Source organism: Halopelagius inordinatus, assembly GCF_900113245.1.
GTDB classification, from domain to species: Archaea; Halobacteriota; Halobacteria; order Halobacteriales; family Haloferacaceae; genus Halopelagius; species Halopelagius inordinatus.
The window spans coordinates 275033-385326 of the sequence record NZ_FOOQ01000002.1 but is presented as its reverse complement, the minus strand read 5'-3'; the positions used below and the strand labels follow the sequence as shown (position 1 = coordinate 385326).

115 protein-coding genes and 2 tRNA genes (2 of these 117 running past the window's edge) are annotated in these 110294 nt (G+C 65.8%); 54 read left to right on the top strand and 63 right to left on the bottom strand.

The annotated features are described in order from the left end of the window. On the top strand, positions 1–176 hold the 3' end of the coding sequence (locus BM167_RS09685; protein ID WP_092891915.1) for a PHP-associated domain-containing protein. The gene continues 490 nt to the left of window position 1, outside the view; only the last 176 of its 666 coding nucleotides appear in the window; the start codon falls outside the window, past its left edge; the stop codon is at positions 174–176. 7 nt (positions 177–183) lie between these two features. On the opposite strand, the gene BM167_RS09680 is transcribed toward BM167_RS09685, so the two are convergent. Continuing rightward, positions 184–606, bottom strand: coding sequence for an Lrp/AsnC family transcriptional regulator (locus tag BM167_RS09680; RefSeq protein WP_092893062.1), 423 nt, complete (start codon positions 604–606; stop codon positions 184–186). A gap of 97 nt (positions 607–703) precedes the next feature. Between BM167_RS09680 and carA the strand changes: the two genes are divergently transcribed. Beyond that, positions 704–1774: a glutamine-hydrolyzing carbamoyl-phosphate synthase small subunit gene (gene carA / locus BM167_RS09675; protein ID WP_092891913.1), complete on the top strand. Its 1071-nt coding sequence runs from the start codon at positions 704–706 to the stop codon at positions 1772–1774. A 146-nt stretch (positions 1775–1920) separates the two neighbouring features. On the opposite strand, the gene BM167_RS09670 is transcribed toward carA, so the two are convergent. After that, positions 1921–2898 carry a GNAT family N-acetyltransferase gene (locus BM167_RS09670; protein ID WP_092891911.1) on the bottom strand — a complete coding sequence of 326 codons (978 nt, stop codon included), beginning with the start codon at positions 2896–2898 and terminating at the stop codon, positions 1921–1923. Positions 2899–2907: 9 nt separating this feature from the next. Continuing rightward, on the bottom strand, positions 2908–4164 hold the full coding sequence (gatD, locus tag BM167_RS09665) for a Glu-tRNA(Gln) amidotransferase subunit GatD (RefSeq protein ID WP_092891909.1): 1257 nt from the start codon (positions 4162–4164) through the stop codon (positions 2908–2910). Positions 4165–4258: 94 nt separating this feature from the next. On the opposite strand from gatD, the gene BM167_RS09660 reads away from it, so the two are divergent. Further along, positions 4259–4771, top strand: a complete 513-nt coding sequence (locus tag BM167_RS09660; RefSeq protein ID WP_092893060.1) for a hypothetical protein — start codon at positions 4259–4261, stop codon at positions 4769–4771. Between the two features lie 4 nt (positions 4772–4775). Here BM167_RS09660 and BM167_RS09655 read toward each other — a convergent pair whose 3' ends face one another. Both BM167_RS09655 and BM167_RS09650 read right to left on the bottom strand, forming a co-directional pair. After that, positions 4776–5435, bottom strand: a complete 660-nt coding sequence (locus tag BM167_RS09655) for an ArsR/SmtB family transcription factor (protein WP_092891907.1) — start codon at positions 5433–5435, stop codon at positions 4776–4778. Between the two features lie 120 nt (positions 5436–5555). Continuing rightward, entirely contained in the window at positions 5556–6248 is a 693-nt protein-coding gene (locus BM167_RS09650) for a DUF1405 domain-containing protein (RefSeq protein ID WP_092891905.1), read from the bottom strand. A 150-nt stretch (positions 6249–6398) separates the two neighbouring features. On the opposite strand from BM167_RS09650, the gene gpmI reads away from it, so the two are divergent. Further along, a complete protein-coding gene (gene gpmI, locus BM167_RS09645; protein WP_092891903.1) occupies positions 6399–7916 on the top strand; it encodes a 2,3-bisphosphoglycerate-independent phosphoglycerate mutase in 1518 nt (505 codons plus the stop codon). A gap of 51 nt (positions 7917–7967) precedes the next feature. Here gpmI and BM167_RS09640 read toward each other — a convergent pair whose 3' ends face one another. Next, positions 7968–8624, bottom strand: a complete 657-nt coding sequence (locus BM167_RS09640) for a TVP38/TMEM64 family protein (RefSeq protein ID WP_092891901.1) — start codon at positions 8622–8624, stop codon at positions 7968–7970. Between the two features lie 270 nt (positions 8625–8894). On the opposite strand from BM167_RS09640, the gene BM167_RS09635 reads away from it, so the two are divergent. Further along, entirely contained in the window at positions 8895–9257 is a 363-nt protein-coding gene (locus tag BM167_RS09635; protein ID WP_092893058.1) for a DUF5830 family protein, read from the top strand. A gap of 6 nt (positions 9258–9263) precedes the next feature. On the opposite strand, the gene BM167_RS09630 is transcribed toward BM167_RS09635, so the two are convergent. Beyond that, positions 9264–10451 carry a DUF7115 domain-containing protein gene (locus tag BM167_RS09630; RefSeq protein ID WP_177213329.1) on the bottom strand — a complete coding sequence of 396 codons (1188 nt, stop codon included), beginning with the start codon at positions 10449–10451 and terminating at the stop codon, positions 9264–9266. A gap of 128 nt (positions 10452–10579) precedes the next feature. Between BM167_RS09630 and BM167_RS18475 the strand changes: the two genes are divergently transcribed. Continuing rightward, positions 10580–10732, top strand: a tRNA-Met gene (locus BM167_RS18475). Positions 10733–10828: 96 nt separating this feature from the next. Here the strand turns inward: BM167_RS18475 and BM167_RS09625 are convergent. Further along, positions 10829–12592: an amidase gene (locus BM167_RS09625; protein WP_092891899.1), complete on the bottom strand. Its 1764-nt coding sequence runs from the start codon at positions 12590–12592 to the stop codon at positions 10829–10831. A 459-nt stretch (positions 12593–13051) separates the two neighbouring features. Here BM167_RS09625 and BM167_RS09620 point away from each other — a divergent pair, with 459 nt between their 5' ends. Both BM167_RS09620 and BM167_RS09615 read left to right on the top strand, forming a co-directional pair. Continuing rightward, on the top strand, positions 13052–15418 hold the full coding sequence (locus BM167_RS09620) for a DUF7827 domain-containing protein (RefSeq protein ID WP_092891897.1): 2367 nt from the start codon (positions 13052–13054) through the stop codon (positions 15416–15418). A 112-nt stretch (positions 15419–15530) separates the two neighbouring features. Beyond that, entirely contained in the window at positions 15531–16214 is a 684-nt protein-coding gene (locus tag BM167_RS09615; protein WP_092891895.1) for a hypothetical protein, read from the top strand. A gap of 689 nt (positions 16215–16903) precedes the next feature. Here the strand turns inward: BM167_RS09615 and BM167_RS09605 are convergent. Further along, on the bottom strand, positions 16904–19777 hold the full coding sequence (locus BM167_RS09605) for a DUF7827 domain-containing protein (protein ID WP_092891891.1): 2874 nt from the start codon (positions 19775–19777) through the stop codon (positions 16904–16906). A 766-nt stretch (positions 19778–20543) separates the two neighbouring features. Between BM167_RS09605 and BM167_RS09600 the strand changes: the two genes are divergently transcribed. Both BM167_RS09600 and BM167_RS09595 read left to right on the top strand, forming a co-directional pair. Continuing rightward, positions 20544–20963, top strand: a complete 420-nt coding sequence (locus tag BM167_RS09600) for a type IV pilin domain-containing protein (RefSeq protein WP_092891889.1) — start codon at positions 20544–20546, stop codon at positions 20961–20963. Between the two features lie 3 nt (positions 20964–20966). Next, positions 20967–21461 (top strand): type IV pilin domain-containing protein, encoded by a 495-nt coding sequence (locus BM167_RS09595; RefSeq protein ID WP_092891887.1) that lies wholly within the window; start codon positions 20967–20969, stop codon positions 21459–21461. A 102-nt stretch (positions 21462–21563) separates the two neighbouring features. Here the strand turns inward: BM167_RS09595 and BM167_RS09590 are convergent, their stop codons facing one another. The 4 genes from BM167_RS09590 to BM167_RS09575 are packed head-to-tail and all read right to left on the bottom strand — an operon-like array spanning position 21564 to position 23723. Beyond that, positions 21564–21752, bottom strand: a complete 189-nt coding sequence (locus BM167_RS09590) for a DUF8178 family membrane protein (RefSeq protein ID WP_092891885.1) — start codon at positions 21750–21752, stop codon at positions 21564–21566. 50 nt (positions 21753–21802) lie between these two features. Next, a complete protein-coding gene (locus BM167_RS09585; RefSeq protein WP_092891883.1) occupies positions 21803–22387 on the bottom strand; it encodes a DUF1684 domain-containing protein in 585 nt (194 codons plus the stop codon). A gap of 51 nt (positions 22388–22438) precedes the next feature. Continuing rightward, the gene (locus BM167_RS09580; protein ID WP_092891881.1) at positions 22439–23416 is read right to left on the bottom strand and encodes an aldo/keto reductase; all 978 of its coding nucleotides are present in this window, start codon (positions 23414–23416) and stop codon (positions 22439–22441) included. 40 nt (positions 23417–23456) lie between these two features. Then, entirely contained in the window at positions 23457–23723 is a 267-nt protein-coding gene (locus BM167_RS09575) for a DUF8028 family protein (protein ID WP_092891879.1), read from the bottom strand. Between the two features lie 371 nt (positions 23724–24094). Here BM167_RS09575 and cmk point away from each other — a divergent pair, with 371 nt between their 5' ends. Further along, positions 24095–24709, top strand: coding sequence for a (d)CMP kinase (gene cmk, locus BM167_RS09570; RefSeq protein WP_092891877.1), 615 nt, complete (start codon positions 24095–24097; stop codon positions 24707–24709). A gap of 30 nt (positions 24710–24739) precedes the next feature. Further along, positions 24740–25045: a DUF8072 family protein gene (locus BM167_RS09565; RefSeq protein WP_092891875.1), complete on the top strand. Its 306-nt coding sequence runs from the start codon at positions 24740–24742 to the stop codon at positions 25043–25045. An 11-nt stretch (positions 25046–25056) separates the two neighbouring features. On the opposite strand, the gene BM167_RS09560 is transcribed toward BM167_RS09565, so the two are convergent. After that, positions 25057–26004, bottom strand: a complete 948-nt coding sequence (locus BM167_RS09560) for a DMT family transporter (RefSeq protein ID WP_092891873.1) — start codon at positions 26002–26004, stop codon at positions 25057–25059. Positions 26005–26047: 43 nt separating this feature from the next. Further along, the gene (locus BM167_RS09555; RefSeq protein ID WP_092891871.1) at positions 26048–26593 is read right to left on the bottom strand and encodes a CBS domain-containing protein; all 546 of its coding nucleotides are present in this window, start codon (positions 26591–26593) and stop codon (positions 26048–26050) included. Positions 26594–26683: 90 nt separating this feature from the next. Here BM167_RS09555 and BM167_RS09550 point away from each other — a divergent pair, with 90 nt between their 5' ends. The 3 genes from BM167_RS09550 to BM167_RS09540 all read left to right on the top strand — a co-directional run bounded on the left by BM167_RS09550 (position 26684) and on the right by BM167_RS09540 (position 29197). Beyond that, positions 26684–27322, top strand: a complete 639-nt coding sequence (locus BM167_RS09550; protein ID WP_092891869.1) for a ribonuclease H family protein — start codon at positions 26684–26686, stop codon at positions 27320–27322. A 44-nt stretch (positions 27323–27366) separates the two neighbouring features. Next, the gene (locus BM167_RS09545) at positions 27367–28113 is read left to right on the top strand and encodes a twin-arginine translocase subunit TatC (RefSeq protein ID WP_177213328.1); all 747 of its coding nucleotides are present in this window, start codon (positions 27367–27369) and stop codon (positions 28111–28113) included. Between the two features lie 247 nt (positions 28114–28360). Next, positions 28361–29197, top strand: coding sequence for a hypothetical protein (locus BM167_RS09540; RefSeq protein WP_092891865.1), 837 nt, complete (start codon positions 28361–28363; stop codon positions 29195–29197). 89 nt (positions 29198–29286) lie between these two features. Here BM167_RS09540 and BM167_RS09535 read toward each other — a convergent pair whose 3' ends face one another. Continuing rightward, positions 29287–31533: an NADP-dependent malic enzyme gene (locus BM167_RS09535; RefSeq protein WP_092891863.1), complete on the bottom strand. Its 2247-nt coding sequence runs from the start codon at positions 31531–31533 to the stop codon at positions 29287–29289. An 89-nt stretch (positions 31534–31622) separates the two neighbouring features. Continuing rightward, positions 31623–32744, bottom strand: a complete 1122-nt coding sequence (locus BM167_RS09530) for a M24 family metallopeptidase (RefSeq protein ID WP_092893054.1) — start codon at positions 32742–32744, stop codon at positions 31623–31625. A 157-nt stretch (positions 32745–32901) separates the two neighbouring features. Here BM167_RS09530 and BM167_RS09525 point away from each other — a divergent pair, with 157 nt between their 5' ends. The 5 genes from BM167_RS09525 to BM167_RS09505 all read left to right on the top strand — a co-directional run bounded on the left by BM167_RS09525 (position 32902) and on the right by BM167_RS09505 (position 36680). Next, positions 32902–33732 (top strand): COX15/CtaA family protein, encoded by an 831-nt coding sequence (locus BM167_RS09525; RefSeq protein ID WP_092891861.1) that lies wholly within the window; start codon positions 32902–32904, stop codon positions 33730–33732. Positions 33733–33843: 111 nt separating this feature from the next. Then, positions 33844–34758, top strand: coding sequence for a basic amino acid ABC transporter substrate-binding protein (locus tag BM167_RS09520; RefSeq protein WP_092891859.1), 915 nt, complete (start codon positions 33844–33846; stop codon positions 34756–34758). Between the two features lie 48 nt (positions 34759–34806). Continuing rightward, the gene (locus BM167_RS09515; protein ID WP_092891857.1) at positions 34807–35643 is read left to right on the top strand and encodes an amino acid ABC transporter permease; all 837 of its coding nucleotides are present in this window, start codon (positions 34807–34809) and stop codon (positions 35641–35643) included. Then, on the top strand, positions 35640–36374 hold the full coding sequence (locus BM167_RS09510; protein ID WP_092891855.1) for an amino acid ABC transporter ATP-binding protein: 735 nt from the start codon (positions 35640–35642) through the stop codon (positions 36372–36374). Before BM167_RS09515 ends, BM167_RS09510 begins: the two co-directional genes overlap by 4 nt. Positions 36375–36479: 105 nt before the next feature. After that, positions 36480–36680 carry a DUF8106 domain-containing protein gene (locus BM167_RS09505; RefSeq protein WP_092891853.1) on the top strand — a complete coding sequence of 67 codons (201 nt, stop codon included), beginning with the start codon at positions 36480–36482 and terminating at the stop codon, positions 36678–36680. A 103-nt stretch (positions 36681–36783) separates the two neighbouring features. Here the strand turns inward: BM167_RS09505 and BM167_RS09500 are convergent, their stop codons facing one another. Further along, positions 36784–38244, bottom strand: coding sequence for a replication factor C large subunit (locus tag BM167_RS09500; protein ID WP_092891851.1), 1461 nt, complete (start codon positions 38242–38244; stop codon positions 36784–36786). A 217-nt stretch (positions 38245–38461) separates the two neighbouring features. Between BM167_RS09500 and BM167_RS09495 the strand changes: the two genes are divergently transcribed. From BM167_RS09495 to BM167_RS09470, 6 genes are all read left to right on the top strand, one after another. Continuing rightward, complete coding sequence (locus BM167_RS09495; RefSeq protein ID WP_092891849.1) at positions 38462–39481, top strand: metal ABC transporter substrate-binding protein; 1020 nt, start codon at positions 38462–38464, stop codon at positions 39479–39481. Beyond that, a complete protein-coding gene (locus tag BM167_RS09490; protein WP_092891847.1) occupies positions 39478–40215 on the top strand; it encodes a metal ABC transporter ATP-binding protein in 738 nt (245 codons plus the stop codon). Before BM167_RS09495 ends, BM167_RS09490 begins: the two co-directional genes overlap by 4 nt. A 42-nt stretch (positions 40216–40257) precedes the next feature. After that, positions 40258–41085, top strand: coding sequence for a metal ABC transporter permease (locus tag BM167_RS09485; protein ID WP_092893052.1), 828 nt, complete (start codon positions 40258–40260; stop codon positions 41083–41085). A 163-nt stretch (positions 41086–41248) separates the two neighbouring features. Continuing rightward, positions 41249–41680, top strand: coding sequence for a pyridoxamine 5'-phosphate oxidase family protein (locus tag BM167_RS09480; RefSeq protein ID WP_245781337.1), 432 nt, complete (start codon positions 41249–41251; stop codon positions 41678–41680). Positions 41681–41825: 145 nt separating this feature from the next. Further along, the gene (locus BM167_RS09475; RefSeq protein WP_092891843.1) at positions 41826–42266 is read left to right on the top strand and encodes a pyridoxamine 5'-phosphate oxidase family protein; all 441 of its coding nucleotides are present in this window, start codon (positions 41826–41828) and stop codon (positions 42264–42266) included. 68 nt (positions 42267–42334) lie between these two features. Then, positions 42335–42730 carry a GNAT family N-acetyltransferase gene (locus BM167_RS09470; RefSeq protein ID WP_245781336.1) on the top strand — a complete coding sequence of 132 codons (396 nt, stop codon included), beginning with the start codon at positions 42335–42337 and terminating at the stop codon, positions 42728–42730. A 21-nt stretch (positions 42731–42751) separates the two neighbouring features. Here BM167_RS09470 and BM167_RS09465 read toward each other — a convergent pair whose 3' ends face one another. Further along, positions 42752–43294 (bottom strand): GNAT family N-acetyltransferase, encoded by a 543-nt coding sequence (locus tag BM167_RS09465; protein WP_092891841.1) that lies wholly within the window; start codon positions 43292–43294, stop codon positions 42752–42754. A gap of 97 nt (positions 43295–43391) precedes the next feature. Here BM167_RS09465 and BM167_RS09460 point away from each other — a divergent pair, with 97 nt between their 5' ends. Next, positions 43392–44087 (top strand): hypothetical protein, encoded by a 696-nt coding sequence (locus BM167_RS09460; RefSeq protein WP_092891839.1) that lies wholly within the window; start codon positions 43392–43394, stop codon positions 44085–44087. A gap of 53 nt (positions 44088–44140) precedes the next feature. On the opposite strand, the gene BM167_RS09455 is transcribed toward BM167_RS09460, so the two are convergent. Next, positions 44141–44875, bottom strand: a complete 735-nt coding sequence (locus BM167_RS09455) for a metal-dependent hydrolase (RefSeq protein WP_092891837.1) — start codon at positions 44873–44875, stop codon at positions 44141–44143. Positions 44876–45032: 157 nt separating this feature from the next. On the opposite strand from BM167_RS09455, the gene BM167_RS09450 reads away from it, so the two are divergent. Next, the gene (locus BM167_RS09450; protein ID WP_177213363.1) at positions 45033–45740 is read left to right on the top strand and encodes a helix-turn-helix domain-containing protein; all 708 of its coding nucleotides are present in this window, start codon (positions 45033–45035) and stop codon (positions 45738–45740) included. 72 nt (positions 45741–45812) lie between these two features. On the opposite strand, the gene hmgB is transcribed toward BM167_RS09450, so the two are convergent. The 5 genes from hmgB to BM167_RS09425 form a co-directional block, all read right to left on the bottom strand. Beyond that, on the bottom strand, positions 45813–47150 hold the full coding sequence (hmgB, locus tag BM167_RS09445) for a hydroxymethylglutaryl-CoA synthase (protein WP_092891833.1): 1338 nt from the start codon (positions 47148–47150) through the stop codon (positions 45813–45815). 74 nt (positions 47151–47224) lie between these two features. Then, positions 47225–49789: a PA14 domain-containing protein gene (locus tag BM167_RS09440; RefSeq protein ID WP_092891831.1), complete on the bottom strand. Its 2565-nt coding sequence runs from the start codon at positions 49787–49789 to the stop codon at positions 47225–47227. An 81-nt stretch (positions 49790–49870) separates the two neighbouring features. Continuing rightward, entirely contained in the window at positions 49871–50470 is a 600-nt protein-coding gene (locus tag BM167_RS09435; protein WP_092891829.1) for a DUF2150 family protein, read from the bottom strand. 46 nt (positions 50471–50516) lie between these two features. Then, the gene (locus BM167_RS09430; RefSeq protein ID WP_092891827.1) at positions 50517–51365 is read right to left on the bottom strand and encodes a TatD family hydrolase; all 849 of its coding nucleotides are present in this window, start codon (positions 51363–51365) and stop codon (positions 50517–50519) included. Positions 51366–51451: 86 nt separating this feature from the next. Next, positions 51452–52072: an NYN domain-containing protein gene (locus tag BM167_RS09425; RefSeq protein ID WP_092891825.1), complete on the bottom strand. Its 621-nt coding sequence runs from the start codon at positions 52070–52072 to the stop codon at positions 51452–51454. 245 nt (positions 52073–52317) lie between these two features. Between BM167_RS09425 and BM167_RS09420 the strand changes: the two genes are divergently transcribed. Next, entirely contained in the window at positions 52318–52599 is a 282-nt protein-coding gene (locus tag BM167_RS09420) for a DUF7999 family protein (RefSeq protein WP_092891823.1), read from the top strand. Positions 52600–52658: 59 nt separating this feature from the next. Here the strand turns inward: BM167_RS09420 and tuf are convergent, their stop codons facing one another. The 7 genes from tuf to BM167_RS09385 all read right to left on the bottom strand — a co-directional run bounded on the left by tuf (position 52659) and on the right by BM167_RS09385 (position 58399). Further along, positions 52659–53924, bottom strand: a complete 1266-nt coding sequence (tuf, locus tag BM167_RS09415; protein WP_092891821.1) for a translation elongation factor EF-1 subunit alpha — start codon at positions 53922–53924, stop codon at positions 52659–52661. Positions 53925–54237: 313 nt separating this feature from the next. Continuing rightward, positions 54238–55608, bottom strand: a complete 1371-nt coding sequence (locus tag BM167_RS09410) for an FAD-dependent oxidoreductase (protein WP_092891819.1) — start codon at positions 55606–55608, stop codon at positions 54238–54240. A 128-nt stretch (positions 55609–55736) separates the two neighbouring features. Continuing rightward, on the bottom strand, positions 55737–56396 hold the full coding sequence (locus tag BM167_RS18880) for an NUDIX hydrolase N-terminal domain-containing protein (protein WP_218153785.1): 660 nt from the start codon (positions 56394–56396) through the stop codon (positions 55737–55739). Between the two features lie 124 nt (positions 56397–56520). Beyond that, complete coding sequence (locus BM167_RS18470) at positions 56521–56721, bottom strand: hypothetical protein (protein WP_092891817.1); 201 nt, start codon at positions 56719–56721, stop codon at positions 56521–56523. A 199-nt stretch (positions 56722–56920) separates the two neighbouring features. Beyond that, a complete protein-coding gene (locus BM167_RS09395; RefSeq protein ID WP_092891815.1) occupies positions 56921–57172 on the bottom strand; it encodes a HalOD1 output domain-containing protein in 252 nt (83 codons plus the stop codon). 147 nt (positions 57173–57319) lie between these two features. After that, entirely contained in the window at positions 57320–57970 is a 651-nt protein-coding gene (locus tag BM167_RS09390) for a helix-turn-helix domain-containing protein (protein WP_092891813.1), read from the bottom strand. A gap of 57 nt (positions 57971–58027) precedes the next feature. After that, positions 58028–58399 (bottom strand): DUF7344 domain-containing protein, encoded by a 372-nt coding sequence (locus BM167_RS09385; protein ID WP_092891811.1) that lies wholly within the window; start codon positions 58397–58399, stop codon positions 58028–58030. Between the two features lie 556 nt (positions 58400–58955). On the opposite strand from BM167_RS09385, the gene BM167_RS09375 reads away from it, so the two are divergent. The 6 genes from BM167_RS09375 to gcvPB all read left to right on the top strand — a co-directional run bounded on the left by BM167_RS09375 (position 58956) and on the right by gcvPB (position 64509). Then, positions 58956–59165: a hypothetical protein gene (locus BM167_RS09375; protein WP_092891807.1), complete on the top strand. Its 210-nt coding sequence runs from the start codon at positions 58956–58958 to the stop codon at positions 59163–59165. Next, the gene (gene phoU, locus BM167_RS09370) at positions 59162–59836 is read left to right on the top strand and encodes a phosphate signaling complex protein PhoU (RefSeq protein ID WP_092893045.1); all 675 of its coding nucleotides are present in this window, start codon (positions 59162–59164) and stop codon (positions 59834–59836) included. The genes BM167_RS09375 and phoU overlap by 4 nt, the downstream gene beginning before the upstream one ends. A gap of 457 nt (positions 59837–60293) precedes the next feature. Beyond that, positions 60294–61385 carry a glycine cleavage system aminomethyltransferase GcvT gene (gene gcvT, locus BM167_RS09365; RefSeq protein WP_092891805.1) on the top strand — a complete coding sequence of 364 codons (1092 nt, stop codon included), beginning with the start codon at positions 60294–60296 and terminating at the stop codon, positions 61383–61385. Further along, positions 61386–61763 carry a glycine cleavage system protein GcvH gene (gcvH, locus tag BM167_RS09360; protein WP_092891803.1) on the top strand — a complete coding sequence of 126 codons (378 nt, stop codon included), beginning with the start codon at positions 61386–61388 and terminating at the stop codon, positions 61761–61763. Then, positions 61760–63082, top strand: coding sequence for an aminomethyl-transferring glycine dehydrogenase subunit GcvPA (gcvPA, locus tag BM167_RS09355; protein ID WP_092891801.1), 1323 nt, complete (start codon positions 61760–61762; stop codon positions 63080–63082). The genes gcvH and gcvPA overlap by 4 nt, the downstream gene beginning before the upstream one ends. Next, positions 63082–64509, top strand: coding sequence for an aminomethyl-transferring glycine dehydrogenase subunit GcvPB (gene gcvPB, locus BM167_RS09350; protein WP_092891799.1), 1428 nt, complete (start codon positions 63082–63084; stop codon positions 64507–64509). Before gcvPA ends, gcvPB begins: the two co-directional genes overlap by 1 nt. Positions 64510–64527: 18 nt before the next feature. On the opposite strand, the gene BM167_RS18465 is transcribed toward gcvPB, so the two are convergent. From BM167_RS18465 to BM167_RS09295, 12 genes are all read right to left on the bottom strand, one after another. Continuing rightward, complete coding sequence (locus BM167_RS18465; RefSeq protein WP_177213327.1) at positions 64528–64692, bottom strand: DUF7838 family putative zinc beta-ribbon protein; 165 nt, start codon at positions 64690–64692, stop codon at positions 64528–64530. Positions 64693–64859: 167 nt separating this feature from the next. Further along, positions 64860–65558 carry a dolichyl-phosphate hexose transferase gene (locus BM167_RS09345; protein WP_092891797.1) on the bottom strand — a complete coding sequence of 233 codons (699 nt, stop codon included), beginning with the start codon at positions 65556–65558 and terminating at the stop codon, positions 64860–64862. Positions 65559–65655: 97 nt separating this feature from the next. After that, entirely contained in the window at positions 65656–67749 is a 2094-nt protein-coding gene (locus BM167_RS09340) for a DUF7846 domain-containing protein (RefSeq protein ID WP_092891795.1), read from the bottom strand. Beyond that, complete coding sequence (locus tag BM167_RS09335; protein WP_092891793.1) at positions 67750–68901, bottom strand: ABC transporter ATP-binding protein; 1152 nt, start codon at positions 68899–68901, stop codon at positions 67750–67752. Positions 68902–68907: 6 nt separating this feature from the next. Further along, complete coding sequence (locus tag BM167_RS09330; protein WP_092891791.1) at positions 68908–70575, bottom strand: ABC transporter permease; 1668 nt, start codon at positions 70573–70575, stop codon at positions 68908–68910. Continuing rightward, the gene (locus BM167_RS09325; protein WP_092891789.1) at positions 70575–71744 is read right to left on the bottom strand and encodes an extracellular solute-binding protein; all 1170 of its coding nucleotides are present in this window, start codon (positions 71742–71744) and stop codon (positions 70575–70577) included. Before BM167_RS09325 ends, BM167_RS09330 begins: the two co-directional genes overlap by 1 nt. After that, positions 71737–72903 carry an alpha-1 4-glucan-protein synthase gene (locus tag BM167_RS09320; protein WP_092891787.1) on the bottom strand — a complete coding sequence of 389 codons (1167 nt, stop codon included), beginning with the start codon at positions 72901–72903 and terminating at the stop codon, positions 71737–71739. The genes BM167_RS09325 and BM167_RS09320 overlap by 8 nt, the downstream gene beginning before the upstream one ends. Before the next feature lie 82 nt (positions 72904–72985). Next, positions 72986–74587 (bottom strand): GMC family oxidoreductase, encoded by a 1602-nt coding sequence (locus BM167_RS09315; protein WP_092891785.1) that lies wholly within the window; start codon positions 74585–74587, stop codon positions 72986–72988. Further along, a complete protein-coding gene (locus tag BM167_RS09310; RefSeq protein WP_092891784.1) occupies positions 74584–75135 on the bottom strand; it encodes a gluconate 2-dehydrogenase subunit 3 family protein in 552 nt (183 codons plus the stop codon). The genes BM167_RS09315 and BM167_RS09310 overlap by 4 nt, the downstream gene beginning before the upstream one ends. A gap of 92 nt (positions 75136–75227) precedes the next feature. Beyond that, on the bottom strand, positions 75228–76040 hold the full coding sequence (locus tag BM167_RS09305) for a DICT sensory domain-containing protein (protein WP_092891782.1): 813 nt from the start codon (positions 76038–76040) through the stop codon (positions 75228–75230). A 127-nt stretch (positions 76041–76167) separates the two neighbouring features. Beyond that, positions 76168–77082 carry a D-2-hydroxyacid dehydrogenase gene (gene ddh, locus BM167_RS09300; protein ID WP_092891780.1) on the bottom strand — a complete coding sequence of 305 codons (915 nt, stop codon included), beginning with the start codon at positions 77080–77082 and terminating at the stop codon, positions 76168–76170. Between the two features lie 61 nt (positions 77083–77143). Then, on the bottom strand, positions 77144–77599 hold the full coding sequence (locus tag BM167_RS09295; RefSeq protein WP_092891778.1) for an acyl-CoA thioesterase: 456 nt from the start codon (positions 77597–77599) through the stop codon (positions 77144–77146). 131 nt (positions 77600–77730) lie between these two features. On the opposite strand from BM167_RS09295, the gene BM167_RS09290 reads away from it, so the two are divergent. The 4 genes from BM167_RS09290 to BM167_RS09275 all read left to right on the top strand — a co-directional run bounded on the left by BM167_RS09290 (position 77731) and on the right by BM167_RS09275 (position 79019). Then, entirely contained in the window at positions 77731–77976 is a 246-nt protein-coding gene (locus tag BM167_RS09290) for a glutaredoxin family protein (RefSeq protein WP_092891776.1), read from the top strand. Further along, complete coding sequence (locus BM167_RS09285; protein ID WP_092891774.1) at positions 77973–78506, top strand: cob(I)yrinic acid a,c-diamide adenosyltransferase; 534 nt, start codon at positions 77973–77975, stop codon at positions 78504–78506. Before BM167_RS09290 ends, BM167_RS09285 begins: the two co-directional genes overlap by 4 nt. Positions 78507–78617: 111 nt before the next feature. Beyond that, on the top strand, positions 78618–78887 hold the full coding sequence (locus BM167_RS09280) for a DUF7553 family protein (RefSeq protein WP_092891772.1): 270 nt from the start codon (positions 78618–78620) through the stop codon (positions 78885–78887). Positions 78888–78944: 57 nt separating this feature from the next. Next, positions 78945–79019: transfer RNA gene (locus BM167_RS09275), tRNA-Val, on the top strand. Between the two features lie 236 nt (positions 79020–79255). On the opposite strand, the gene BM167_RS09270 is transcribed toward BM167_RS09275, so the two are convergent. Next, positions 79256–79972: a hypothetical protein gene (locus tag BM167_RS09270; RefSeq protein ID WP_092891770.1), complete on the bottom strand. Its 717-nt coding sequence runs from the start codon at positions 79970–79972 to the stop codon at positions 79256–79258. A 67-nt stretch (positions 79973–80039) separates the two neighbouring features. Further along, on the bottom strand, positions 80040–81086 hold the full coding sequence (locus BM167_RS09265; protein WP_092891768.1) for an N-acetyltransferase DgcN family protein: 1047 nt from the start codon (positions 81084–81086) through the stop codon (positions 80040–80042). Between the two features lie 130 nt (positions 81087–81216). Between BM167_RS09265 and BM167_RS09260 the strand changes: the two genes are divergently transcribed. From BM167_RS09260 to BM167_RS09245, 4 genes are all read left to right on the top strand, one after another. Next, entirely contained in the window at positions 81217–81939 is a 723-nt protein-coding gene (locus tag BM167_RS09260) for a helix-turn-helix domain-containing protein (protein WP_092891766.1), read from the top strand. Between the two features lie 82 nt (positions 81940–82021). Then, positions 82022–83431, top strand: a complete 1410-nt coding sequence (locus BM167_RS09255; protein ID WP_092891764.1) for an APC family permease — start codon at positions 82022–82024, stop codon at positions 83429–83431. Next, positions 83424–84632, top strand: coding sequence for a M20 family metallopeptidase (locus BM167_RS09250; RefSeq protein WP_092891762.1), 1209 nt, complete (start codon positions 83424–83426; stop codon positions 84630–84632). Before BM167_RS09255 ends, BM167_RS09250 begins: the two co-directional genes overlap by 8 nt. Positions 84633–84683: 51 nt before the next feature. Continuing rightward, on the top strand, positions 84684–85832 hold the full coding sequence (locus tag BM167_RS09245; RefSeq protein ID WP_092891760.1) for a DNA-methyltransferase: 1149 nt from the start codon (positions 84684–84686) through the stop codon (positions 85830–85832). 9 nt (positions 85833–85841) lie between these two features. Here BM167_RS09245 and BM167_RS09240 read toward each other — a convergent pair whose 3' ends face one another. From BM167_RS09240 to BM167_RS09210, 7 genes are all read right to left on the bottom strand, one after another. Continuing rightward, positions 85842–87152, bottom strand: a complete 1311-nt coding sequence (locus BM167_RS09240; RefSeq protein ID WP_092891758.1) for a 5'-deoxyadenosine deaminase — start codon at positions 87150–87152, stop codon at positions 85842–85844. A gap of 86 nt (positions 87153–87238) precedes the next feature. Next, positions 87239–87562 (bottom strand): hypothetical protein, encoded by a 324-nt coding sequence (locus BM167_RS09235; protein ID WP_092891756.1) that lies wholly within the window; start codon positions 87560–87562, stop codon positions 87239–87241. Positions 87563–87629: 67 nt separating this feature from the next. Further along, on the bottom strand, positions 87630–89054 hold the full coding sequence (locus tag BM167_RS09230; RefSeq protein ID WP_092891754.1) for a hypothetical protein: 1425 nt from the start codon (positions 89052–89054) through the stop codon (positions 87630–87632). After that, positions 89038–89319 carry a DNA-binding protein gene (locus tag BM167_RS09225; protein WP_092893043.1) on the bottom strand — a complete coding sequence of 94 codons (282 nt, stop codon included), beginning with the start codon at positions 89317–89319 and terminating at the stop codon, positions 89038–89040. Before BM167_RS09225 ends, BM167_RS09230 begins: the two co-directional genes overlap by 17 nt. A 50-nt stretch (positions 89320–89369) precedes the next feature. Then, positions 89370–90458 carry a DUF7350 domain-containing protein gene (locus BM167_RS09220; protein WP_092891752.1) on the bottom strand — a complete coding sequence of 363 codons (1089 nt, stop codon included), beginning with the start codon at positions 90456–90458 and terminating at the stop codon, positions 89370–89372. Positions 90459–90649: 191 nt separating this feature from the next. Next, positions 90650–90919 carry a HalOD1 output domain-containing protein gene (locus BM167_RS09215; protein ID WP_092891750.1) on the bottom strand — a complete coding sequence of 90 codons (270 nt, stop codon included), beginning with the start codon at positions 90917–90919 and terminating at the stop codon, positions 90650–90652. Positions 90920–90996: 77 nt separating this feature from the next. Continuing rightward, positions 90997–91434 (bottom strand): CBS domain-containing protein, encoded by a 438-nt coding sequence (locus BM167_RS09210; protein ID WP_092891748.1) that lies wholly within the window; start codon positions 91432–91434, stop codon positions 90997–90999. Positions 91435–91555: 121 nt separating this feature from the next. Here BM167_RS09210 and BM167_RS09205 point away from each other — a divergent pair, with 121 nt between their 5' ends. Next, positions 91556–91867 carry a hypothetical protein gene (locus tag BM167_RS09205; RefSeq protein ID WP_092891746.1) on the top strand — a complete coding sequence of 104 codons (312 nt, stop codon included), beginning with the start codon at positions 91556–91558 and terminating at the stop codon, positions 91865–91867. Between the two features lie 41 nt (positions 91868–91908). On the opposite strand, the gene sucD is transcribed toward BM167_RS09205, so the two are convergent. Further along, entirely contained in the window at positions 91909–92778 is an 870-nt protein-coding gene (sucD, locus tag BM167_RS09200; RefSeq protein WP_092891744.1) for a succinate--CoA ligase subunit alpha, read from the bottom strand. Beyond that, positions 92775–93920 carry an ADP-forming succinate--CoA ligase subunit beta gene (gene sucC, locus BM167_RS09195; RefSeq protein ID WP_092891742.1) on the bottom strand — a complete coding sequence of 382 codons (1146 nt, stop codon included), beginning with the start codon at positions 93918–93920 and terminating at the stop codon, positions 92775–92777. Before sucC ends, sucD begins: the two co-directional genes overlap by 4 nt. A gap of 189 nt (positions 93921–94109) precedes the next feature. On the opposite strand from sucC, the gene BM167_RS09190 reads away from it, so the two are divergent. The 6 genes from BM167_RS09190 (at position 94110) to BM167_RS09165 (ending at position 100872) form a co-directional block, all read left to right on the top strand. Beyond that, complete coding sequence (locus tag BM167_RS09190) at positions 94110–95066, top strand: NADPH:quinone reductase (protein ID WP_092891740.1); 957 nt, start codon at positions 94110–94112, stop codon at positions 95064–95066. A gap of 58 nt (positions 95067–95124) precedes the next feature. Beyond that, positions 95125–95835: an SDR family oxidoreductase gene (locus BM167_RS09185; protein WP_092891737.1), complete on the top strand. Its 711-nt coding sequence runs from the start codon at positions 95125–95127 to the stop codon at positions 95833–95835. 144 nt (positions 95836–95979) lie between these two features. After that, positions 95980–97317: a sodium-dependent transporter gene (locus BM167_RS09180; protein WP_092891735.1), complete on the top strand. Its 1338-nt coding sequence runs from the start codon at positions 95980–95982 to the stop codon at positions 97315–97317. Between the two features lie 148 nt (positions 97318–97465). Continuing rightward, positions 97466–98884: a sodium-dependent transporter gene (locus BM167_RS09175; RefSeq protein WP_092891733.1), complete on the top strand. Its 1419-nt coding sequence runs from the start codon at positions 97466–97468 to the stop codon at positions 98882–98884. A 126-nt stretch (positions 98885–99010) separates the two neighbouring features. Continuing rightward, positions 99011–100555: an acyl-CoA carboxylase subunit beta gene (locus BM167_RS09170; protein WP_092891731.1), complete on the top strand. Its 1545-nt coding sequence runs from the start codon at positions 99011–99013 to the stop codon at positions 100553–100555. Then, on the top strand, positions 100552–100872 hold the full coding sequence (locus tag BM167_RS09165; protein ID WP_245781335.1) for a DUF8022 family protein: 321 nt from the start codon (positions 100552–100554) through the stop codon (positions 100870–100872). The genes BM167_RS09170 and BM167_RS09165 overlap by 4 nt, the downstream gene beginning before the upstream one ends. Before the next feature lies 1 nt (position 100873). Here the strand turns inward: BM167_RS09165 and BM167_RS09160 are convergent, their stop codons facing one another. The 6 genes from BM167_RS09160 to cofD all read right to left on the bottom strand — a co-directional run bounded on the left by BM167_RS09160 (position 100874) and on the right by cofD (position 105225). Continuing rightward, on the bottom strand, positions 100874–101566 hold the full coding sequence (locus BM167_RS09160) for a glycerophosphodiester phosphodiesterase (protein ID WP_092891729.1): 693 nt from the start codon (positions 101564–101566) through the stop codon (positions 100874–100876). Positions 101567–101669: 103 nt separating this feature from the next. After that, positions 101670–101864, bottom strand: coding sequence for a 30S ribosomal protein S17e (locus BM167_RS09155; RefSeq protein ID WP_092891727.1), 195 nt, complete (start codon positions 101862–101864; stop codon positions 101670–101672). A 64-nt stretch (positions 101865–101928) separates the two neighbouring features. Further along, entirely contained in the window at positions 101929–102615 is a 687-nt protein-coding gene (locus BM167_RS09150; protein ID WP_092891725.1) for a DUF447 domain-containing protein, read from the bottom strand. Next, positions 102612–103457: a triphosphoribosyl-dephospho-CoA synthase gene (locus BM167_RS09145; protein WP_092891723.1), complete on the bottom strand. Its 846-nt coding sequence runs from the start codon at positions 103455–103457 to the stop codon at positions 102612–102614. The genes BM167_RS09150 and BM167_RS09145 overlap by 4 nt, the downstream gene beginning before the upstream one ends. Further along, entirely contained in the window at positions 103454–104233 is a 780-nt protein-coding gene (locus BM167_RS09140; RefSeq protein WP_092891721.1) for a tRNA-dihydrouridine synthase, read from the bottom strand. Before BM167_RS09140 ends, BM167_RS09145 begins: the two co-directional genes overlap by 4 nt. Next, positions 104233–105225, bottom strand: a complete 993-nt coding sequence (cofD, locus tag BM167_RS09135; RefSeq protein ID WP_092891719.1) for a 2-phospho-L-lactate transferase — start codon at positions 105223–105225, stop codon at positions 104233–104235. The genes BM167_RS09140 and cofD overlap by 1 nt, the downstream gene beginning before the upstream one ends. Positions 105226–105422: 197 nt before the next feature. Here cofD and BM167_RS09130 point away from each other — a divergent pair, with 197 nt between their 5' ends. The 3 genes from BM167_RS09130 to BM167_RS09120 all read left to right on the top strand — a co-directional run bounded on the left by BM167_RS09130 (position 105423) and on the right by BM167_RS09120 (position 108356). Further along, positions 105423–106649 carry an HD domain-containing protein gene (locus BM167_RS09130; protein ID WP_092891717.1) on the top strand — a complete coding sequence of 409 codons (1227 nt, stop codon included), beginning with the start codon at positions 105423–105425 and terminating at the stop codon, positions 106647–106649. A 73-nt stretch (positions 106650–106722) separates the two neighbouring features. Beyond that, entirely contained in the window at positions 106723–107736 is a 1014-nt protein-coding gene (locus BM167_RS09125) for an amidohydrolase family protein (protein WP_092891715.1), read from the top strand. An 80-nt stretch (positions 107737–107816) separates the two neighbouring features. Continuing rightward, complete coding sequence (locus BM167_RS09120) at positions 107817–108356, top strand: universal stress protein (protein ID WP_092891713.1); 540 nt, start codon at positions 107817–107819, stop codon at positions 108354–108356. 27 nt (positions 108357–108383) lie between these two features. On the opposite strand, the gene BM167_RS09115 is transcribed toward BM167_RS09120, so the two are convergent. Next, a complete protein-coding gene (locus BM167_RS09115) occupies positions 108384–109346 on the bottom strand; it encodes a biotin--[acetyl-CoA-carboxylase] ligase (protein WP_092891711.1) in 963 nt (320 codons plus the stop codon). Between the two features lie 164 nt (positions 109347–109510). Here BM167_RS09115 and BM167_RS09110 point away from each other — a divergent pair, with 164 nt between their 5' ends. Next, positions 109511–110068, top strand: a complete 558-nt coding sequence (locus BM167_RS09110) for a maltose acetyltransferase domain-containing protein (RefSeq protein WP_092891709.1) — start codon at positions 109511–109513, stop codon at positions 110066–110068. A gap of 16 nt (positions 110069–110084) precedes the next feature. Here BM167_RS09110 and pccA read toward each other — a convergent pair whose 3' ends face one another. Beyond that, positions 110085–110294 carry the 3' end of a propionyl-CoA carboxylase biotin carboxylase/biotin-carboxyl carrier subunit gene (pccA, locus tag BM167_RS09105; RefSeq protein ID WP_092891707.1) on the bottom strand. It continues 1590 nt past the right edge of the window, so the window shows 210 of its 1800 coding nt (coding positions 1591–1800); its start codon lies beyond the right edge, outside the window; its stop codon occupies positions 110085–110087.

Genomic DNA, 110294 nt, shown 5'->3' with positions numbered 1-110294 from the left:
GCGCGTACACCCGCGTCGACGCCGACGCGCCGACCCCCGAGGCGGTGGCCGAAGCGATTCGCGACGGAGACGTCGAACCCGTCGTGAAACTCGGGCGAACCCACAAACTGCTGGACAAGGCGTACAACGCCATACACCGGCGGAAGGCCGCCCTGCGCCGTCGCCGTCGCGACTGAGCGACTCTTACGGCGACCGTCCGAGGCGTTCGTCGAGGATGAGTCGCGTCTTCGTGCTCTTTACCTCCGCCAACTCCCGGGCCTGCGTGATGAGTTCGTTCACCGCGCGCGTGTCCGCGGCGTCCACGACGAGGACCACGTCTTCCTCGCCCGACACCTGCCAGACGAAGTCCACCTCGTCCCACTCGGCCATCCGGTCGGAGACGGCCGTGGTGTCCACGTCGACCGCGACGGACACCTCTATCATCGCCTTGATGTTGCCGGTGTGGGTCGCGACGGTGAATCGCTCGATGACCTCCTCGTCTATGAGGCGTTCGACCCGGTTTCGGACGGTTCCTTCGGAAGTTCCCACCTGTTCTGCAATCTCCGTGTACGGGGTCCGGGCGTCCCGTCGGAGGATGTCGAGGATTCGGCGGTCGAGGTCGTCCATGTTCTCTGTCACTCCCCGCACGACTTACAGATTACGAATTTCGTAATCTGGCTACGAAAGCAACACTTATAGCCCCGGAATTCGTGTGTTTCTCGTAATGTCGGACGCCTACTTGGCCCTGGAAGACGGCCGCGTCGTCGAAGCGCGTGGTCGCGTTCCGGGATACACACGTGGCGAACTGGTGTTTACGACCGCGTACACGGGATACGAAGAGAGCCTGACCGACCCCTCGTACGAAGAACAGGTCCTCACGTTCTCGTACCCGCTCATCGGGAACTACGGCGTCCGAGACGAGCGGTTCGAATCCGACCGCGTCCACCCGCGGGCCGCAATCGCTCGCGAGTTCACGGACGACGTCGCGACGTGGCTGGACGACGAGTCCGTGCCCGCCATAGACCACATCGACACCCGCGAACTCGTGACGGCCATCCGCGAGGAGGGCGCGATGAAGTGCGGTATCGCCGTCGGGGACGACGTGACGCCCGAAGACGCGAAAGAGCAACTCGCGAAATGCAAAGGCATGAGCGAACACGTCGACATCGGCGCGCAGGTCAGTACGGCCGAACCCGTGACCTACCGCGCCGGGGGCGACGCCCACGTCGCTCTCATCGACTGCGGCGCGAAGGGCTCTATCGTCGATTCGCTCCTCGAACGCGACGCCGACGTCACCGTCCTCCCGTACGACGCGACGCCCGAGGACGTGGCGGAACTGTCGCCGGACCTTCTTTTCATCTCGAACGGTCCCGGCGACCCGGCGAACTTCACGCAGGCACAGAGCCTCGTCGAGGAGTTCGTCGGCGAGGTTCCGCTCGCGGGCATCTGCCTCGGCCAACAGGTCGTCGCCCGCGCACTCGGCGGCACCACGGAGAAGATGGACTTCGGCCACCGCGGCGTGAACCAGCCGGTTCGTGACGTGGAGTCGGGGAAAGTCGTCATGACCACCCAGAACCACGGCTACACCGTCGGCGAACCCGGCGACCTGAGCGTGTCGCAGATCAACGTCAACGACGGCACCGCCGAAGGACTGGAGAACGAGGACTTAGACGTCATCACCCGCCAGTACCACCCCGAAGCCCACCCCGGCCCGAACGACTCGCTCGACTTCTTCGACGACGTCCTCGCGATGACGGGCGCAACCGAACAGACCACAGTCGTTTCGTCGGACTGACCACCCTACCTGACGCACCACCGGCGGACGGACGGCTCCCGACGCTTTCTTTTCGGCTCCGACGCGGGAGCGACGGCGCCCTCAGACAGTGTGTTCGTCTCGCACGGACGACGGCCGATATCGTGTCCGCGCCGACACGAAAGCGACTACGTCAGGTCCGCTTCCATCACGAACGTCGGCTGTTCGGCGACGTCCGCGCGGGCGACGGCGGCGTCGGTCACCCACTGGGGCCCCTCGGGGACGAGGACGCGCGTTCTGTCGGCGTCCACCGAGGCGGCGTCGCGGGAGACGGCGGCGACGACTGCGCGGGCGGCGTCCTCGTCGTCTCGCGCCCACGCGCCGACGGCGTACTCCGCCCACGTCTGCGTCTCGCCGTCGTCGCTTTCCCTGTCGTACGTCCGGTTCCGGTACGCGAACCCGCGGGTGCCGCCCGCCCGGACGACGAACAGTCGCCCCTCGTCTGCGGCGTCGTGGAGTCTTTCGCGGGTGAGTTCCGAGAGCGCCCACGTCTCGTCTGGGTCCGAGACGAGTCCCCGCAGGTCCGTCCGCACGTCGCTGCCGGTCCAAAACGACCACGCGGCGTCCGGGTCGGCGTCGTCGCCCGTCTCGACGCTGAGTTCGGAGTCCGCGTCCGCGTCGGGCCGGGGGTGGACCCACCGGAACTCGATACCGGGGTCGTAGCCCGTGTCGCGGGTGAGACCGAGGCTGGCGACGTTCCACGAGAAGATCATGTTGCGAACGACGGACGCGCCCGCCTCGCGGGCGAATCGGAACGTCGCGTCGCTCAGACGCTTCGCGACTCCGCGCCCCCGAAAGTCGGGGCTGACGCGCATCCCTTGCGCCCACGCCTCGAACGGAGAGAGCATCGTCACTTGCACGATGCCCCCGAGTTCCGTCGTCGGCGGGTCGGATCCGACGTCCGCGACGAACGTCTGGCGCGTCTCGCCGTCGTCGTCGGCTATCCAGTCGTGGTAGACGTCGCCGATGTAGTCGTCGACGCCGCGGTCGGTCCACGTATCACTCGTGAACGCCGCCACGGCGTCGTAATCCTCCGGGCGGGCGGGGCGGACGAGAACCGCCTCGCCCGCCTCGTCTTCGTACTCGTAGGCGGGTCGGTCGGTCATCTCACCGGGTCACTCCCACGGGACGGAGCGCTCTCTGAGTTCGCCCGAAAGAGAGCGAGTCATCGCGCTCGCCGGGTCGTCGAGGTTCGCGAGCGCCCACATCAGTTTCACCTTCGCGGTGCCGGGGAGGGTGTCGCCCGCCTCGACGACGCCCGCGTCCAACAGGTCGCGGCCGGTGTCGTACACTCGGTCGCAGACGCGGCCGTCGAGGCACTGACTCGTCATCGCGACGACGACGCCGTCCGCTATCAGGTCTTCGAGCACCGGGATGAAGTCGGTGTGGACGTGTCCGAGTCCCGTCCCCTCGACGACGAGTCCGTCCAAGTCGGCGTCTTTCAGGAACTCGCCGTAGCGTTCGACGTCCATGCCGGGCGTGAACTTCAGGAGGTCGACGTCCTCGGAGAGGTCGGGTGACAGCGACAACTCGACGTCGCCGCGTTCGGCGTGGTCGCGGCGGAACCGAACCTCCTCGGTGTCGTAGTCGACTTCGCCGAGCGGTTTCGCGCCGACCGTCTCGAAGGCGTCGCGTCGGGAGGTGTGGTTCTTGCGGACGCGGGTGCCGCGGTGAAGCGCACAGGCGTCGTCGCTCTCCGTGGCGTGCATGCAGACCAGCACCTCCGCGCAGTCGGATTTGGCTGCTTCGACCGCGCAGACGGCGTTCATCACGTTGTCCGAGGAGGGGCGGTCCGCGGAGCGTTGACTCCCCGTGAAGACGACGGGCACGGGCGTCTCGAGCATGAAAGAGAGCGCCGACGCGCTGAACTGCATCGTGTCGGTGCCGTGCATGACGACGACGCCGTCGGCACCCGCCGCTATCTCCTCGCGGACGGCCTCCGCGAGGTCGGTCCACACCGCGGGCGTCGCGTTCTCCGAGAGGATGTTGGCGACGACGCGGCCGCGGTAGTTGGCGCGCCCCGCGAGGTCGGGGACGGCCCGAAGCACGTCTTCGGCGTCGAACTGCGCGGTCACCGCGCCGGTTCGGTAGTCCACGGTCGAGGCGATGGTCCCGCCGGTGGAGATGAGAGACACCGTCGGGAGGTCGTCGTCGAACTCGATTTCGGACGCCGACGAGGAGTCGGTCTGTGCTTCCGCGACGTCGTACGCGTCGCGTTCCAGTACTTCCACGTCGGCGTCGTCGCGGTCGATACCGACGTTGTATCCGCCGTCGAGTTTGACGACGAGATGCTCCGGCGTCGACGACGGCATCAACACGCCCTCGTTGGCGACGCCCGCGCGTTCGACGCGGACGCGGTCCCCTGCGTTCATATCGCGAGGTACCGCCGGGCGAGACTTGAAACCACCTTTTCGACGCGGCGGCCGCGGCAAAAGAGCCATGTTCCGGGCCGCCCCACGGTTCGGTATGCAACGAAGCGACGAGACGGAGTCCGCGTCCGCCTCTACCTCCGTCTCCGCCTCCGATTTCGGCCTCGACGGGTTCGGTACCGACTCGGGCGACGACGGCGTCTCCGCCTCGGGGTCGACCGGCGGCGGAAGCCGATTCGGGCGGGCGTTCTCGCCGAAGTCGTTCGCCGTCGTCCTCTGTCTCTCGGTGGCGGGACTGTTCGTCGGCGGCGCGATTCCCGTCGTCGGGTTCGTCGGCCGGTTTCTCGGCCTGTTCGTCGTCGGATTCGCAGTCGGCCTCGTCGCGTCCCGGCGGCGCTATCTCGAAGTCGGCCTCGCGGGCGCTTTGGCATCCGGACTCGCGTTCGTCCTCTCGACGCTCACCGCCGCCTTCGCTCCGTTCGCCGTGGACTTCCTCGCGGAGTACGGCGTCGCACTCGCCGGGATGGGCGCGGGCGCGGGTCTGTTGGCGTCGCTGGCCGGACACTACTTCGGACGCGACTTACGCGCCGGGCTGACCCGAGATATCTGAGTTCTCAGCGAGACGCGACGACCCACCCGTCGTCGTCGCGGGTGACGAGTCCGCGCTCCGAGAGATGTTCGAGCGACCGTTCGACCGACTCGGGCGCGGCGTTGACTTCGTTCGCGATGCTTCGGACGGTCTGTGCTCCGCCCGCCACCGCCGCGAGCACCTCCGCGTAGAACCGGCTGTCGCCGTCCGAACCGATTCTGTCGCTCAGTCGGTCCAACACGTCGGTCATCCGGCCGTGAACCCACCGTTGGGCCAAGGAGAGTTCGTTCTCTAGCTCCTCCAGTCGCCCGACTTCGCGCGCTAAGTCGGCCACGTCGTCGGCCTCTTCTTGCGGAATGTCGAACGAGACGTGCGGGCACCGCCCGGTCATGTCGAGACTCGGATTCGCCGGGTAGGCCGACTTCGCCCCGAACCCGTACGGAGAGACGTTGACCTCGAGTCGCAGGTTCCGCGAGATGTGGAAGTACTTTCGGCGCTGGTCGTCTGTTCGCGACTCGATGAGACCGGTGTCCTCTAGCTTCCGGAGGTGGTCTATGACCGCCTTCGGACTGACGCCGAGGTACTCGCTGATCTCCGTGACGTAGCACGGTTTGTGGGCGAGAAGCCGGAGTATGCGCCGGCGGTTCTCGTTCCCGAGAAGGTCCAGGAGCACCGCGGAATCCATAACCGTAGGTAAATCATCAACACTGAAAAGGTTGCCCCCACGAGGGTGGGCTGTCAGACGTTCGCACGTCGCCGCCGTCCCCCGACTTGCGGCGCGGCGGTCACAGCCGACGGCGAGACGCTACTCCGTCGAGTCGCCGAGTCGGTCGAACGTCCGCGCGGCGAGTGCGACGGACGCAAACGACAGGGCGACGGTGATACCAGCGAGCAGGAGGCCGGGGTCGTATTTGAGCGGCGGGTAGAAGCCGAAGCCGTAGTCGTACACGTCGTTGACGAGAGCGAGGACCAACGCGACGGCGAGAGCCTTGCGGGTCGTCCGCCCGTAGTACGGTATCAGCGCCGCCTCCGCGAGAAACAGGAGGTGCGTCAGCATGATTCCCCAGTAATCCCAAAGCAGGGCGGGCGTGAAACCGACGTAGAGGTCCGGGCGGAGGTTCAACGCCACGGCGGTCCAGACGCCGTACTTCACGAGCCAGACGAACGCCAGCGTGTGAATCACGGCCAGAACGCGGTTGTTCGGCGCGTCGGTCACGGGCTTTCCGAGATGCGGCAGAAGCGTCGCGAGCGAGAGCGTTCCGAGCGCCACCGCCGCCGGCGAGTCGCCGAAGAGCGGGTACAGAAGGGAACTCACGTCCGCCAGCGAGGGCTCCGAGTGGACGTAAAAACTGACGCCGACTAAGAACGCGCCGGCGTTGACCACGAGGAGCCAGCCGAGACTCGCGCCGTTTCCGAGGTAGTACTGCACCCACCGCACCGGGAACGGGCGACGGAGTCGGTTCGCGCGCGTCGTCTCCGCCGTCTCGTCGTCGGCCATCGGTCCCACGAACGACCGGCGCGCGAAAGAAGGTGTCGTGTCGGCCCGCGCCCCGACGAGGGCGGCGGACGCTTCGGGTGGCGCCGTTGCGGTCGTCCGCACACCGTCTGGAACGAAGAGTAGTTACCCCTCGCGGCCCACCCTCCGAACATGCAAGCTGCGCTCGTTATCCTCGACGGCTGGGGCCTCGCGAACCACGACCGACGCGACGCGGTGTCGGCGGCGGAGACGCCGAACTTCGACCGGTACGTACAGGACGGCGCGTCCGGGTCACTCTCCGTCTCCGGCCGTCGCGTCGGCCTCCCCGAGGGCCAGATGGGTAACAGCGAGGTGGGCCACCTCAACATCGGCGCGGGGCGCGTCGTCAAGCAGGCGTACACCCGCATCAACGACTCCATAGACGACGGGAGTTTCGAGGAGAACGACGCGATAAACGGCGCGTTCGACCACGTCGAGGAGACGGGCGGCCGCGTCCACTTCATGGGCCTCGTCAGCGCGGGCGGCGTCCACTCCCAGCAGTTGCACCTGCACGCACTCATCGAACTCGCGGCGGACCGAGGCGTCGACGCCGTCACGCACGCGTTCACCGACGGGCGCGACACGGACCCCCAGAGCGGTCTCGGATACATCGAGGAACTGGAGTCCGCCGTAGAGCAGAACGGCACGGGCGACGTGGCAACCGTCTCCGGGCGGTACTTCGCGATGGACCGCGACCGAAACTGGGAGCGGACGAAGCGCGCCTACGACGCCATCGTCGAGAGGGAGGCCGAACACGAGGCACCGACCGCCACCGAGGCGGTCAGACAGTCGTACGACCGCACCGAAACCGACGAGTTCATCGAACCCACGCTGGTCTCGGGTCGCCCGGCGCTGGACGACGGCGACGCCGTCTTCTTCTTCAACTTCCGACCTGACCGCGCCCGACAGATGGTCAGCATGCTCGCGGACCTGCGTCCGGAGGACCTCCCCTTCGAGATCGACCCGCCGAACGTCCACCTCGCGACGATGACCGAGTACGACGAGACGTTCGAGTTCCCCGTCGCGTACCCCCCGGAGGACCCGAAAGACACGCTCGGCGAGGTTCTCTCGCGGGAGGGCAAGACGCAACTTCGCCTCGCGGAGTCCGAGAAGTACGCTCACGTCACCTACTTTCTCAACGGCGGCCGCGAGGTGAAGTTCGACGGCGAGATTCGACGCATCGTGGAGAGCCCGGACGTGCCGACGTACGACATGCAACCGGAGATGAACGCCGAAGAGGTGACAGACACCGCCATCTCCGTCATCGACTCCGAGGACCCGGACGCGCTCGTGCTCAACTACGCGAATCCCGACATGGTCGGCCACACGGGCGACTTCGACGCCGCCATCGCCGCGGTCGAAGCGGTGGACGAGCAGTTGGGCCGCCTGGCGACCGCCGTCCGACGCGCGGGCGGGCACCTCCTCCTCACCGCAGACCACGGGAACGCAGACGACATGGGGACCGCAGAGAGTCCCTTCACCGCGCACACGACGAATCCGGTTCCGTTCGTCTACCTCGCGCCGGACGGCACGGACGGCGGCCGGCGCGTCCGCGCCGACGGGTCGCTCTGTGACGTCGCGCCGACGATGTTGGAACTGATGGATATCGACCAACCCGAGACGATGACCGGCGAGTCGCTCCTCGACTAGTCGAACCGCTCTCGGCTCTCTCCGTTGTCGGTCTCTCGTCTGCCGCCCGCGTCAGGCGGCGTCCCCGTCTCGGGTTCGCTCGCCGTACCACTCGTAGAGCGTCGGTGCCACGAGAACCGCCGCGACGAACGCCGTCGCGGCGGCGAGCCGAACGTCCATCGCCCCGGCCACGTCGCCCGCGGCGAGCGTCTCCGCCGACGCGCCCGCGAGGACGCCCGCGAGCGCCCACGGCGTCTCTCCGACGGCCGTTCCGACGACGAACGCGCGGAGGCGCACGCCGGAGACGCCCGCGGCGACGGAGACGACGTCCGACGGCGCGGGGACGAGTCTGCTGGCGACGACGCTCCGAACGTCGCCGGTCCGTTCGACGAACGCCTCTCCGGCGGCGGCGACTCTGCTCTCGCGCCCGACGCGTCTCGCAAAGAGGAACGGCGGAACGCTCGTGAGGACGATGAGAGCGAGAGCGAAGGGGACGCCGACGACGCCGAACGCGTATCCGACGACGACGGCCAGAATCGTCGTCGGCCACGCGAGAAGCGGTCGGACGAGTGCGAGACAGACGGCCGCGGCGACGAACCGCGTCGGGTCGGCCGTCGCCCACGCCAGACGGTTGAGGGCGGCGTCCGGCGAGGTGACCGCGGCGGCGACGAGAACGGCCGCCAGCACGCCGCCGACGCCGACTCGCACCCCGAACCGTGGTCGTCGCATCGTCTCTCCTTCGCTCGCGCCCCGATATACGCCTTGTGTCTCGTCAGACGCTCAGTGCGAGGGTTCGAACCGGCCGCGCGACGCGAGCACGCTGCGTTTTTGGTCTCGCACCGCGCAGATGGAGGCGTAGCCGTGTCCGACGACGATTCCGAGGCCCACCCCGACCTGTCGGCGTTCGCCACGGAGAGCGACGGCAGCGAAAGCGAGCGTCGAGAAGAGAGCGTTCGTCCGGCGTCCGAGTCGGCAGAGAACGCGGTCGACGTGCGAGCGATGGACGCGACAGAGCGCGTCGAACTCGGCGTGGAACTGCTCGCACATCTCGAATCCGAATCCCTCCCGCTCTCCGACGCCGTCGACAGAATCGAGACGGTGACGACGAACCCGACGCTGACGCGCGACATCTTGGACGCCGCCGAACTGCGCGGCGTCATAGACCGCGAGGACGGCAGAATTCGGACGCGCCGCGGCGGGACGTACGTCGAGTTCGAGAGTCAGGTCGTCGAGCGAGACGGCGAGTTCGACTGCCGTCGCTGCGGTGCGAGCATCTCGACGGGGCATTTCGTTCGCTTCGAGGCCGGCGAACTCGGTCCGTTCGGCTCCTCGTGCGTCAGAAAAGTGCTCGGCCGCGACTGACCGCGTCTACCTGCCGCGGCGCAGTTCTTCGATGAGTTGCTCGATGAGTTCCTGTTGGCGGCGAATCTCCTCGCCCTGCGCTTCGACCGTCTCGCGAAGCGCCGCGACTTCGTCGACGAGTGCGTCGTCGTCGACCGGACCCGCCGACTCGAACCCCGAATCCGCGAACCCCGCCTCGACGCTGTCTGCGGCCTCCGTGTCGGGCGTGCTCGGTTGGGCCTGCTGGACCGGGGGGCCCTGCTCGCCCTCGTCGTCGGCCTCGGACGCCCCGGTCGATTCTTCTTCGGCGGTGTCCGCGCGCACTGCCTGTGCGGCCGCCGCGCTTCCCTCGGCGACTCCGACCGATTCCGCCGCGTCCGGCGCGTCCGGAGCGTTCGGCGCGTTCGGCGCGTTCGGTGCGTTCGGTGCGTTCGGCGCGTCTTCCGCCCGCGTTTCGGACGCGTCGTCCCGCGTCGCGTTCTTCGGTTCGTCCGACAACTCCGCCGGATTCGCGCTCAGAGGGTCCGGCCCGTCGCCGAACGACACCTCGCTCGTCTCTGCGGGGTCCTCGTCCTCGGGTTCGTTGGCGGCGCGGAGTTCGTCGAGCGTCGAGACGCCCCAGTACCCGAGCAGCGTCGATTCGAGAGCTTCTCGGACCGCGCGGGCGTCTTCGTTCGGCGTCTTGAACCGCTCCTGTCGGCCGCCGACGGTGAGGACGACGGAGGTGGCGACGCTGCCGTTCTCGAACGTGAGGTCCGTCACGTCCTCGTAGCGGTACTCCTCGTACTCTTCGTCCCAGAGACCGCTCCCGATGTGCCTGACGACCCGCGCGCCCGCGACGACGAGCGTGAGTTCGCTGAACCTGAACAGTCGCTCCATCGACTCCTCCTCGTCGAGGATTCCGTTCGCCTTGAGGACGCCCTCCACGATGGGGTGGAGCGCTCGGTCGAGATGCTTCGCCGGGAGTGCGAACGTCTCCGACCCGTCGAGACCGTAATCGAGCGTCACTTTCGCTTTCCGTCGGCCCTCGGAGACCGTCACTCGCTCTGCGTCGTGGGGGTACTCCTCTACGGACTCGTCCGAGAGGAGACCTTCGGCCCTGTAGACGAACGTCCGCGTCGGCGTCGCGTACAGTTCGTCTTCGCCGCCGAGACCGATGCGTGCGACAACGGTCTCCCCGCCCAGGGCGGATTGGACGATCTGCGGTTGACTCATAGATTCGTTGTCCCCGTGCCTGTTGATAAATCCGCGGGTGATCAGCCGTGTCACGAGGTGTGCTGACATGGAATCAACCGGAGACGGATGAGAAGGTTAAAGAGACTCATCGCACAACGAGAGAGTGAGCCCGGGTGGCTTAGCTGGACATAGCGCCGCACTCATAGGGTTTCTGAGATTCGGTGCGGTATCGCCTTGGAAGCCTCCGCGTGCAATCGGGGCCCGCCGAGCCTCGGACCTGAGTCATGCGGAGATCGCGGGTTCGGAGCCCGCCCCGGGCATTCTCCCGACCGTTACACTCCTACAGTGGAACTGCCGTTCGGGTCCCGCTTTCGTTCTTTGGGACCGTTACCTCATTTACCGGGTCGCGAGACGGATCAGCAGTCCTCCGTCGCGAGATCCACGGTGTAGTCCGGGCTCGGGACGTCGGGCGCTTCGGCGGGTAGCGGGCCGAACCCGTCCGGTTGCTCGCGGTTCTCAGTTGCTTGTTCGTACGCGTACGCGGCCTCTATGAGGGTCGGTTCGTCGAACTCGAAGCCGAGCAGTTCCAAGCCGACCGGAAGCGTCTTGTCTTCGGTGTACCCCGCCGGCACCACGATGGCGGGAAGTCTCGAATACGCGCTCAGCGAACAGTTCGAGCCGGGTTGTTCCGCTCCGATCTCCGCCGGCGGATGCGAGAGCGTCGGGTACGCCAAGACGTCGACGTCCTCCTCCAACATCAGCCCCTCGACCGCGTCTCGAAGGGCGAACTTTCCGGCCACGGCGGCCTTGAACTCGTCGGTCTCTCGGACGTTCGGGTCCTCCTCTTTCTCGGACTCGCGAAGACTCTCGGCTTTGTCGCAGGAGTACTTGTCCGACTCGACTATCTCTTCGAGCGTGTCGTACTCGTTGTCGACGTCTTCGAGGTAGGCGTTGAGATCCTGTTTGAACGGATCGGGCGAGTCGGCCTCTTCGAGGAGTTCGTCGAGGTTCGGAACGGTGTCTAACTCGACGATCTCCGCTCCCTCGGAGCTCATATCGTGGAGCGCGGTCTCGATGACGGCGGTCACCTGCACCGCCTCCGCTTTGGCTTCCGCTACGGTCAGGTCGTACTCGTCTTCTTCGTCTCCTTCGTCTCCTTCGAGAATCTCCTCTTCGGGCCCGAAGAAATCGCGGAGAACGCCGACTCGTACCCCGTCGGGTCCGTCCTCGTCGAGGTACTCGGTGTAGCTGTCTTCGGGCGTCTGGTCGTCTTCGGCCGGGATTTCGTCCGCTCCGCGGGCCGTGATCGGGTCGTTCGGATCGTACCCAGCCATCACGTCCAACGCGAGCGCCGCATCGTGAACCGTCCGGCACATCGGACCACCCGTGTCTCGCTCTAAGTTCAACGGGACGATACCATCGCGGCTCAGTAGCCCGAGCGTCGGTCGGATGCCGACCAGGCTTCCGAACGCCGACGGGTTGCGAATCGATCCGCAGGTGTCCGAGCCGGTACCGATCACCCCGAGACTCGCCGCGATCGAGGCTCCGGTCCCGGCGCTGGAACCGCTCGGATTGCGACCGAGCGCGTAGGCGTTGCGCGTCTGGCCCCCGTACGAGCTACTGCCCTCTATCCCGCGGGCGAACTCGTCGAGGTTGGCTTTGGCGACGACGACGCCGCCCGCTTCACGGAGCTGTTGGACGAGGAACCCGTCGTCCGGCGGCTGAGACTCCTTCATCGAGAGCGAGCCGTTGGTCGTCGGCATGTCACCGGTATCGTAGTTGTCCTTCAGGACGACCGGGACGCCGTGTAGCGGACCGACGGCCCCCGAATCCTCGTATTTCGCATCGAGCTCTTCGGCGCGTTCGACCGCGTCGGGATTCACGGTGATAATCGCGTCGAGCGCCTCGTCGTAGACCTCGATCCGCTCTAGGTACTGCTCGACGATCGATTCGGCCGTCGCCTCCCCGCTCTCGATCGCGTCGAGGACGTCCGAAGCGGTCGCCTCGACCGCGGTGAATCCGCCGTCGGACCCGGAGGTTCCGGAATCGCCCGCGCTGGCGGTCGCCGTCCCCGCTCCAATCAGCCCCGCGGCACCGATTCCTTTCAACAGAGACCGGCGGTCGATCGGAAGAGACCCCGACTGTGAACTCCTCTCGCTCGTTCTACATCTATCTGACATTTGAGACTAAATAGATGCCAAATCGTGCATATATCTTGTTCTAAGTGGATGGTAAATTGATTGAACAATTTTTCGGCCCTATTATACTTATTCGTAATATTACTGGTCCCGGTGATAGGACCGGATAGATAGACGCCCGCACGCGACTAATCTAATGTTTAGAATGGCACCCCGCTGTTACGAGGCGTTTTCCCGCCTCGTGCTGCCTCGCACACTCGGAAGTGGCCCGAGAGCTTCTCAACTCAGCGGATCGGGGCGATAAGAGGAGCTCACCCCATCATTACTTTTCACTGTCAATTTGGGCAGAGATACACAAAACATTTAATGTACCGTCGCCGCTGTTCGGCTACCCCTACCCAAAGGTGACATCACCGAGTACCGTCGTCCAAGTCCGAACGTCGGGCGTTCAGACCCTAGGGCGACCGAAAGATGCTGTTGCCGACTTGCGACCTACCCAACATGACAAGCAAACAAAAGCAGATCCGCGCAGTCGCCCTCGCGGCGCTGATGGTCCTGTCCGTCTTTGCAGGCACCGTCGCGTTCACGGGAGCGTCCGCAGCTGCACCCGACGGAACCGCCCCCAACTACGCGGGCGGTGCGGTTCACTACGAAGATAGTAATGGTGACACCGTCATCGAAGTACCGTTCGACGAACAGATCAACTCCTCCAGCCTGACGCAGGCGAACTTCACCATCCTCGACGATGGTGACAACGTCACGGCTGACGTCTGGAATGGTATTTCCCAAGATGATGACGGCCGCGTCGTCATCGAGACTTCGTCCGCGATCAAGTCCGAGGACATCGAAATCGATCTCTCCGGCAACATTCAGGACGCCGAAAACGGTGCCACGCTCGCGAACGCGGGCGACAAGAGCGTCGTCTTCGCGTCCGTCACGCTCGGCCAGGGCGACACGAAGAACGCCTACAAGGGCTCGTACGTCGCCGTCGAGGCTAACAACCTCAGCGAATCGATAGACGTCGAAGCCACCGACGACGACGCGACGTACTCCTTCAGTGGTTCCACCGGCACCAACAGTACGGTGTTCGTGTTCAACACGGAGAACCGCGACCTCGGAGACTACGAGTTCGTCTTCGACAACAACCAGAGCCAGAACGCGACGCTCACCGTTCGCGACCTGGGTCTGAACGTCGAACTCGACGACCAGAACATCACGACCGACGACGCCCTCGAGGGCACGGCGTCCGCCAACGCGGGCAACCGTGATCTCTCGATCCAGCTCCTCGACAGCGACGAAGACGAGTTCGTCAACATCTCCAACCCCAGCCTCGACGGCCAGGGTGAGTACGACTTCACGTTCGACAGCTCGGAGTTCTCCTCCGACGACACCGGCGAGTACACGGTCAAGGTGACCGACCTCGACTCCGGTGTGAGCGTCGAATCGTCGACGGTCAACGTCGACGACGCTCAGGACGGGGATGCGAACTTCGGAAGCTCCGTCATCACCGAAGCGCGCGGTGACGTCGTCGAGATTCCGGTCACCGTCTCGAACAGCGACTACGCGACGGTCAACATCGGCAGCGAGGACGTCGGCTTCCTCGCTAACGTGACCGTCGAAGACGAGAACGACGACGGCGAAGTCGTCATTCTCTTCAACACGTGGGAAGCGATCAACGTCGCCGGCGGAACGTCCGCTACGGCCGACGTCTTCGATGTCGACGACAGCGACGACTCGATCGTCAAGTCCGACATCGACGCGAACAACCAGGTCTCGACGCTCCTCGACGCGGGCGACTACGACCTGGAAGTCCGCGCCACGCAGAACGCCGACGACGACTCCCAGAACGTCGCGACGCTCGTCCTCGAAGAGCGCAACACGGAGTCGGTCCAGATGTGGACCGCGTCCGACGACACCGACCTCAGCGACCTCGACGAAGTGAACGAGGCGCTCGAGAGCGGTAACCTCACGCAGGACAGCGACATCGCGCACGGTGACTACGTCATCACGCAGGTCACCGCCTCGGGTCTCGGCGGTATCTACGAGTCCCGCGAACAGTTCTTCGGTAACGAAGAGTTCAACCTCACGTTCAACCAGACCACCGCACCGGCGAACCGCGAAGCGTACTCGCTCAACGTGAGCGACAACGCGGCAGTTGTCGGCGACTCTGAGAACGACACGTACTTCATCGTGTTCGACTCCGACGACAGCGACCTCGCCGCACTCCGCGGTGGCAACTCGGTCGACTTCGGTGCTGACGACGGCATCACGGCCAACTTCACCGTCGAAGAGGCGGACGGCAACCTCTCTGACAGCGAAGAGAGCACGACGACCGACTTCGACCTCATCGAGGGCGAACACAGCCTCGACGACCCGTACAACGTCTCGAACGCTGCGGGTCAGATCGTCGAAGGTGACTCCAACGTCGCTCCGGGTACGGAACTGCAGATCCGCGTCCGCAGCGCCGACGGCACCAGCCCGAGCTTCCTGAAGACGTCGACCGTCTACGTCACCGAGAACAACACGTTCTCCGCTGAGTTCGACTTCAGCGAGCAGAACCCCGGTGACGAGTACAACATCCGCGTCACGGGCAGCAGTGCAGCACCCCGTGAGGAAGTCGACGGCACCGTCGCCGAAGGCTCCAGCACGACCGAAACCGTGACCGACGACGGCACGGCGACGGTCACCGACGAGCCCGTCACGACGGACGCGCCGGACACGACCGAGGCTCCGGAAACGACCGAAGCCCCGGCCACCGAAGAGCCCGCGACCGAAGAGCCGACTGAGACGAGCACGCCCGGATTCGGCGTGGTCGTCGCTCTGACGGCACTTCTCGCCGCGGCGCTCCTCGCTGTCCGCCGCGACTAACTACCCGAGATTTCGGAGGGTCTCCCTCCGCTCGGCCTTTCGGTTCCCCTATTTCCGTACTCGATCACGCAGCCGTGTTTCGATCGTACCACACGACGGTTACCAGACGCCCATGACAGAATCGTACGAACTGCTGAAGCGAGGCCCCGAAACCGGGATTCACAAGGCGGACCTTTCGCTCGAAGAGCGACGAGATATTCGGCGTATCACGGTGACCGGTTCGGGGAATACGACGCGCTCGAACTCGGGGGGACGGTTCGTCTCCGTCTCGTATCTGGCGGGCGACGAGAGGGCGGCCGCGACGCTCTTCGTAGAGAAGAACCGAACACTGCTCGAGCAGATCGATTTCTCGAAGACGAACAGCGTTCGACAGAGCGTACCGCGAGCGATATACGATTGGATTCTCCACGCGTTCGGCCGCCGGAGGATCGAACCTGGCGTCTACACCGTCCGAGAAGACCGCCCGCAGGAGAACGTCTGCTGGATACTAGCCAAAGGGAAGTACGAGAACGCCCCGAGCAGACGCTACTCCGTCGGCGGGTCGGGAAGCTCGAAACTGACGGGCATCTCACCGGAACAGCTCTACGAGAGTCTGCCTGCGATGTGCACGTTGGCGGACTTACCCGAGGAGGCGGCGGGGGACGTCAAGTGGATATTCGCGTACTTCGACGAATCACCCGGTTTCGCGTGCGGAGTGACGCCGACGAATCGTTCTATCGCTCTCAGGAAAGAGAGCGACATCGCCTATCGTGGTGGTGCCCGCTCCTCGGGCCAAAACGACGTCGGAAGCCCCTGAGGGTCGGACGCCCCCGATGCAGGTGCGTGAGTTCTCGAATCCCGTTTAGGGACGTCCGATGACGTCGGCGAGATGATCCGTGTCTCGTTCGCACCAGAGACGGGTCGATGTTCCGGTGTATATCCGAGGACGTGCCGTTGGAAGGGCTGTACGCGCTGGAAAGCACCGTCTTCGGTCACCTAGGGAGCATCAGTGGCTTCAGATACTTCGTATGGGTCAGAGGAAACGCGTAGCCCCACTATTCCTCACGGAATCCTCGCCCGAGGTGGATGTCGGCCACACTCTCCTCAGAGCACACTCTCTCTTTGAGTGCCTCTCGGGTGGACGACGCGGGATACCGGCTGCGTCGTCAGCACCACCTCTGTGACCCGCTTCACTGAGGTACCGACACCGGCCGTCTCCGAGGGCGGGCCGACGGACAGCGTCGTTCCCTCGTTCGGAGAGTCAACTTTCGACGACGTGAGTTCCGAGTCGCGCGTCGTCTCTCTCCGCTGTACCTCCGTCGAGTGTCTACAACGCGTTCGCTGCGACGCAGGCGGGTCCCTCCGGTGACGCGGGTGAGTCGCCGATTCGGCGTTCGGTGTGAGAGTGTCCGTCCTCCACTCAGAGAGAACCGCCGTCACTACCGGGTCGAGTGCCGAAAGAAAGAAATTCGAAGGGCCGGAGCGAACTCCGGTGGTTAGCTGTCGTTAGTCGCGGCGGACTGCGAGGAGTGCCGCAGCGAGGAGTGCGACGAGTGCGACGACCACGCCGAAGCCGGGCGTACCGGTGCCCGTTTCTTCGCCGGTGCCGTCAGTTCCAGCCTCGGCCGTCGTGGTTTCGCCACCCTCGGTGGTTGCGGCCGTCGTGGTTTCGCCACCCTCGGTGGTGGTCTCGGTCACCGTGGTCTCGGTCTCCGTACCAGCGGTGCCGGTTTCGGTCTGGTTCTCGCCGCCTTCGACGACGCTACCGTCGGCTTCCAGAGAGTCGGCCTCGGACGGGCCACCGGAGACGGTGACCGTGAAGCTGTCGTTGACGTTCTGCTCGCTGAAGTCGAACTGCGCGTCGTACGTTCTGTTCTCGGTGACGTAGACGGTCGACGTCTTCAGGAAGCTCGGACTCGTGCCATCGTCACTGCGGACACGAATCTGGAGTTCCGTACCGGGCGCGACGGTAGTCGTGCCCTCTATCGTCTGGTTCTCTGCGGCCGCCACCTCGACGGGTTCGTCCATGTCGTGTTCAGCCGTGCTGAACTCGTAGTCAGACTCGACCGTCTGGTCTTCGTCTGCGAGGTTACCGTCGTCCTCGAGGACCGTGAAGTTGCCCGTGAGGGCTTCCTCGTCGTCGAGACGGTTAGTGACGATGTCTTCACCATCGTCGAACTCGCCGTTCTCGTTGTCGTCCACGTACGCTTGGACGTCGCTCGGTTCGTAGACGACGAAGTACGTGTCGTTCTCCGCGTCTGCGATGACGTCCGTGTTACTGTCGTTCAGTCGGAGCGCGAACGGATCGCGGTTCGTGCCTGCTTCGGTCTGTTCGACCGTGTAGTTGATGTTGTCAGCAGCGAAGAGCTGGCTGGCAACCTCGTCGTTGTCCTGCGCTTCGAGGGGGCCTGCGAGACCGGATGCGTTCACCTGCTGAACGACGCGGTCACCGAAGGCGATGTCCTGAGTTACCGTCAGGTTCCCGTTCTGAGCCGCCTCGTAGACTTCTTCTTTGTCGCCGAGGTCGGCACCCTGCGAGGCAGTCCACGTGTTGAGGCTGCGCGTCTCGCGCTCTTCGAGGACGAGCGTCGCGACGTTCTGGGAGTCGTCGTCGGCGTTGGTGCCGGAGCGGACTTCCAGGTCGTAGTCGCCCGCGTCGAGGAGCGAGTTGACGCCGATCTCGATGTTGGAGCTTTCGAGCTCGTCGTCGTCGCTCTCGACGGAGAAGGCGTCGCCGTCAGCGCCGTCCTGCGCTTCCCACGTGTTGAACTGGAGCGTGACGACACCGTCGTCGTCGTCGTCTTGGACGGTCGCGTCGGCGAGGAAGCCGACGTCGTCGCTACCGATGGTCACCGTCGCGGTGTCGGTGTTCTCCATCGTGATGTTCATCTCGACAACGTCACCGCGCGCTTCGGTGACGATGCTGCTCTCGAAGTTAGCCGTGCCTTCACCGGCTTCCGCGACGTTGATCGTCGAGGAGGTGTCGGTGACGCCGGAGTTGTTGTCGCGCGCTTCGATCGTGTATTCGCCCGTGTCGACGTCGAGCTCTTCGAGGTCGAACTCGAAGTCGTACTCACCCTGGCCGTCCAGGGTGGCACCGATCGTCTCGACGTCGTCATCGTCGTCGTCGACGAGAGTCAGTTCGATGGGTCGGTTACCAGCGTTGGCGGTAACCTCACCCTCGATGGAGTCCTCGTCGGTGACGTTGAGGTCGTCGATGGTCATGTTGAAGCCGAGGTCACGGACGTCGATTGCCGCGTTCGGGCTCGCCTGACCGATCGAGAAGTTGTACTGGTCGATCTCTCGGTTCGTCGTGTTGAACACGAAGACTTGGCTGTTCGTGCCAGTGGAACCGGAGAAGGCGTAGTTCGAGTCGTCGCCTTCGACTTCGACGTCCGTGTCGAGACCGGAACCGAGCACTGCGACGTTCTCACCTTGGTAGGTGTTGACCGGGTTACTCATACCGGTGTCGCTGTCGATCGAGACAGTCGCGACGGTGACACTGACGTTGTTGTCGTCGTCGAGACTGTTGCTTCGGACGCTGTTATCGTCGGTATCGGTAACCGAATCGGGAACGTTGAGCGTGACGTCGCCCGTGTTCAGGTCGCTCCCGGTGTCGATGATGACGCGGCCGTCACTCGGCTGCGAGAACGCTCCCGCGCCGAGATCCACAGCCTCGTCGTCGACGTACAGCGACATGTCGTCGACGTTCTGCATCTCTTCGTTAAATGCAACTTCCACGACGGTGCTCTGGACGCCGCTGTCAGCGTTGGTGTCGTAGTGAGTTGCCGACACGAGGCTCGGTGCGCCAGTTGCGCTGGCGTCCGCGTTGGTGATACTGACGGGCTGCGACGCGGATGCCGTTGCGTCACCAGTACCACTGTCGTCCTCGATGTCGAACGTGACTGTGGCGTCGGTGTTCGTGTTAACCGACGGCGTGTCAACGTCGAAGGTACCGTTCAGGTAGATTGTCTCAGCACCGGTGACGGGCATCTCGGAGCCCGTGGGAGAGACGGTGACGTTCAGCGCGTCGTTGTCTCCGTCGTCGTTCGTGTCCACGAGCGTCGTGGAGTTAGTGATGGCACCGCCAGAGGAGTTCTCGACGCGGAGGTTCTCTCCGCTGAGCGAGAGGCCCTCGAGGTCAGGAATCGAGACGGTGATGTTGTCGTCGGTACTGGCGTTATTATAGTCGGAGAACGATACGTTCACGTTATGCGTGTTAGTGGTATCTTCGTCGAGCTCCGTAGGGGAGAACGTATCGACGGAAGCACCACTAACAGCCGCTGCGGATCCCGAGAGCGCGACGGTGCCCGCAAAGACGGAGAGCACCATCAGCGCCGCGAGGAATATCGCGCGGAACTGCTTTTTCTTGCTTGTCATAGTTAGGGGGTTTTTCTCTGTCGGCAACACCTGCTTTCGTCCAGCCTGGATTCCCACACGGCGCCCGACTTATCGGACTCGGAGGGAGTTACTCGCGGATGTCACCATGGGCAGGGGTACAACAGAACTGCACTCGTCTGCGCGATAAATACTTTGTGTACTAACATAATCCCGATGATTCAAATGTCCTGAATAAGAACCGTGATAAACGTGTTGTCTTTGCTAATTTGACATTAGAGAACGACGGGTCTGGCCCGTGTAGACGCCATCTCCGATAAACCGTCCGCAAGAACGGCTGGTGAGGCGAACGGTCCGAAGCGCCGTCACGAAACGTTCGACGGTGGTTTCGCGCCCTCGGTAAACGCGAAGTCGAAGCTCCATCACTATCTTCTTACCGCACGCGCGGCATCGAGTGCAGAGACGGAGCACCCTCCACACCGGCGGTGTTGCACGACTGCGCGCGCGTCGAAGTACGTCCGACGAATCGGTTCGTGCGTGGTGTCTGTTATCGCACAGAACGGCTGTTTTACCGTCGAGTGCGGATACGCGTCGGCGTACCCCTCTTAAACGGTACTTAAACGTGGTATTAATAGCAAACCAACTATATCACGGTTTGGTTAATTTCTCCTTTAACTTTATATCGGAGTAGTGTGAGAGACCGATTGGACACGCCACGACAGGGGGTGGGACGGGAGTCGAAGTCGACTCTCGGGGGAAGGCACGAACCGTCCGCTGTCGCCTTGGGGTGTCGCTCGACAACCCAATCATGAAGCTCAAACAGCTATTCACGGACGATTCGGCCGTTAGCCCTGTCATCGGGGTCATCCTGATGGTGGCTATCACGGTCATACTGGCAGCCGTTATCGGCACATTCGTACTGAACCTCGGTGGAAACCTCTCGGATACGAGCCCGCAGGCGAGTTTCGGGTTCGAATTTGACTCGACGAATGGCACGACGATCACCCACGAAACGGGCGACTCGATTCCTGGGGACCAGTTGAATACTACGGGTGTCACCTGGGATGGAAGTGGTGGAAACTGGACTGGAACTGTTAGTGCAGGAACCTCGATTACCAAATATAAGGACGTAGACAACTGGGACGGTGAGACAATCCGTGTCGTCTGGTCGTCAGAAACCGGAGAGTCGTCTGCAACGCTCAGTAAAACGACTGCACCTAACAATTAAGCGATGAAACTCAAACAGCTAATTACCGACGACAATGCCGTTTCGCCGGTTATCGGTGTCATCCTCATGGTGGCCATCACGGTCATCCTCGCGGCGGTCATCGGTACGTTCGTCCTCAACCTCGGCGGGAACCTCTCGCAGACGAGTCCGCAGGCTTCCTTCGGATTCGACTTCGAAAACGGGGACACCAACGACAACGTCACCATCACCCACGAAACTGGTGATTCGATTGCTGCAGATCGCTTGAACCTGACGTCAAGCGCTGAAGTAGACATTGCGACCGATAAATCAGATCTTGGGAATGGTTCTGACAAGGCGACGTCTCGATCGTTTGTCGACTCTGACGCATACGGTGCTGACGACACCGTTAGTGCAGGTAGTACGCTGTACGCTGGTAACGCTGGAGACCTCGACGGCGAGGACTTCCGCGTCGTTTGGACTTCCGAGAACGAGGAAACCTCCGCGACGCTGTCCGAGTGGACGGCACCGGACAACTGAACGCGAACCAATCTTTTCTTCGACCGCAAAACCACGTAGCGACTGCTCTCGACCCAAATATAACCGAAAACCGACCGTCCGGAAAGACGAGGTGCGCCGAACTCAGACGGGGCGGCCGTCCCCGGAGGTTCCGAGGATGTACGTCCCGATGGTCAAGAGTGCCGTGGCCAAAACGAGGCCGTACGTCGCGAGTTCCGACGTGCCGGAGAGAACACCGGGGAGGTACGCGAGCGTTCCGACGACCATCAGGACGGCCCCGACGATGCTCTTCTTGCTGCTGAACAGTCCCATACCTGTCACCTGAGACGCGTCGAATATGGGTGTTGCGCTTTAGCGCGCCCTCAGTTCTCGGGCGACCACGTTCTCTCGCCCGCCGGTATCGCGATTTCCAGCCAGTTCTCCTCGGGCGGGAGCGGACAGGCGAACGTCTCGCTGTAGACGCAAAACGGGTTGTAGGCGACGTTGAAGTCCACCGTGACGTCGTCGCCGTCGTCGAGTTCGCCCTCGGGGTGCAGTTCGATGTACCGCCCGTTCTCGTAGGTCTGTTGTCCGGTCGTCTTGTCGCGGAACGGAACGAAAAGCGCCTCTTCGTCGCCGGTCTCCTGTCGGTAGCCGTGGAGTTCCAGGCTCTCCCCGCGGAGGGAGAACTCGAAGGTGACGACGCGGAGATACCGAACCTCGTTTCCGGCCGTCGTCTCCATCGGCATCGGTTCCGGTTCTTCGTGGACGCGCGCCGTCGCGGAGACGCGGTACGCCGGGTCCGGTTCGAAGTAGTCCAGGCCGTCGAACTCGTCGCGGAGTTCCGGCGGGATGGGCGACTGCGGGTGGGACCCGAAGAACTCGTCTTTCTCCGCGCGCTTCTCGCGGAGCGTCTCGGCGTAGTTCTCGGGGGCGTCCGTCGCGGTGGCGTCTGCGTCCTCGCTCATGGACGTCGATACGGCGCGGGGACTGGTACACCTGACGGTTCCACCGAACGCTCAGACGCCGCGCTTTGCGGCGGTGAGTCGGTCGAACTGGTCCGCGGTGAGCGAGATATCCGCCGCGGCGAGGTTTTCGTCCAACTGCTCGACCGTGCGCGCGCCGACGATGGGCGCGGTCACCTGTCCGTGGTGCATCAACCACGCGAGACTCACCTGTCCCGGCGTCGCCCCCACCTCTTCTGCGACCGCTTCGACGGCGTCTAAGGCGTCGAAGTTCTCCTCGGTGAGGTAGGAATCGACGAACTGCTGGTCCGTGGCCGCGCGCGAGTCGGCGGGTGGGTCCTCGCCGCGGGTGTACTTCCCCGTGAGAAAGCCGCCCGCGAGGGGGGACCACGGGACGACGCCGATGTCGTAGTCGGCGCACATCTCGAGGTAGTTCCCCTCTATCTCTCGGTTGACGACGTTGTACCGCGGTTGCGACAGCGAGAACGGTTCGTACCCGCGTCTGTCCGCGAGTTCGTTCGCCTTCACTACCTTCCAGGCGTTCGGCTCGAAGGTGGACGCGCCGAGGTAGTTCACCTTCCCGTCGCGGACGAACCCATCGAGGGTGCGCATGAACTCCTCTACGGGCGTGTCATCGTCCCACCGGTGGGTGTACAGCACGTCGACGTAGTCGGTTCCGAGGCGTTCGAGGATGCGGTCTATCTGGTGACGGAGGTGCTTTCGGTTCAGACCGCTTCCGTTCGGGTCCTCGCGGGTCGGCCAGTAAATCTTCGACGCGACGACGAACTCCTCTCTGTCTCTGTCGGCCAACCACTCGCCGATGTACGTCTCGCTTCGACCCTCGCCGTACATGTCGGCGGTGTCGATGAAGGTGCCGCCGGCGTCGGCGTAGGCGTCGAGCAGTTCGTGGGCGCGTTCGCGGCCGACTTCGATCGTTCCCTCGTCGTCCGCGCGGCCGAACCGCCACGTTCCGAAGGCGAGTTCGGACACTGTCGTTCCGGTTCGCCCGAGAGAAACCGTATCGAGGGGCATGGTCCGAAAAAGAGCGTCCGCGGCTAAAGCGCCGCGATTCTCAGCGGCCGTGGCCGTGGCCGACGACGAGGGCCGCGAGATTCAACCCGAGCAACGTCACGAAGACGGTCACCTGTTCGCCTTGTAACCCGCGCACGAGAAGCGGGAGGTAGAGAAACGGGAGCGTCACCGCGAGCCAGAACGCGAAGAACTGAATCGGCGCACCGAGCAGTTCGAGTCCGGTCTGGAGAGTAGACGGGGTCGTTTCGACGATTCTCTCGATGAGGCCGACGCTTTCGTCGCGAGCGGGGGCCGAAGAGTTCGACATACGTTGGGACACACCTGTTCGATCACAAGAGAGTCAGGAACATATAGCCGCCCGAGAGTTAGCACTCGTTTACAATCGTTCCACAGTGAAAGTATTGAAACTGTTAATTTTCCAAACGAGCGGAGAAGAGCCGAGACGTTTCATGGGTCCCTCAGGGACAGTATTCACGATTAATAGTCTTTACATCTAAACTGTATTTATTTCATTCATATTGGTAAACGAACCATACTATCTGCGAATCGAACTTGTTACTGCCCCTCACGGATGGGGATCGAACTCGGAGACGGAGAGCCGACTCCGACCGCATCCCGAACGGGGTTGCGGCGTCTACCGCGGATTTTTGGTCCCCCGGAGATAGTGGTCGAACATCCATGTCCGAGGCAGACGCCCTGACAGACCGCCGGGTCGACAGCAATCTCTTCATCACCGTTTCGGGGCCGCCGGGATGCGGTGCGACGACGCTGTGTGAAGGCCTCGCGACGGCTCTCGACTGCGGACTGGTCTCCGGCGGCGACATCTTCCGGACGCTGGCCGAAGAGCGGGATATGAGCCTCTCGCAACTCATCGCGAAGGCCGACGAGTCCGACGAGATAGACCGAGCGCTCGATAGACGCCTCCGGACGATAGCCGAAAAGTGGGGCGCGGCGAACAAGGCGTTCATCCTCGAATCCCGCCTCGCCGGATGGCTGGCGGGCAACCGCGCGGACCTGCGAATCTGGCTCGACGCGCCCGACGAAGTCCGCGTGGACCGAACGGTCGATAGAGAGGAGATGGAAGCCGAGATGCGCGTGCGAGAGGTGAGCGAGGCCGGACGGTACGAGTCGTACTACGGCATCGACGTCACAGACCAGTCGTTCTACGACATCTGTCTCAACACCGCTCGGTGGAGTCCGGAGGCGCTTCTCGACGTCGCCCTCACGGCGATAGCGGAGTACGACCCCGAGGCCGACGAGGGCGCGTACCGCACCGAAGACGTCGACCTGTAGTTTTTTGCTCGCCGCCGTCTCCGCGAGGACATGGCCGACCTCAACCCGGTTGCAAAGCGCATCCACAACGTCTCGCCGAAGCCCGTCCGATTGACGCTCGCGGACGGAACCTCCGCGATATACCGCATGCACAGCACGCAGTTCTTCCAACGGGAGTTCCAAGCCGAGGGCGAACGGACGGACGACGGGGCCGACTACCGCCTCGTCACGAGCGAAGACAACGAGTCCGTCCTCCTCGGCCGCAAGGGCGCAGAAGACAGCGAGTGGTCGATGGTCGGCGAGGTGGCGGAGGCGACGCGCGCCGACACCGACGAGACGGACGTCGCCGGCGACTGACCGCCGCGAGACTACTCTCGCGTTCGGGAGTTCGACCCGTCGAGGCGGCGTCGCAGGCGCGGCAGTTCCGCGCGGATGGCGTCTCGCTTCAGGAGAGCGAACCCCGAGAAGATGACGAGAAAGCCGACCAGCGTGTGGACCGTGGGTAGTTCGCCGAGGAACGCCCACCCCGCGAGCGCCGCGAACACGGGCGCGACGTAGGAGACGAGGTTGATTTCGATGGGACCGAGGCGGTCCAACAGGTCGAAATAGACGAGAAATCCGAGCGCGCTGGCCACGATGGAGAGATATCCCAGCGCCGCGACGGCTTCGAGCGACCAAATCACGTCACCCATCGACTCGCCGAGACCGACGCTGACGACGTGCATGAGGAGCGCGCCGCCTATCATCGACCACGCCTCCATCGTCTCGATGGGCATCTCGGAGTCGATGCGGCGCGTCAGCACCGACCCGAGCGCGAAACAGGCCGCCGCGGCGAAGATGAGGAACTTCGCGACTGCGCCGCCCGCGAGGAGGTTGTTCGGGTCGGGATTCGACAGGACGACGACGCCGACGAGTCCGAACACCATCCCCGCGACGCCGAGGGGCGTCAGGCGTTCGTCCGGGAGGAACGCCCGCGCGAACCCGGTCGTGAGAAGGGGACTCAGACTGACGATGACGGCGGCGGCGGCGCTCGTGACCGCGGGGTCTAACTCCCCGATGAAGAGAAGCGCGTGGTAGCCCGCGATGAGGAGCGTCGAACCCACGACGACGACTGTCCACTCGTTTCGCCCGCGAGGGAGCGGATGGTCCGTGGCGTAGGCGGCGTACCCGAGCATCAGGACGCCCGCGATGTCGTAGCGAATCGCCGCGAACAGGACCGGCGGGATGTACTCGAGTCCGGCTTTGATGGCCATGAACGCCGCGCCCCACGCCGCGGCCAAGAGGAAGAACAGGACGGCGTTTCTGTACCGTGTCACACCGGCTCTGCGTCGCGTCGGAGCCTGAAAGTTTCGCTTCGAATCACGCGCCCGCACCCGCGCCCTCGTCCGCCTCTCGTCCGTCGTCGGTCGCTCGCCGTTCGTCGCGGAGCGTTCTCAACACGTCCTGCCGCGCGACGATGCCGACGAGTCGCCCCGCCTCGTCCACCACCGGCAGTCGATTGATGTCGCGCGTCTCGCCCGTGAGAAGTTCGAGCATCTCGTCGATGTCGGTGTCGGGCGAGACGGTGACCACCTCCTCGGTCATCACTTCGCGTATCGGCTTGTCGACGTTGCGCAGGAGGTCGATTCCGAGGTCCAAGTCGTCCCACGAGACGTCGACGGCGTAGGTGAGCGTCTCCATGAACGGCGGGAAGCCGATGGGAATCCAGAGCGTCCGGTCTCTCGTCTGGAACAGACCCACCAGGTCGTGTTGGGTGACGATGCCGACGACGCGGTTCTCGTCGTCGACGACGGGGAAGCCGTTGAAGTTCGCTCGCGCGAGGCGACCCAGAACCTCGCTCACGTCGTCGTCCGGCGAGACGGTCTTTACGTCGGGTGTCATGACATCACGTGCCACCGCGTGCATACGTACTCTATCGAGCGTTCCCGAGGTATGTGTTCCGCTAGGGGGCGGTTTCGGGTTACGCTTAAGTCGCCTGACCGGTTACGGTGGTGCATGGCCGTTCACGGCCGGTCAACACTTCGCGACCTGTTCGACGACTCGCCGACGCCGCACATCGCGCACCCGCCGCGCACACACCATCGCCACTTCTACGTCGCCACCGACGGGTCCTATCGCCCGGACGGCGGCGGACTCGGCGCGGTCATAGAGGCGCGTGACGGAACGCGGGTGGCGCGCATCGCGGTTCCGGACGCCGCGCCCGACAACAACGTCGCAGAGTACCGAGCGCTCCATCTCGGACTCGACGTGCTCGCGGCGAGAACGCCGCCGCAGACCCGAGTCGGCGTCCTCGTGGACCACGACGACCTCGCGGCCAACGTCAACACCGAAGTGCTCGCCGCCGCCGGTCCCGACTGGCAGGCGGGTCGTTCGCAGTCGATTCCGCGGGGAAGCGACAACCACTGGCGGGGAATCCGGGCCCGCATCGCCGGGTTCGGCGAACTCCGCGCCGCCCGCATCGACGGCCGCGATAACCCCGCTCACCCCCTCGCCAACGCGCCCGGGGAGTACGCCCACGTCAACTACAGAACGGACCGGTGCGTCCTCCCCGAACCGCTCTCCGGAGAGACCGCCGACGCCGACGACCCCCAGTACCCCCCGCCGTCGCGGTTCGAGAGTCACGCCAGCGACTGAGCCGAAAGAGAAGATTGACAACGGACCTTTGCTACTCGCCTCTCGTGTCGTCTGAAGCCACTCGTGCGTCCTCGGGCCCCGCCCCGTGGCGCACGACGCTCGGTGCCGTCGTCCGCGCGAACGGGCAGAGACTGGTCGCCGTCTTCTCGCTGACGACTATCGCCGTCACCGCCGCGTTCGTCACGACCGGATTCGACCTCCAGACGCTTCTCCCGGCGTCGTTCGGACCGGTCGCCGTCTCACCGCTTACGGAACAGGTCGAGTACAACCGCCTCGCCGTCGAAATCGGACTTCTCGCGGGCGTCGTCGCGGCGGTACTCTTCGTCGTGCCCCATCTCCGCCGGAACGACGGCGTGCGGTTCCGCCGCGCGCGGAGGCCCTTCGCAGTCGCCGCCGTCGGGTTTCTCTTCGGTGTCGCAGTCGGCCGAACGCTCGTCCTTCCGGCGACGTTCGAGATGTTCGCAGACCACGTCCTCGACGTCGACGCCGCCGTCGGCCCGTACTGGGTGACGGAACTGGGGCTTTTCTTCCCCGTCGCACTCGGCGTCGCAGTCGCGTTCCCCGCCCTCGCCGTCGGCGCGGTTCGGGCGGGACTGCTCCCGCGTCTCACCACCGCCCGCCACCGCACGTCCGCGGCGATTCCGCTCGTCGTCTTCTCTGCGACGCACGCCCCGCCGACGCCCACCGCGTTCGCACTCTACGCCGCGCCCCTCCTCGCCGGACTCGGCGTCGGCGTCGCGTGGTTGGAGTTTGTCGACTCGGAGACGGTCGGTCGCTACGGCGACGAGTAGACCCCGCGCGAACGGAGATGGGGTAGCCGTCGTCGAGTCGGAATCGGACGCCGTCTCTCGCCCGATTCGGAGATGTGTTCTGCGCGTCGTCTCTTATCACACACGTGGGAGTTATCTCACCGCGTGAGGCGGCCGGGCGAGCCACTCCCCCGAAACATCTATTCTCGGAGTTATTGCCAGATGAAATGAAATCCGTTTATCATGTATCGCACGCGATAGTATCACCGCAGACAACGGAGGGACGACGATGACACAGAAACCCAATTCGACCGACCGACCGACGTCGCGGCGCAGTGTGCTACGAACGAGTGCGGCCGCCGGAGGCCTCCTCCTCTGGGGGACGGCGGCGACGGGGACCGCCGCCGCGCGAGGACAAAACAAGCGAACGGTACTGAAACCCGACTACTCGGGGAATCTGAGCGGTGCCGCGGGGACCCGCGAGGAGGCGAACACGCTCTCGGGGTCGTGGCAGGTGCCCTCGGACACGACGGGCGACGGCGACAGCGACAAGTTCCAACTGTACCTCTCGCCCGACGACCTGTTCGTGAACGCCGGAGACGTCACGGTCGACGACCTGACTCACGTCTCGTACCACACGAAAAAGGACGCCGAGACCAGCGGAACGGTCCCCTACAACGTGTATCTGCAGATGTACACCGAACCCGACGGCGCGGACGACCAAGCGTCGTGGTACGGCTACCGACTCACCGCCGAACCGTACTTCTCGCAGAACCTCGACGCGCCGGGCGGCGAGTGGATACGGTGGTCGACCGAGAGCGGCGACAACCGACTCACCTTCTTCGACGACTCGAAGGTCGGCTTCGGGTTCTACGGCGGACAACCGACCCTCGAGGAACTGCAGGCGGGGCCGATCGACTGGAGTAGTCGAAAATCCGGCGCTCCGTCCACGGACGTCGATTACGGGCAGGAGGTCATCAAGTACGTCACCCTCCAGACGGGAAGCGGCTATCCGGCCTCGTTCGACGCGTTCGTCGACACCGTCGAAATCGGCATCTCGAACGGTGCGGGCAAAGGGAAGGGGAACGAAACGGGTCAGACCGCGCGAATCGACCTCGAACCGTAGTTCGGCCGCCGTACTCGGATGCGCCCGGCCGCCCACGGCGCGACGCGCACCGCGAGAATCCGGGCCGAAAAGCTCGGAGCGACTCCTCTCTACTCGTTCTGTGCGTCCACCACGGCCACCGCGCCGAGGTTGACGATGTCCTTTACCTCGTCGCCCCGTTGGAGGACGTGGACCGGTTTGTCCATGCCGACGAGCATCGGGCCGATGGCCTCCGCGCCGCCGAGGCGTTGGAGGAGTTTGTAGCCGATGTTACCCGCTTCGAGGTTCGGGAACACGAGCACGTTCGCCGGGTCTTCGAGGTCCGAGAACTCGTAGGTGCCTTCGAGGATGTCCTCGACGACGGCGGTGTCGGCCTGCATCTCGCCGTCCACCTGGAAGTCCACCTCGGGGTCGTCGTGCATCAGTTCCACCGCGTCGCGCGGTTTCTTCGTCCCCTCGTTGGTGACGCTGCCGAAGTTCGAGTACGACAGCATCGCCGCGCGCGGTTCGACGTTGAATCGGCGCGCCAACTCGGCGGTGTGTTTCGTCACCTCGGCCAACGTCTCGGCGTCGGGGTCCAGATTCACCGTCGTGTCGGCGCAGAAGATGACGCGGTTCTTGAACGTCAGCATGTACACCCCGGCGGCGTAGTTCGCCTCGGGGGCGGTGCCGATGACCTGCAACGGCGGGCGAAGCGCCGAGGGGTAGTGGTGGGTGAGGCCGGTCAGCATCGCGTCGGCGTCGCCCTCCTCTACCATCACGCTCGCGAAGTAGTTCGTGTCGCCGCGAATCCACTCGTGTGCCTCGTTTTTCGTGAGGCCCTTCCGCTGTCGGAGTTCGTACAGGCGGTCGGCGTAGTGGTCCCAGTCGCCGTTCTTCGGGTCGACGACTTCGGGTTCGAAGTCCAACCCGAGGTCCGCGGCGATGGCGGTGATGCTGTCTCTGTCGCCGACGAGGACGGGTTCCGCGATACCTTGGTCCTGCATCTGGTACGCGGCCCGGACCATCTTCTCGTCTGTCCCCTCCGCGAGGGCGACGCGTTTGGGGTCCGATTTCGCCTTGTTGAGGATGACGCGCATCATCTCGCGGGACTTTCCGAGGCGGGCTTCGAGGCGTTCCTCGTACGCCTGCATGTCGAGGTCGGTCCGCGCGGACCCACTCGTCATCGCGGCCTGTGCGACGGCGGGAGCGACCTTGAACAGGACCCGGGGGTCGAGCGGTTTCGGGATGACGTAGTCGGGGCCGAACTGAAGCGGTTGGTCGCCGTAGGCCTTGACGACGGCGTCGGGGACGTCCTGCTTTGCCAAGTCCGCGAGTGCGTGCGCCGCGGCGCGTTTCATCTCCTCGTTTATCTCAGTCGCGCGCGCGTCGAGTGCGCCGCGGAAGATAAAGGGGAATCCGAGCACGTTGTTCACCTGATTCGGGTAGTCCGAGCGCCCGGTAGCCATGATGACCGTGTCGTCGCGGGCCTCTTTGGCCTCCTCGTAGCCGATTTCGGGGTCCGGGTTCGCCATCGCGAAGATGACGGGGTCGTCGGCCATCGACCGCACCATCTCCTGAGAGACGATGCCGCCGACCGAGAGGCCGACGAACACGTCCGCGCCCTCCATCGCCTCCGCGAGGGTGTCCGCTTCCACGTCGTTCGCGAACTCGCGCTTGTACTCGTTCACGTCGTCGCGGTCCGTCGTGATGACGCCGTCGGAGTCGCACATCACGATGTTCTCCTTTTTCGCGCCGAGAGAGACGTAGAACCGCGCGCTGGCGATTGCGGACGCCCCGGCCCCCGAGAAGACGATATCGAGGTCTTCGAGGTCCTTGTCGACGATGTCGGCGGCGTTGATGAGGGCCGCCCCCGAGATGATGGCCGTTCCGTGTTGGTCGTCGTGGAAGACGGGAATCGACACCCGTTCGCGGAGTTGTTCCTCTATCTCGAAGCACTCGGGGGCCTTGATGTCCTCTAAGTTGATGCCGCCGAACGTCGGTTCCATCGCGGCGGTGGCGGCGACGATGGACTCCGTGTCTTCGAGGTCCAGTTCGATGTCGAACACGTCGATGTCGGCGAACCGCTTGAACAGGACGCCTTTCCCCTCCATGACGGGCTTCGACGCTTGTGCGCCGATGTCACCGAGGCCGAGAACCGCAGACCCGTTCGAGACGACGCCGACGAGATTCCCCTTCGCGGTGTACTCGTAGGCTTTCTCCGGGTCCTCGTCGATGTCGAGACACGGCGCGGCGACGCCCGGCGAGTACGCCAGACTCAGATCGCGTTGGGTGTTCGTCGGTTTGGTCGTCGAAATCTCTATCTTACCCGGCGGGTCCTCGCGGTGGTACTCCCGCGCGTCGTCGTCTAGTCCCATGTTTCATGCCCACCGCGGGAGGCGTCAAAAATGTACCGTACCGTCGAAATCGAGTTCGACAGACGACGAAAAGACGACTCGTGACCGAGTTACTCCTCTGCGACGAGTATCTCGGGGCGTTCGACGGCGAACTCGCCGCCCCGCGCTTCGACGGTGCGAGTCGGCCACTCGCCCGTCTCGGTCAGCACCTCCGCGCCGTCGTCGGTGACGAGGACGGTGTCTTCGGACTTTGCGCCCCGGACGGTCGGGTTGTAGGCGTACGCCATCGGCGCGTGGACCGGCCGTTCCTCGTCGGGGGCGGCGAACCACTCGCGCCCGGCGAACCCGGCCGCGCCGCCTTGGTGGTGTTCGCGCCACTCGTCGGGTTCGCCCGCGTCCTCGTACGCGGTGACGATGTCGTCGAACACGTCGGCGGCGTCGCCGCCGTTCCGGGCCGCGGACTGCGTCGCCGCCAGTGCCGTCGTCTCCACCTGCATCGCCGCCTCGTGGCGGTCCTTCAACCACGAGGGCGGGTCGAACGCCACGGTTCGGGTGGTACTCGCGTACAGGCCGCCGCGTTCTCCCGTCACGGAGACGAGCGCGTAGTCGCCGAGTTCCGCGAACGTCGGCGTGTAGTGGCGGTACGCCTGCGCCCTCTCGGCCCCGCCGACGAGGACGACGGGCGCGTCGACGTTCCGCGTCGCGAGTGCGATTCTGAGTGCGGCGGCGACTTCGTGTTCCGTGTCGCCGGACTCTATCTCGCGGGCGACGCGTTCGACGGCCGCCGCCACGTCAGCCCCGAGTTCGCGGTAGCGCTCTACGTCCGTCTCCGAGAGCGGTTGCCTGAGTTCCGTCGCGTCGACGCCGTCAAAGCCGGGCACGTCGAAGTCCGCCGCGGCGTCCCCGTCCGTCCGGTCGGCGACGGCCTCCGCGAGAGAGGCGTCGTACCACGCCGCCTCCGCCACGTCGAACGCCGCGGGGAGTTCCTCCTCGCGGAGTCGGTCGGCTTCGATGTTGTCCGTGACGACGCGCCACCCCTCGTCTCGGTCGTACCCCGCGGCGGCGACGCCGATATCCGCGTGACGGTCCACCGCGTTGCTCCCGCCGGTGAGCCACGAAAAGGAGTTCGGGCGGGCGAACCAGACGGAATCGATGCCCTCTCCGTCGAGATAGTCGTCGAGTCGTTCGCGTCGGTCCGCGAGGTGCGTCCGGACTCGTTCGTCGTCGGTCATCGTCTGTGCGTTTCGACGCGGGGACTTGAAACGTGTCGGTGCGGCGGGTCCGGCGGCGTCGGCCCGGATGTCGCCCGTACGCGAGCGAAACTCTCCGAGATAGTGCACCCGACGAAAGGTAGAGCGATTCAAGTGCGTTCGACCCCGAGGTGGCGGTATGGACACCCGTCTTCGTCGTCTCGTGGCCGCCTCCTTCGTGCTCACGGGCGTGCTGATGGTTCTGGGGGTGTACACCGCCGCCGCCGGTGCCGGACTCACCTGCGCCGGTCGGTGGCCCTTCTGCGACGGCTTCCTCGGCCTGTTTCCGGCCAACTGGAGCAGTTTCATCGAGTGGTTCCACCGCCTCGTCGCGATGGTGACCGGATTCCTCGTCCTCGGAACGACGATTCTGGCGTGGCGCGAGGGCGCGGCACGGCGGATTCGGGTCGCCCTCGCCGCCTCGACAATCCTGCTTCCCTCGCAGATCATCCTCGGCGCGTTGACCGTGACGACCTACCAGTGGGTGGTTCTGACGGCCCACTTCGTCACCGCTTCGACCATCTTCACCGGCGTCGCCCTCGCCGCCGCGTGGACGTTCGAAACGGTAGACCCCGACCGAATGGAACGCGTCCTCGCCGTCGCGGCGGCGGGCCTCCTCGCGATGACGGTCGCGACGCCGCACGCGTTCGTTCCGTTCGGCCCGAACGTCCAAGCGCTGTACTACGCGGTCGGTCTCGGGGCGTACGCCGCCCTCCTCTGTGCCACGGTTTGGACGGCGTCGGTCACCGAACGCGGGTTCCGGTCGGGTCTCCGCGCGGCGACCGGTTCCGCCGCCGTCCTCACTATCTCGTTGCTCGTCCTCGGGCGACAGGTGTACGGCGGCGGGTTAGAGTACGTGTCGCTCGCGGGGACGGCCACCGCGTTCGGCCTCACCGCCGCCGCGGTGTGGATTCTGCACGAACGCGCGCGGTCGGGGTCGGTCCGCGGCGTCCCCGGCGGGAGCGACTGAGAGACGACCGGTACCCCCCGTTTCGACCGCCGCCGAGCCGTCATCCGGGATATCTGACGATTCACCCGAACCGAAGGGATGTTATACCTCGATACGTTACCCCACACTGTCATGGATAGACGTACGTACATCAAGACCGGCACTGGTGCCGTCGTTGGCACGCTTCTGGCCGGTTGTACCGGCGGCGGCGGTAGCGGCGAGGGTGAAGGCGAAGAGACCACGGCGTCCGGCGAGGAGACGACGGAAAGCGAGACGACCGAAGGCGAGCAGACGACTTCGAGCGAGTCGAACGAACTCCCCGACAAGGTCGTCATCGGGTCGGACATCCCCTATCGTCCCTTCGAGTACGAGACGACGTCCGGCGAACTGACCGGGTTCGACGTCGACATCGCGAAGGCCGTCTTCGAGGGCGAACTCGGCATCGACTACGAGTTCAAGCCGACGAGTTTCGACTCTATCATCCCGTCTCTGAACAACAACAACTTCCGCGTCATCATGTCCGCGATGACCATCAACGACACCCGCGCGGAGAAAGTGGACTTCTCCGAGCCCTACTTCACGGCGTACCAGACGGTCATCATCCCGACGGGAAGCGACATCTCCTCGAAGGAGGACCTCAAGGGCAAGAACATCGGGGTCCAGAAGGGGACGACCGGCGCCTCCGCCGCGGAGGGACTCAAAGAGGAGTTCGACGGCGACCTGACGCTCAAGAAGTACGACCAGATTTCGGGCGCGTTCCAGGCGCTCATCAACGGACAGGTCGCGGCCGTCGTCAACGACAACACGGTCAACGCCGAGTTCGTCAACGGGAACGGCGAGGGTGAGGCCGTTTTCCTCGAAGGCGAGGGCGCGGCGGAGGACGCGGGCAAGGACGCCCCGCCGTACCTCACGCTCACCGTAGAGGAGTACGGTATCGCGTTCCGCCAGGACGACGACGGCTTCCGAAAGCAGGTCAACGAGGCTCTCGCCGCCGTCCGAGAGGACGGGACGTACGAGGAAATCTACGCGGAGTACTTCGAAGGGTAACTTTCGGACCCGTCTTTTTAACACAGACAGACGTGATTCGAACCAACAATGGCTGATTCATACTCGGGGACTGCGTCCGACGCAGACGGGGGTGGTGGTGCCGATTCACCGTTCTTGGACGACACGGTGTTGAAGTACATCGGGGCCGGGATAGCGAGTCTGTTCGCCCTCGGAGTGCTTCTCCTCATCGTCTATATCGTCACGACGCAGGTCGAATTTCCGCTGATAGCGACGATTCTGCCGCAGTTCATCGACGCGTACGTGTTGGTGCTCGGAATCGTCGTCACGTCGAGCATCCTCTCGGTGTCGTCGGGCGTGTTCGTCGGACTCGCGCGCGTCTCGAAGACCAAGATCACGAACGGAATCGCCGGGGCGTACGTCCAGTTCTTCCGCGGGACGCCGCTTTTGTTCCAGATATTCGTCATCTACTTCGGTATCCCGACGCTGTGGCCGGGGACGTTCCCCATCTCGAACTGGGGACTCCCGACGGCCGTCATCGCTCTGACGCTGAACCACGCCGCCTACGTCGGCGAGGCGGTCCGCGGCGGCATCAACGCCGTCCCGGACGGACAGATGGAAGCGGCGCGTTCGCTCGGGATGGGCTACGTTCAGGCGATGCGCGAAGTCGTCGTCCCGCAGGCGTGGCGGAACGCCCTCGCCGCCGTCGGGAACGACCAGGTCATCCTCGTGAAGGACACCTCGCTTCTGACGGTTATCGCCGTCCCCGAACTGATGCAGCAGTTCCGTGACGTAAACAGCGCGACGTTCGACCCGTGGACGCCCCTCGTCCTTGTCGCGATAGCGTATCTCTCTATCACGATTCCGATGGGCAGACTCGTGTCCTACCTCGAAAACCGCTCCGACTGGGGAGGTGACCGCAGATGAGCGCACCGCTCCTCGAGTTCGACGAGGTGGACAAGTTCTTCGGCGAGACGCACGTCCTCAAAGACGTCTCGTTGGACATAGACGACGGCGAAGTCTGCGTCGTCGTCGGTCCGTCGGGCTCCGGAAAATCGACGCTGCTTCGCTGTGCGAACCGTCTCGAAGAGATTCAAGACGGCGAGATTCGGCTGGACGGACAGTCTATCTCCGACCCGACGGCGAACATCAACTACCTCCGCCAACGCATCGGCATGGTGTTTCAGTCGTTCAACCTGTTCCCGCACAAGACGGCGTTGGAGAACGTCACGCTCGCCCCGGAGAAGGTCAAAGGGATGAACGAATCCGAAGCGCGAGAGCGCGCGGAATCGCTCTTAGACCGCGTGGGTCTCGACGGTCAAGCGAACTCCTACCCGAACCAACTCTCCGGCGGCCAGCAACAACGCGTCGCCATCGCGCGCGCCCTCGCGATGGACCCCCGAGTGATGCTCTTCGACGAGGTGACGAGCGCGCTGGACCCCGAACTCGTCGGGGAAGTGCTCGGCGTCATGCGGCAACTCGCCGAAGAGGGGATGACGATGATGGTCGTCACCCACGAGATGGGCTTCGCCCGCGAGGTGGGCGACCGAATCGTCCTCATGGCCGACGGCCGAATCGTCGAGACGGGCGAGCCGAAACAGTTCTTCGAGAACCCGGAAACCGACCGCGGTAAGCAGTTCCTCTCGAAACTCCTGTAACCCGTTCTCGATTCCGGTCCCTCGGTCGCAGTCTCGCCGCCTAACCTTCATCTTCGTTTCGACGCAGACGCCACCTCTATCCGCCCTGAGCCCGTAATTACGTTCGTGAGCGTACTGGAACGAAATCCGAACAGAACCGAAGACAACGAGCGATCGACCGTCCGAAAAGCCGTCCTCTTCTGCCCCGACTGCGGCCGCGCGGCCCCGCCCGACGAGTGGGAACGGACCGCCCGCGACGGCGTCGAAACGCTCGAGTGTCCCGCGTGCGACGCCACCCTCACCGCGCGTCCTCGCGCCCTCGCGTGAGCGAACCCCGGCCCCCGATTTTTCGTCGCCCTCGAAACGGTGCCACACCGACGCCGACGACTCCGCCGGAACGTCCGGCCGCGGGCGAGAGAGACGCGCCCGCTCAGAAATCCGTGAGGCTGAACTGCCCGTCGTCTTCGTCCGCCGACTCCTCCGCGTCGTCGTCTTCGGCTATCTCTCTATCTAACACGTCGTCTCCCCCGTCTTCGTCGCCCTCGCCTCCGTCAGCGTCGGTCGATGCGGGCGACCCGGGCGCGAACGCGTCGCCCGCGTGGTCCGCGATGGCGTCCTCGCGGAGGTCCTGTGCGTCTTCGACGATGGACTGGACCTTGTTCGTCGTCTCGCCGCTTCCGGTGACGTAGGAGACGGCGGTTTCGTCGAAGTCGTAGTGGGCGGCCATCGCGACGGTCAACTCGCGGGGCTTGCAGTGGTGCGTCATCGCCGAGAGGAACGGCAGCACGTCGCTTCGCGCGGTGGCCATGCTGAACCCACCCGACTCGGCTATCTTCCGCACGACGTCGTCGCGGGTCTTGTTTCGGGTAGAGCGGTAGGGCGCGCCGCCGTACTGCGTCCACCCGCCGCGGGTTCGGTTCCGCGAGGCGGCGACGCCCGCGGCGAGGTTGTCGGTCGCGTACCGCCAGTACGAGTAGTTCTGCGACGCGCGGACGCGCCCCAACCAGACGTCGGCGTTCGCGAGGAACTCGTAGGCGCGAGCGAGTTCGTCCGCCTCGTAGACGAGAGACACCTTGTCTTCGACCCACTTCACCAGGTCGTCGGGCGTCTCGTCCACCGAGTACGCAGACTGGAGGGCGTCCCGGGCGGACTCCTCTTTGAGGACGGCATCGAGGAACTCGAAGAGACCGACCGCCTTGTCGCGGGACCCCGTCACCACGTCCTCGACGGTCAGACGTTCCTTCCCGTCGGCGGCGGCCTGCAGGTCGTTGACCGCAGAACGGAGGTCCCCTTTGTTCACCTCCGCGAGGTGGTCCAACGCCTCCGAGTCGAACTCGATTTCCTCCTTCCGGAGGATATCTCGGAGGACGGGGACGATAGACCGCGAGGAGACGTCGCGGAACTCGATGTCCTGCGTGGCGTTGCGTAACCCGTTTGCCATGTCGTAGTACTCGTTTGCGATGAGGACTATCGGCTGGTTCGACTTCTTGACGAGGCGGGTGATGGCCCCGGCGCCTCCCCGGTCGTAGTTGCCGTGGATGTTGTCCGCCTCGTCTAAGATGACGAGTTGGCGGCCCCCGCCCCCGCCGTTCGACCCGCCGGACGTCGACCCCGAAAGCGTCGTGTTCATCGCGGCCCGACCGGCGAATCGCTCGATGACGTCCGCCGTGCGCTGGTCCGAGGCGTTCAGTTCGACGGACTCCCATCCCATGTCGTTTGCGAGTGCGTGCGCCGCGGACGTCTTGCCGACGCCCGGCGCGCCGTGAAGGACGACGGCCTCCCGGTGGTCGTCCCACGTCTTCGCCCACTCCTCGAACGCGTCGCGGGCCTTGTTGTTCCCGCGCACCTCCGCCAACGTCGAGGGGCGGTACTTCTCCGTCCAGTCGCTCATTGTCGAAGGAAAGCGCGAAGCGCGTTTAGTGGTTGCGGAGCGCCACTCATCGGCCACCGTCTTCAGGTCGAATCGAGGAGCGAACCCCCGCCAGTATCGTCATCCGGGGCGACCGTAGCCACGCCCCAGAACGCCTCCGTTCGCTTCCGCGCTGTTGCAAAGTAACCACTCTCGAATAGCAACTTATATTAAATCACGACTTGGTATTGTTAATAAGATGCGACAGACTCGACGGCGGTTCCTCGGTGCCACCGGAGTTGCGATGGGGGCGGTCACTGGATGTCTCGGTTCGGCGGCCACCGATTCGACGTCGGGAGGCGCCTCGTCCGACGGATCGAAGACGGCTCAGGCGTCGTTCTTCGTCGTCTCGGATTTTGCGACGCGCGTCGCAGAGGGGGCCGCGGCCGTCGAGAACCTCGTCCCGTTCGGACAACACGGCCACGGGTGGGAGCCCGGCCCGGAGATTCAACGCGACGTCCTCGGGTCCGACGCGTTAGTTTACGTGGGGGAGGGGTTCCAACCGTGGGCGGACAACGTGGTACGGAACGTTCGCGAAGACGGAGCCGACGTCGCGGTCATCGAAGCGTGGGAGGACGTAGACCTGCTCGAAGCGACCGACGACCGCGACCACGAGTCCGAATCCGGCGACGACCACGAGTCGGACGGCGATGGTCACGAATCCGACGGCGACGGCCACTCCGAGATGGACCCGCACTTCTGGCTCGACCCCGACCGAGCGAAACAGTCGGTAGAAACGATTGCCGACGGACTCGCTTCGGTCGACCCGGACGACGAGTCGGCGTACGCGGAGAACGCCGACGCGTTCGCAGACCGTCTCACCACCCTCGACGAGACGTTCGAAACGCGACTCGACGGTCGGACGAGAGACGCCGTCCTCGTCGCCGGTCACAACTCGTTTCGGTATCTCGGCCGGCGGTACGACTTCCGCGTCGAAGCGCTGAGCGGTCTCGCACCCGACTCGACGCCGTCGCCGAAAGATATCACTCGCGCGCAGGGAGTCATCGACCGACACGACGTCGAGTACGTCCTCGCGCCGGTGTTCGAGTCCGACCGCGCGGCGACCCAACTCGTCGAGGAGACGGACGCGACGGGCGTTCTCCCGTTGACTCCGGTCCCGAGTCTCACCGAGGAGTGGACCGAGGAGGGTTGGGGGTACGTCGACGTGATGGAGAACGTGAACCTGCCGTCGTTGGCGAAGGCGCTGGGTGCGGAATGACCGCCGTCGAACTCTCGAACGTCACGTACGGATACGAGGGGGCGCCCGCCGTCGAGGACGTCTCTCTGAGCGTCGAAGAGGGCGAGTTTCTCGGGCTCGTCGGCCCCAACGGGTCGGGGAAGACGACGCTTCTCAAGCTAATCGTGGGACTGCTCCGCCCGGACAGTGGGACGGTCACGCTGTTCGGCGAACCCGCGCACGACTTCTCCGACGGGACGCGCGTCGGGTACGTCGCACAGGAGACGACGGGCACGGAAAGCGGGATGCCCATCACGGTTCGGGAAGTCGTCTCGATGGGACGGTACCCCCACGTCGGACTCGGCCGGTTCGGCGAGGACGACGTAGAACGCGTCGAGGCGGCGTTAGAGACCGTCGGCGTCTCTCACCTCGTGAACCGCCGCCTCTCGACGCTCTCTGGGGGACAGAGACAGCGCGTCTTCATCGCGCGCGCTCTGGCCGGAGACACGGACCTGCTCGCACTCGACGAACCGGCGGTCGGTATCGACGCCGAGTCCCGCGAGGAGTTCTACGAACTCCTCGGGACGCTGAACGACGCGGGGATGACGGTTCTGCTCGTCGAACACGACATCGGCGTCGTCACGGCGTTCGCCTCGACAGTCGCCTGCATGAACCGGCGGTTGTTCTTCCACGGGGACTCGCTTTCGTTCTCCGAGAGCGACGCTCTCCGCGAGGCGTACGGCGCGAACCAACGACTGCTCGACCACACCCACTGAACCGTGTCTCCGACTCCCCTCACCGTCGAGTTCGTCACGGAGATGCTCGGCTACGCGTTCATGCGGCGCGCGTTCGTCGCGGGGGCGTGCATCGCAGTCGTCGCACCTCTCGTCGGGTCGTTCCTCGTCCACCGCCAACTGGCGATGATAGGTGACACCCTCGCGCACACGGCCTTCGCGGGCGTCGCAATCGGTCTCTTCCTCGGGAACCTCCTCGGGGGTGCAGTCTCGCCGTATCTCACCGCACTCGTCGTCTCCGTCTTCGCCGCGCTACTCGTCGAACTCCTCTCCGAGCACACCGACGTCTACAACGACGTGTCGATGACCATCGTTCTCGCCGGGGGGTTCGCCCTCGGGACGGTGTTGATAAGCCTCACCAGCGGCGGCATCGCCGTCAGTGTCAACCAGTACCTCTTCGGGAGCCTCTCGACGCTGACGCGAGACAGCGTGCGGATACTGGTCGGACTCAGCGCGTTCGTCGTCGCCGTCGTCGTCTTGACCTACCGAAAACTGCTGTACGTGACGTTCGACGAGTCGGCGGCGCGCGTCGCGGGCATCGACGTCGAGTGGACGAACCGCCTGCTCGTCGTTCTCACCGCACTCGTCGTCGTCGGCGCGATGCAGATGATGGGCGTCATCCTCGTCGCGGCGATGCTCGTCGTTCCGGTGGCGGCGGCGACGCAACTCGCTCGGAGTTTCAGAGAGGCCGTCTGGTTCGCCGTCGTCGCCGCACAGGTCGCCGCGCTTTCGGGGACGACGCTCTCCTACGCGTACGGCGTCGCCGCCGGGGGTACCATCGTCCTCGTCGCGATAGTCGTCTACCTCGTCGCCGCCGTCGCCGGACGCGTCGGGGTTCGACGCCCGGCGTGACGGCGAGAGACGCGTGCGCCGAGAGAGCAAAAGCGCCGTCTCCGAACCGCGACGCCTCCGAAAGTGATGCCGGAGACGATGTGTCTGATTTAGTTAATGTGGCAATCAGTATTTGTCCCGTCGGCGGGTACTCCTATGCATGGGAGACACCCGTTCGGTCGTGATGGACGACGAACAAAGAGCCGAGTTCCTTCAGTCGGGCGGCACCGGCGTCTTGTCCTTCGGCGAGGACCGAGACGAGGCCCCCTACTCTCTCCCGGTGTCGTACGGGTACGACTCCGGTAGCGGCCATTTCTTCTTCCGCCTCCTCGTCGGCGAGGAACGGGAGAAACGAGAGCAGATAGAAGACGGGCGACCCGTCTCGTTCGTCACCTACGCGGATACGGACGACGGATGGCAAAGCGTCGTCGCGGCGGGGTCGCTCGAACGAATCGACGACGAGAACGTGGACCCGGAGACGCTCGACGAACTCCGACGCGTCCACATCCCCATCGTCGACGTCTACGACAGGCATCCCCGGGAGTTGACCTTCGAGTTCTTCCGACTCGACCCAGAGGAGATAGACGGACGGACGGAGACGGTGAGAGAGGACTGACGGACGGCGGACGGAACGAACGGGGACGGTTCGCGTCGGCACCGCCCACGACGATGCCGCCGTGACCGTCGGCAGGGCGATATCGCCGGGGTCAGAACGTTATCCTGCCGACATCTTATCACAATCGGCGGCGTACGTGTTCGGTATGACCGACTCGATATCTCTGGCCCGCGACGAAGTAGACGAGTTCCTCGGCGACGGCGGAACGGGCGTTCTCGCTCTCGCGGACGAAAACGAGTCGTACGCGATACCCGTCTCCTACGGCTACGACCCCACTGGCCCGCATCTCTACGTCAGACTGGGGTACGCGCCGGAATCGGAGAAGCGCGACTTCGTCGAACGCACCGAGACGGCGTCGCTCGTCGTCGACAGAGACACCCCCGACGGATGGACGTCCGTCGTCGGACGCGGACGACTGGAGGAGGTGACGGAGGTGAGTCTCGACTCGACTATCGCGCGAGCGATTCGACGCGTGAACATCCCGTTCGTCACGATATACGACCGTCCGGCCCGAGAGTTGGAGTTTCAGCTCTACCGGCTGGTCCCCGAGGAACTCACTGGGCGGAGAGAACGACAGAGCGAGTAGTCGGACTCCGTGCGACTCGACGGTACGCCCGAGCGACGCTTTTTTGCGCGCGTTCCGTGCGTCGGTCTGTGATTTCAGCCGAGTCCCTGACGGACCGCGCCGGTCCCCGACGGCCTCTCTCGGTGAATGACTCGCTCTTTCCCGCCGCCGTCGAGACGAGTCGCCTGCGACTCGAACGCGCCGGGATGTGCGGTCTCACGTGCGAGTGGGACCGCGACCGAGGCGAACTCGGCATCTGGCTCCGCAAGCGGTTCTGGGGCCGCGGGTACTCTGGCGAACGGACGCGTGCACTGATGCACCTCGCGTTCGAGCGGTTGGACCTCGGCCCCGTCGCCGTCGGGGTTGCGGCGGAGAACGACCGGTCCCGCAGAGCGGTTGAAAAGTACATCGACGCCGCGGGCGGCCGATTCGAGGGCGTCGTCCGCCACGGACGGACGTTCTTCGACTCTCTCGGGGGCGCGTGACTCTCTCCGTCCCTCGCGCCCTCACAGTTCTCGGGCGACCATCTCGCCCCAGTGTTCGAAGCCGTATCGGTCGTAAAACGCCTGAGCGCGCTCGTTTTGGCGGTCCACGTCGAGCACCATCCGGTCCAACGGGAGGTCCTGAGCCTTCGCGCAGTCGAGTGCGGCGTCCATCAGGTCGTCCGCGACGCCGGTGCCCCGGTAGCCCGGCAGGACGAAAATTTCGTTGAGGACGGCGGCGTCCCAGACGAACGACAGCGATTCGGGGAGGACGAACGAGTAGCCGACGACTTCCGTCTCGTCGGTGCCGTCTCCGGTGCTCTCGGCGTCGCCGCCCTCGACGACGGCGACCGTCACGCTGTTCGGGTCCTCGTCCACGCACTGTTCGACCCAGTGAAGCCACCGCGCGCGGTAGTCGGCGGTCAACTTCGCCTCGTACGTCGGTAGTTTTCCCTCGCCACCCGTCTCCGACCCGATTCCGAGTTCGAAATCGCGCTTTCTGTCCCACAGTCCGGCGGCGTCGTCCGTCGTGTACGGTCGAATCGTCGCGTCTGGTGTCTCGCTCATGTGTGCAGTATTCGAAGCGTCCACTATGAACGCTCGGACGGCATCGCGCGTCAACACCTACCACATTAATATAGGAGTGTGTGATTGTACCTCTACCATGGAACTTCCGTTCGACAAACGGGCCAGGCGGTTCGTCCTCGGCGTTCTCGGAGCCGCCACCGTTCAATCGTGGCTTCGCGCGTGGCACCGCCGATGGCTGGCAACCGCAGACGAGAGAGACGACTCGCTTCCGGGCGACGACGTCGTCCCGGACGCGAATCTCGTCCGAACGCACGCGGTGACGGTGGACGCACCGCGAGAGGCGGTGTGGCCGTGGCTCGTTCGAATGTGCACGGACCGGACGGAGTTGTCGGGCGACGAACTCCGCGGCGACGACGAGGGGACGGAGACGCTCCTCCCCGACGCCCGACTCCCGACCGTCGGCGACGCGGTTCCGGCGCTTCCGAGCGGCGACGACGGGTTCGTCGTCAGCGTTCTCGACCCCCAGCGGTCGCTCGTCCTCGCGTCGATGGCGGACGCGTTCGGTCGCAGAGAGGCCGAACCCGGCGAATCGTCGCGGTGGTTCTGGCGGACCAGTTGGGCCTTCCGACTCTCGGAACCGGCGTCGGGCCGGACGCGACTCGTCGTCAGAGTCCGCGTGAGTTACGGGCCGAAACTGCTCGCTCCCGTCGCACACCTCGTCGCGTTCCCGCTTCACTTCCTCGCGCAACGGCGCAAACTCCTCGAAATCAAATCGAGCGCCGAATCGCTCGCCTCCGAGTGGGGCGACGACGAACGGCAGCGACATCTCTGAGCGTCCGAGGCGCAGTCGCCCCGCCTCCGGTCGTACCGGTCGCAGTCACCGTTTCACGAGGAGTCTCGACCGGTCGTCGCGCGAGTCGCGCCCGCGTCCGTCTCCGTCTCCCTCCCGGACCGTGCGTCCGACTCCGATTCTGACTTCGACGCTGTCACCTTGTCCCGACGCCCGTTCTCTCTGAGGCGCACGCCGACGACGAACGCCGAGAGAACGAGCAACATCAGTTGTATCCCCGACATCGCCACGGGGAAGATGCGCTCTACGTTCTCCGGTTCGGCGCCGGGCGAGGGGTCCGCGCCGGTGCTGTAGTGGAAGTTCCGCGTCGTCCGTGCCGGTTCCGCGGGCGAGACGTCGACGAACGTCTGGACGAGTCCCTGTTGGTTCGACAGGTAGAGCCTCCCGTTGACCGTGTAGAACGCGTCGTGAACCGGGTAGAACGCGTTGACGCCGTTGGCGAACAGGTCGGGGAGGATACCGCCGCCGACGAGAGCGACGATACCGACCCACGCGAGTCTGACGCCGCGCGACCCGAACCGCGTCCGAAGACGCGAGACGGAGCGAACGCGCGTGTCGTAGGCGACGAGGGCGACGAGGACGGCAGGGAGGAGAAAGGTGTGCAAAAGCGCGCGGTGCGCCCCCGGGAGGACGAACCCGGCGAAGGTGTCTACGTCCGGAAGCGCGGCAGCGACGACGACGACGGCGGCGGCGCGCTTATCGAACCCCGCGCCGAGCCGTCCCGCACCGAGAAGCCCCCCGACGGCGACGTGGACCAGCGTCGATGGCATGAGAGTCAGTGGCTCGGGTTCCGCCTTGAATGTTCGTCTCCGAGCGGGGCCGTCATCGTCGTTCGTCGAACCCTCCCTTCGGTATCCTTTTGCGGCCATCGCACCCATGTTCGACCGATATGGCACGGCGCGAACGGACCCGAGGGGGCGGCGGACCGTGACGACGGTTCCGCGCGACGAACTGGCCCGGCGCATCGCGGGCGAGATAACGTTGAGCGACGACCCCGGCGCGACGCTTCGAAAGTGGCGAACCGACTTCGACGTCTCACAGACGGCCTTGGCCGGGCAACTCGACGTCTCCTCGTCGGTCATCTCGGACTACGAGAGCGGTCGGCGCGAGAGTCCGGGCATCGGCGTCGTCAGGCGAATGGTCGAGGCACTCCTCGACATCGACGAGTCGAGAGGCGGCGAACGCATCCGGCGGTACGCGCGCGTCATCTCCGCGGGGTTCGAGAGCGACATCGTCCAAGACCTCAGAGAGTACTCCACGTCGATGCCGCTCGAACGCCTCTACGAGACGATGGACGCGACGGAACTCGTCCGCGGGGACCACGACGAGATAAGCGGCCACACGGTGATAAACAGTATCGAGGCCATCACGCGCCTCTCCTCCGAGGAGTTCTACCGACTCTACGGCCAATCGACGAGTCGCGCGCTCATCTTCACCGGCGTCACCCGCGGGGAGTCACCCCTCGTGGCCCTACGCGTCGTCAACCCGACGCCGCACGCCGTCGTCCTCCACGGACTCGACGAGGAGGACCTGTGGGAACACGCCCCCTCTCTTGCGACCATCGACGGCTTCTCTCTGGCCATCGCGAACCGCGATTTGGACGACACGCTCGAAGACCTACGGAAACTCCCGTAACGAGACCGGTCGAACTGCCGTTCCTTCTCTCCGCGGCCGAGAGAGGGTCTTCCGAGCGCTCTCGAACGCCCGTTACTCGACGTACTCGTACTTGCGTTCGTTCATGCGGCCCCATCCCGTGAAGACGAACTCGCCGTCGGGGTGGGTGAACTCCTCTACGTCGACCTCTTTGTCGTGGTTGTGGACGTCGTGGACCAGTTCGTACTCGTCGTACGAGAGGTCGTAGCGACGCGCCAACTGGTCGTCGACGTCGAGTGCGGTCACCTCCTCTCGCCACCCGTCGCGGACCGTCTCGGCGTGAATCTCCGCTTGCGCGCCGGACCCGTACGACCCGACGAGCATCCGCTTGCCCGCCATCTCCTTTCCCTCTTCCGCGGCGGTTTTCAGAGCCGAGAGGCGCGCGATGTGGACCGACCCGGTGTACCAGTTTCCGATCTGACTGGAGATGTTGATGGTCGGGTCGATGACTCGCTCGTACCACTCGCGGTACTGTTCCGTCTCTTTCAGTTCGTCCATGTAACCGCGGATGGCCTCCTCGTAGTCGTCCCACGAGTCGTACGCCTCCTCGCGCGGTTGTCGACCGATTTCGGACTCTAAGGCGTCTTCGACGTCCGTTCCGCGGGTCATGTGGCGGTAGCCGAGAAGCGCCGCCTTCCGGACCATCCCGGGGAACGGCGTGTGAAACGGAATGTAGTCGAAGTCGTCGGGGTGGGTGTCGCCCGCGACTGACTCGTAGTCCTCCAACGCTTCGCGCATCCGCGCGAGATACACCTGCACCGACCGCTTCCCGTCGACGCTCGGGAACTGCTGGTTCGGCTTCAGGAAGTCCGTCTCGTCCGCGCTCCCGTAGCCCTGTTCCGTCGAGAGTTCGACGACGCTCGGTTCTTCGGTGATGAGCATCGCCACCGCGCCCGCGCCCTGCGTCGCCTCGCCGGGGTCACCGCGCGCGTACAGAGCGGTGTCAGTCGCGACGACGAGTGCCGCCCGCCCGCGGTTCCGACCGGCGCGAATCCAGTTGTACGCGTCGTCTATGCTCTGGGTCCCCGCGAGGCAGGCGAACTTCCGTTCGCCCTTGTTCGCGTGGTGGAAATCTCCCTCGTACACCTGTTCGAGACAGCCCGCGATGTACGTCGAGACGGGTTTGGAGTTGTCGAACGCCGACTCCGTCGCCACGTCGATGCGTCCGATGTCGTCCGGGACGAGTCCTTTCCGGTCCATCAGGCTCTTTGCCGCGTTCGCCCCCATCGTGACGATGTCCTCGTACACGTCCGGGAACGACGACTGCTCCAAGCCGATTCCCTTCGTGTACTTCTCGGGGTCCTCTCCCTTCTGCGGCGCGAACGTCTCCGCCAAGTCGAGTTTGAGCTTCCCCGTTCGAATCTCGATGGCGTCTATGCCGACGGCAGTCATGCAGAGACCTTCTGATTCCTCACGTATGGGTTTGTCGATGAGGTGTTACGTCAGTCGTCGAAAAACAAACGAAGTTAGTACGGGTCGGTGGCGGTGAAAGTAATCGTCTCCGAACTCCCGTCAGCGTACGTGAGCGTGACCGTCACCTCGCTGTTGGTCATGTCCACCGGGCTTCCGCCGTTGTTTTGGAACTGATACATGTAGATGGTTGCCTGACTCCCGGAGTTCAAGATGGCGTCTTGGGTCAGCGACTCAGTGTCGCCGAGGCGGTATGGAGTACCAGTGTCGCCGTAGTACGGCGGGCCGCCGTCCATCTCCAGTAGTCCGTCGGTGGACGCGTCAATGAACACTTCGTGTTGACCGTCCTGATATTCCCCACCGGCGTCCTCGCGTATCTGCCGCGCTTGGCTCGCACCGGTCTCGATTTGGATGTTGGTGACGGTGACCGAATCCGACCCGTCGTTGCGAATCTTGAACTGCGCGCCGCTGGTCGGACCACCGTTCGCTTTCGCGAGTCCACTGTCGGAGACGTACGAGACGCTCGAAGCAGCCGTTCCACCGCTTCCACTACCATCGCCCCCACCGCTATCGCCCGCGCTCGGGGTGCGCGGACTGAGCACCGACGACGGGACTTCCTCTTTCGTCCCGCCTGGCGGGAGCCACGAGACGGTCAGGACCTCTTCGCCCCGGTTCTCGTAGAAGTACACCGTGATGTTGTGACGGCCGCCGTCGAGCGTGACCGTCCCGCTCGCTTCTTGCACGGCGTGTTCGCCCCCGTTATCGACGACCTGATCCCCGTCGATATAGAGCCAACTGCCGTCGTCGGAATTCGTGTAGAACGTGTACTGGCCGTCCGACGGCACGTCGATATAGCCGGTGAAGGCGAAGGCGATGTCGTCGCCGCGGTCGCGCGGGCTGATCGAGAACTGCGGGACGTTTCCGGTCTTTTCCGGCGTCCTGTTGTCGAGGTCGAGATCGGACGGTTGGTCGTCCGAACCGAAATCGCCCTCGTAGTACCGGTAGTAGAGGCCGCTCGGTTCGCCAACGAGTTCGACCGTCAGTACGTCGCTATCTTCGGCCGCGGAGGCGTACACTTTCGCCCGGTCGTCGGCTCCGAGGACGCTCATCGCCGCAGTCGAACGCCCGTCACTCTCGGTCGTCCCCTCGGTGTTCTCGCCGTCGAACGACACTACTGCTGAGTCGTTCGAGGCGTAATCGACGCCGACACCGGCGATTCGGTCGGTCCCGCTCGTGGCCCGAGCGGTCATATCCACCGTGTTACCGACGACCGACTGGTCGATGACGATATCGACGTCGCTACTGCCGCTCTCGGAGACGCCGTCCTGCGAGACGATTTCGTCGACGTGCCATTCGAGATCGTAGAGCGACGAACTGTCACCGCCGCCGCCGGAGCCTGCGGCGTACACCTCGAACGCCGTCGTCACGTCGGATCGACTCGATCCGTCGTACGACCCGTCCGAGGGCTCCTTGTCGAAACTCGCGCGAATCTCGACCGTCTCAGTCCCGTCGGGGACGTACTCGACGGTGACGCGGCCGTCGGCGTCGGTTCGAACGTTCGAGAGAGTTCCGGACTCCGTCCCGTTCGGGGCCACGAGGTCGCCGGACCCGTTTTGGACCGAGAGGTTCACCGACTCGCCGGAGAGGGGGTTGTTGTATCGGTCCCGGACCTCGAAAGTCAGCGTGGCCGTCGCGTCGCTTTGGATGCTGTACGGCGCGCCGCCAACGCGGGTGAGGTAGTGCGCCGACGGTTGTTCGACACCGTTGCCGACGCCGACCGCGCCGACTCGAAGGTCGTAGGTCGGTCCGCGCTCCATCTCGATGACGACGCTGTCGCCGGGACCGGGCCGAACGTCGTGGACGTACGCTCCGTTGGCGGTGTTTCCAGAACCGTCTAACTGCTCGGCGCTTTCGAGGATGGTCGTCCAGTTACTCGCAGTGAGTTCCGTCGGCACCGTGAGCGTCACGTTTCGATTCGAGTCGTTGCTCGTGACGGGGACGGTCCGGACTGCCGGACTCACGGAGCGCACATCGACACTGGCCGTTCCGACCCCGCTTTCGGAGTAGTTGCCCGTCAAGAGGACGGGCGAGAGAGTTCGACCGTTGACGAGTGATTGACCAGAGAGCGTGCCGTTGTAGCCGCTGTCGAAGCGGTTGTACGCGACGGTGTTCTCGTAGACGGTCGTCGGGGCCTCCTGACGGCGGTTGTAGTTCGGAGTGTAAGCGAGCGATTCGGTGGAGAACTTGAGCGACCCGCTGACGTAATCGTCCGTTTCGTCTTCCCGCGTCGCAACGTTCGACACCGTGAACGTTCCCAACTCTCGTGTCCGTAACGACCCCGAGGCGACGCCGGGATTGACGAAGAACGTCCGACTCGGATAGCGCGTCCCGAGAGTCAGTTCTGCCGGGCGCGTCGTCGGTCCCGACGCGCTCTCGACGAGCGCCCCGCGGAGCGACGTGAACTCGTCGTGGACCTGCTGGTTGTGTTGGAACTCTATCTCCTCGTTTTGGTCCGGGACGACGGTCGCCTGGTACATCGACATCGAAATAACGACGAATCCGAGCAGCAGCACCGCACCTATCTGAACGGTGACCGCTCTCTCGTCGTCCCGGAATCGCATACGTCGGATAGAGTGACAGTCCGATAAAAGAGTGCCGCCCCTTTCGCAGAGGAGACCTGTCACGCCCGCGAGATTTTCCGGCTACTCGTCGTCTTCTTCGACGACTTCGGGGTCGCTCAGCGCGCTCTGGAGGCTGTCGAGTCCGTTCACCCACTCGGAGACGAGGCCGTACTCCAACTCGTCGACGATGGCCATGTCGAGTTCGTCGCCCTCTATGATGCGCGTCCCGGCCTGCACGAGGTAGCCGAGTGCGGCGTCTAAGTCCTCTTCTTGTTCGGCCGCGGCGGCCGCTTCGATGTACTCAGAGAGCGGAGCCTCTTCGGCGGGGCCCGCGGCGATGTACTCCTCTGCGGCGTAGAAGACGCAGACGAGGCTGGTCTGGACGCCGTCGATGAGCATCAGTTTGTCCTGCCGTTCCTCCTCGTCGTCGATGTCGAAGTCGGGTTCTTGGAGGACGATGTCGCGGACGCGTTCGAGTTCTTCGAGCGCAGTCTCCTCGTCGAGTGTCTCTTCCTCGTGGGCGGAGACGATTTTCGCGACGGCGATAGCCGCGTCGTCCTGGAGATTCAAGAGCAACCGCGCAGAGTCCTCGTTCTCGGGGTCGAGTTCCTCTTCCTCGACGCGGGCGAGCCAGTTCTGCCAGCGGTCTCTCGTGTAGTAAGTCTCCTCTGCCTCGGTCATGTATCCATCATCCCTGTCGGGACTCAAAGGCCTTTCCTATGCACGCTCACCGAGAGAGTGTGTCCCGCGTGTCAACCCCGTACACGCGCCGCGGCGTCTCGACGTGGGCGTTCTCGACGGCGTCGTCCAGTCCCTCCTCCAGTAACCACCGGACGCGACGCGGGACGGTCTTCGGGCCGAGCACCGCGCCCGGCCGGTCGGGGTCGTCCACGAAATCCGTCTCCATCAGGAACGGCGCGCCCTCCGCGGCGGCCCTCTGCAGGCGGTCTTTCTCGCTCATGACGCTCGGCGTCGGTCCTGCGAGCGTTCCCCCGGCGTAGTGTTTGACCACCTTTTCGGCGGGAAGCCCCCGCTCTTCGGCCCACTCCGCGATTTCGGTCAGGTCGTCCGTCGCTTCGGTGTGTAGTTGCACGGGACAGTCGAGGTCAGCGCCCAGAGAGAGCGCGTGTTTCAGCACGTCGTTCGAGGCGTCCCACACCGCGTCGGACACCTCGTAGTGCGGGCGGCCGGATTTGAGCGCGAGCGCTTCGCCCTCGCGGACGTACTCCGCGGCCGCGTCCAACCCGGCCTGCATCAGGTCGCGCGCGTCGCCCGGCGAAAACCCCTTGTCGTCGGTGAGGCGGGTGACCAGTCCGGGGTGGACGCCGAGGACGGGCCACGCGCGCCCGGGGAGTTCCGCGTCCGCGTCGGCGACCGCAGAGAGCGTCTCGTCGAAGACGGCGCGGAAGTCATCGCCCCTCTCGGCGTCGACGCCGAGGAGCCACGAGGGTTTGTTCACGACGAGGAGGTGGGTTCCGCCGAGGCGGCGGAAGTCGCGGACTGCGTCCACGCCGCGGCCGTGCGCCGGGTCGAGGTGCAGGTGGTTGTCCAAAACCGGCGTCCCGAGGTCTTCCATGGGCGAGTCGTCGGCCGCCGAAACAAAAGAGTGCTCGCTTCCGGTCGCCGCCGCGCCGCCGCCGAACGCGCGTCGTTCCCGGCGTTTCAGCTCTCTTGGCTCTCCTCGTCGTCCTCCGCGTCGTCGTACCCGACGAGGGTCGGGCCGTCGTCTTGGTCCGGGTCGTCGGCGTCCGTCGTGTCGTCACCCGCCCGCGCCCGGTGGGCCGACGAGTCTCGCTCGGCGTCACCGAGCGTGATGCTGTCGGACGCCGCGTTCCGGAGGGCGTCCGAGCGACCGTACTCGCCGGGCGAGATGGCGAGCGTCCGCAGTCCGTAGGCGTTCGCCGTCTCGATGGCGGGCTTGAAGTCCGTGTCGCGGGACGCGATTGCGACCACGTCGGCGCGCCCCTCCACGGCGAACCGCGTCAGGTCCACCGCGAGGCGAACGTCGACGTCGCCGCTGGTGACGACGACTTCGAAACCGCGGGCTTCGGCGGCCTGAATCAGTCCGGGCGTCGCGTGTTCGTCCAGATAGAGGCGTCTGGCCGCCGGGCGTCCGACCGTCGCCGCCGCCTCCCGAACGTCGTCTAGGTCCACGTCGAACTCGTCGCGCAACACGTTGGGACCGTCGACGAACAGGGCGACGCGGGGTCTGTCGTCCGACTCGCCGGCCGCGCCGCCGCCGCCAGCGTCGTCGTCGGCGAAAAAGGCTGTGAACCCGTCCATATCGCCGATTCCTCCCCGACCGGCATGAACCCGACGATCAGCGAGGGGCGTGTCCGGGGCGGGTCGCGCCTCCGCCCCCCGACGACCCGGTCTGCGAGGCGACCGTGTAATAGAACTAATGTCGGATAATCCGTCCGAAAATCACAGTTTTCGTGCAATAGTTCTGGAATATACTAGATGAACATACACCTATTATGGCCTTATTGACCACACTTAACAAGTAGTGGACGAAGCTAGCGGACGAGATGGTCGATTCACCCGGAAAGAGAGCCGAACCGTTCACGATAATCCAAGAGATGAACGACCACGGTGCGATGACGGTCCGCGCGCGGGAGACGCACGCGACGTACCAAGTCGTAGAGTACGGCGACGAGTCGGTCCGGTCGCGCGTGGCGGACCTACCGGCCGGGTCGCAGGTGCGGATAGCTATCTCTCGCGTGGGAGGGCGCGGGAACGCGTGGCGCGCGAACGAGGTGTTGCCGGGAACGCGGACGACCCTGTCGGCGGCGACGGTGCCGGACGCCTGAGTCGCGGGAGACCGACCGTCTCCGGCGTGGTCCCCGGAGTCGAGGCTTCGAGTCGCGGTTTACCGTTCGTTCACGGAGAGGACTTTCCCCGCCGCGATGGTCTGTCCCATGTCGCGGATGGCGAAAGAGCCCAGTTCCGCTATCTCCGAGGAGGGTTCGACCACGAGGGGTTTCTGCGGTCGGAGCGTCACCACCGCGGCGTCGCCCGCCTTGATGAAGTCGGGGTTCTCCTCTGCGACTTCGCCCGAAGAGGGGTCGAGTTTCTTGTCGATGGACTCGAAGGTGCAGGCCACCTGTGCGGTGTGAGCGTGGATGACCGGCGTGTACCCGGCGGTGATGACCGAGGGGTGTTGCATGACGACGATCTGGGCTTGGAACGTCTCGGCCACCGTCGGCGGGTCGTCGGCGGGACCGGCGACGTCGCCGCGCCGGATGTCGTCCTTACCGATGCCGCGGACGTTGAACCCGACGTTGTCGCCGGGGCCGGCCTCCGCGACTTCCTCGTGGTGCATCTCCACCGTCTTCACCTCGCCGGAGACGTCCGAGGGTTGAAACGAGACGTTGTCGCCCGTGCGGAGCATCCCCGTCTCGACGCGTCCGACCGGAACCGTCCCGATGCCGGAGATGGTGTAGACGTCCTGAATCGGCAGGCGAAGCGGTGCGTCCGTCGGCGGCGACGGTTCCGGGAGGTTGTTCAGCGATTCGAGGACGGTCGGCCCCTCGAACCACGGCATGTTCTCGGATTTCTCGGCGATGTTGTCGCCTTCGAACGCCGAGATGGGGATGAAACTGGCGTCGTCGGTGCCGAATCGAACCTGCTTCAGCAGGTTTCTGACTTCCTCTTTGACCTCGTCGTAGGTGGCTTCGCTGTAGTCGACGACGTCCATCTTGTTGACCGCGATGAGGAGCGTCTCGATACCGAGCGTCCGCGCGAGGAAGACGTGTTCGCGGGTCTGCGGCGCGACGCCGTCGTCCGCGGCGACGACGAGGACGGCGTGGTCGGCCTGCGACGCGCCCGTAATCATGTTCTTGACGAAGTCGCGGTGACCGGGCGTGTCGACGATGGTGAAGTAGTACTTGTCCGTGTCGAACCGCTGGTGTGCGATGTCGATGGTGACGCCGCGTTCTCGCTCCTCTGCGAGGTTGTCCATCACGTAGGCGAACTCGAAGCCCGACTTGCCCTTCGCCTCCGCCTCGTCGCGGTGCTGTTCGATGATGTGTTCGGGAACGCTCCCCGTCTCGAACAGGAGTCGTCCGACGAGCGTGGATTTGCCGTGGTCGACGTGTCCGATGATGGCGAGATTCTGGTGTGGTTTGTCGGTCATGGTACAGGAGGCTCTGCGTGGCCTTCGTCGTAGATAGGGCGTCACGAGGGAAAACGCTTCCCCGGGGAGAAGCCTCTACACCCCGAATATCGCGATAGTTAGAACGTTCCGGGGCGCATCGCTCGGACCATATCCGCGAACGTCGCCGTCCGGCGAACGTCCGCGTCGGCACGCTCCGACTCGGTAGACGAATTTACTACAATCATACTTACTAATTCTGTCCGTGGAGTAATAAATCTACGTGGCGGTTCTCCGCGACCCGTCGGGAAACAGAGAGCGTCGAAGCGGTATTCGAAATCCGCGCGTGACAGGGTTACCTCGCCGGTGCCGGCCGTTCCGCGGGTTCCTCTCTCGGGAACTGACGAATCGTCTCGGCTCTGAAGCCCTCCTCGTCGAACTCGTACTCGCGGTCGAAAAACTCCATCAACTGCTTGGTGTCCCGCAGCGAGTTCTTCATGCACGTGGAGGCGCCCGGCGAAGGCGTGATGTTGAAGATGATGTTCTCGCCCGTAATCTTGGCCTCGCCCATGTCCAGGGATTTCGCCTCCGTGTCGACTATCTGCGGTCGCACGCCACCGTACCCTTTCGCTCGCTCGATATCGTCAAGTTCGACGGTCGGAACGACCTTCTTCACGTTCGGCAGGAACGCCCGCCGTCCGACCTCCGGAAGGTCGTAGACGAGGTTTTTGAGGACGTAGGGGAACAGGACGCGGTCAGAGAGGATGTTGGCGTAACTCAGGAACGAGTCGCTGTTCAACTCGAACACGTCGAAGAAGTCGCCGACCGTCGACAACTCGCCGCGTTCGAGCGTCGGAACGACCTTCGCCGTCGGTCCGAACCGAGTGACGTTGCCGTCGTGGACGTCCGCGTCGCCGTGGACCGCCGCGAACGGCAACTTCTTCATCTGGAGGGTGTACACCTTCCCGTTCAGGAGGTTGTCGTCCGCGAGGAAGAAACTGCCAGCGACCGGGAGAAGCGACTTGTTCTCTCCGTACCCCATCTTCTTGGCTATCTGGAGGCTGTGAGACCCTGCTGCGACGACGGTGACGTCCGCCTCGAAGTCTCTCGCGTCGGTTTCGACGGTGAACCCGTCGCCGTTCTCCTCGATGCCGCGAACCTGCGCGCCGGTGAAGACGTCGACGCCGTCTTCCTCCGTCGCGTTCTCGACGAACGACTTCGCGGTTTCGCCGTAGTCGACGACGTATCCGTCCGGCGTCTGGAGAGCGAGCATCTCGGTTTCGGGGTCCCGTCCCTCGACGACCATCGGCTCTCGCTCCGCGATTTCGTCCCGGCCGAGAGCCCGGAGTTTCGGGTAGAGGTCGCCGAACCCCTCGTCGTCGTATCGCGCTTCGAGTTTCTCGACTTCGTCGTCGCCGACGGCCAACACCATCTTGCTCCGCTTGCTGTGCATCTCTCGGGCGGGGTCTTCGTTCTCTAAGTACCCCGCCAGCATCTCGGCGCCCTCTTTGACCTCCTCTGCCTTCTCTAGGGTGTAGTTGGTCTCGATGTCGCCGAAATGGAGCGTTTGGGAGTTGTTCGTGTTGTGCGAGTTTATCGCCGCGATTTCGTCCTCTTTCTCCAGTAGCGCGACTCGCTCTACGTCGGTGAACTTCGAGACAGTGTAGAGCAACGAGGCTCCGCTAATTCCTCCGCCGACGATAACGAGGTCGTATTCGTCTATCATTGTTTACGTTCTCTCGCGTAGAACCGCACTACCCGTCCTGTCGAAATCCGACCACTTCTTGATACCGATGTTCGACGGTGAAGGCCGCCGCGGGTTCGCGGCGTCGGAAAAGTGCTACCGGCCGCGAGTCAGCGTCTCGGGTCGTCCGAACCGGCCGACGGCGCGGCGTCGAGAGCGTACCGTCGGTTCTGTTCGTGCCACGCCTCCGCGGGAAGTCGCTTCGGGTCCCGGTGGGTGAGGTCCGTACCCTCGTGTGAGAGGCGGAGTTCGCCCCCGCGGACGCGACAGCGATAGACGACGTTGACGATAGAGTGGGGGTTACCTTCCTCGCCCGGAGCCAGAGAGTAGACGTCCACGAGTTCGACCGGTTCCACGTCGAGACCCGTCTCCTCTCGAATCTCGCGGACGACCGCTTCCTCTGCGGACTCGTTCGGGTCGACGTACCCCCCTGGAAGCGCCCACTGTCCGCTTTCCGCCCGTTCCATCGTCAGAACGTTCCCCTCGTCGTCGAAGACGGCGCCGACGGCACCCACCTTCGCCGAGACGTGCCCCACCTCCCCGCGAAGCGACTCGCGGACGGCGGTCGGTGGGGCGTCGAGGGCGCGCCCGTAGTAGTCGGTCACGAGTTCGAGGACGCGTTCGTACCGCTGTCGGTCGTACGCGTTCTGCGGGCCGTCGCTGTACTCGATGCCGTTCTGTGCGATGACGCGAAGTTCGTCTAACAGTTCGAGGATGGCGATTCCCCTCCCCGCCGCCTCCTCTCGCCGTCGCTGAAGTCCCCGGTCCACGACCCACCGTCTCTGACGGGCGAATAAAGGTTCATCTGTTCGTCTTTGAGTCTGTCTCGAAAGATCACTACATCGTATCTCGGGCCGCTCCGCGTCGGTCTTCGAGTCGCGTTCGGACCCCGCGTCAGCGGTCGTCCGCCTCCGCGTCGCCGCGTTCGACCCGCCAAATCTCGACGTCCCAATCCGGCGTCTCGTCCGACGGCGACTGGACCAGCCACCCTCCCTCCACGTCGATTCCGTTCTCGACGGCCTCGGACAGGAGACTCCGCAGTTCGTCCGTGAACTCTCCAGTCGTCGTCACGTTCCCCCCGCGTTCTCGCGTCATAGATTCTCGTTATCGCTCGATGGACACGGTATGCGTCGACTGTATCCACGCGCGGTCGTTCTCCGGGTCGGTTATCGTCGCGATGACTCCGGAGCCGCTTTTGTATTCGGTGTACGTTTCTCGCACCAACTGTTCGGATGATTGGTTCTCGTTGTTCACTGCGATTGCCTCTGTGCGTTTCTGTCTGCTCTGGTCGCGTTCACTCCGACACGTGGACGCGCCCGTAACTCCACACCGTTACTTCGAGGCCCAGCATCTCGAAGGACACTCTGATATCCCCCTGCCGCGGGCGACCGGCGTTCGGCGGTCGGAGGACCCCCGAGAGAGCGTCCGGGTCGACAGTCCGGTACAGCGGTTCCATCTCTACGGGGTCTATCTCCGCGACAGCCGAAACCGCGTCGACGATGCCGGCAACGATCGACTCAGGGTCCCCCGGGTCGAACTCCACCATCGCATGATCGTTTGATTCGTTGACGGCCACTCCGTTGCCCATGTACTGTGGAAGTAGTGAACGCCGTTGAGCGGTTGCGTTCATTATCTGCGTTTTTATACGTAGCCGTCGCTCTTCGGACCGGGAACGTCGCCTCGCGGCGGTCCCTCAGCTATCTGCCATGACCGTCAGCTCTATCAACCGCTCCGAGGCCCGTCGAAGCCGTCGACCGAAGGCGGTAGAGGAGATACCCGTCCCCGAGGCGAGTTCCTGAAGCGTTATCTCGCGGGGGTCGCTGAAGTAACCCCGTTCGTACGCCATCACGAGCGCCTGTCTCTGCCCGTCCGTCAGTCCGAACCCGCCCCGCGTCGCCGCCTCGTCGTTTTGGTACATCGCCTTCACGCGAAAGGAGATGTCCTCGGCGTCGCAGTACTCTCGAAACGCCGCGAGAGCGTCCAAGTCCGGAAGGAGCGTGTAGAGGAGCCAACCGTCGTCCTCGTGAGTTATCTCGAAGAGGTGGATTCCGAACTCGGCCAGTTTGTACGTGACGAGTTTCGCGTGGTCCGCGAGTTCGACGCAGTAGACGCGCTTGTCCGGGAGTTCCGCGAGAAGGCGGACGTTCGTCACGGTGGGGTCGCCCGCCAACACCTCGTCGAACCCCTCTAAGTTCCCCGCGGCGGTGAAGAACAACAGAAGCGTGTCGGTATCGCCGACCGGAACGGGCTGGCTCTCCCGTCGAATGTCCACGTCCGGCGCGTCCCGTAACGTGGGACCGAGAGCGAATTCGGGGTGCGAGACGTGGACTTCGGCGATTGTCATCTGATTCGGATTCTGGGGCTTTCGGTCTCCGGCGCGTTCTCGACGGGAGGGGGCGACTCATGCACTGTTGCCCCCGTCCGGCCGTTCGGCCGACGCCGCAGAGAACGACTCCGCCGCGGATGCGCCGCGTTCGGTCAGAGAGACGCCGTCTGCGGTTCGTTCGGTGAGACCGGTGCGCTCTAACTTCGGGAGATGTCTGTGGTGAAGCGAGATAGCGACGTTCTCCGGGGTGGGCGCCCGAGTTTCGACTGTCCGTCCGCGTTCCCAGGCGACGACTGCCTCCGCGAGTGCGTCCAGCCGTACCGCGTTCTCGCTCTCGCGAAGGTACGTGAGTACGTATCTCCGGCGGTCGTCCGACAGAGCGTCGAACAGAGTGTCCACAGAGCGGTCGACGGCGCTGAGAGACTCCGACGTGGATTCGGTACTCATCGATTCTGGGTAACCAAGGGAGGGGCATCAACACGAGTCCAAACTATTTAGGTCTCGTTCGGAGTCGCTTCGTTCTCGTCGGCCGCGCAGTCGCGCCCTGACGGGTGATATCTATATATTACGCAGCAGTATCTATATCGGTCAGTTCTCTCAGAGCGTTCCGGACGCCTCTGAGACGTACGTACCCCTATTATAAACCGCCTTACCGCGGGAGCCTCCGGATTCAGTCGGTGCCACGCGATGCAGAGCGTCTGTCCGACACCGTACCGCGGCGAACATCGCCTCCCCCGAGGACGCGCGACGGATATCTGAGCCCGCCCGACGAGAGAGTCAGTGACCGAGGCGGCGCGTCGGACCCCGTCGTCTTCGCGGGACCACCGACACGAGAATCGAATCACCGTACGTCCGACCGTCCGGAAGTCAGCGGAGTCGCGCCGCCCGGAATCGGTCGTCTCGCCGGTGTCTCCCTCGCGCGTCTCGGTCATCGCCGTAGTCGTCGGTACCGACCCCCCTGCGGCGGCAGTCGTCTACGATAGAGACTAACGGAGTACGCAACATGTCACAGACAACGTCAGAGACGAACGGAAAGGCGCACGGTGGCGCTCGAACGGGCCGTATCGCGACCGGCGCGGGAAACCCGACCGAACCGCAAGCGCCGACGGCGGCGATAATCGAGGCGCGCGCGCCCCGCACATCCTTTCGGCCGGAGTCACTCGGCGAGGAACACCGAGCAGACAGCACCGGCGCGTTCGGGTGGTCGCCGTGACGCGAGAAACCTACCAGCAGTCGTTGGTGGAACTCCGAGCGGACGTCACCGCGATGGGCGAGACGGTCGTCGAACGCCTCGGTATGGCGATAGACAGTCTGGCGACCGGCGACGAAGCGGTCGCTCGGGAAGTGATCGACGGCGATAGCGCGGTCAACGAGACGTACCTCGAACTGGAACGGCGCTGTATCGAACTGGTCGCACTCCAGCAACCCGTCGCCTCGGACCTGCGGTTCGTCGCCGCGTCGTTCAAGATCAGCACCGACATCGAACGCATCGGTGACCTGGCGACGAATCTCGCTCAGTACGCACTCGCGGCCGACCGAACGTTCACGCCGGACGTCGGTCTCGACGAGATCGGTCGGGACGCGACGGAACTCGTCGAGCGAAGCCTCGAAGCGTACGCGAACGGAGACGCCGACGCCTGTCGGGAGATTGCGGCGCGCGACGACGAAATCGACGCGCTCTGCCAGCGAGCGAACCACGCAGTCGCGCGCGACCTGATCGAAGAGGAGGCGCTCGGCGACGCGTGGGCCGTCGAGGAACTACTGGACGACGTCTCTCGGGTGCTGCTTACGATCCGTGATTTAGAGCGCGTCGCCGACCACGCCGTGAACATCGCGGCGCGAACGCTGTACGCGGTCGAAAACGACACGGAACTCATCTACTGAGAGCGGCGAGGCCCGACGCACCGGCGGGGGACAGCCGTTCTCGCCTCGAAACGGCCGTTCCACACAATCGCGGACAAGAGGGTTCCGAGTTCGTGCCGAAAGAGCGCGAGTCGGTCAGATAGCTCAGACGAGTCCGGCGAGCCAGAGAACGAAATAGGTCACGGCGAGAACGGACAGGACGATACTGATAGCGCCGAGAATACGTGCCCGTTTTTCACTCACACTGGCGGTCGGAACAGGAACGTCATCGCTTACCGATAGGCGGCAGAATGCTGGACGTTTCTGCTCAGTACGCCGTTTGTATCAGTTGCCACTGATTTCAGCGGAGCCTCTCTTGCACACCTGGCTCCGAGCAGATTTCATATCGCAGGATGTGATTTATAGTCGAATATCCGACGGGACGAGTCCCCATCTCCGAGATACCAAAGCATTACTTCCCGCGTGCCAACCTGCTACCATGGCCCTTCGCAAACCGCCGTTGCACGACGTTCACGCCGCGCGAGACGCGAAGTTCACGGAGTTCGGCGGGTGGGACATGCCGGTCGAGTTCGATTCGATCAGAGACGAACACGCGTCGGTCCGCGAGTCGGCCGGTATCTTCGACGTCTCCCACATGGGGGAGATAGAGGTGTCCGGCCCCGACGCGACGACGTTGATGCAGCGACTCACGACGAACGACGTGACGGCGCTCTCGCCGGGTGATTCGCAGTACGCGATGATAACGGACGACGAGGGCACGATTCTCGACGACACCGTCGTCTACCGCCTCCCGGACGACGAGGCGACGTTTCTCTTCGTCCCGAACGCGGGTCACGACGAGGAGATGTACGACCGGTGGACAGACCACCGCGAGAAGTGGGGTCTCGACGCGACGGTTCGAAACGTGACAGAGGAGTGGGCGATGTTCGCCGTTCAGGGCCCGGACGCACCGGGTCTCGTGACGGCGGCGGCGGAGGGGCCGCTCTCGGACCTCTCGCGGTTCGAGGCCACCTACGCGGACGTGGCGGGCGTCCGGTCGTGGGTCGCTCGAACCGGCTACACGGGCGAACCGGGGTTCGAGATTCTCTGTCCGTCCGAGGACGCCGAGACGGTCTGGGAGGCGTTCGACTGCCAACCCTGCGGCCTCGGGTCTCGCGACACCCTGCGCATCGAGATGGGGTTTCTGCTCTCGGGGCAGGATTTCGACCCCGCGGAGGAACCGCACAACCCCTACGAGGCGGGCGTCGGGTTCACGGTGAAACTCGACACGGAGTTCGTCGGTAGAGACGCCCTCGAACGCGTCGAAGCGGAGGGCGTAACGGAGAAGTTCGTCGGTCTGCGTCTGTTAGACCGCGGCGTCGCCCGCCACGGATACGACGTGACCGACCGAGACGGCGACGTCATCGGTCGCGTGACGTCCGGGACGATGAGTCCGACACTGGGCGAAGCGGTCGCTCTCGGTTACGTCCCGGTCGGGTACGCCTCGTCGGGGTCGAACGTCGGCGTCGTCATCCGCGGCGAGGAAAAGCGCGCGAAGATAACCACACCACCCTTCCTTGAGGATAGATAAATGTTCGAAGTTCCCGAAGACCGAAAGTATCTGGAATCGCACGAGTACGCAACCACAGACGACGTCGCGACGGTCGGTATCACCGACTTCGCGCAGGACGAACTGGGCGACGTCGTCTACGTCGAACTGCCCGACGAGGGAGACGAGGTCTCACAGGGCGACGAGTTCGGCGTCGTAGAGAGCATCAAGGCCGTCTCAGACCTGTACGCGCCCGTCTCCGGCACCGTCGTCGAGATAAACGAGGACCTGTTCGACCACCCCGAGTACGTCAACGACGACCCGTACGGCGACGGATGGATGCTGAAGATAGAGGTGACCGAGGAGGGGGCGTTCGACGGCTTGCTCTCCCCCGAGGAGTACCGCGACCAGACCGAATGACGCGGGGAAGCCCTTACGCGCCGCACACGGACGCAGAGACCGAAGCGATGCTCGAAGCCGTCGGCGTCGAGAGCCAAGAGGACCTCTTCGACATCCCCGAAGGAGTTCGCTTCGACGGCGAGTTCGGCATCGAAGCCCGAAGCGAACGCGAGGCGCGACGGGAGATGTCGCGCACGCTGGCCAAGAACGACGACCTGACGGAGTTCCTCGGCCGCGACCACCACTCACACTACGTCCCCGCTCTCGTGGACGACCTCTCGCGGCGGTCCGAGTTTCTCACCTCCTACACGCAGTACCAACCGGAGATAACGCAGGGGTTCCTGCAGGTGCTCTTCGAGTACCAGTCGATGCTCGTCGAACTGACGGGCCTGCCGGTGGCGAACTGTTCGATGTACGACGCCGCCACCGCACTCGCCGAGGCGGCGCGCCTCGCCGGGCGCGTCCGGCGCGTCTCCGGCACCCGCGTTCTCGTCCCCGAGATTCTCCACGAGGGCAAACGCGGCGTCCTCGACAACTACGTCGCCGGAACTGACCTCACGGTGGAGACGTACGCGATGGACGACGGAACCGTCGATATCGACGCCCTCCGGGCGCAGGTCGGCGAAGACGCGGCGATGGTCTACGCCGAGAACCCGACGGTCCGCGGGAGTATCGAACCCCGCCTCTCGGAAATCGGCGACATCGCCGAGGAGAACGGTGCGCTGTTCTGTCTCGGGACGGACGTGGTCGCTCTCGGACTGTTGGAAGAACCCGCCGCAGTCGGCGCGGACGTCGTCGTCGGCGAGGCGGACGCACTCGGCATGCCGACGAGTTACGGCATGGGACTCGGCCTGTTCGCCACTCGCGAGGAGTTCCTCCGTCAGGTGCCGGGCCGCCTCGTCGGCGCGAGCGAAGACGCCGCAGACATGCGCGCGTACACGCTCACCCTCCAGACGCGCGAACAGCACATCCGCAAGGAGCGAGCCACCTCGAACATCTGTACAAATCAGGCGTGGGTGGCGCTTCGGACGGCGATGCACGTCGCCTCTCTCGGCCCCTCGGGCCTCGTGGACCTCGCAAAGCAGTGCGTCACCGACGCCGAGTCGCTGGCCGCGGAGTTAAGCGGCCTGAAAGGCGTCCGCGCGCCGGTCCACGACCGACACCACTTCCGCGAGTTCGTCGCTCACGTGGACCAACCCGCGACGGCCATCGCGTCGGACCTCGAATCGGAGGGGTTCGCCGTCCACGTCGTCGGCGAGCACCGACTGCAGGTCTGCGTTACGGACCTGAACGCTGCGAAGACGGACGCCCTCGTTTCGGCGTTCGAGGAGGTACTCTGATGGATTTCGACCAAGCACGCTACTCCCGAGAGGATCTGTACGAACCGCTCCTCTCGGAGAAGAACTCGACGCGCGTCGAAACCGGCGAGGGGGACTCGCCGCTTCCGGACGACCTGACGCGCGACTCGGTGGAACTACCCGACCTCTCGGAACCCGAACTGGCCCGCCACTACACGCGCCTCTCGCAGATGAACTGGAGCGTGGAGATGGGACCGTACCCTCTCGGGTCGTGTACGATGAAGTACAACCCCTCGTTCACCGAGGACGTCGCCGCCGACCCGAACGCGGCGGTCCACCCGGACCGCTCGGTCCGGAGTTCGCAGGGGACGCTCGAACTGCTGTACGACCTGCAGGACTACCTCGGCCGCATCGGCGGGATGGACGCCGTGACGCTCCAACCGCCCGCGGGCGCGGCGGGCGAGTTCGCGGGCATCCTCGTCGCGAAGGCGTACCACGAGGCCAACGGCGACGACAGAAGCGAGGTCATCGTCCCCGCCTCCGCGCACGGCACGAACTTCGCGTCCGCCGCGATGGCGGGGTACGACGTGGTCGAACTCCCGTCGGACGACGACGGCCGCGTGGACGTCGAAGCGCTCGACGCCGCAGTCTCCGAGGACACCGCCGCGCTGATGCTCACCAACCCGAACACGGTGGGTCTCTTCGAGCGCGACATCGTCGAAATCGCGGAGATGGTCCACGACGCGGGCGGACTGCTCTACTACGACGGCGCGAACCTCAACGCGCTGTTGGGCCGGGGGCGCCCCGGCGACATGGGCTTCGACATCATGCACTACAACGTCCACAAGACGTTCGCGACGCCGCACGGCGGCGGCGGACCCGGCGCGGGACCGGTGGGCGTCGTCGCCGAACTCGCGGAGTTCCTGCCGAAACCGCACGTTCGCGAACGCGGCGGGTCCTACGAACTGTACGACCCAGAGCGGTCGGTGGGCAAAGTCCATGGCTACCTCGGTAACTGGCTCGTCCTCGTGAAGGCGTACGCCTACATCGCCCGCCTCGGCGACGAGGGGTTGGCGGACGCGAGCGCGAAAGCCGTCCTCAACGCGAACTACCTCGCGGAGAACGTGGACTTAGAGGTGCCGTACAGCCCGTTCCACCACGAGTTCGCCGCGACGGCGGGCGACAGAGATGCCGCGGACGTGGCCAAACGAATGCTCGACTACGGCGTCCACCCGCCGACGACGAAGTGGCCCGAGTTCGTCCCCGAGGCGATGCTCACCGAACCGACCGAAGTCGAGAGCCGAGACTCCCTCGACGACCTGGCGCACGCGTTCAACGCGTCGCTCGGCGACTCCGAGGAGGAACTCGAAGGCGCGCCGTCGCGGACGACTGCGCAGCGCATCGACCAGACGGATGCCGCGCGGAACCCGCGACTCTCGTGGCACGCGCTCGACGACGGAGAAGAGTAGAGACCGCTTTTCGACGGGTTACGCTTTTGCGGTGGTGATGTCGTCGCCGATTTGGATGAACCCGAACCCGCACTCGCTGCAGCGCCACTTCGTCTTCTTCCCGAGGTGAATCTCCATGTAGGCCGTCCGCCAGAACTGGCTGTTGTCGCAGTCGGGGCAGTCGTACTCCATCTCGAGGCTCATACTCGCACGTTCCGCGGTGCGCGAAGTTGAAGATACTGATTCGAACGGTACGCGGAGGGTGAATATATCCTATGACGCGATACCGAATCGCGCACTCTCGGCCGCGATGCCTCCCTCGACGTAACGTTCCGAACGAGACTCGGGCCGCAACCGACAGAACGGTGGAGTTAGGCCCGCCGTCGTTCTTCGAGACAGACGTTCACGATGGACGCCGCTATCTCCGCGCCGCCGGAGAACGGGTCGAGTTTGGTCTCGCCGAGTCGTTCGTCGTACGCGATGGGTTCCTCGCGGACGCGGTACCCCCGCATCACCGGGCGAAGCAGCAGTTCCGCCGAGAGGCCGGTGTTCTCCGTCCAACGGACGGTCTCTATCAGGTCGCTCCGGTACGCCCGCATCCCGGTGGTCACGTCGTGGACGCGTTCGCCCATCAGAGCGCTGGCGAGGGCGGCGAACGCGTGGTTTCCGTAGCGGTTCATCGTCGGCATCGTCTCCGCACCGTGATAGAGTCGGTCACCGCTCACCACGTCGAACCCCTCGTTGACGAGAGCCAGGAAGTCGGGGATGCGCTCCATCGGGTACGTGCCGTCGCAGTCCGTCGTGATGCGCACGGGGTTCGACGCCGACAGCAACGCCTCCCGGACGGCGACACCGTACCCCTGCGGCGGTTGTTCGATGACGGTCGCACCGCGTTCGCGAGCGATGTCCGGCGTCGCGTCGGAGGACCCGTCGACCACCACGACTTCGGCCCGGCCGTCCGTCGCCGCCTCGATGTCGTCGAGGACGGCGTCGATAGCCTCGGCTTCGTTGTACGTCCCCATCACGACGCTCACGTCGTCTAACCCGTACGAATCGCCCGTCTCGGTCATTACCGACTACTCGAACCGCTCATTTTTAGGCTTACCGAAAAATTCCGGGCGCGGTCGTCTGGCCGACACGTCGTCCGGTCGCGCCGTCCGCAGACGACTACGCCGTCGCGTTCGACAGCGTCGCGTTCGCGAACGTCCCGTCGGGCGACTCTCCGACGCCCACCGGTTCACACTGGGTCGGGACGACGCACCGTTCGAGGGTGGGTGAAAGCGTCCGCACGGTGCCGTTCTCGCGTTCGACGGGGAACACCGCCCGGTAGGTGAACCCCGACGCGGGCCCGGTGGAGACGAACACCTCCACCGTCACCTCGTCGGAGTCGCCGAACGCCACCGTTCGGTTCCCCGTGGACCGAACATCCGGACCCGACAGTTCGATTCGTTCGTCGGCGGTCACGGACGTCCGGAGACTCTCGGGCGTTCCGTTTGCCACGAAGTAGGCCGCGCCGCGCGACGTCGAGACGCGGAGCGTCGCGCGTTCGGCCTCCGCCGGCAGTCCGAACGTCGCGTCGAGTCCGACGGTGTCGCCGGAGACGCGTTCGACGCGCACCAGTTCGGCATCGACGCGTTCGTCGTCGGTGGGGGGCCACGACCCCCGATAGACGTAGCGGTGTATCGTCCGGTTTGGGAACTCGCCCGCGACGGCGAGTTCGTCGGTATCGCCGAGGGCGTACACCGTCTCCCCGTCGTATCCGGGCGCGTTGCGGAGAGCCTGAAACGGGTGGTTCAGCCACGGACCGTACGGCGTCGGGAGGAACACGAGGGCGTCGTCGGGCGCGCCGCCCTCGGCGAACGGTTCGTATCCGGCGGTGAGTTCGTCGCTCACCCGGTCGTTCCGTTCGAGGGGGCCGTCCGCCGTCGTCGCCGCGATACCGCCGAGGGCGGCGGCGCTCACCACCATCACCGCGAGCGTCACCCGACGGGCGCGGACGGGCGAAAGTCGCTCGCGCACCGTCCGTCGGACCCGGTCGCCCGCGAGAAACGCGCCGCGAGCGCCGAAGACGGCGGTGGGAACGAGCAGGTCGAAGTGGTAGTACGGGCCGAGAAAGTAGAGCAAGCCGTCCGTCTGCGACGCGAGGGAACCGAGGACGTTGTAGTTCCCCCAAAAGGCGAGATTGCCGAGCGGAACCGTGACGAAAAGCGCCGCGAGCAACGCGCGCCGCGCGGCGTGTTCGCCGTCGCGGTTCCGGAGGAGTTCGGCAGTTCCGAGGGCGGCGAGCGCAGTCCCGACCGGACCGGCGGCGACCCAGTTTTCGAACAGCCGAAAGAGGACCTCCGCGTTGGCCCGCGTCGCGAGCGAAAGCGTGTAGTCCACCTCGTGGCCGAGCAGTTCGCGGTGGCCGAACCCCGGTCCGTCCTCGGGGCCGAACGCCTGATACGGAAAGACGAGTGGGTCGCCGGTGACGACCCAGTTGTACCCGAACGCGACAGCGACGCCCGCGAGTCCGAGTGCCGCAGTCGCGGCGCGGCGGGTGAAGAGCGCGCGCCGTTCGCCGTCGGTCCCCTCGACGACGGTTCGCCACGCCCCCGACCGAACGAGCGTCCAACAGGCGTGGGCGACGAACGGCGCGGCGAAAAGCACCGCCGTGAACGGGCGCGCGAAGAACGCGAGTCCGACGGCGATTCCGGCGGCGACTGCGGCCGGGAGACTCCCCCGCCGTTCGGCGCGGAGGTACGCGAGCGCGAACGCGAGATTCAGCGCCGTCGTCGTCGCGTACGGCAGGTAGACGCCCGTGTGGACGAGAAACAGCGGGGACGCAAGGAGGAGCAACCCGGCCACGGCTCCCGTCGGAGCGTCGAACAGTTCTCGGCCGAGGGCCGTCGTCAGACCGGCGACGGCCGCCGAGACGGCAGCCAGCGCCAGCGGAAATCCGCCCGCGAGTTTCCCGACTGCGAAGACGGCGGCGGGGAGGGGCGCGTACTTGGCGTACAGTCCGTCGTCGCCCTCGACGAAGAACCACGGGCGAAACGCGTCTTCGACCGGCGGTCGGAGGAACAGTCGCCCGCGGAGGAGGAGTTCGGCCTGTTGGAGGTAGACGCCCTCGTCGTGGTTCAGCGAGTGGTACGGAAACAGACGGGCGGCGACGACGAGAGAGACGGCGGCGGCGACGGCCGCCAGGAGGAACGTTGCGGCGCGCCCGCGGTCGATTCGGGGGAAGCGGTCGAACTGGAGGAGTCCGCGTCGTCGCGACATCTATCGGGAGGGATACCACGCGAGGGTGTGGTCCGCGACGAGAGCTACCGCGACGGGTTCTCCGATTTCGAAGTCCTCGGCGTGGTTGTGCAGACAGCGAACGACGCTTCCGTCGGACAGTTCGACGTGGTAGACGAACGACGGGCCGGTGTACTGCCTGCGGACGACGTGGCCGTCGGCGTTCGCCTCCGCCGTCGGCGTCGCGCGCAGGTCGTCCGGTCGCACGAGGACGTCCACCGTCGCGCCGACGTACTCCTCCGTGACCCCCTTCAACAGGCCGCGGTCGTACGACCCGATGGGCGTTTCGACCGACGACTCGCCGATGCGGGCGGGAAGAAAGCCCGCCTGTCCGAGGAACGAGGCGACGAACCGCGATTCGGGGTGTTCGAACACCTCGCCGGGGCGTCCGATCTGTTCGATTTGGCCGTCGTTCATGATGGCGACGCGGTCGGAGATAGAGAGCGCCTCCTCTTGGTCGTGCGTGACGGAGACGGCTGTGACCCCCGCCTCTTTGAGGATGCGTCGGACCTCCTCGCGCATCTTCACGCGGAGGCGCACGTCGAGGTTCGAGAACGGTTCGTCCAAGAGCAACACGTCCGGTTCCGGCGCGAGAGAGCGCGCGAGTGCGACCCGCTGACGCTGTCCGCCCGACAGGTCGTCGGGCGTCCGGTCGCCGTAGGCTTCGAGACCAACCAGTTCGAGCAGTTCGGCGACGCGGGCGGCGGCCGCCTCGCTGTCCGGGTCGTCGAGTCCGAACGCGACGTTCTCGGCGACGGTGAGATGCGGGAACAGGGCGAACTCCTGAAACACCATCCCCACGTCTCGTTTCTCCGGCGGGACAGACGCACCGTCGCCCGCGACGGAGTCGCCCGCGACGGTGACGGTGCCCGCCGTGGGGTCCGTCAGTCCCGCGATCATCCGCAGGGTCGTCGTCTTGCCGCATCCGGAGGGGCCGAGCAACGTGAGCAGTTCCCCGTCTCTGACCGTGAGGTCGACCCCCGAGACGGCCGTCTCGGTGCCGTACCGCTTCTGTACGTCCGAGAGAACTAACACGGAGTCCCCGTCGGACCCCGGTGAATCTCTCGTTTCGGCGCTCACGCCGTTGGTTCGAGCCTTCCTCGTCGTCTCGTCGGTCCGCGTCTCGTTTCTCATCTGTAGTCACTCACCGTTTCGCCCCTGTCGCAACAGGGGAATCATCGACAGGCCGGAGACGGCCACCAGTACGAGAGCCGGGAGCGCCGCCCGGCCGTAGTATCCGGCCTCTTGAACACGCCAGATGTACGTCACAAGTGTTGTAAATCCTGTCGGATGCAGGATGAGCGTCGTGTCCAACTCCTTCATCGTCGTGAGAAACACCAGCGCGGCGCCCGCGAGGAGGCCCGGAGCGATGAGCGGAAGCGTCACCCGGCGGAACGTCCGCTTCGGCGGCGCGCCGAGCACTCGGGCCGCGCCGACGAGTTTCCGGTCGACGCCGAGGACGGACGACCGAGTCGTCCCGACGGCCTGCGGGAGAAACCGGACGACGTAGGCGAAGACGAGAAGCGGAAGCGACTGGTAGACGAGTCCCGCCGCCGCGCCGACGTGGTTCGTGAGCCACTGACTGCTGAAGAACACGAGCGACAGTCCGAGTACGACGCCCGGCATCGCGTACCCGAGATACGTCGCCCGTTCGGCCACCGTCGCCAAAAGCGAGTCCGACCGACCGGCGTAGTAGGCGACCGGAAGCGCGAACGCCACCGTCGCCGCCGCCGCCAGTACCGCGACGTACGCGGAGTTGAACGCGAACTCCGGGCGGAACGCCAGACCGCCGCCCGAGTAGCCCGGCCCCGAACGGACGAGCCACATCGCGAGGATGCCGACGGGCAACGCGAGCGTGAAGACGGTCACGAGTGCGGGCACCGCCGCCGCCGCCCACCGGTACCGCCCCAGCGAGACGAGCGCGCGCGAGGAGGCGGGCGTCCCGTACCCGGACGTCTCGTCGCCGCCGACGCGGGATTCGAGCGCGAGTACGACGGCGGTGACCGCGAGCAGTTCCAGAGACAGGAGCGTCGCGTTCGACCGACCGATACCGAAACTGTTCAACTCGACGTAGATGACGCGCGTGAACGTGTCGAACCGCAGAATCGCGGGCGTCCCGAAGTCAGAGAGCGTGTAGAGCGCGACGAGCAACGCGCCCGCTGTTACGCCGGGCGCAATCTGCGGGAGGATGACCCGTCGGAACGCCGAGACGTAGCTCTGGTTCAGCGTCCGGGCGGCCTCCAGTTGGGCGGCGTCGAACGACAGAAGCGACGCGCGGGTCGTCAAGAAGACGTACGGGTAGACGAAGAGCGTCAGGACGAGCGCCGTCCCCGGAAGCCCGTACACCGTCGGGATGGAGATTCCGACGGGCGCGAGGAGGTCCGCCAGCGCGCCGTTCGGCCCGAACGCGGAGACGTACGCGAACGCCCCGATGTAACTCGGGACGACGAGCGGAAGCGCGACGAGGACGGTCCACAGACGCCGAAACGGAAGGTCGGTCTGGACGGTCAAAACCGCGAGCGGAACGCCGAGGAGGACGGACGCGCCGGTGACGACGGCGACCAACACGAGGCTGTTGAAGAGGACGCTCGTCGCCGTGGAGGAGGTGAGAAGTTCGAAGGCGACGCCGGGTTCGACGGCGGAGGCGCTCAACAGGAGCCACAGAAGCGGCGACAGCACCGCGGCGGCGACTGCGGCGGCCAGCAGAGAGACGGCGACGCCCGGTTCGTCGCTCCCCTCCTCGGGGATGCCGAGCAGTCCGCGGATGCGACTCGCGGGCGACGCCCCGTCTTCGCCTCCGTCGGCCATCAGAGGACGCCGACCTCCCGCATCAGTTCGAGCGTCGGTTGTATCTCCGAGAGCTTCGAGAGGTCGATCTCGGGCGGGTTCAGTTCGTCGATGGTCGGCAGACCGCCGACCGGTGGGATGCCCGAAACCATCGGGTACGCGTAGGTGTGCGTCGCGAAGAACTCCTGTGCTTCCGAGGACAGCAGGTGACGGACGAAGTTGTTCGCGAGGTCACCGTTGTCGCTCGCGGAGAGCACCGCCGCCCCCGCCGTGTTTATCAGTGCGCCGGCGTCACCGCTCGTGAACGCGAGGTCCAACGGAGCGTCGGGGCGAGACGCCTGCACGCGGAGCGCGTAGTAGTGGTTCGCAAAGCCGGTATCGAGTTCGCCGTCGGCGACGGCGTTCGAGACGAGGAACTCGTTGTTGTACTGGCTGGCTCCGGCGTCCACCATCTCTCGAAGCCACTGCCGCGTCGCGTCTTCGCCCTCTATGAGGCGCATCGCGGTGACGAACGCCTGGAACGCGCCGTACGTCGGGGCCCAGCCGATGGAACTGGCCACCGCCTCCGAGTCGGGAAAGTCCATCACGGAGTCCGGAACGTCGTCTGCGGACAACTTCTCGGTGTTGTACGGAACCGCCCGCGCGCGTCCGGCCGTGCCGACCCACTGGTCGTCGGGGTGGAACTCCGACGGGACGGGCTCTACGACCTCAGAGGGGAGTTGGGCGGTCAGGCCCTCCCCGGCGACGGCCGAGAGCGACCCGGCGTCGACGGACCAGAACACGTCCGCGGGCGACGCCTCCGATTCGCTGATGATGGTGTTTGCCCCTTCGGCGGTGCCGTAGTCGCGCGCGACCGGTTCGAAGTCGGGGTATATCTGCCGCAGTCGGTCGAGCAAGTCGCGGTAGAGTCCGCCCTCGCCGCCGCCGAGGTAGATGACCAACTCCCCGGAGAGTTCCGGGAGGTCCTCGATTCGCGTCCCGCCGAGGTCGGACCGCCCCTCCACGAGGGGGCCGGACCCGCGGAACTCGTCGAAGGCGGCGGACCCGTTCTCGGTGCTCTCGCCGTCGTCGGAGGGGGAACTGTCTCCGAACGGGAGGCCGCTACATCCGGCCAGTCCGGCCGCCCCCGCGGCACCGACGCCCGCGAGGAACCGTCGACGGTCGAACGAACGCCCGTCGCGGTCAGTCATCGGCGACCACCGCCCGTTCCTCCGCGGCGAGAGCGTCCAGTTCGGCGAGGCAGTCGAGCCAATCGCGCATGTACTCCCCGCAGTAGTTGAGGAACTCGCCGTTGTTCCACTCCGCGAAGTCGCCCTCCGCGAGTGCGTCCGCCATCTCCGCGAACGCCTCGCGGAAGGAGTCCGCATCCGCCGCGGCGTCGTCTACGACTTCCCAGACGTGTTCGTTCAGTTCGAGGCCCGCCACCTCGTTCGCCAAGTCGTCGAACGTCGAGCGAGGCGCTTTGTCGTGGTGACAGAGGGGCCCGCCGTTGTACACCTGCTTGCCCAACACGTCGCAGGCGCGTTTGAGAAACAGCCCGGACCAGATATCGTCGAACCGACCCACGTCCCATCCGTTGTCGTCCATCGGGAGTTGGTAGAACGCCGGAACGACCTCCCGGCGGAACGCGAGATTCATCGAACAGACGGTGAGATACTGGCCCTCGGCGGCGACGAAGTCGCGTTCGAAGTCGTCGGCGTCGGTGCGAGTCTGGGCCTGTCCCTGCAGGTCGCCGTCCATCAGGATGCGGACGGCGTCTAAGTCCGGCACGTTCGTCCACAGGCCCTGAGAGGCGACCACAGAGTCTACGGATTCTTCCGTCGTCTCCACTGTCTCGTCCATCGCGGCGTAGGGGTAGCCGCGGGGGTAGAGGTCGCTGTCGCTCTGATAGAGCACGTTGACCCACGACTCGTCGGAGCGAACTGTCTCGACGTCGCCCTCGTGGTGGAGGTTCTCCATGTGGGTGCCGAAGTAGTCTTCGTCGGCGTGGGGTCGGGTGTCGTCGTCGATGAAGACGCCGTACTCGAAGCGGTCGTTCGCCCAGAGGTAGAGCAGTCCGAACGACGTCTGCGCGTGACTCGCCTCGGGAATCAGGTGCGCGTACTCGGAGAGGCCGCGCGCCTCGAACCACTCCTCTCGCGCACGCCCGTCGAACACCGCGCCCTCGACGCCCTCCTCGTCGAGCATCGCGCGCATTCCCTCCGTGTCGCAGAAGTCTTCGGTCACCAAGACGACGAACAGTCGGTCCGTGTCGAAACCGTGGTCTCTCGCGTTCGAGACGTACTCGCGCATGCACTCGTACTCTCGAATCGTCGGCACCACGACGCAGATGTCCTGCTTGACGCTCATTCGTTACGCGAGCTGTTGGTTTAGGCATACCTAAAACTGACGGTCCGTCGCCCCCGCCTCGACCGACTCGCGGCGGGGAGGTTCACAACCGTTCCGTGACGTGGTCTGCGGCCTTCAGTGCGAGTGCGGCGATGGTGAGCGTCGGGTTCATCGCGCCCCCGGTGACGAAGACGGAACTCCCGGCGACCGTGAGATTCGACAGGTCGTGCGTCCGAAGTTGCGGGTCGACTACGCTCTCTTCTGGGTCGGTCCCCATCCGCGTGGTGCCCATCTGGTGGAAGGCGGGGCCCGTCGAGTCGGGGCCGACCGTCCACGTGATTTCGGCGTCCATCTCGTCGAGCACCGACCGCTGAATCTCGTTGGCCCGCCGGATGGTCGCCCGCGTCCGGTCGTCGAGAGACCACACCACGTCCGGGACGGGGTTGCCGTGGTCGTCGGTCCGGGAGGGGTCGAGTCGGACGCGGTTCTCTCGGCGCGGATACTGTTCGACCAGTGCGCCCATCGCGACGTGCGTCCCGTAGGCGTCGCGTATCTCCGCCAGCAACTCGTCGCCGAAGACGTCCGCCTCCGCCGCCACGTCCGTCGGCGCGGGGCCGGCGTAGTTGAGAAACTCCATCTTGATCGCCGACCGCGAGTCGTCGGGCCGGTCGTAGAACTGGTGGCTCTCCGTCGTGTTGAAGCCCACGTGTTTCTGGCGGGTCGGTTCGTCGAGGCGGCCGCCGACGCCCGCGAAGACGTGGTCCATGAAGTACCGACCGACCAGTCCCGAGGAGTTCGCGAGGCCGTCGGGGTACGTCTCGGTCGCGGAGAGAAAGAGCAAGCGCGGCGTCTCGACGCCCCCCGCCGCGAGGACGAACTCGCGGGCCTCCTGTCTGTGTTCGTCGCCGTCGGGCGTCGCGTACACCGCCGCGGTGACGCGTTCGCCGCCGTCGTCGTGTTCGAACCGCTGGACGGGAACGCGGTCTATCACGCGGGCGCCGTTCGCCTCCGCGGCGTCGATGTGGCGCGTCGCGTCGTACTTCGCGCCCGACGGACAGACCGGCTTGCAGGTGCCGTATCCGACGCACGCACCGGCCTCGTCCGTCGGTTCGGAGTTGCGCGCGTTCGGCACGGAGTGGGTGGCGATTCCGAGCGACTCGCAGGCCTCGGCGAACAGCGAATCGCTGTACGAGGGCGGGAACGCCGGGAGCGGATGGGGGTTCTCCCGCGGCGGTTCGAAGGGGTTGTCCGACGCGCCCGCGACGGAGAGTTCCGCCTCGGCGTCGGCGTAGTACGGTCGCAAGTCGGCGTACGAGAGGGGCCAATCGGCGGCGACGCCGAGTTCGGAGTCGAGTTCGAAATCCTGCTCGTGCAGGCGCATCACCATCCCCTGCCAGTGGAGCGTCGTTCCGCCGACGCCCTTCACGCGGGCGGCGTTCAGCGGGTAGTGACGCCCGCCGGATGAACTGTAGGCGTCTCGGGCGGCGTCGCCGTCCCACACCGGCGCGCCGTCGCCGGGGCGGAGGTGACGCTCCATCCGCCGGACGCGGTCCTCGGGGTCGAACCGCGGCCCCGCTTCGATGACGACCACGTCGTGGCCAGCCCGCGCCGCCTCCGCGGCGACGATGGCTCCGGCCGGTCCCGCACCGACGACGCAGACGTCCGTTCGCTCGGAGGGCGTCCGGTCGGGTTCGGGGGCGGTCACCGCTCCGGCCCCCGCCTGTACGACCGCCTCCCGCCGGGGTGACCCGGCGGGTTCTCCAACCCCGCGAGACCCGCGCCCGTCGGCGTCGAGTAGAAGGCAAAGAGGAGTTCGTTCACGAGGTAGTACCGGACCCGTTCTCTCGGCACACCGTCGGGGTCGGGGTCGGCCACGTCGACGGACATCCGGTCGAGCGCGTTAGACCGGTCCGCCGCCGACAGCGCCGAGAACGACTCGTCGTGCCAGTTGCCGACGTAGTCGTCGAGCGTTCTCACTGCGTCGGCGACGCCGCGGGCGTACTCGTCGTCGGCCCGAACGCGCCGTCCCGAGTAGTTCTCGACGAACTCTCGAACGTTCTCCGCGTCGGAAGGGTAGACGACGTCGGCGACTGCGACGAGTGTGGCGACGTCGTGACTCGATATCGGCGTCTCGTCGGCCGGGTCCTCGCCGTCCCCGCCACCCCCGCCGTTCGATGACTGCGAACACCCGGCGACGGATCCGATACCGGACGCGGCGAGTGCGGCGACGACGTCGCGACGTGTCAGTTCCATCCGTCAGTGAGTGGATTAGGCCAACCTAAACAAGAGCGTTACGTTCGCTCGTCACGTCTCGGGTGCGGACGTGTGACGGTCCCGAGTAGAGGCTACCGCGAACCGGCCGACTCCGGTGCGCTCTCGTCGCGTTCAGCGCTCGTCGTGGGCGGATAGGTGTCTCGAAGATACGCGACCGTCGACTCGACTACCTCGGGGTCGTAGGTCCAACAACCGGTGAACGTCCCGTCTTCCTGCTCTCTTGCGACCATCGCACACGGGTGAGCCTCGGAGCTCTCGCCGGACTGCGCCCGGCCGTCCGTCGGAGACTCGCCCGCCTCGTAGACGACGAACCACGACTGCGCGACTTCCTCGTCGGAATAGGCGTGTTCGGCGAGTCCCGAGGGAGTCTCGGCGTCCGGTTCGCCGTAGACGTGGACGTCGACGCCGGTGTCACCGAGGCGGTCGTACACCGACTGCTGCGTTCGGAACAGCGAGAGCCGTTGGAACCCGGCGTGTAGTTCGCCGCGTCCCTCCCGCCACGCGCGGTGTTCTATCTCGCGAGAAGCCAGCGTCATCCGCTGACGGTCGTAGCTCGTGAACGTCCGTTCGTCCAGACTGTCCAGAATCTCCGGTCGATCCAGTCTCTCGAACTCGTCCGCGTCGAGCCACCGATTGCCGGTGATATGGTCGTACAGTTCACTCACTCCCGCGGCGGCGACGAACTCGTCTCCCTCGCGCAACAGCGCGAAATTCTTCGGAAGCCCCTCTATCGTCTCGCCGTCTCGAACGGTGACGCTCAGAGGGTCGAAGTAGGAGACGACCCGGTCTTTGGCCTTCGTCGGCCCCTCGTAGTTGTAGATGGACAACGTCTGCGATGCGCTCTCCGCACCGTCTATGACGGCGGTCAGTGATTCGATCGTCATCTTCTCTTGGCGAGTGTTATTTTACCTAACAGGTAAACGTTACATCACAATTATCACGGCCGATAGACAGAGACAGCGCCGCCATGGTGGTCGTCCGCTGTCGGGGCGTGCGGGACCGACCGTCGCCTCAGACGACGAGGTTGGTCAGCGACTCGCCCGCCTCGCGGCGGCGGATGTTCTCTTCGACGAGTGCCGCGATTCGGTCGGCGTAATCGACGGTGGCGGCGGCGGCGTGCGGGGTGACGACGACGTTCTCCATCTCCCACAACGGGGAGTCCGAAGGCAGGGGTTCCTCCTCGAACACGTCGAGGCCCGCACCGGCGATAGACCCAGAGTCGAGTGCGTCCACGAGGGCCGACTGGTCCACGACGCCGCCGCGGGCGACGTTGACGAGGTAGGCGTCCTCGCGCATCGCGTCGAGTTCCTCCGCGCCGACCAACCCCGCCGTCGCGTCGGTCAACGGGACGGTGAGGGCGACGAACCGAGCGTCGGAGATGGCCGCGCGGAGTCTGTCGGAGGTGTACACCTCCGCGACGTGTTCGACGGGCGTCGGGGTTCGGCGGACGCCGGTGACGTCCATCCCGAGAGCGTCCGCGCGGCGGGCGATGCCGAGTCCGAGCGTTCCGAGTCCGACGACGCAGACGGACTCGCCGTCGAGGGTGAACGTCTCGTCCCACGCCGGGGGGTCCCAGATACCCTCGGTTTGATTGCTCCGATAGCGGTGGAGGCGGCGCGCGAACTGGAGCATGAAGCCGAGTGCCGTCTCACCGACCGAGTCGCCGTGGATGCCGTTGCTGTTCGTCAGGCGTATCCCGCGTTCGCGCAGGGCGTCGAGGGGGAACTCGTCGTACCCGGCGCGGACGACGTGTATCCACTCGACTCCGGCCTCCAGAAATTCGGGTTCGTGACCGAACGAGACGACGCCGTCGTAGCCGTCGACGTCGTCGGTCACGTCGACGTCGAACGCGGAGAGGAGCGACTGCAGTCTCTCCGGGGGGAAGATGCGACCGACCGACGAGTGGATGGCGACTCGCGTGGGCATGGGCGACGGTCCCACCGAGCGGACAAAAACGATTCGCGACGCGGCCGAGAACAGGGCCTCCCTACGCCGTCTTTGCGTCCGTCTTCTCGTCCGAGCGCGCCTCGTCGAGGAGTGCTCGGGACCGGTCCGTAGAGACGTTCAGTTCCGGCACCTCAGTCGGGTCGCCGTCCTCGTCGACGGCGACGTAGACGAAGTACGACTCCGTCGTCAGTTCCGTCTCGCCGGTGAGGGGGTTCTCGCGGAAGACGCGGAGTCTGACTTCGACGCTCGTCCGTCCGGCGTCGTAGACGTACGCCTCGATGAGTGCGGCGTCCCCGCGGGGGATAGGCTGGTGGAAGTTGACGCTCTCCATCCGGGCGGTGACGCACGTCTCGCCGGCAAAGCGCATCGCCGACATCGCTCCCACCTCGTCCATCCACTTCATCACGTTGCCGCCGTGGGCCATGTCGTAGTTGTTCGTGTCGTCCGGTTGGACGAGGACCCGATTCTCGATGTACGTCTCTTCTAAATCGACCATACTCCCGGTACCGAGACGCCCCGAATAACGCTTCTGTCACGCCGACGTATCGCGGTCGGTCGTTCGTGACGTTCTGCGGTCCGAGTCGCCGCCGGCCAAATCTCTTTGCCTCCGCGACTCGAAGACCGGGTATGGGTATCACGCTGTATGCACTCGACGGCTGTCCGTACTGCGAGAAGGTCCACGACGCCTTAGAGGAGGCAGGCGTCGAGTACGAGACGGAGTGGGTCGAAGCGCTCCACTCCGAACGGAACGAGGTAAAGCGCGTGAGCGGTCAGCGCTCGGTTCCGGTCCTCATAGACGAGGACCGCGGCGTGACGATGAACGAGAGCGACAACATCCTCCGGTACGTCGAAGGGACGTTGACCGCCGCATGAAGATATACACCGGCCGCGGCGACGAGGGGATGACCGACCTCCGGGACATGTCCCGCGTGTCGAAGACGAACGCGCGCATCGAAGCCTACGGCACGGTGGACGAGGCGAACGCCCTCGTCGGAACCGTCCGACCGACCGGATACGACGACGTGGACGAGACGCTCGAACGCGTCCAAAACCACCTCCACGTCGTGCAGGCGGACCTCGCGAACCCGGACCCCGACGAGGACGACCCGGTCGTCTCGGCGGACCACGTCGACGAACTGGAGGCGTTCATCGACGAGGCCGACGAGGAACTGGACCAACTGACCTCTTTCATCCTGCCGAGTGGGAGCGATGCCGGGTCGAAACTCCACCACGCGCGGGCGGTGACCCGACGGGCCGAGCGTCGAACCGTCGAACTCGCCTCGGAGGAACGGGTGAACGAACAGGTCGTCGCGTATCTCAACCGCCTCTCGGACGCTCTGTTCACTCTCGCGCGCCTCGTGAACAAACGCGACGGCGTCCGCGAGGACGCCCCGACGTACTGAGTTCGATTCCGTCCGTTCTCTCACCCGTCTCCCGTTTTCGGTGTCCGGACCCGAGAGAACGTGGTACCGATCCGCACAATCCTTATATTCGTTGCTTGCGTACGGACAGATATGAACAAGCACTTCCACGACGCGTGGTACTACCTCCGACGCGCGGGCGAACATCTCTCGGTGGGCGTCCGCGAGGAAGCCGCACCGGTCGAACGCCGCGTTCGAAAACTGCTCGGGCGCGAACAGGAACCCGACGCCCCCGAGTCCGGGCGAAAACGACTCGAAGCCGAACTCCGCCGGACGCCCCGACGCGTCGAAGTCGGTGGGAAGAAAGCCGTTCGCCGCGCTCAGACCGGAATCCGCCGGTATCGCGGCGGGTCGGCGGAGTAGTCGAACCGAATCGAAGAAGAACGTTTAAGTCTCGCCCCGGGATACGATTTTGTGCGCGGGTTGGTGGTCTAGTCCGGTTATGACGGCTCCTTCACACGGAGCAGGTCGGCGGTTCGAATCCGCCCCAACCCACTTCTCTTCGACACTACCGACGAGCGAAGTGAGGAGCGGATGCCAGAGTGTGTGCTAACCGGGGATTCGTGCTGGGGAACGAAGCGACCAAAATCCGAATCCCCCCAACCCGTTCCCGTCGGCACCGCAACCGTGAGCGTAGCGAGCGACTGTTCGGACGGCACTAACGCGGACCACCTGACCTCCTCCGCTCTCGCCGCCGCGCCTCGGAGCGTCTCGTCGGTGACTCGATTCGATTACCGGCCGTTCCCGAACGGGCGGGCGTCGGCGACATCGAACAGGTGAACGATGTCTTCTCGACCGTAGTGGTCCAACAGCTCCGAGAGGGCGCGAAACGTCAGCGTCTCGGTCGCACCGGCGGCGGCGAGAGCGATGTACCGTTCGCCGAAGACGGGGATGTCCTTGTTGAGCACCTTCTCGAAGCCGCGTATCTTCGACGGCCGCATCTCCGCGATGTCGAGGCCGTGTTCGTAGTCGGCCCAGAGCGTGTCCTCGGGTTCGATTCCGACGTTGCGGCAGGTCTCTTCGAGCCGAGTGTACTCGCCGAACGCGTCCCACGCGGGCGGTTGCAGGTCGTCGTGCTCCAGTTCCTCGTCGAGCAGTCGGGCGAGTCTCGAGACGGTCTCTCCGCCGTCCGAACACGCCTCGGCCGCCCGTTCGAGGCGGCCGATCAACTGCGGCCGGTCGAACGACTCGCCGCCGTACGTCAGGTAGCGGTCGCCCTCCCGCGCCGCCAGCCAATCGAGGACGCGTTCGCCGAGAGAGAGTTCGTCCGCCGGAGAGTCGTCCCGCCGAAAGAGCATCTCGGTCTCTCGTGTTCCCGTCTCTGACTCGTAGCCGAGTGCGACGGCGAGAAGTTCGAAGTACCGGGGGTCCCGGAAGTCCGGAGGCGTCTCGTAGTGGTCGAGCGAGGGACTCACCGTCTCGATGTCGATGGCGAACCGTCCTGGCATCTTCGAGTACCTCCGATTCGAAGCGAGAAGTACGGTGCGGTTTCCCCGGCGGCCGGTCTCTCGTTTTTCAGTCCAACGCGTCGTCGAGGGCGTCGAGAAGTCTGTCCGGGCCGCCGTCGCGGTAGACGTTCGCCGTCGGGTAGGGGTAGTCCGCCGTCTCGGGGTCGGCCCACGTGGAGACTGCGGCGATATCGGCGTCCGAGAGCGACGCGACGAGTTCGGCTTCGGACTCCGCGTCGGGGACGGTGAACCGTTCGAAATCGTCGCGCGTCTCGCGCGAGGGGTCGTCCACCATCACGACGGCGTCGGGCCACGCGCCCTGCAGAAGCGCCAGAGAGACCCCGCCGTACGCCCGGTGCGAAAGCGCGCCTTGGCCTTCGACCAACACGAGTTCGCGTTCCGCGGCGACGGCACAGACCATCTCCTCTACGACGCCCGCAGCGAAGTCCGCCGGGACGCGGTCCACGACGACGCCGCGGTCGGCGCCGACCATCACCCCGGTCTGGCCGGTGGCGACCCAGCCGACGTCGATACCCGCGCGCCGGGCGGCGCGGTAGAGTTCGAACGTCGTGGTTCGCTTTCCGACGGCGCAGTCCGTCCCGCAGGTGAGCACTACGTCGGCGTCCGCGTCGTCGACGCGTCCGTCCGCGACCCGCAGGTCGTCCGCTGCGGGCGGCTTTCGCACGTCGTGCAGTTCGACGCCGCAGTCGTCTGCGAGGGCCGCCCACTCGTCGTCTTCCGAGAGGAACGTGTGGAGTCCGGAGACGACGTCGCACCCGGCGCGCATCGCCGTCCGAATCGCGGCGGCCCACTCCTCGGGAAGTTTCCCGCCCGCGGGCGCGACGCCGATGACGAGAGCCTCGGCGTCCGGCACCGCCGCGAGTGCCTCCTCGACGGATGCGACGACGGGCGTTCGGGCGAGTCCGTCGTCGTCCCGTTCGAGGACGTCCGCGGCGGTGTCGCCCGCGTTCTCGGAGTCGACGACCGCTCGGACGTCGAACAGTTCGCCGTGGGCGACGACGCCGTTCGCCGTCTTCCCCTGCGGTGCGCCGAACGCCCCCTCGGCGAGGACGATGGCCGGTGCGGGCGAGTCGAACTGCGCTCGGAGGTCCATAGGAGAGTCACGGACGACGCCGTCGAAAGATGTACTCCCTCACATAGACGGCCGACGCGCCGCAGTCGGTCCGAAATCGACCGCGAACCGGAGCAAACGTTTTCTCTCCTGGCACTCGTGGGTAGACGAGATGGCAACGCAGGGAGAGGACGCGGAGGGCGGGGGGCGTGCCGAACGGGGGGTCCGCGTCACGCTCGACATCTGGCACCCGGACTGTTGGACCTTGGAGGTGACGGCAGAGACGGACGCCGGACTGTTGGGTCACGGGGTCCACAGCATCGACGGGACGGCGACGGGGCGCTTTACCGCCTACGCCGACTCGGGCGACGAACTCGACGCGTTGGTCGACGCGATACGCGCCTCGGACCTGACCGAGTCGGTGTGGGAGACGGACGACGACGCGGGCAGGGAGACGCCGATTGCGGGGAGCGCAACCCGCGGCCTCGTGGTCAGATACGACCTCTCGAACAGCATCAACGACGCCCTCGTCTCGCGGGGGTTCATCCCGGACGAACCGGTCCGGATGCAGGACGGCCGCGAACACTGGACCGTCCTCGTCCAAGAGACGCGACGAACCGTCCACGACAGACTCGAAGAGGTTCGCGAGGAGATGGACGCCGACGTGCGCGTCGAACTCATCACCGCGCCCGAAGACGGGTCGGGGATGTTCCGGACCGACGCCCTCTCCGAACGGCAACGCGAGGTGTACCGACTCGCCCGCAGGCGGGACTACTACACGTGGCCGCGGGAGGTGTCGGCGGGCGAACTCGCCGCCGAGGCGGGCGTCTCGAAGGCGACGCTTCTCGAACATCTCCGGAAGGCGGAGTCGAAACTGTTGGGAGACGAGGCGTAACCGCGCGACGACGGTCGCCTCCCCGCCCCCCCTCTCATACTAGGGAGGGTCGCTATGCGCGAGTAAATTGAGACCAAATAGCATGTCATCAGTTGACGTGAACGACGGGCGGAGTCTCAAGCGGAGTATGGGGTTGTTCGGGGCCCTCAGCACCGTCGTGGCGGGCACCCTCGGGGCGGGGTTGTTCGTCACGTTGGGGACGGCGAGTGCGACGACGGGGCCGAGCGTCATACTCGTCGTCGCCCTCTCGGGTATCGTCGCAATGAGCATCGCGCTCAACTACGGGTGGGTCGCCACAATCTTCCCCGGTGCCGCCGGGTCGTACGCGTACGTGTCTCGGACGTTCGAGAACCGGCTTCCGGGCTTTATCGTGACGTGGTCGAAGTGGCTCGGCTACATGGCCGCCGACGCCGCCCTCGCTATCGGATTCGGGTCGTACTTGCAGGTGTTCTACCCCGCCGTGGACCCCGCACTCGCGGGCTTCGGCCTGTTGACGGTGCTCTTTCTCGTCAATCTCGTCGGGACGAAGGGGTACAGCGTCTCGCAGAACGCCATCTTCGGCGTCCTCATCCTCTCTATCCTCGTGTTGGTGATTCCGGGCTCGTTCAGCATCGACCCCGCGAACTACCAACCGTTCTTCACCGGCGGGTTCGACGGCTTCCTCGGCGCGGCGGTGCCCCTGTTCTACGCGTACATCGGCATCGCCGTCGCGGGGCAGATGGGCGCGGAGGTGAAGAACCCCTCGCGGAACCTCCCGCTTGCGATGGCGGGGGGCACCGCCATCCTCATCTTCCTGTACATGTGGACGGCGGCGGTCATCTACGGCGTCGTCGGCGACTACACGGTGCTCGCGAACTCGGCCAGACCGTTGGCGACGGCGGCGGAGACGTTCCTCGGCGATAGCGCGACGGCCGTCGTCGCGTTCGGCGGGTTGCTCGCGACGGCGTCGAGCGTTCACGCGGTGATGGCGGCGGGCATCAAGATGCCGTACTCGTGGGCGTGGGACGAAGTGTTCCCCAAGTGGTTCTCCTCCGTCTCCGACCGGTTCGGCACGCCGCACTGGTCGCTTCTCACTCTCTACGTCGTCGCCTCGGCGCTCACGTTCTGGAGCACGGGCCTGAGTCAGGCCATCGCCATCGCGACGTTCAGTTACCTCATCGCCTACGCCGCAGTCTCCATCACCGTCCTTTACATCCTCTGGACGGAGTCCCGACTCGCAGAGAGCGCCGGGTTCACCCGCCCGACACTGCTCTCTGTCACCGGCGTCGTCGGCGCACTCGGTTCCGTCGGCATCCTCACGCAGGCGTATCAGGGGTCGCTCTCCATCTACGTGCCGTGGGTGGCCGTCGGACTCGTCGTCTTCTCCGTCTTCTGGTACCGCGGACGGCAGAAGGACGTGGACGTGGAGGCCATCTTGGCGACGCTTCCGGGCGTCCCCTCCGACGAGTACGACCCGCAGGTGCGCACGAAGGGGGTGGTCGACGATGACTGAGAGCGCACCCACCGTCGAGTACGACGAGACGGTGTCGCTCCTGCAGGAACTCGTCCGGATTCCGAGTCCCTACTTCGAGGAGGCGGAGATAAGCGAGTTCGTCTACGACTGGTTGGACGAACGCGGACTCGACCCAGAGTACCACCACGTGAGCGAACCGGACATCACCGAGTACGAGGGCGACAACGTCGTCGCGCGGTTGGAAGGCTCCGACCCCGACGCGCCGACGCTTCTGTTAAACGCCCACATGGACACCGTCCTCCTCGTCGACGACTGGGAGGAGGACCCCACCTCGGGGCGAATCGAGGACGGCAAACTGTACGGCCAGGGAGCGTGCGACATGAAGGGCGGCCTCGCCGCCGTCATGAAGGCGTTCGAGGCTCTCGCCGAGTCGGACGCGGAACTCCGCGGCGACGTGCTTCTCACCGCCGTGGTGGACGAAGAGGGACCGTACGGACTCGGAACCGACCGTCTGATTCGCGACGGCTACACCGACGACTGCGACATGGCCGTCGTCACGGAACCCGGACCGATACTCGCCCAAGAGGATATCGAGAACCCGGCGCTTCTCCTCGGCGCGCGCGGCCGGTTCCTCTACGACATCGAGGTTCGCGGGAGGGCCGCCCACGGGTCGAAACCCCACACGGGCGTCAACGCCGTCGTCGACGCCGGAAAACTGGCCGCCGAACTCGACGAGTTAGAGACGGGGTCGCATCCGAAACTCGGCGACGGGTCGGTCTGTCCGCTGAAAATCGAGGGCGGCAGTCAGACGCTCTCGGTGCCCGAACGCGCCCGACTGATGGTCGACCGCCACGTCGTCGTCGGCGAGACGGAAGCGGAAGTTCTGGCCGACGCCGAACGCGTCGTCTCCGAACTCGACATCGAGAGCGAGGTGGACGTCGGCTTCAGGGAGGCACCCGACGACGACATCCGCTACGGCCCGTACGTCACCGAGGAGAACCATCCGCTCGTCGAGTCGTTGACCGGTGCGACTCGGAACGTGACGGGGACCGACCCCGCGTACGGCTACTTTTCGAGCGTCGGCGACTTCAACTACCTCGGCGACAGGGCGGGCCTCCCGACTGTCATCCTCGGTCCGGACGGCGAGAACATCCACGGCGCGGGCGAGTTCGTCGTCCTCGACGACGTGGTGGAGGTGGCCGACATCGTCGCCCACGCCGCAGTCGACCTGTTGGGGTAGCGAACCCGAACGGGGAACAGACATATTAAAATTCGAATTGTACCGTGGACAATGGAGTCTCGCCACCGCGTAGTCGTCGGCGACGCCCGCGAGATGGACGTCGAAGACGACGCCGTCGAACTCGTCGTCACGTCGCCCCCGTACCCGATGATAGAGATGTGGGACGACCAGTTCGCCGCCCTCTCCGCGGACGCGGCCGAGGCCCTCGACGGCGACGACGGCGATGCCGCGTTCGACGCGATGCACGAGGTGTTAGCGGAGGTGTGGCGCGAGGTGAAACGCGTCCTCGTCCCCGGCGGCATCGCCTGCGTCAACGTCGGCGACGCGACGCGGAAGGTAGACGACAGTTTCCGCGTCTACCAGAACCACGCCCGCGTCATCGAGGCGTTCGCCGACCTCGGTTTCGAACCCCTCCCGGACGTCCTCTGGCGGAAGCCGACGAACAGTTCCGCGAAGTTCATGGGAAGCGGGATGATTCCTCCGAACGCGTACGTCACCCTCGAACACGAGTACGTCCTCGTCTTCCGAAACGGCTCTCGGTCGCGCGACTTCGAACCCGGTGACCCGGCGCGCTACGAGTCGGCGTACTTCTGGGAGGAGCGAAACCGCTGGTTCTCGGACGTCTGGACCGACGTGACCGGAACCTCCCAGAGCGTCGAGAGCGACCGAAGCGACGGCAAATCCGTCGGTTCGTCCGGCGCGGAGAGAGCAAACGGCACCGTCGCCGAGGGCGCAGAAACCGTCGGCGACGTCAGAGAGCGAAGCGCCGCCTACCCCTTCACGGTGCCGTACCGCCTGATAAACATGTACTCCGTCTACGGCGACACCGTCCTCGACCCGTTTTGGGGGACGGGAACCACGTCGCTCGCGGCGATGGTCGCCGGGCGGAACTCCGTCGGCGTCGAACTCGAACGCGCCTTCGTGGACGCGTTCGACCGTCGCGCGGCGGACGCGCCGGAACTCTCGCGGGACGTGGTCGGACGCCGACTCGACGACCACCGGGCGTTCGTCGAACGACGCCGCGAGGAGGGCGAGACGTTCGACTACGACTCGGAACGGTACGACTTCCCCGTGACGACGAAACAGGAGCGGTCGCTGTCGCTGTACGTCGTGGGCGACGTGACGGAGACCGAAGAGGGGTACCGCGTCCGTCACGAACCGGTCGCGGAGACGCCGGCCGAGTCCGAAGAGACGTCGTAGGGTCGAAGCTTAGTGTCCGGCTTTCCCGTCGAACTCGACGGCCCGGGCGCGCCGCCGTATCTCGTCTGCGTCGCCCGTCTGGAGGCCGCCGAACGCCTCGTCGTACACCACCTCTCCGTCGACCATCGTCAACTCCACGTCGTCGCCGTGCGCGCCGAAGACGAGATGCGACAGGGCGTCGTGAAGCGGCGTCGCGCGCGTCACGTCCGTATCGAGGGCGACGATGTCGGCTTTCCACCCCTCGCGCAGTTCGCCGACGCGGTCGAATCCGGCCGCCTTCGCGCCGTTTATCGTCGCCATCTCGAAGATGACTCGCGCGGGCGTCGCCTGCGAGTCGAGATGTTCGACCTTCTGGAGGAGACTCGCCTGTCGCATCTCGGTGAACGGGTCGAGCGTGTTGTTGCACGGCGGGCCGTCGTTGCCGAGAGCGACGTTGATATCTCGGTCGAGGTAGTCGACGATGGGCGCGACGCCGGAGGCGAGTTTCATGTTCGAGGAGGGGCAGTAGGTGACGTTCGTCCCAGTCTCCGCCAGCAGTTCGCGTTCCTCCTCTTCGGTCCAGACGCAGTGGGCCAACACCACGTCCTCGCCGGTCAGACCGACTTCGTGAAGCCACTCGACGTTGCGCATGCCGGTGTCCTCGGCGACGGTTTCGACTTCGTCGCGGTTCTCGCTCGCGTGGGTGTGGATAGTCACGCCGTCGTAGCGGTCAGCGATGTCGCGCGCGCCGCGGAGGCACTCCTCGGTGCAACTGACGGCGAACCGCGGCGTGACGGCGTAGCGAATCCGCCCGTCGCACGCGCCGTGGTACCCGCGGACGAGTCGTTCGGTCTCTGCGAGTGCGGCGTCTGTGTCCTCTGCGAGTCCGTCGGGCGCGCGCTTGTCCATCATCACCTTCCCGAGGCGGCCGCGGATGCCGAGTTCGGCCGCCGCCTCGAACGCCTCGTCGGCGTGGGCCACGGAGAGGTGATCTACGACCGTCGTCGTCCCGCTTTCGAGCAGTTCGAGATAGCCGAGTTCGGCCGCCGTCCGCATCCCCGCGGCGTCCAACGACGCCTCCATCGGGAGGACGTGGTCGAAGAGCCAATCCAAAAGCGAGGTGTCGTCGGCGATGCCCCGTCCGAGACTCTGGACGGAGTGGACGTGTCCTCCGACGAGGCCCGGGAGCAACAGGTCGAACTCCCGAACCTCGCGGTCGGGGTGGGCGTCTTCGACCGCCCGTCGGTCGCCGACGGCGACGATGCGGTCGTCCTCGACGACGACTGCGCCGTCGTCGTACACGGTCGTGGAGTTGGCGATGACGGTTCCGGCGAGTAGCATCTTCCCTCACCACGGTCGGGAGTCTGGTTGATATCGGTTCCGACTCTCGCTCGGACGCGAAAACGTCTCTCGTCGGGGGGCCGGCGTTACGCCGTCCGTTCCCACGTCGGCGACGTCGCAAGTTCGGGAAGCGCCGATTCGAGGTCCATCTCGGCGGCTCCGTAGAACCGCTCTCGACCGGCCGGAGTCCGGACCCGAATCAGGACCGTCGTACTCGTCACCCTGTGGACCGAGAGCGTCCACTGGGAGTCGGTCCGTTCCCACTCGTCGTAGAGCGACGACTCCTCGTCTTCGACGGTACGCGACCCCAACTCCCAACTCAACCGAGTCACGCGAGGCAGCGTGAACGGAAGGGCGCCGGGAAGGGTGCTGCCGTCGTGTCCTCCACTTCGGGAGTCACGCGTTGCCATGTCCCAGACGTGGCGGTCCGTGATTAAAAAACATCGCCATTAATCGGCGTCCGTCGGAGACGGCGGCTCACGGCAGGAACGGTGGCTGCGTCGTCGGCAGCGATATCAGCCAGAGACTCGCCGCGGTGTAGCCCACCATGACGAACACGAAGGGAAGTTGGCTCCGGATGGCCTGCATCCGACTCGGGAACAGGCGGTAGGCCACCGAGTGCGCCACCCAGATAGAGAGCACGTGTCCCCCGAGGACGAACACGATGTCCAGCGCGCTGAACCACGCCGGGAGCGTCAGGACCAACGGGTTCGCCGGCGGCGAGAGCGGCGACGCGAGGACGGCCACGAGCGACGGGGACAGAGAGACGAAGAAGCCGAAGTAGTGCGCGAGGTGATAGCCCGCCGCGATGGCGAGAAGCGGCGGCGCGAATCCCACCGCGAGTTCGCGGGCGGTGCGGTGCGTCCGCAGTCGGCCGACTGCGACGCGGGACGCCAGCAGATACGCCCCGTAGAACGCGAGGAATCCGACGACGAACAGGCCGCCGTAGACGACGAGAGGCGGGAGGCCGACGCCGACTGCGGCGCGGACGAACCGCGCGCCTTGCTCCGTCGTCACGAATCCGCTGTAGGTGAGTTCCCAGACGAGGGCCACGGCTATCGCCACGTCGTCGAGTCCGGAGGCCAACCCCTCCGCGCGACTCTCCCCGTCGCCCGCGACGAGGCGCATCCCCGGGAGGTGGGCGCGGAGGCCACCCTCGGTCCACGAGAACGGGGCGACGCGGCCGTAGAACCGGAAGAACGCCGAGACCGGGTCGACGTTTCGGAACCACGTCTCCGCGCCGACGGCGAGAGCGCCCGAGAGCGTCACCGCCGAGTAGGCGACGACGACGAGAGCGAGCAGTCTCGGCCGACTGGTGATTCCCGTCGTCGTCTCCATCCAGACCAATCCGAGCAGCGCGGCGACTGCGGGCCACCGTCCGAACCGAGCCGGGTAGTCGAGAAAGCCGTTCGGGAGGCGCGTCGCGACGGTTCGCCACGGGTTCAGCGCCGACCAGACGTCGCCGACGAGGTAGGTGAACATCGTCAGTCCCGCCCGGACGCCCGCGAAGACGAGGACGATGGCGAAGTTGACGGTCGGAACCTGCGGGCCGGTCAGACCGCTGTAGACGACGAGTCCGAGCAGGGCGAGTCCGAGGAGATGCAGTGCGACCACGCCGCCGCGGTAGAGCGTCTCGAAGCCGAAATCGCGATGACTCCGGTGGATGTCGCGGACGAACCGCCGGTCCGTGACGAAACTGGCCAGAAGGGCCGACGCGCCGACGGTCGCGCCGCCGGTGGCGACGTAGAGCCACCGCGGAATCGAGAGCGCGTCTCTGGACGCCCCCTGCAGGCCGACGGCGGCGTTGCTGGCGGAGACGCCCTCCGCGAGGAGGAGCGTTCCGACGACGGCGAGACAGCACGCGAGGGCGCGGCCGACGCGGCGGTCACGCGACGAGAGCATAGACGATGAGAAAGCCGAAGTAGAGGACGACGAGCATACCCAGCGCGCGGATTCGGAACGACCGAATCTCCGATTCCTCGGCGAGGTACGCTTCGCGGTACGATTCGCGCTCTTCGGCCGTCAGGTCGTCCGGGTGGCGCACCCCCCGGTGGAGGACGTGAAGTCTGTCGGTCGGAAACGTCCGACCGCACGTTCGGCACGCGAACTCGCCGGTGCCGGTCGCTTCCTCGGGTGCGTCCGTCGTCGTGTTCGTCGTCTCCGTCATGGTTTGAGTGGTCGTGGGTCGCCCGCGGCGGGCCGTCGGGTCGGCGGCTCTCACTCCCCCGCGTCGAACGTGACCGGGGGCATGTCGAGAAACGCCGTCTCGTAGCCGTCGTGGCGGGAAATCTGCGGCGGCACGTCCACGCTCACGTCGAGCGTGTCGCCGTCGCGAACCTCGCCGACGCTCGCCCCGTAGTGATAGCCGAGTTCCGGGTCGAGCGTCCGAGAGAGCGTCCCCTCGAAGGCCGTCTCTCCGTCGCGAGTCAGCGCGGCGGTCACCCCCATCGTCGGCAGCGTGATTCGATTGTACGGCGTGCGCGCCGAGAGGTAGAGGTAGGTGCCGCCGGAGTCTCCGAACCGTCCGGCGTCGGCGTCGTCGATGGCGAACGCGTGCAAGACGGCGTCACCGCTCGTCGCCCGCCCGAGGTGGCGTCCCGGGAGGCTCTCGGCGTCCGGTGCGACGCCGACGGGGAACTCCATCTCCATCGGTTCGACCGCCCCGCGTTCGCCGGCGTCGTCGAGACGGGTCAGCGGAACGTCGGACAGGTCGTCCGTATCGAACGTAAACGAAAGCGAGGCGCGCTCCGCCGAGTCGAAACGCCCGGCGAACGACCCCGTCCGGTCGAGGGAGACGCCGCCGACGCTCACCGTCGCCTCGTACTCGCCCTCGCCGTCTAAGACGTAGTTCGACCCGTAGTGCAGACCCATCTGTTGAGACAGCATCGGGTAGGCGAGTTCCTCGGTGACGAGACTGCCGTCTCGCGTTATCTCGATGCCGACGCCGGAGTCCACGGGGAGAACGGTGCGCGTCTCGCGGTCCCAAAGCGAGACCATGAGGTGAAGCGAGTCCTGCGCCCCCACGACGGTTTTCGACAGTTCGGTGCCGGTGAGCGTCCAAAAGCGGTGCGGGTACGAGTACGTCAACGCGACGCCGTAGGGGCCCGCAGTCGTCGTCCCGTACGTCTTCATCCCCTCGGTGAGGGCGGGGCGGTAGACGGCGTCAGGGCGGTTCTCGACCAACGGCGGGTCGCGCCACGCGGACTGCGTCTCGAAGCCGAGCGTTCCGAGACAGCCCGCGGCGCCGACGAGCGACCCCGCTCCGAGCGCCCCGAGCACGTCGCGACGGGAGAGATTCGGTGACATTGATTCGACATCCACGGCGCCGAGCGACGCCAATGCGTCCTCTTGCGGTCCGACGGGGATGACGCTTGCGAACGCGGCGTGCGGTTCGACTCGCGGACCGAAGCGACGACGAGTCGCGTCTCTCGCGACGGACGGCGCGGGAGACGCCGATTCGAGCCCGTGGCGACTGCGACCGGCGGAACAGGTCGCCGTCAGTTCCGTTGCGGAATCGCGTCCGCCTCGGTCAGGTGGATTCGTCCGTTCCCGCGGACGAGGACGCGGAATCCCGCGTAGTCGAACGAGACGGTGAGGTCGTCGACCGCCGACGGGCCGTCGATCAGGTCGCCGAGCGCGTCGGGGTCGACCACCGCCGCCAAGGGGGGGAGGTCCACGGCGTCGGTTCCGGAGACGTCGGCGACGAGAGAGACGAGAGTGGTGGCGAGAGAGCCCCGAGTCGGGGGGAGGCGTAGTTCTTCTTGCATGGTACGTCTGCAGGGGATGGCCGAATATAAACCCTGTAACCGCCGCAATATACGGTTTCTGACCTACCCGTATATCGTCACTTGAACCGTTCGTCGTGGCGCCACTCGAACCGCGCGTCGGCTTTCCGTCGTTCTTCGCGCCGGAGGTCCGAGAGGTTCCAGACGACGTCCGTGAGGGTGAGTACGCCCACGAGGTCGGTTCCGTCGACGACGAGGAGTTTCTTCGCGTTCTCCCGACGCATAGTCTCGGCCGCCGACCGAACCGTCGCCGTCGGCCGCGTTCGCGTGAGCGGAGCCGACATCGCCGCTCTGACCGACACCCCGGAGAGGGGTCGGCCGGTGTTGACGCCCGCGGTCAACACGTCCGACTCCGAGAGGATGCCGACCGGAACGCCGTCGGACTCGACGACGACGCTCCCGACGTCCGCGTCGAGCATGCGCTTTGCCGCCGCGTCGAGGGCGGCGTCGACGGCGACGGTGACGACCGGTTTCGACATCACGTCTCTCACGAGCATCGTTCGACACCGAATCCGAGATAGATGATAAAACTACGCTATCGGAGAATTATCCGACGTTCGCACACTCTCCGGAGCCGACTCACAGCAGAAGTAAGGTCGTCGACTCCGTACCCGGGTCATGGACGTAGAGGTGGCGTTTCGGCTCCTCGTGGCGGCGTTCTGCGTCGTCGCGCCCTCTCTCCTCTTCGTCGGCCTCCTCCGGGGACTCGAAGCCCTGCGAGACGACCGCCTCGTCGAGAGCGTTCTCGACCGGATGGACGACGGCGACGAGACGGGAGGGACGCGGAGACGCGCCCCGTTCACGCCCGCGGTGAGCGACGGCGGCAGACGGGCGGCCGAGACGGTGGCGTGCGACACCTGCGGCGCGCCGAACCCGCGGTACGCGTCGTACTGCGGGGCCTGTCTCTCGACGCTCAACGCGGACGACTGAGACGGAGAGAAAAGAAGCGAAGAGCGGAGAACGCGGCGTCGCTACAGGAAGTCTTCGACGTGTTCTGCGACTTCGCTCGGCGTGTCGCCGACGGGGACGCCCGCGTCGTTGAGCGCCGATATCTTCGACTCCGCGGTGCCGGTTCCGGACCCGGAGACGATAGCGCCCGCGTGGCCCATGCGCTTGCCCGGCGGCGCGGTGCGGCCCGCGATGAAGCCCGCGACGGGCGTGTCCATGTTCTGGGCGATGTACTTCGCGGCCTGTTCTTCGTCCTCGCCGCCGATTTCGCCGCACATGACGACGGCGTCGGTGTCTTTGTCGGCCTCGAACAGTTCGAGGGCGTCGATAAAGGAGGTGCCGATGATGGGGTCGCCGCCGATACCGACGGCGGTGGTCTGACCGATGCCGCGGTCGGTGAGGTTCGAAACGACCTGGTACGTCAGGGTCCCCGACCGAGAGACCAGACCGACGTTACCGGCCTCGAAGATGTTGCCGGGGAGGATGCCGAGTTTGGCCTCGCCGGGCGTGATGATACCGGGGCAGTTGGGGCCGAGCAAGCGGGTGTCAACTTCGGAGAGTCGCTTGTTCACCTTGGCCATGTCCTGCGTCGGGATGCCCTCGGTGATGGCCACGACGAACTCCAGGTCCGTGTCGAGAGCCTCGAAGACGGCGTCGCCGGCGAACGCCGGCGGGACGAACACGACGGAGGCGTTGGCGTCCTCCTCGCGGACGGCCTCGTGGACGGTGTCGTAGACGGGGACGCCTTCGACCTCTTGGCCGCCCTTGCCGGGGACGGCACCGGCGACCACGTTCGTTCCGTACTCCATCATCTGCTGGGTGTGGAAGTTGCCCTCCCCGCCGGTGATGCCCTGTACAACCACGCGAGTGTCGTCGTCGACTAGGATACTCATTGGCTTGCCTCCTCTGCGTTCTGCACGGCGCGTTGCACCGCGTCTTCGAGCGTCTTCTCCACCTCGACGAGGTCCGTGTTGAGAATCTCCATGCCCTCCTCCGCGTTCGTGCCCGCGAGTCGCACGACGACTTTCTTCGGAATCTCGTCGAACTGCTCCAGGGCCTCGTTGATACCTTTGGCCACCTCGTCGCCGCGGGTGATGCCGCCGAAGATGTTGAACACGACCGCATCGACGTTGTCGTCGGAGAACACCATGTCGAGGGCCTGTGTCACGCGTTCGGCCTTCGCGCCGCCGCCGATGTCGAGGAAGTTCGCGGGCGTGCCGCCGTAGTGGTCCACGAGGTCGAGCGTCGTCATCACGAGACCGGCACCGTTGCCGATGATGCCGACGTTACCCGACAGGCGGACGTAGTCGAAGCCGTACTCGCCGGCTTTCCGCTCTAAGTCGTTCTGGTAGGCGTCCTCTTCCATCTCCGCGAGGTCCGGGTGTCGGAACAGGGCGTCGTCGTCGATGTTCATGACGGCGTCGGCGGCGACGACGTCGCGGTCCGAGGTTATCATCACGGGGTTGATTTCGATGTCCGAGGCGTCGTTCTCCTCGTAGAGGTCGTACAGCGTCGAGAGGAACGACGCGACGTCCATCGCCACGTCGTCCGGGATGCCCGCCTCGAAGACCACCTTGCGGGCCTGGTACGGATGCAGGCCGAACGCGGGGTCGATGTGTTCGCGGGCGATGGCTTCGGGCGTCTCCTCTGCGACTTCCTCGATGTTGACGCCGCCTTCCGTCGAGACCATCGCGACGGGTTTCCCCTCGCCGCGGTCCATCGTGATGCCGACGTACAGTTCGTTCTCGAAGTCCACTCCGGCCTCGACGAGAACCTCCTCGACGGTGTACCCTTTCAGGTCCATGCCGAGGATGTCCTCTGCGGCCTCGCGGGCCTCGCCTTCGTCCGTCGCTATCTTGATTCCGCCGGCTTTGCCGCGTCCGCCGACGTGAACCTGCGCCTTGATGGCCGCGGGGTAACCGATATCCTCTACGGCATCCATGACCTCGTCGACAGACGACGCGAGGCGGGACTCGGGCACCGGAATCCCGGCCTCGGCGAAGAGGTCCTTCGCCTGATATTCGTGAAGCTTCATTCCATCCGTGGCAGGGCGGGGCACGCGCTTAAATCCCGTTCATCTGCGTCCGAAAGTACCCCCCGTAGCTTGCTCCGACTCCGAGGGCGGGCGGCCAATCTCTCACGGGATTCCGACGCGTTCTCCGTCTCCGAACGCCGCCGTCGCCTCCGTATTTATCACGGTTCCCAACCGATACAACGAACGACGATGCACGCAGTCAGATTTCACGAACACGGCGGCGCGGACGTACTGACAGTCGACGACGCGGAGACGCCCGACGTCGAACCGGGACAGGTTCTCGTCGATGTCGCGGCTATCGGCGTCAACCCGGTGGACACCTACTTCCGAGAGGGGGCGTATCCGGTGCCGCATCTCCCCTTCGTTCCCGGGTCGGACCTCGCGGGAACCGTCGTCGTCGTCGGCGACGGCGTCGAACGCTTCGAGGCGGGTGACCGCGTCTACGGCACCGGACTCGGCAACGGGATGTCCGGCACGTACGCCGAGGAAGTCGCCGCGCCCGCGGACTTTCTCGCCCACGTCCCCGACGGCGTCTCCTTCGAGGACGCCGCGGCCCTCGCCTTGGTCGGGACGACGGCGTGGCAGGCGTTCGTCCACCACGCGGGCGTCGAACCCGCAGAGACGGTTCTCGTCCACGGCGGAAGCGGCGGCGTCGGCCACGTCGCGGTCCAACTCGCGGAGACGATGGGCGCGCGGGTTCTCGCCACCGCCTCCGAGGAGTTCCACGGCGACGTGCGCGCACTCGGCGCGGACGAGGCGTTCGACTACCGCCGCGACGACTTGGCGGACGCCGTCACCGCCGCGGGCGCACCGGACGTGATTCTCGACACGCACATGGACCGCTACCTGCAGTTCAACGCCGACGTCGCCGCCACGGGGGGACGCATCGTCGGCATCGGTAACGATACCGGGGAGGGCGGCTTCTCGAACATCGGCGTCACGAAGGGGAAGGAACTGCGCTATCAGTTCATGACGATGTACAACACGCCGGAGAAAGACGCCGTCTTGACCCGTCTCGCGTCGCTTCTCGAACGCGGCGACGTCGAACCGGTCGTCCACGAGACGTACGCTCTCGAAGACGCCGCCGAAGCCCAACGGGCGGTTCTCGAAGATAGTTTCCTCGGGAAACTCGTCCTCACGACCTGAGAACGGACAGCCCAGAGGCGTCGTGCCGATTTATGTCACTCGCGAGCCATCTAGCGGTATGTCAGTCGAATTCGACTTCGACGGGACGGTGGCGTTGGTGACCGGTGCGAGCGGTGCTCTCGGAAGCGCAATCGCGCGCACGTTCCGGGACGCGGGCGCGACAGTCGCCGCGGCGGACGTCGTCGCGCCGGACGACGAGGACTCCGCGTTGGACCCGACGGGAGACATCGAGTTCTACGAGGGAGACTTCACCGACGAAGACGACGTGGCCCGCGTCGTCGCGGAGGTAGTGGACGACCACGGGCGACTCGACTATCTCGCAAACGTCGCGGGGACATGGCGCGGCGGCACGCAGATAGACGAGGCGGACGTGGAGACGTTCGACTTCCTCTTCGACGTGAACCTCAAGACGATGTTCCTCGCGTCGAAACACGCGATTCCGCGCCTCCGAGAGACGGAGGGCGCTATCGTCTCCGTCTCCGCGCGTTCGTCGCTGGAGGGGGGCGAAGGTGACGGCATCTACCGCGCGTCGAAGGCGGGCGTGCGCCTCCTCACCGAGACGATAGCCGAGGAGAACCTCGGGACGGTTCGCGCCAACGCGGTGATGCCCAGCGTCATCGACACGCCCGCGAACCGCGCGATGATGCCCGACGCCGACCACGACTCGTGGGTCGAACCCGCACAGATAGCGCGCGTCGTCGCCGTTCTCTGCTCGGACGCCGCGGAAGTCACCTCGGGCGCGGCGGTACCCGTCTACGGCGAGGCCTGAGCGACGACTGGGGCCTCTCGCCGCCCGGCGTTCGACGTTCGTCACGGGCCCTTATCAGACGCCGTTACTGTGTTCATTTATTATCGATTATTCGGGCGAAAATCGGGCCGTTTTTCAATTGTACGGATGGTACCGTTCAGGGACATGAGTGAACGAGAGACGTGGGCGACGCGGGCAGGGTTCATCCTCGCAGCCGTCGGGTCCGCCGTGGGCCTCGGGAACATCTGGCAGTTCCCGTTCAAAACGGCGCAGTTCGGGGGCGCATCCTTCCTCGTCGTCTACCTCATCGCCGTGTTCGGAATCGGGCTACCGGCCATCCTCGCGGAGTTCGTCATCGGACGGCGCGCGAAACTCAACGCCGTCAGCGCCTTCGGTAATCTCGGATACCGACAGTGGCGCTTCGTCGGCGCGTTGGGACTCTTCACCGGGTTCTGGATTCTGTCGTACTACAGCGTCGTCGGCGGATGGGTGATTCGGTACATCTGGGGAAGCGCCACGGGCGCGTACTTCACCGACTCCGCGGCCTACTTCGGCGCGGTGTCGGCGGGTCTGGACGCCGTGGCGCTTCACGCCGTCTTCATGTTCCTCTGCATCTTCATCGTCGCCCTCGGCATCGAGGACGGCATCGAGAAGGCGACGAAGGTGATGGTCCCCTCCATCGTCGTCATCCTGCTGGGACTGGCGGCGTACGGAACCACGCTCTCCGGCGCGGGCGCGGGGTACGACTACTTCCTCTCGCCGGACTTCGGCGCGTTGATGAGCAACATCGGCGACATCGTCCCGTTCGCCGTGGGACAGGCGTTCTTCTCGCTGTCGCTCGGGATGGGCGCGATGATAACGTACGCCTCCTACATCGACGGTGAGGACAGTCTCGTCGCCGACGGCAGCACCATCGTCGTGCTGAACACGTTCGTCGGCGTCCTCGCCGGGTTCGTCGTGTTCCCCCTGCTGTTCGCGCAGGGCATCGACCCGAACACCTCGGGGCCGGGCGCGGTGTTCGTCAGCATCGCGGGCGCGTTCGCCAACATCCCCGCCGGCCGCGCAGTCGGCGTCGTGTTCTTCCTCGTCGTCCTCATCGCGGCGCTCTCCTCGGCCATCAGCCTGCTGGAAGTCGTCACCTCCTACATCATCGACAACTACGACGTGGGCCGCGCGCCGACGGCGACGGCCATCGGCGTCGGTCTGTTCCTCCTCGGCCTCCCATCCGCGTTCGACACCGCGTGGCTCGGGTGGTTCGACACGCTCGCGTACCAACTGCTGCTCCCCGTCTCGGTGCTTCTCGTCCTCGTGTTCGTCGGATGGATACTGGGCGGCGAAGCGCTCTCGGAAGTGATGAAGGGGTCGAGCCTCGGCGACGGATTCGGAACGACGTGGCTCTGGATGGTTCGCGTCGTCGTCATCCTCGCCGTCCTCGGAACGCTGGCGCTCGGTATCCAGACGCTGTTCCTCGGCTCCGAACCGGCCATCGTCCCGCCGCTCTGACGCCTACGAATCGTCGGCAGCCTCCGTCGTCGGCCGTTTCGTCCGACACCGATAGCGGCGCGTTAGCCGGTTAAAAACCGTTACAATAGCGGTTTGACGAATCTTCGGTCCGAAAGTCACTTTACCGCCAAGATGGGAGTGCGACCCAATGACACGAGAGACGTGGGCGACACGAATCGGCTTCATCCTCGCCGCCGTGGGAAGCGCGGTCGGTCTCGGGAACATCTGGCGGTTCCCGTGGGTCGCCGCCGAAAACGGTGGTAGCGCGTTCCTCGCGGTTTATCTCGGCATCGTCTTGCTCGTCGGCGTCCCCGGTCTGCTCGGCGAGTTCGTCATCGGTCGGCGAGCGAATCGGAGTCCCGCGGGCGCGCTTCGGTCGCTCTCGGGGTCGAACGTCTGGGGCGCGTGGGGGCTGTTCTACGTGGTCACCGCAATCGCGCTCATCTCGTTTTACAGCGTCGTCGGCGGGTGGATACTGCGGTACTTCGTCGAGAGTAGCCTCGCACTCGCGGGGACCGGACCGACGTACTTCGCGAACCCGGGACAGTACTTCGGCGGCGTCTCCGCCGGACTCGACGCCGTCGGCTTTCACGTGCTATTTTTGGCGCTCACCGCGATAATCGTCCTCGCGGGCGTCCGCCGCGGCATCGAACTCGGGACGAAAGTGATGATGCCCGCCGTCCTCGTCCTCCTCGTCGGACTGGCGGTGTGGGCGGGAACCCAGTCGGGCGCGGCCGACGCGTACGCGTTCTACCTCCGCTTCGACGCCGCGACGGTTCGCGAGAACTTCTTCGGCGTCCTCGGCCCGGCGGCGGGACAGGCGCTTTTCACTCTCTCTTTGGGCGCGGGGACGATGGTCACCTACGCATCCTACGTCGACGAGGACCGTTCGCTGGCGTTCGACGGGACGACCATCGCCCTCCTCAACACCGCAGTCGGCGTCCTCGCCGGACTCGTCGTCTTCCCGCTTCTGTTCTCGCTCGGCATCTCGCCGGGCGAAACCGGAACCGGCGCGGGCGCGTTGTTCGTCGGACTGGCGGGCGCGTTCTCGCAACTCCCCGGCGGCGTCCTCATCGCGACGGCCTTTTTCGCCGTCGTCACCCTCGCCGCGCTTTCGAGTTCCATCAGCATGCTGGAGATACCCGTCGCGTTCCTCGTCGACGAGTACGGCGTCGAACGCCGCACCGCAGTCGCCGGCGTCGGTTCCGTCGTCGCCGTCACCGGGTCGGTTTGCGCGCTCGACCCGGCGATATTCGGCTTCGTCGCGGGAACCCTCGTCGACATTCTCCTGACGGCCGGTCTGACCGGCTTTCTCGTCTTCGTCGGTTGGGTCATGGGCCGCGACGCTCTCGACGAGTTCCGCTCGGGCGCGGGAGGGGTGGCGACGGCGCTCTCGACGCCGTGGCTCTTCGCCGTCGGCGCTCTCCTGCCCGTCTTCCTCGTGTTCACGCTCCTGACGACGTTCGGGATGGACGCCCGCCTCGGCTTTTGGCCCACCGTCGCAACCGCCGCGGCCCTCGCCGTGGTCATCTTCGCCGGCGTCCGCGGCGAACCCGAGGCGGCCTGACCGGTCGTCGGCCCGCTCTGCCGTCGGTTTTCGACGCCTGTCGAACCTCGGTTTGTCCATAACGGAAACCCTTTTGCACTTCGTGCGGTCGTTCGTGACAATGAACGCAGGTGGTCCGACGTGACGATGGAGGACCGAATCGACGAACTCGAAGCAAAGCGCGAACGGGCCCGGAAGGGCGGCGGCGACGCCCGAATCGAGTCCCAACACGACAAGGGCAAGATGACCGCCCGCGAGCGTATCGACTACTTCCTCGACGACGGGACGTTCGAGGAGTTCGACCAGTTCCGAACGCACAGAAACCACAAGTTCGGGATGGAGGAAAAGCAGTTGCCCGGCGACGGCGTCGTGACGGGGTACGGCGAAGTCGACGGCCGCAAGACGTTCGTCTTCGCGCACGACTTCACCGTCTTCGGCGGGTCTCTCGGCGAGGTGATGGCCGAGAAGATATGTAAGGTGATGGACAAAGCCGTCGAAGTCGGCGCGCCCGTCATCGGGCTGAACGACTCCGCGGGCGCGCGCATCCAAGAGGGCGTCCAATCGCTCAGCGGATTCGGCGAGATATTCCGCCGCAACACCGAAGCGTCGGGCGTCGTCCCGCAGATTTCGGCCATCATGGGGCCGTGCGCCGGTGGGGCCGTCTACTCGCCCGCCCTCACCGACTTCACGTTCATGGTGAAAGACACCAGCCACATGTTCATCACCGGACCGGACGTGATAAAGACCGTAACGGGCGAGGAGGTGACGTTCGAGGAACTCGGCGGCGCGACGACGCATTCGTCTACCTCCGGGGTGGCGCACTTCGCCTGCGACTCCGAGGAGGAGGCGTTAGACGACATTCGACGCCTCCTCTCGTATCTCCCGCCGAACAACGTCGAGGACCCCCCGCGCGTCGAACCGTGGGACGACCCGGACCGCGCGGACGAGTCGCTCAAAAGCGTCGTCCCCGACCAACCGCGAAAGCCCTACGACATGCGCGACGTCGTCGGCGGCGTCCTAGACGAGGGGTCGTTCTTCGAGGTCCAAGAGGACTTCGCGAAGAACATGCTCGTGGGGTTCGCTCGCCTCGACGGTCACTCAGTCGGCGTCGTCGCGAACCAACCGCGCGTCAACGCCGGAACGCTGGACATCGAAGCCTCCGAGAAGAGTTCGCGGTTCGTCCGCTTTTGCGACGCGTTCAACGTCCCCATCGTGACGTTCGTGGACGTGCCGGGCTTTCTCCCGGGGACGGACCAAGAACACGGGGGCATCATCCGTCACGGCGCGAAACTGCTGTACGCCTACTCCGAGGCGACGGTGCCGCTTCTGACGGTCATCACGCGGAAGGCCTACGGCGGCGCGTACGACGTGATGGCGTCGAAGCATCTCGGCGCGGACGTGAACTACGCGTGGCCGACGGCCGAAATCGCCGTCATGGGGCCGCAGGGCGCGGTCAACATCCTCTACAGCGACCAACTGGAGGCGGCAGACGACCCCGACGCCCGCCGCGATGAACTCATAGCGGAGTACCGCGAGGAGTTCGCGAACCCGTTCACCGCGGCGGACCGCGGCTACCTCGACGACGTCATCGCGCCGACCGAGACCCGTTCTCGGTTGGTCTCTGACCTGGAGATGCTGAAGACGAAACGCTCCGACCTGCCGGACAAGAAACACGGCAACATCCCGATATGAGCGGTCGGAGCGCGGACGGCGACGCCGACGCCGGCGCGGACGGCGAGGTGACCGTCTCGGACGTCGCGGCGGGACTCTCCGTCCCCGACGATGCCGACGACGCGGAGGCGGCGGCCATCGCCGCGGCGGTGGCCGCTCACATCCGCGACGGCGAACTCGCCGCGGCGGCGGCCGCAGGCGACGACGCGGAGACGTGGGACGGCAAGCGGTGGGCGTTCGCCGGGCGACTCGAAGGCGTCTCGGGCCGGTCCGCGCGCGTCCCAGACGGCGCGCCGACGAACGCGTGGGCCGCCGCCGCCCGCGCCGACCGGTTCTGACCTACAGGTCGAGTCCGGTCGGGTCGTCCACCACGATGCCGTCGATTCCGTGCCGTCGGAGTCGCGACGCCGCGTCGGCGTCGGTGACGTGCCACGCGTTCACCTCGAACCCGGCGTCCTGCGCGGCGCTGATTCGCTCTTCGTGACCGAGAAGGAGGTGGTACTCGGCGTTGACGTAGTTGCATCCCAACTCTCTCGCCGTCGAGAGCGACGCGTCCCAGTCGCTATCGAAGACGAGCGCGCGCGGGAGCGCAGAGACCGACGCGCACTCCCGAAGCACGCCCTCGAAGAACGAAGAGAGAACCGCGTCGTTTTCGGCCGCCTCGCAGGCGGCGGCCACCTCCCGCGCCATCCCCGCGTGTTTGAGTTCGACGACGAGCGGCGTCTCGGGGTCCGCGGCGTCCAACACCTCTTCGAGGAGCGGAATCGACTCCTCGGAGTCCAGTATCGTCAGGGTCCGGAGCGTCGAGAGCGGCGTCTCGGCGACGAGCCCCTCGTAGCCGGTGAGTTTCTCCAGTCCCTCGTCGTGGTAGACGACGATTTCGCCCGTCGCGCAGCGCCGAACGTCGATTTCTATCAGGTCGGCGGGCGGAACCCGCCCGTCGCCCGCGGTACCCGCGGACGCCGCGCGGACGGCGGCGACGGTGTTCTCGGGATAGAGCGCGGCGTATCCCCGATGCGCGATGATATTCACGGCGAAGCTAGAGCGCCGAAGCGACAAAAGACCGGCGCGCGACGAGGCCCGCAGAGAGCGGCGGCTGGCGGCGGAGGCGTACGTAGAGAGAGGATTCAGAGAGTTACGCCGCTTGCTGCGGAGCGCCCTTCTTCCGCGTGATGTAGCCCGCGATTCGGTTGCGGACGCCCTTCGAGTCCACGTTTGTCAGTTTGTCGACGCTGTCTTTGTTCGTCTCGAAGTCGGTGTTGAACGCCTGCGGATACTCCTCCAACAGCACGTTGCCGAGCTGCTTTACGTACTTGGGCTTGATTGCCATGTCCGACGATTCCGTCAGCGCGCACTAAAACGATTCGTTCCGCCCCCGCCGTCGCCGTCGATTGTCACGGGTTCTCGTCGCACGGGTCGCCGTCTCCGACGCCGTCGAGACGGCCGCGCCACCCCGACACCTCGTCGACGGTAGCGAACGCCTCTCGTTCCGGCGCGCCGCCGCACGTTTCGACCACCTCCGCGAGATACCGAAGTCGAGAGAGGAGTTCTTCGGTGTCGTACGCGGGCACGTCGAGGCGCGACGCGGCCACCGTCGCCTCCACGACGGCGGCGAACCCGCGGTTTATCGTCGGCACCGTCTCCGAGCGGATTTCGGACTCGACGGGACGGAGTTCCCACTCTTCCCACCGCGTCCCGCCGGATTCGCCCTCGTCGATGCGCTCTGTCTCGACTTCGACCCACGCGTGAGCGCCGTCCACGACGGGCGACTCCGCCTCCGTTATCGTCATCGCGGCGTCTACGAACGTCCGCGGGTCCGAGACGAACTGCACGACGCCGCCGCCCCGCCGGTGGAAGTTCCGGCGCGTCCGAGTGTTCCCCCACGTCGTCGCAGTGACCGCGTCCTCGGCGTCTCCATCGTTCTCGCCGCCGTCGGGCGCGTGCAGTCCGAGGGCCGCGGCGTTCCACAGGTCGTTCGGTCCGAGCGTCGTCACCACGGACTCCGTGACCCCTCGGAGTTCGACCGGCCACCCCTCTGGAGTCCTCTCGTCGTCCTCCGACCCGTTTCGGTCGCCTCTCACACCGGCATCCCCCGTTCGAGGGCGACGAACGTCGCCGCGCAGGCGATGTCTGCGGTCGTTCCGGGGTTGATTCCCTCGGCGACGAACTCCGCGGCGAGTTCGGCCACCGCCTCTTGGTCCCCCTGCGCCTCGGCCGCCCGGCGGCGCGCCTCCGCGGCCACTTCGGGGCCGTGGTTCGTCCGCACGAGCGTGTCTTCCTCGTCGGCCAGCAACTCCACGAACGCCCGCGCCACCCTGTCGGGCGCGGGGCCGTCGTCGTCGAGCATCGACGCGGCGGCGTCGAACGTTCGCGCGAACCCGCCCGTCCACTCGCGGGCGTTGCCGTCTTCCTCCGAGAGGTCCATCACGTCGAACAGCGTGAGTCCCCGGGACCTGAGCGTCGGCGCCGCGTCGCCGCCGCGGCGGACGTCGAGGTCGGTCGCGTCCTCCGGGGGGTCCTCGACGGCCACGTCGACGTGTTCGAACGCGCGGTAGAAGTCCACCGCGTCCGCGACTGTCGTCGCCTCCGCCACCGCCGTCGCGCCCGACGGCGAGAGCGACCCGTCGGCCGCGGCGCGGACGAGGGGAACGAGGAGGAGGAGACAGCCGAACTGGGTGTTCCCGCCGCGTTGCCGACTCATCCCGGCCACCGCGCGTTCGAAGGCGACACCGACCGGCGCGCCCGACGCCGCCCGGCGGAGGCCCTCGCCGGACCCCACCGCACCCGCGAGGAAGTGCTCGAACCTGAGGTCGCCTAAATCGCGTTCGCGGTCCACGTTGCCGGGCTTCGGCGTCCCGGCAACGTCGAGGAGAAGCGCCAGTTGGGCGTTCTCGGCGGGCGTTCGGTCGCCCGGGGCGGTCATCTCGACACCTCGTCCGCGTTCGACTCCTCGGACCCGGCGGACTCCGCGAACCACTCTTCGACGGCGTCGCGGACGCGTCGCAGGACGCGCGGGTCGGCGCTCGGTCGGCCGACGCTCACCGCGTCCGCGCCGTAGTCGAGATACTCCCGGACGCTCTCTCGGTCCCGCACCTCGTTGTTCGCTATCACGAATAGGTCGGGGACGGCCTCCACCACGTCTCGAACGACCGGTTCGGAGTCCATCGCGTCGACGTGGACGGCCTCGGCACCCGCCGACTCGACTGCGCGCGCCGTCTCGACGAGATCGACGCCCTCGACTTCCGTGCGGACTTTCACGCTCACGTCGGCTCCCTCCTCGGCGGCGGCGGCGACGTACTCGCCGAGTCTCTCGGTGTCTCTCAAGAGACTCTCGCCGCATCCGACGGCGCAGAGTTCCGCCTGCCTGCAGTGGGCGTTGACTTCGAGAATCGCGTCTCGGTCGGCGCAGAGTCGCGCCGCCTCTCTGACGGGGGCGAGCGTCGTGCTTCGGACGTTCACCGCCGGTCGGACGGGCGCGTCCGCGAGTGAGTCGAGTTCGGCGGCGACGAACGCGAGGGGGTCTTCGGGGAGAAACTCCGCTCTGTCGCGTTCGACCAGTTCCCGGGCGGCGGCGCGGGAGTCCCCGTCGAGGGCGATGCCGCCGAGGAACGCCGCGCCCGCGTCGTCGGCACCGGCGCGCGCCCACTCGGCGTCGGACTCGCCGCTCAGACTCGCGAGGGCGACGCGCGGTTCGAACACTACGTCACCACCTCCAACGCCTCGCGGACGGCCCGGCAGACGCGCGCGGCGTCCTCGGCCCCGTCGATTCGCGTGTCCGTCCGAACGACCGGTCGGTCGAGTTCGGTGCCGTCCTCGTCGTCTACGACGAACGCGTCCGCGAAGGGGTACGCCTCCGCGACGCCCGCCGTGGACGCCTCGTACCCGACGCCGCGCATCAACTCCGCCGCCGGGCCGGAGAACACCTCGTCTTCGACGAACGGCGAGACGGCGACGACGGGCGTCTCGCGGAGTTTCGCCTCGAAGTCCGGAAGCGAGAGCATCGGTCCGATGCTGGTGACGGGGTTCGACGGGCCGACGACGACGGGGTCCGAAAGCGCGTCGAGTACCGCCTCCGTCTCCGTCGCCTCGTCCGCGCCGCGGAACTCGACGCCTTCCACCGCCGGGTCTGCGCGGCGGTGGACCCAGTACTCCTGAAAGTGCATCTCGCCCTCGTCGGTGTGGACGATGGTCGCCACGGGGTCGTCGCTCATGGGGAGGAGGTCGATTTCGAGACCGAACGCCTCGGCCAGCGTCCGCGTCACCTCGGTGAGTGTGCGGCCCTCGTCGAGCAGAGAGGTTCGGGTGATGTGGACGGCCCGGTCCCTGTCGCCTATCTCCATGAACTCCGCGACGCCGGAGAACCGTCGCCACCGCGCGATGGTCCGACCGGCGGTCTGGGCCTCGTCGGAGAGATATCGCGGGCCGCTCTCTACCCCCGCGGCCGCGGCGAGTCGGTGCAGTTCGCCGTCGGTTTCAGTCGTGTCGCCGTCGATACCCCACCACCGGTCGGTGTCGAGGACGCCGCCGCCGTGGAACAACACCGTGTCCACGTCCGGACAGACGAGGTGCCCGCCGAGTTCCACGTCGTCGCCCGTGTTGGCGACGACTGTCGTCTCGGAGGGGTCGAAGACGCCGGGTGCGCCGTCGAGCAACTTCGGCGTCCCCGTCCCCCCGGCGAGAAAGGTAGTCATGCTCCGCGGTACGGCGACCGGCGGTTTGAAAGTTGCCTCGTCTCTCCTCCGACGACCGACCGGAGAAACGGGCCGTTATACCCCTCTCGTCTTGACATTCGTCCGGACGTTGGGCGCGGGCGTGTCCGGCCTCGGACGGTGCCGATATGTCTCCGGTCGCCCTGAGCCTTTTATCCGATGGCGGTCGAACCTCCGGTATGACGACCATCAAGGACAGCGTCCACGACCACATCGAAGTCGTGGGCGTCGCGGAGGACCTGTTGGACACCGAGGAGGTCCAGCGACTCCGCCACATCAGGCAGTTGGGGACGGTGCAGTTGGTGTACCCCTCCGCGAACCACACGCGCTTCGAGCACTCGTTGGGCGTCTACCACCTCGCCTCTCGCGCCCTCGACCACCTCGGCATCGACGGTATCAGAGGCGAACGAATCCGCGCGGCGGCCCTCCTTCACGACGTGGGACACGGCCCGTACAGTCACAACGTCGAGTCGGTCACGCACCGCCACACCGGCAAGTACCACGACGACGTCGAGGAACTCCTCGCCGCGGGCGAGGTGGGGGAGGTACTCCGCGCCAACGGCCTCGATCCCTCGCGCGTCGCGGAACTCGTCGCGGGCGGCGGGAAGTACGGCCAACTCGTCTCGGGCGAACTCGACGTCGACCGGATGGACTACCTCGTCCGCGACGCCCACCACACGGGCGTCCCGTACGGCACTATCGACCACGAACGACTGATTCGGGAACTCACCTTCGTCGACGACGAACTCGTCTTAGACGAGGGAAACGTCCAGACGGCGGAGAGCCTCTTGCTGGCGCGCGCCCTGATGAATCCGACCGTCTACCAACACCACGTCGCCCGCATCTCGAAGGCGATGCTGCGCCGCGCGGCGGAACGACTGCTCGACCAACCCGACCTGACGGCGGCGGAACTCCGGCGGATGGACGACACGGACCTCATCGCGTCGCTCCGCACGACGCCCGAGACGGAGGCGTTCGCCCGCAGACTCGACTGCCGCGACCTGTTCAAGCGCGCGGTGTGGGCCGAGATGGGGGACGTCCCGGACCACGTCGTGGACGCGGACCACGAGGAGGTAGACGAACTCGAACGCCGAATCGCGGACCGGGCGGGCGTCGAACGGGGGTCCGTCATCGTGGACGTTCCCGGCCGCCCGTCGATGACCGAGTCGACGACGCGGGTGATGGTGGGCGGGGAGATGCGACGCCTCGGCAAGCAGTCGCCTCTCGTCTCCGCGTTGCGGACCGCCCAACGACAGCAGTGGCGACTCGGCGTCTACGCCCCCGGCGAGGAGACGGACGCCGTCGGACGGGCGGCGGCGTCCGTGCTCGAACTCGACGCGGACGGCGCACTCGTCTCCGACGTTCGACACGGCGTCACCGCGACACTCGACGAGTTCTCGGAGTGACCGCGGCGAAACGAGACGACGACGGGCGGGACGGTTCGAGAGATTCAAGCCGCTTCCCGCGGGACACTCGGCCATGATAGTCGAGGGGACCGTTCTCCGCGGACGGGCGCTCGAACCGGTGGAGGGCCGCGTCGTCGTCGAAGACGGCCGAATAACCGCCGTCGAAGAGGCGGACGTCGACTCGGACGACATCGTCCTTCCCGCGTTCGTCAACGCGCACACGCACATCGGCGACTCGATAGCCAAGGAGGCCGGTGCGGGACTCTCCTTGGACGAACTGGTCGCGCCGCCGGACGGCCTGAAACACCGTCTCCTGCGAGAGGCGAGTCGCGAGGAGAAAATCGAGGCGATGCGCCGGTCGCTTCGGTTCATGGAGTCGTCGGGGACGGCGACGTGCGTCGAGTTCCGCGAGGGCGGCGTCGAGGGCGTCGAACTCATCCGCGAGGCGACGGCCGGACTCGACATCGACCCGGTCGTGTTGGGCCGCGAAACCGTCGACGCGATGCGGGACGCCGACGGGTTCGGCGCGTCGGGCGCGCGAGACGGCGACTTCGACCGGGCGCGGAACGCGACGCGCGAGGAGGGCAAACTGTTCGGCATCCACGCGGGGGAACGCGACTCACACGACATCGACCCCGCACTGGATTTGGCGCCGGACTTCCTCGTCCACGTGGTCCACCCGGAACCCGTCCACCTCGACCGCATCGAGGACGGCGGGGTGCCCGTCGTCGTCTGCCCGCGGTCGAACCTCGTCACCGGCGTGGGCGTCCCGCCGATGCGGGAGTTGGCGGACCGAACCACCGTCGCCCTCGGGACGGACAACGTCATGTTGAACTCGCCGTCGATGTTCCGCGAGATGGAGTTCGCCGCGAAACTCGGCGACGTGTCGGCGCGGGAAGTCCTGCAGATGGCGACGGTAAACGGCGCGGACGTCGCCGGACTCGACTACGGATGCGTCGAACCCGGCCGGGAGGCGAAACTCCTCGTGTTGGACGGCGACTCCGACAACCTCGCGGGGGCGCGGGACGTCGTCCGCGCCGTCGTCCGCCGTGCGGGCGTCGACGACGTGAAAGACGTGCTTCTGTAGTCGGTCGCGGGTACTTCGTTTCGAACCCGTCGGCACGAACAGTTAAGACCGTGACCGACCGAGTTTGGTACGAGTTAACAATGGTGATGTACGACCGGATACTCGTTCCGACGGACGGTTCGGAGGGGTCAGAACGGGTCGTCGAACACGCGGTTCGTCTCGCGGACGTTCACGGGGCGACCGTCCACGCGCTCTACGTCGTAAACAGCGGAAGTTTCGCCGGGCTTCCGATGGAGTCGTCGTGGGAGGGGTTAGACGAGATGCTCCGCGCCGACGCGGAGGAGGCAGTCGCGGAGGTGAGACGTATCGCCACCGACGCGGACATCCCCGCCGAGACGAAAATCATAGACGGCTCTCCGAGTCGCGAGATAGTCGAGTACGCCGAACGGGAGGGCTGTGACCTCGTCGTGATGGGGACGCACGGCCGCGGCGGACTCGACAGGCTACTGCTCGGAAGCGTCGCGGAGAAGGTCATCCGCGCCTCGAACGTCCCCGTCCTCACCGTCAGAGTCGGCGCGGACGTCGGCGACGGCGAGGAGACGGGGCGGGCGGCGAGTCGCGCGGAGGAGGAGGGCGTCGAGGGCGAACGCGAATCGGGGTCCGGCGTCGAAGCCGACTGACGGAGTCGAGAGCGACGTCGGGCCGCGCTACGTCGAGCGGAGATGCTCGCAGTCGCCCGCGTGGACGACCGTCTCGCCGTCGTCGGTCCGGACGACCAACGCGCCGGGGAACCGCACGTCTATCGCCTCACCCTCCACCGTTCCGCCGGGCGTCTCGACGCGCACTCGCCGTCCGAGCGTCGAACTGTACTCGCGCCACGCCGGGAGGACGGCCTCCGTGTCCTCGGAAAGCGCGTGAAACTCCTCGATCAGACGCTGGACGAACGCGCGCCGAGAGACGTCGCCGGCCTCCGCACGGATGCTCGTCGCGCCCGGCGGGAGGTCCGCGGCGTCGACGTTCGCGTTGACGCCGATGCCGACGACGACCCAGGAGACTCGGTCCGCCTCCCCCTCCATCTCGGTGAGGACCCCGGCGAGTTTCCGCCCGCCGCGACCCGCCGTTTCCCCCGCGTCCTCGTCGTCTACGTCTCCGACGAGCACGTCGTTCGGCCACTTGATGTGCGCGTCAACCCCCGCCTCGCGTGCCGCGCGCGTCGTCGCCACCGCCGCCGCCAGCGTGAACGCCGGGACGTGCGCGGGCGGTTGGTCCGGACGAACGAGGAGGCTCACCCAGACGCCGCCCGAAGGTGCGGTCCACTCGCGTTCGAGGCGGCCCCGGCCGCCGGTCTGTTCGTTCGCGACGACGGCGACGTTCGACGCGCCGGCGACGGCGAGTTCCCGCCCCCGGTCGTTGGTGCTTCCGAGCGAGTCGTGGTACTCCACCTCGAACGGCGCGTCGAGGCCGAACGCGACGGCCGACTCGCCGTACTCCGGGACGTCGGTCACGCGGTAGCCGTCGTCTCCGCTCTCGACGCCGAACCCGTCCTCGCGGAGTGATTCGACCTGTTTCCACACCGCCGCACGGGAGACGCCGAGTCGCTCCGCGAGTTCCGGCCCGGCGACCGGTCCGTCCGACAGCGCAGAGAGGAGAGCGCGTCGCGTGTCGTTCATACGAGGAGAGAGCCGGCGCGCCGAGATGAATCTCGGGGTTCCGAGCCGAGAGTTCCGCGCGCCGTCGCGGATTCGGACGCGACTCCGGCCCGACTGCCTCCGCTCTCGGTGGCGAGAGCCCCCTCCGAAGAGCTATCTGCCCGTCGGTCGTCTGCGGAGAGACGATGCCTTCGGAAAAAGAGAAGATGCTCGCGGGCGAGATGTACGACCCGACGGACGAGACGCTCGTGGCGGAACGGCGCGCGGCCCGCCGCCTGACCGAACGCTACAACGCGACGGGAATCGACGACGGGGCCGAACGCGAACGGATACTCAGAGACCTGTTCGGGGCGGTGGGCGAGAACCCCACCGTCGAACCGACGCTGAAGTGCGACTACGGCGACAATATCTCCGTCGGCGACGACTTCTACGCGAACTTCGACTGCGTCTTCCTCGACGTCTGTCCCGTCGAGTTCGGCGACGACTGCATGCTCGCGCCGGGCGTCCACGTCTACACCGCGACGCATCCGCTCGACGCCGAGGAACGAACCGCCGGGCGGGAGTACGGGAAACCGGTCACCGTCGGCGACAGAGTGTGGTTCGGCGGGCGGGCGGTGGTGAATCCGGGCGTGACCGTCGGCGACGACGCGGTGGTGGCCTCCGGTGCGGTGGTAACAGAAGACGTACCCGACAACGTCGTCGTGCGGGGCAACCCCGCGAAAGTGGTGAAAGAGTTAGACTGAGAGCGCGGTCGGAGCCCTATTCGAGGACGACGAGCGGGTCGCCCATATCGACGCTCTCGCCCTCCGAGACGAGAACCTGCGAGACGGTGCCGCCGCGTTCGGCCACGACGTCGTTTTCCATCTTCATCGCCTCCAACACGCAGACGACGTCGCCCGCGGCGACTTCGTCTCCGCTCTCGACGTCCACGGAGAGGATGGTCCCTTGCATCTCCGCGGTAATCTGCTC

What these genes read in the sequence shown, in the direction of transcription:
- BM167_RS09130 (WP_092891717.1), top strand. Translation starts at nt 105,423, where the DNA reads ATGACGACCATCAAGGACAGCGTCCACGACCACATCGAAGTCGTGGGC.
- hmgB (WP_092891833.1), bottom strand. Translation starts at nt 47,150, where the DNA reads ATGACTGCCGTCGGCATAGACGCCATCGAGATTCGAACGGGGAAGCTC.
- BM167_RS09145 (WP_092891723.1), bottom strand. Translation starts at nt 103,457, where the DNA reads ATGACCGCCCCGGGCGACCGAACGCCCGCCGAGAACGCCCAACTGGCG.
- BM167_RS09175 (WP_092891733.1), top strand. Translation starts at nt 97,466, where the DNA reads ATGACACGAGAGACGTGGGCGACACGAATCGGCTTCATCCTCGCCGCC.
- BM167_RS09650 (WP_092891905.1), bottom strand. Translation starts at nt 6,248, where the DNA reads ATGGCCGACGACGAGACGGCGGAGACGACGCGCGCGAACCGACTCCGT.
- BM167_RS09495 (WP_092891849.1), top strand. Translation starts at nt 38,462, where the DNA reads ATGCGACAGACTCGACGGCGGTTCCTCGGTGCCACCGGAGTTGCGATG.
- BM167_RS09245 (WP_092891760.1), top strand. Translation starts at nt 84,684, where the DNA reads ATGGAGTCTCGCCACCGCGTAGTCGTCGGCGACGCCCGCGAGATGGAC.
- BM167_RS09265 (WP_092891768.1), bottom strand. Translation starts at nt 81,086, where the DNA reads ATGGACCTCCGAGCGCAGTTCGACTCGCCCGCACCGGCCATCGTCCTC.
- BM167_RS09640 (WP_092891901.1), bottom strand. Translation starts at nt 8,624, where the DNA reads ATGCGACGACCACGGTTCGGGGTGCGAGTCGGCGTCGGCGGCGTGCTG.
- BM167_RS09475 (WP_092891843.1), top strand. Translation starts at nt 41,826, where the DNA reads ATGACCGACTCGATATCTCTGGCCCGCGACGAAGTAGACGAGTTCCTC.
- BM167_RS09435 (WP_092891829.1), bottom strand. Translation starts at nt 50,470, where the DNA reads ATGACCGAGGCAGAGGAGACTTACTACACGAGAGACCGCTGGCAGAAC.
- BM167_RS09585 (WP_092891883.1), bottom strand. Translation starts at nt 22,387, where the DNA reads ATGAGCGAGGACGCAGACGCCACCGCGACGGACGCCCCCGAGAACTAC.
- BM167_RS09630 (WP_177213329.1), bottom strand. Translation starts at nt 10,451, where the DNA reads ATGAGTCAACCGCAGATCGTCCAATCCGCCCTGGGCGGGGAGACCGTT.
- BM167_RS09525 (WP_092891861.1), top strand. Translation starts at nt 32,902, where the DNA reads ATGGACACCCGTCTTCGTCGTCTCGTGGCCGCCTCCTTCGTGCTCACG.
- BM167_RS09600 (WP_092891889.1), top strand. Translation starts at nt 20,544, where the DNA reads ATGAAGCTCAAACAGCTATTCACGGACGATTCGGCCGTTAGCCCTGTC.
- BM167_RS09655 (WP_092891907.1), bottom strand. Translation starts at nt 5,435, where the DNA reads ATGGATTCCGCGGTGCTCCTGGACCTTCTCGGGAACGAGAACCGCCGG.
- BM167_RS09680 (WP_092893062.1), bottom strand. Translation starts at nt 606, where the DNA reads ATGGACGACCTCGACCGCCGAATCCTCGACATCCTCCGACGGGACGCC.
- BM167_RS09580 (WP_092891881.1), bottom strand. Translation starts at nt 23,416, where the DNA reads ATGCCCCTCGATACGGTTTCTCTCGGGCGAACCGGAACGACAGTGTCC.
- gcvPA (WP_092891801.1), top strand. Translation starts at nt 61,760, where the DNA reads ATGACGCGGGGAAGCCCTTACGCGCCGCACACGGACGCAGAGACCGAA.
- gcvPB (WP_092891799.1), top strand. Translation starts at nt 63,082, where the DNA reads ATGGATTTCGACCAAGCACGCTACTCCCGAGAGGATCTGTACGAACCG.
- BM167_RS09295 (WP_092891778.1), bottom strand. Translation starts at nt 77,599, where the DNA reads ATGGTCGATTTAGAAGAGACGTACATCGAGAATCGGGTCCTCGTCCAA.
- sucD (WP_092891744.1), bottom strand. Translation starts at nt 92,778, where the DNA reads ATGAGTATCCTAGTCGACGACGACACTCGCGTGGTTGTACAGGGCATC.
- BM167_RS09220 (WP_092891752.1), bottom strand. Translation starts at nt 90,458, where the DNA reads ATGTCACCGAATCTCTCCCGTCGCGACGTGCTCGGGGCGCTCGGAGCG.
- ddh (WP_092891780.1), bottom strand. Translation starts at nt 77,082, where the DNA reads ATGCCCACGCGAGTCGCCATCCACTCGTCGGTCGGTCGCATCTTCCCC.
- BM167_RS09345 (WP_092891797.1), bottom strand. Translation starts at nt 65,558, where the DNA reads ATGACCGAGACGGGCGATTCGTACGGGTTAGACGACGTGAGCGTCGTG.
- BM167_RS09170 (WP_092891731.1), top strand. Translation starts at nt 99,011, where the DNA reads ATGGAGGACCGAATCGACGAACTCGAAGCAAAGCGCGAACGGGCCCGG.
- BM167_RS09455 (WP_092891837.1), bottom strand. Translation starts at nt 44,875, where the DNA reads ATGCCATCGACGCTGGTCCACGTCGCCGTCGGGGGGCTTCTCGGTGCG.
- carA (WP_092891913.1), top strand. Translation starts at nt 704, where the DNA reads ATGTCGGACGCCTACTTGGCCCTGGAAGACGGCCGCGTCGTCGAAGCG.
- BM167_RS09590 (WP_092891885.1), bottom strand. Translation starts at nt 21,752, where the DNA reads ATGGGACTGTTCAGCAGCAAGAAGAGCATCGTCGGGGCCGTCCTGATG.
- BM167_RS09660 (WP_092893060.1), top strand. Translation starts at nt 4,259, where the DNA reads ATGCAACGAAGCGACGAGACGGAGTCCGCGTCCGCCTCTACCTCCGTC.
- BM167_RS09615 (WP_092891895.1), top strand. Translation starts at nt 15,531, where the DNA reads ATGACAGAATCGTACGAACTGCTGAAGCGAGGCCCCGAAACCGGGATT.
- BM167_RS09620 (WP_092891897.1), top strand. Translation starts at nt 13,052, where the DNA reads ATGACAAGCAAACAAAAGCAGATCCGCGCAGTCGCCCTCGCGGCGCTG.
- BM167_RS09670 (WP_092891911.1), bottom strand. Translation starts at nt 2,898, where the DNA reads ATGACCGACCGACCCGCCTACGAGTACGAAGACGAGGCGGGCGAGGCG.
- BM167_RS09125 (WP_092891715.1), top strand. Translation starts at nt 106,723, where the DNA reads ATGATAGTCGAGGGGACCGTTCTCCGCGGACGGGCGCTCGAACCGGTG.
- BM167_RS09530 (WP_092893054.1), bottom strand. Translation starts at nt 32,744, where the DNA reads ATGACCGACGACGAACGAGTCCGGACGCACCTCGCGGACCGACGCGAA.
- BM167_RS09185 (WP_092891737.1), top strand. Translation starts at nt 95,125, where the DNA reads ATGTCAGTCGAATTCGACTTCGACGGGACGGTGGCGTTGGTGACCGGT.
- BM167_RS09120 (WP_092891713.1), top strand. Translation starts at nt 107,817, where the DNA reads ATGGTGATGTACGACCGGATACTCGTTCCGACGGACGGTTCGGAGGGG.
- BM167_RS09290 (WP_092891776.1), top strand. Translation starts at nt 77,731, where the DNA reads ATGGGTATCACGCTGTATGCACTCGACGGCTGTCCGTACTGCGAGAAG.
- BM167_RS09500 (WP_092891851.1), bottom strand. Translation starts at nt 38,244, where the DNA reads ATGAGCGACTGGACGGAGAAGTACCGCCCCTCGACGTTGGCGGAGGTG.
- BM167_RS09280 (WP_092891772.1), top strand. Translation starts at nt 78,618, where the DNA reads ATGAACAAGCACTTCCACGACGCGTGGTACTACCTCCGACGCGCGGGC.
- BM167_RS09270 (WP_092891770.1), bottom strand. Translation starts at nt 79,972, where the DNA reads ATGCCAGGACGGTTCGCCATCGACATCGAGACGGTGAGTCCCTCGCTC.
- BM167_RS09440 (WP_092891831.1), bottom strand. Translation starts at nt 49,789, where the DNA reads ATGCGATTCCGGGACGACGAGAGAGCGGTCACCGTTCAGATAGGTGCG.
- BM167_RS09635 (WP_092893058.1), top strand. Translation starts at nt 8,895, where the DNA reads ATGGACGCGACAGAGCGCGTCGAACTCGGCGTGGAACTGCTCGCACAT.
- BM167_RS09540 (WP_092891865.1), top strand. Translation starts at nt 28,361, where the DNA reads ATGACACAGAAACCCAATTCGACCGACCGACCGACGTCGCGGCGCAGT.
- gpmI (WP_092891903.1), top strand. Translation starts at nt 6,399, where the DNA reads ATGCAAGCTGCGCTCGTTATCCTCGACGGCTGGGGCCTCGCGAACCAC.
- tuf (WP_092891821.1), bottom strand. Translation starts at nt 53,924, where the DNA reads ATGACCGACAAACCACACCAGAATCTCGCCATCATCGGACACGTCGAC.
- BM167_RS09375 (WP_092891807.1), top strand. Translation starts at nt 58,956, where the DNA reads ATGTCACAGACAACGTCAGAGACGAACGGAAAGGCGCACGGTGGCGCT.
- BM167_RS09395 (WP_092891815.1), bottom strand. Translation starts at nt 57,172, where the DNA reads ATGGTGGAGTTCGACCCGGGGGACCCTGAGTCGATCGTTGCCGGCATC.
- BM167_RS09190 (WP_092891740.1), top strand. Translation starts at nt 94,110, where the DNA reads ATGCACGCAGTCAGATTTCACGAACACGGCGGCGCGGACGTACTGACA.
- BM167_RS09205 (WP_092891746.1), top strand. Translation starts at nt 91,556, where the DNA reads ATGGACGTAGAGGTGGCGTTTCGGCTCCTCGTGGCGGCGTTCTGCGTC.
- BM167_RS09110 (WP_092891709.1), top strand. Translation starts at nt 109,511, where the DNA reads ATGCCTTCGGAAAAAGAGAAGATGCTCGCGGGCGAGATGTACGACCCG.
- BM167_RS09320 (WP_092891787.1), bottom strand. Translation starts at nt 72,903, where the DNA reads ATGAGCGTCAAGCAGGACATCTGCGTCGTGGTGCCGACGATTCGAGAG.
- BM167_RS09520 (WP_092891859.1), top strand. Translation starts at nt 33,844, where the DNA reads ATGGATAGACGTACGTACATCAAGACCGGCACTGGTGCCGTCGTTGGC.
- cofD (WP_092891719.1), bottom strand. Translation starts at nt 105,225, where the DNA reads ATGACTACCTTTCTCGCCGGGGGGACGGGGACGCCGAAGTTGCTCGAC.
- gatD (WP_092891909.1), bottom strand. Translation starts at nt 4,164, where the DNA reads ATGAACGCAGGGGACCGCGTCCGCGTCGAACGCGCGGGCGTCGCCAAC.
- BM167_RS09430 (WP_092891827.1), bottom strand. Translation starts at nt 51,365, where the DNA reads ATGGAAGACCTCGGGACGCCGGTTTTGGACAACCACCTGCACCTCGAC.
- BM167_RS09250 (WP_092891762.1), top strand. Translation starts at nt 83,424, where the DNA reads ATGACTGAGAGCGCACCCACCGTCGAGTACGACGAGACGGTGTCGCTC.
- BM167_RS09555 (WP_092891871.1), bottom strand. Translation starts at nt 26,593, where the DNA reads ATGCACGCGGTGGCACGTGATGTCATGACACCCGACGTAAAGACCGTC.
- BM167_RS09460 (WP_092891839.1), top strand. Translation starts at nt 43,392, where the DNA reads ATGGAACTTCCGTTCGACAAACGGGCCAGGCGGTTCGTCCTCGGCGTT.
- BM167_RS09305 (WP_092891782.1), bottom strand. Translation starts at nt 76,040, where the DNA reads ATGACGATCGAATCACTGACCGCCGTCATAGACGGTGCGGAGAGCGCA.
- BM167_RS09510 (WP_092891855.1), top strand. Translation starts at nt 35,640, where the DNA reads ATGAGCGCACCGCTCCTCGAGTTCGACGAGGTGGACAAGTTCTTCGGC.
- BM167_RS09155 (WP_092891727.1), bottom strand. Translation starts at nt 101,864, where the DNA reads ATGGCAATCAAGCCCAAGTACGTAAAGCAGCTCGGCAACGTGCTGTTG.
- BM167_RS09210 (WP_092891748.1), bottom strand. Translation starts at nt 91,434, where the DNA reads ATGCTCGTGAGAGACGTGATGTCGAAACCGGTCGTCACCGTCGCCGTC.
- BM167_RS09625 (WP_092891899.1), bottom strand. Translation starts at nt 12,592, where the DNA reads ATGTCAGATAGATGTAGAACGAGCGAGAGGAGTTCACAGTCGGGGTCT.
- BM167_RS09490 (WP_092891847.1), top strand. Translation starts at nt 39,478, where the DNA reads ATGACCGCCGTCGAACTCTCGAACGTCACGTACGGATACGAGGGGGCG.
- BM167_RS09410 (WP_092891819.1), bottom strand. Translation starts at nt 55,608, where the DNA reads ATGATAGACGAATACGACCTCGTTATCGTCGGCGGAGGAATTAGCGGA.
- BM167_RS09575 (WP_092891879.1), bottom strand. Translation starts at nt 23,723, where the DNA reads ATGTCGAACTCTTCGGCCCCCGCTCGCGACGAAAGCGTCGGCCTCATC.
- BM167_RS09330 (WP_092891791.1), bottom strand. Translation starts at nt 70,575, where the DNA reads ATGGCCGACGGAGGCGAAGACGGGGCGTCGCCCGCGAGTCGCATCCGC.
- BM167_RS09605 (WP_092891891.1), bottom strand. Translation starts at nt 19,777, where the DNA reads ATGACAAGCAAGAAAAAGCAGTTCCGCGCGATATTCCTCGCGGCGCTG.
- BM167_RS09260 (WP_092891766.1), top strand. Translation starts at nt 81,217, where the DNA reads ATGGCAACGCAGGGAGAGGACGCGGAGGGCGGGGGGCGTGCCGAACGG.
- BM167_RS18465 (WP_177213327.1), bottom strand. Translation starts at nt 64,692, where the DNA reads ATGAGCCTCGAGATGGAGTACGACTGCCCCGACTGCGACAACAGCCAG.
- BM167_RS09385 (WP_092891811.1), bottom strand. Translation starts at nt 58,399, where the DNA reads ATGAGTACCGAATCCACGTCGGAGTCTCTCAGCGCCGTCGACCGCTCT.
- BM167_RS09215 (WP_092891750.1), bottom strand. Translation starts at nt 90,919, where the DNA reads ATGCAAGAAGAACTACGCCTCCCCCCGACTCGGGGCTCTCTCGCCACC.
- BM167_RS09340 (WP_092891795.1), bottom strand. Translation starts at nt 67,749, where the DNA reads ATGTCGCGACGACGCGGACTCCTCCAGTTCGACCGCTTCCCCCGAATC.
- BM167_RS09595 (WP_092891887.1), top strand. Translation starts at nt 20,967, where the DNA reads ATGAAACTCAAACAGCTAATTACCGACGACAATGCCGTTTCGCCGGTT.
- BM167_RS09420 (WP_092891823.1), top strand. Translation starts at nt 52,318, where the DNA reads ATGGTCGATTCACCCGGAAAGAGAGCCGAACCGTTCACGATAATCCAA.
- BM167_RS09550 (WP_092891869.1), top strand. Translation starts at nt 26,684, where the DNA reads ATGGCCGTTCACGGCCGGTCAACACTTCGCGACCTGTTCGACGACTCG.
- BM167_RS09230 (WP_092891754.1), bottom strand. Translation starts at nt 89,054, where the DNA reads ATGCTCTCGTCGCGTGACCGCCGCGTCGGCCGCGCCCTCGCGTGCTGT.
- BM167_RS09535 (WP_092891863.1), bottom strand. Translation starts at nt 31,533, where the DNA reads ATGGGACTAGACGACGACGCGCGGGAGTACCACCGCGAGGACCCGCCG.
- BM167_RS09515 (WP_092891857.1), top strand. Translation starts at nt 34,807, where the DNA reads ATGGCTGATTCATACTCGGGGACTGCGTCCGACGCAGACGGGGGTGGT.
- BM167_RS09255 (WP_092891764.1), top strand. Translation starts at nt 82,022, where the DNA reads ATGTCATCAGTTGACGTGAACGACGGGCGGAGTCTCAAGCGGAGTATG.
- BM167_RS09115 (WP_092891711.1), bottom strand. Translation starts at nt 109,346, where the DNA reads ATGAACGACACGCGACGCGCTCTCCTCTCTGCGCTGTCGGACGGACCG.
- sucC (WP_092891742.1), bottom strand. Translation starts at nt 93,920, where the DNA reads ATGAAGCTTCACGAATATCAGGCGAAGGACCTCTTCGCCGAGGCCGGG.
- BM167_RS09390 (WP_092891813.1), bottom strand. Translation starts at nt 57,970, where the DNA reads ATGACAATCGCCGAAGTCCACGTCTCGCACCCCGAATTCGCTCTCGGT.
- BM167_RS09165 (WP_245781335.1), top strand. Translation starts at nt 100,552, where the DNA reads ATGAGCGGTCGGAGCGCGGACGGCGACGCCGACGCCGGCGCGGACGGC.
- BM167_RS09240 (WP_092891758.1), bottom strand. Translation starts at nt 87,152, where the DNA reads ATGCTACTCGCCGGAACCGTCATCGCCAACTCCACGACCGTGTACGAC.
- gcvT (WP_092891805.1), top strand. Translation starts at nt 60,294, where the DNA reads ATGGCCCTTCGCAAACCGCCGTTGCACGACGTTCACGCCGCGCGAGAC.
- BM167_RS09335 (WP_092891793.1), bottom strand. Translation starts at nt 68,901, where the DNA reads ATGAGAAACGAGACGCGGACCGACGAGACGACGAGGAAGGCTCGAACC.
- BM167_RS09485 (WP_092893052.1), top strand. Translation starts at nt 40,258, where the DNA reads ATGCTCGGCTACGCGTTCATGCGGCGCGCGTTCGTCGCGGGGGCGTGC.
- BM167_RS18470 (WP_092891817.1), bottom strand. Translation starts at nt 56,721, where the DNA reads ATGACGCGAGAACGCGGGGGGAACGTGACGACGACTGGAGAGTTCACG.
- cmk (WP_092891877.1), top strand. Translation starts at nt 24,095, where the DNA reads ATGTCCGAGGCAGACGCCCTGACAGACCGCCGGGTCGACAGCAATCTC.
- BM167_RS09565 (WP_092891875.1), top strand. Translation starts at nt 24,740, where the DNA reads ATGGCCGACCTCAACCCGGTTGCAAAGCGCATCCACAACGTCTCGCCG.
- BM167_RS09225 (WP_092893043.1), bottom strand. Translation starts at nt 89,319, where the DNA reads ATGACGGAGACGACGAACACGACGACGGACGCACCCGAGGAAGCGACC.
- BM167_RS09180 (WP_092891735.1), top strand. Translation starts at nt 95,980, where the DNA reads ATGAGTGAACGAGAGACGTGGGCGACGCGGGCAGGGTTCATCCTCGCA.
- BM167_RS09310 (WP_092891784.1), bottom strand. Translation starts at nt 75,135, where the DNA reads ATGGAACTGACACGTCGCGACGTCGTCGCCGCACTCGCCGCGTCCGGT.
- BM167_RS09465 (WP_092891841.1), bottom strand. Translation starts at nt 43,294, where the DNA reads ATGAGCGAGACACCAGACGCGACGATTCGACCGTACACGACGGACGAC.
- BM167_RS09285 (WP_092891774.1), top strand. Translation starts at nt 77,973, where the DNA reads ATGAAGATATACACCGGCCGCGGCGACGAGGGGATGACCGACCTCCGG.
- BM167_RS09325 (WP_092891789.1), bottom strand. Translation starts at nt 71,744, where the DNA reads ATGACTGACCGCGACGGGCGTTCGTTCGACCGTCGACGGTTCCTCGCG.
- BM167_RS09235 (WP_092891756.1), bottom strand. Translation starts at nt 87,562, where the DNA reads ATGGCAACGCGTGACTCCCGAAGTGGAGGACACGACGGCAGCACCCTT.
- BM167_RS09425 (WP_092891825.1), bottom strand. Translation starts at nt 52,072, where the DNA reads ATGGACGGGTTCACAGCCTTTTTCGCCGACGACGACGCTGGCGGCGGC.
- BM167_RS09480 (WP_245781337.1), top strand. Translation starts at nt 41,249, where the DNA reads ATGGACGACGAACAAAGAGCCGAGTTCCTTCAGTCGGGCGGCACCGGC.
- gcvH (WP_092891803.1), top strand. Translation starts at nt 61,386, where the DNA reads ATGTTCGAAGTTCCCGAAGACCGAAAGTATCTGGAATCGCACGAGTAC.